Below are 115,343 nucleotides of genomic sequence, written 5' to 3' on the forward strand. Positions count from 1 at the left end.
TTTCAGGGCGGTGTTCAGAAACCCGCACTTGGCCGTGTCGCCGGTCGCGGCCTGGGCGGCCTGCAGCGCCTCCTTGACCGTCTCGTTGAAGATCTCGACCGTCTCGGCCACATATTCCATACCCAGGTCCTCGATGTACTCCAGCCTGGCCTTCTTTATGTCCCTCAAAAGCGTGTTGTACTGGCGCCTGTTGATCCTGAGTACGGTCATGACCGTCTCGGGCGTGTAGCCGAGCCTCAACATCATCGCCATCTGCTTCATTACGTCCAGCCGTTCACCCCGTCTGATCTTTCCCCGTAACTTCGGCTTCCCTTTCTCGGGCTCCTCCTTGATCATGTCCTCGATTTTCTTGTCAGCCATGGATCTCACCTCCTCAAATTCAGGCCCCTCCTTTGCGCGACAAGAAACGCGGACCGACCGCCGTTTCAGCCGGCTCCAACCCATTCATTCATAGTCCTGCCTGCATACCGCCCATCTACTCCAGGTTCCCTTTGACCACCTCCATCGAGTTCTTCACCGGCACTTACGTTTCCTTTTACGGCTCGGAGCGGTTCATCATCAGTCGATTTTCATCCAAAACCTGAGACCATGCTTTCCTACCACCGAATACGTCCGGCCGTACGATGCCGCTTCAGGGGCACGGGCATTTTTCGTGCATATCGGACAGATTCAGATATAGGGCGTTCCTCAACGGTTTGGGCAGTTTGTAATAACACTTCTGGCAAAACGTCATCGAGGGGATTTTCCTCTTTCCACACGGGCATCTTGTAGAGTTCAACTCTCGGATCAATTCGTCATGTGTGAGATCACTCATTCGCCCATCCTCCTTTGTCCAGCTACCATGGGCCACCAACATCTGCTTCTTGACTTTATGCACATCATACGCGAAGCCCGTGGGTAATATCGTGATCAGAAAAATATCCATGCACGATGTTTTCCGTTCATTCAGTCATCCTCACAAAAAAAATTCGGTCGCAAATCGGACGCAAACCGCGACCGCCAGGTAACAAAATTGCCAACTTTCGCCAACTTTCGCCACTTGACTAAATCCTCAAAATCGCGTATAAACTTGGCCAATGCCGGCGTAGCTCAGCGGAAGAGCAAGTGATTCGTAATCACTAGGTCGAGGGTTCAATTCCCCCCGCCGGCTCTTGTAAAATCAAGGGGTTATAGCTTCTCACTATAACTCCCTTTTCTGTAGAATAGGAATAGGGGACGCCTATGATTTTATGCTTTGCTTCCTATCAATTTTCATAGTACCATGGGCGCATGCCGAGAAGGACGAGAATAGACGCTGGTGGTGCCATCCACTGCATCGTCATCCCTCATCCCCAATCATGTTCATTGGCTCTGTCCTGGGTCGTGGCAAGGATCCCCAGACTGTCTCAAATCCTGAAGCCTGCTTTGCTACCGGGCCAATCGTGAGCTGGGAATGAGCACGGTTGAGTTGTCACGTCGCCTGAGGATTTCCCAGTCAGCGGTGAGTAGGGCATCGTTGAGGGATGAGAAAATTGCTGTTCAAAGTAACTTCCGCCTATGAACCATGGCTAGTAAAGTTTTGCATAAAATCATAGGCGTCCTCCAAGTTATAGGCGTCCCCCAAGTTTATTCCAATCTGAAAGGAGGTTCGCATGAAGGTCGTTTGTCTTGGAGGTGCAGGCGCTATGGGATCATCGTGTGTATATGATCTCCATAAGGGCAACTATTTCGATGAAATCATAATTGCCGATGCAAGTGAAGACCGCGCCAGAAAAGTTATCGGCCTTATGGATGGTGATAGTCGTTTCTCGTTCGTAAGATTGGATGCCTCAGATATCAATAGCATTGAATCGGCCATAAGTGGTGCAGATCTGATATTAGATTCCCTGCCCTATGATTTCGTGGATAACGTTATGGAGGCAGCCTGCAGAGCGGGAGTAAGCGGAGTAAGTATTAACATGGTTTCAGACGCAAACAGTCTGGCGAAATATGACAGCAGGCTGAGAGAAAAGAAAAAGACCGTCCTCTTAGGAAATGGCGGATGCGCTACAACCTGCATGCTGGCAGTCGATCAGGCCAAAGGTTTTGATGAAATCGACGACATCGAGTTTTTCTGGGGGATGTGGCGACCGATAACGCATTCAACAGTCGGTCTTACGGAGACTATTATCCATGATAACGGTCCTTGCACGCGAGAACGTTCATACTGGGAAAATGGCAAAATTATTGATAACATTCCACCTTTCGGGCTCAGCAAGGAATTTGAATTTCCCCCGCCTATCGGAAAGCAAGAAACCTATATCATCGCGCATTGGGAACCCGAAACCCTTTCCCTTGTGCCGCTTATCAAGGAAAAGGGAACAAAGCGTATTTTCGTCAGGGGAATCTGGCACCCGACCTGGACGCGCCTTATTCGCGTGATGCTTGAAAATGGAATTTATGAAGCGGAGCCTGTCCAGGTGAAAGGCAAATCCGTGTCAGTATTTGATGCTCTTATGTCCCATATTCACCGTCGATATGAGGAGACATTCCAGTATCCAGCTGAAATAGAAAAGGCAGTTGGATTTGTGCCCCAGTGCATACTCTCCGTGGAAATCCGAGGCTACAGGGACGGAACACCTAAGAAGACGACCGTCCATTGTCGTATGCCATACCCTTTTTTTGAAGGCAAAAAGACTACCTGTCCAATGGAGTATGGCTCTTATGTAGGATTGCCCAGTTCGATTTCTCTTCAGATGCTTTCACAAGGGCAGGTAAGCGTTCACGGCGCAATGACGATAGAAAACTCGGATGCGTCCCCTGCGTCGTTTCTTTCTGAGCTGAAAAAACGAGGAGCCACATTTTGGTATCAAGAGTACTCTGGTGGTCCGGGCCCATCATCTCCAAGCGGGCCGATATATGCGGGTACCTCGGAACAACCAAAGGAGCACTGACTTTCTCTCGGGGAAAGCCTTTCCTGGACCACGAACTATGAAGCTGTTACGGTCTGGTAGACAGGTCAGGGCTTTCGGTCTCAAATGAGAGTTTATACCTCCTTTCGTAATTCAGGGGTGACACGTAGTCAACCCCTGAGTGTCGACGTGGAGGGTTATACCAACCTTCAACGAACTCAAACACGGCCACGCGAGCGCCGACGTGTGCTTGCTTTCCGGCATATTCCCGCTATAATAGGACTATGAACAGAAGCAACCGGTCGGCTTCACTCCGCTAGAAAATCGACAACCGACACATCAAGGAGGCGTTCACCTGGAGGTCGTTATGGAACTTAAGGACCTGTCTGCTGATGCCGCTGAGCTACGAAGCGTAATCATCGCCTCGAGCCTGACATCCTCTTACATGATCCTAGAGGAACTGGCAGCCCACCGTGAAATGACCGTTCATTACGAAGATTTCAGAGACCAGTGGATCTCGCTTTACAAATCGGTCTACAAGGCGGTCTCCCGTTGGAAACCTCGCCGGCAGGCGAGATGATAAGAGGCGGTCGTTCCGCCAAGGGATGTATCGGCCCTGGCCGGTCCCTCCCTTGATCGGAAAAAGATTTGAACTGGTCCGGCCTCAAAAGGGGACCGCGGGATTGTTGTCTGCAGCGTCCTCGCAACTCCGCCGTCAAAAACCGGAGTGTTGCAGGACAGGGGAAATCACGGGGATGGACACATCCTAGGCCGTCTTGGGAGAATCGAAATAGTAGATGAATCTGATCAGGGCTATTCTGTCGGTCTTTGACATGTCCCGGATCGAGACACCGAATCGGATCCCCTCCCCCTCTGTCCTGTTCACGTAGATTACCTTTCCCCTGAATCTGATCGAATTGTCTCTCAAAGCCATGGTGAATCTGAGGATCTCTCCAGGATCGACCGGGTATCGGCTCTCGAGGCCCACACCCTCGGCACTGATATTGAGAGACCGCACAGGTCTCTGCTCAATTGGCCTTCCCTCCTCGTCAAACCGCGTGTAAGAGCCAGGGCGGTTGACTCGTAGCCTGACAGATCTCCTTCTCTCGTGCGAGCGGGATTCAACACTCATGGTCTTCCTTCAAATTGCTTTCAGGGAAATGCGGCCCGTAGGGCCAACCCGGTCACGAGGGAAAAAACAACACTCGGACACACCTCTTTGGGATACCTTCCACCCCCGGAAGTCCCGCGGCCAAAACCTTAAGAAGGTATTGCTTGTTGGGAAAACTTTTTCCCTTTTTGGGAAAAGAATTTCACTTAAGTATTTGAAAATAAACTGATTTCGCCTCTATTATAACCGCCTGCAGACCGTTGTCAAGAGATCGCTCCGATTGCTCCAGGTCTTCTGGGGCTTTGCTGAGATTTTTCCCCACAGAGCATATCTGGAGAAGCTATCGGGTAGACTTCGGTGGCGAGTACGCAGGCAGAAGCCTTACCTTCGGAGAAGCGGAAAAGATTGGCGGCCATCTCTCATTTCCGGCCGGAAAACGGCGAGGCATGGGGAACAAAGGAGATGACTCTCACCTGGGAGGAGGGTTCAACTCCTGGAATGAAGGGAAGGGCGGGAGGATATCGCTTTTCGAAAGATAGAAACCTCTAGGACAATCTGGTGGATCTCTCAGGGATCTCAGAGATCAACCCCCCCCTCTAGGACGGGGGCTTCAGGACCAGCACGGCCCGGCTGTGTTCCTCAACGGCCTTCCGCCCGGTCCAGTCCGGATGATATCCACCTCCAAGATAGAGCCCGAGCTGGTCCTTGTAGTGTTTGCTTCCCAGGTGACCCGACTCGCCTGTGGGGAGAACCCTCAGAGATCGATCCAAGCCGGAGAGATCGACGATCATCCTCACCGAAGGTCCGACGTTCGGGGCGTACGGGTTGGCGTAAGGGTATCTGCTTACGTTAACGGTAAGGTTGTTCCCCCCAAGAGGGAAAGGGCCCAGATTGAATATCCAGTTGAGAGGCTTCTTTTTGCCGAGGACATGCTCAAAGGTCAGCCGGTGGATCCGCCCCCAAGTCCATCTGTCCATGTCACTTCCGAGAGATCCTTTCAACTCCGAGAGGGTCTGGGCCAGGCTTCTGGCCAGGATATCCTCCATCGTCTCCTTTTCCGGCGTGCCCACGTCATCGAACCAGGCCGATGAGCCCTTCTCGAACATCTTTCTCATGGCCCTGGGAGGGAAAGAGGCCGTTTCCAGATAGTCACGGAAGAGCGCATCGCCCAGCTCGTCCTTGAAGGTGTTTTCCATCATCTTCCGGTAGGTCACCTCGAAAAGGCACGCACCCACGCTCTCCTTGGTCATCCTGAAATCCCACCTGGATAGAATGTCGCGTGCCCTGCGTGCCTCCCTACCGGTCAGCCGCCGCTCGAGAACTTCGACCATTTTTGGAACCATTTCGGAGGCCGACAGGCAATAGACATCCTGCTGCATTCTCTTGAAATCCTCAACAGAGAGCTTTCCCTTGGTCGTGAGCATCTGGTGGATGCGGGTGACCCGATCAGCCGGCTCCCAGTAACGGCTGATAAAATACGGGTAGTCTTTTCCCGCAACTCTGTTGTTTGCCGTGGCTATGAACCCCGTCTCAGGATTGATCAGATGGGGCTTCTCCTCAAAAGGCACGTAACCCTTCCACTCGTACTCTCCGGTCCATCCCGGCACGGGAAGCAGACCATCACCTTTTGAGCGGATGGGGATGGCAGCACAGCACCAGTATCCGATATTTCCGCCAGTGTCTGCAAAGACGAAATTCTGGCCCGGCGTTGTCCACAAGCTGAGCGCCTCCTGCACCTCGGCTACATTCCCGGCCTTGGCCAACAGGTACGTGGCCTCTGCTGGCTGGGGGAGCTCGGGAAATGACCATCTCGCCGAGATGGCTCGCCCTGCCGGCCCTCCTCGCAAATCCTGAATAATGGGACCGTGGCGAGTGAGGAGGATCTCCATCTCGACGGGCTTCCCTCCCCTTACTCGAATGGTCTCCTTGACCACTCTCATCTTCTCCCAGTGGTCTTTGTACCAATACTGCCTAGGATCGCGGGGGTTGATCTTTTCTATGTAGAAGTCCACATCGTCCACCATGACGTTGGTGATCCCCCAGGCCACGTGCCTGTTATGCCCAAGGGAAACCCCAGGGGTTCCCGGAATGGCTACTCCCGACACATCGATGCCCGGGCATACCAGGTGCACCTCCCAAAAGAGCGAAGGATTTGTCAGCTCAAGATGAGGGTCGTTAGCCAGAATCGGTCTACCCGTGACCGATTTCTTGCCCGAGACCACCCAGTTGTTGCTGGCAGCCCCTATTGGGAAACCCATCAGCCCCTCAACCAGACGGGCCGCCTCCGATCCATGGCTCGAGAATCCCGACAGAGCCTTGGTCTCGGAAGGGACCACAAAAGGCGCATCACCAGGCCATACGGGGAAGGCATCCCTAAGTCTCTCCTCTCCCACCTTTTCCAAGATCCTCGCTGCCGTCAGATCCACACGCCAGCCGCTGCTTAACCCCCAATTGACCACCTTCATAATGGAGAGATAGTCATCCGCCTTCCAGGGCTCTGGGCTGTATCTCAACAACCTGAACTCAAAAGGAAGCCGATCTCGGTGAGTGTCGATGTAGGCGTTTACTCCCTCGGCAAAAGACTCAAAAACAAAGGCGAGCTCCTCAGGGATCTCCCTGTTCGCACCAGCGGCCGAAAGCGTTCTCACATAGCGATCCACTTTGACGAGTTCCCTGCCCAACACCTCTGCCAGACGCCCCTCCCCCAACCTCCGGTAGAATTCCATCTGCCAGAGCCGGTCCTGAGCCATCGCATAGCCGAGGGCAAAGTAGAGGTCGGGCTCGTTGCCGGCGTAAATGTGCGGCACCCCATAGTCGTCTCTGATGATTTCGACACCCTGTCTCAGGCCGGGCAGGGTTATCTCTCCCGAGACCTCGGGCAGGGACTTCCCGAGTGCATGCCTGAACCAGAGGTACCCCAGCCCTGCTGCGGCCACGATTGCAACGGTCACTATGACGGCGACGATCAGGAGCCACTTTCTCAAGATACGCCTCCGCGTGAGACAATCCCCTGTGTAAAGTCAGCAATCCTCAGCCGGATAGCGGCTCGTACCGAGGGCTGTACAATCGTGCCCGACCGTGTTCCTGTGGGCTAAAGTGGAGAGGCAAGGGACTCTCCCGGGCCACCAATTTTGCAAATACCCATCCCTTTTGAAAACCGCGAAGTCAGAAGGGTGCAGTCAAATACTCAATGTCTAAAGTCCGAGGCCGTTTCAGATCAATATCCGAGCCGTTTGAGACGGCTTTTGACCTCTTCCCTCCTCTTTTCCTCAGGCTCTTCCACAAGAGGCTTGCCTTTCTCCTTCAACACCCATTCGAACCGACCAGGATCGAGGCTCCTTCCTTTAAGGCCTTCGTAATCGGGTCCATACCGATAGGCTCGGAACAAGAAATTATTGATTCCAAAGACATCAGAGCGATAGAAGTAGTAGAAGGGGCTTACGAACTCCCAGACGATCTCCTTGTCGGGGGTAACCTCGAAAATTCGTCCCTTTGTGCCTTCGCAGATCAGGGTATTGCCGTTTGGTAGCCGCTGGGCACCGCTGATGATAGACGCAAAAAATGAGAAGGGGTTCCTGTCCCTGTACTCCCACTCAATTCGGTCGGACTTCGGGTTGACTTCGACTACACGGGAAAAGGGGAAGCCTATGCCGTGGATCTTCCTGTGGAACCCGTTGTCAAATATCAGGATGTTCCCGTTTTCCAAAAGGGTCGGGTTGTGTGGATGCCCGAGTTCTTCGGAGCCCCACCGCCAAATGATATCGCCCGTACCCCTGTCGATGATCGCAACCGTGTTGATGAGCCGGAAAATGGTGAGGATGTTCCCATCCGGCAGAACGGCCAGAGAGTTTACATAGCAAAAACCCTCCCGTGAACACAGGGGACAGAGAACATCTGTTTCAAAATCCATATGTTCATGGGTTGCCCACTCCCAGACGATTTCACCTCCGGGTGTGATCTCCCGAAAACAATCCCCCCAGATCACCCCATCCCGCTCACTGCCCGGGAGACCGCCCTTGACCCTCGCCGCCACTTCCTCCGGCAACGGCATCCAGTGGCTTATCATGGTATTTCCATTATCCATGCGGTCCCAATCGTGAGAGTTAATGTATAAGTCCTCGTACCTCCAAACCACGTTGCCCTCCCAGTCGAGCTCCAGCAATTCTCCTCCTGATCCGGGCATATCGACAATCGGCCCGTCTGGAATCCTTTGGCCCACGAGGAGATTTCCATTCCGCAAGAGTTTCCCCTGAAGTGAGAGCTTATGCGGGGTCCTCCAGTGGTGAACAAAGTTGCCCTTCATATCCACCAGATATACATCCCGCGATCCCATGGGACCGAAGAGGGTATAACCCTCATATGCCCTTGATGGATCATGTGTGGTTACGAGTTTCATGTTGACGGACATGAACAGCCTCCTTTCTGTTACAGCCCCTCAACTCGTCATGAGAGGGGAAACCGTGGCCACCGAACTTCGCGAAAAAAAGAACGATGCCCACGGCGATCAAGAACAGGGCAAAAACAAATGCGTTGTGATTCCTTGTAGAGAGTGCAAGGATGCCGAAAACCGCCAGACCGATTCCGGCAACGAGAAAGACCGACCATCCCATGAGCTCGGCAATTGCTGCGCTACCCCTGTGAAACATCAACGGCCCTCCTCCATGAAAAGAATCCCCACTGGAAAAGAAAAACCAGGACAACCAGACCCAGTCCGACCAGGTCACCCTCGAGTCCCGGCTTGATAAGAAGCAGAGAAGCCGCCAAAAGAGCGCCTCTTTCGAGCATATTGCACGGTCTTTTCCAGTAACCAGCAACGCCCGCGGACAGAGCGACGATGCCGATGGTCGCCGTGCTCACTGCCAGGAAAACCGACCAGAAAGATCCGATAAGAAAGAGCTGGTCAGAGAAGACGAACATATACGGCAGCAGGTACTTGGCCAGGCCTATGGTAAAAGCGGTAACACCCGTCTTCATGGGAGGCGCCTCGGCCACACCTGCTGCGACATAAGCCGGAATGCATACCGGAGGCGTCAACCCTGAGGCCACGCCGAAATAGAAACAGAAAAAGTGCGCGGCCAACGGTGATACACCCAATTCGATCAGGGCCGGCACGGTCAAAGCCACCATGGTGACGTAAACGGCGGTTACCGTAAGGCCCGTGCCCAGGACTATACAGGCGAGCATAGTCAGGATCAGGGCTATCCATAGCTGGTTATGAGCCAGTGCAATGATCACTCCCGAAAACTTCACGCCCACGCCCGAGGTAAAGACGCAACCGACGACGATCCCTGCGCTGGCGCACGATATGGCCACCGGGATCGCCGTGGATGCCGCTCTCTCGAACACGGCCAGCAGTCTGACCGGCGTGAGCCTGGTCTCGGGACGCAGAAAGGTGAGAAAAAAGACGCATGCAATAGCCCAAAAGGCGGCCATTGGTACGCTGCGACCGGCTGCCAGGAGAACAATCAGAGCAATGACCGAGACAAAGAGGTGCCCGCCCCGTTTGACCTCGGTCCACAAATCGGGTAGTTCATCTTTTGGCACGGTGGTGAGACCCCTGCGCTTCGCCTCGAAATGAACTCCGCAGAAAATGGAGAAGAAATACAGAACAGCAGGCACGGCCCCTGCGATTGCGATTTGCAGATAGGGCTTGTTCAGGAACATGGCCATAATAAAAGCGGCCGCACCCATTATCGGAGGCATGATCAGCCCTCCGCTCGATGCGGCGGCTTCAACCGCCCCGGCAAACGAGGGACGATACCCGACTCTCTTCATCAGAGGAATCGTGAAAGAACCGGTCATCACGACGTTGGCAACCGCCGCCCCTGACAGAGTGCCCATCAAACCGCTGGCAACCACTGAGGCCTTGGCGGGACCTCCGGTCTGCCGTCCGGTCAGAGCCAGGGCGATGTTCGTGAAGAACAACCCTGCTCTGGATTCAATGAGAACCGCCCCAAAAATCAAGAAAAGCATGATGTAAGAGGCCGAGACCATGATCGGGATACCGTACAACCCCTGATCCTGGATGACGACCATATCGATGATGTTTTTCCAAGAGGTGGGAGGCCCATAAAGAAAACCAAAAAACCTGTCCGTGTAGGCTGTGTGCAAAAGGAATATGACGCAAATGGCCACCATCGGCCAGCCGATCACCCGCCGTGTCGCCTCTACCGTGAGGATGATCATGATGGTGCCCATGACCACATCGTAACGGTTCAGCTCACCGATCCTGTTGGCCAATGCATTGACATCGTAACTGACGTAGGCCTGGCAAGCTACCACAAGAGCTATCAGGATGAAATCGAAGACGGCGCCGAACTTCCCCATGGCCCCGCCGGTCTTCCTGGTAAAAGGTTTGATCAAAAAGGTCAGCACCAGTATGAGCGACAGGTGGACCGATCGAAAGGTATGGGCATCGGGAGGGCCGAAATATCCGGCGTAGAGGTGGTAGAGATTCAGCACAAGGGCAAAGGTCAACACCAAGCCGGCCAATAATCTCTTGGCCGTGGGCTGGCCCTCTGACGATAACAGGGCGGTAAAATTGGGTGTCTTCTCGTTCTCTAGTTCTTTCATTCCGGCTCTTCCGTCTACCCCCAGGGCTTGGCCCCGGATCATTGCCTGGACAGGGTCTCACACCAATTGCCCGGTTACGAGAGCCGTTGATTCGCTATCCGCATTGAGGCCTGGAAGAGAGGGCGGTACCCTCGTCACCAGACCGCTGAAGATCTCCCGGTTCCCAACCCGGCTCTTCGTACAGGTCTGATGGCACACCTCTCCTTTTATGAGCGGCAATGAGCACCTGGATGCGCCGGCGAGTCTGGCCTCGGTGGTCCGGCCCGGCACAGGAGTCCCGGTTTCTAAGAGCCTTCCGAGTCTACTTCAGTTTTTCGTCGAAGTACCTCTTCGCACCGGGATGCATGGGCACTTTGATGTCTGCGTAACCTCTCCTGTAGTCGACCTCTCCAAATTGCTTGAAAGCCTCCTTGAACTTCGGGACTTCCTCGTAGAAAAGCTTGGTTATTTGGTAGACAAGGTCATCAGGCAGGTCTTTGTTGCAGATGAACTGCGTGTCTGTAGACAACGTTACGGTGTCTCTTGTCACCCCTGGATAGGTATTCGCCGGAATGACCTTGATCAGGTATCCAGGCTCGTTCTCCAGGATTATCTTCTGGTGCTCTTTGTCGATGGAGAGCAGGTTGATCTTTACGGCTGTAGTAAGGCTGAGGATGGTGTGGTGTGGGATGCCGGTGAGAACACCTATGAAATCGATGTTGCGGTCTTTCATCATTTCCGCGGCGTCCGACCAACTTACGTTGCTGACGGTCCCCCCTGACTTTCTTATTTCGTCAAAACTCAACCCATAGGCTTTCAAAACGTTCTCGGTCGTCACGGCTGAGAAGAATCCGGGACGACCCGCGGCGATCTTCTTGTTCCTGAGATCGGCAAAGGACTTGATCCCGCCGTCGCGCCGAACCACGGCATTGTAATAGGACAGCTCGATAATACCCAGTCCGCGGATATTCTTGAGTCTCTTCTTGAAAGGGGGTTTTCCAACAGCCGCATTGTAGCTGGTGGCCCCATAGGTGATGGCCAACTGGACCTCATTCTTGTCCACGGCCTTACAGTTGGACACCCCGCCTCCTGCCGTGACGGATGCGTTCGGCCCGTTCTTGATCCTGGTATTGATCAGCTCTGCCAGCTTTGCCCCAAAAGGATACCACCGGCCAGCAGGGTTGCCGGTAGCTATCTTTATGAATCTGACCTCCCCGGCCCACGAGGCATTCGTTCCAAAGAACCCGAACACGCTGATTCCCAACCACAGGCCGATCAACAAAAAGAAAACAGCTTTTCTCATTTCCCTGATCCTCCTTTCAGACTGGGTTCTTGCCGTGAGTAGTCTTGTATGGCTTCCGGCCGCTTTTGTCAACGATTTTTTGACACTGGCCGTGAAACAGGGACCGACACGGTACCCCCCTGATCTCAGAAACGGGATCACACGAGAGTTCCGGCCTGTCAACACACCCCGTGATCTCAGCACCTGAACGACCAGACTCCCTGATCCAGGGGTCACACCTCTTTCGATTCCCCGATGGACAGAGGTATGATTAATAGGCAGGCGAATTGTCCAAAAAAGGTTCAAGGCATGAGTCGGCCCCTCGTGTAAGCCGTTGCCCTCCGGCATCCGCTCCGTGGCACCAGGACGTGTGATGGTCGAGGGGCTTTCTGGATTTCGTGGATCCATCTTGACAGATGTCTCCCCCATTTTCTATACTCAAAGGATAAGAAAGCGAGTTTTTGTAAGCATTTCTCCCCCTTATTGATGTTGTTAGAGAGCAGGTTCTTATCAATCCACCTTCGAATTTACGGTTGACATCAGCCTCAACAGCCACCCCGGCGGTTGCAATCCGTAACAGGCTGGCAAAGAACACCTCCGACGGAGATTCATTAAATGGACTCTTCTATTGAACGGCCGAGCCGGATTTGTCTTTGAGCCTCAGGTGCGCCTAACTGCTCCGCCAAAGACGGCGGGAGAAGCGATATGAAGAAAGTCCTCGGAGAAAGAGCATTGAGTGAGGCCGGGGAAGTGTGCCGGGAGGTCTGTGAAGGCGGAAGGGGAAGATCGCTATGTCGGTCAAGCTCAAGGGACGGATAGAGACCTATCAATACCGGGTTCTCAGGGGCCTTTTTGCTCTGATCCTATCGACGGCATTGGCCGTACCCCTCGTGGCGGTCGATATCAAGACCGGTTCTGCTCTGGAGAAATCCTTGTTGAAAAACGAGCCCTGGACGGGCGACTTCGATGGAATGGCCGGCCGACGAATGATCCGGGCGCTGGTGGTTTACAGCAAGACGTTTTACTTCCTGGATCGCGGCCGGCAGCGCGGAGCCACTTACGAGCTCCTCAGGGAGTTCGAGAAATTCGTCAACACGAGGTTGAAGACCAAGACTCTTAGAGTACAGGTCGTCTTCATCCCTGTCAGCCGCGACGAGCTCCTTCCCGGTCTGGTAAGTGGCCTTGGAGACATCGCTGCCGCAAACCTGACCATTACTCCCGGCCGCTTGAAGCACGTGGATTTTTCTGATCCACTGTTTTCGGGTGTCAGAGAACTGCTCGTGACCGGACCATCGGCACCGGCAATATCCAGCGTGGAAGATCTGGCAGGCAAAGAAATCCATGTTCGCAGGTCAAGCAGCTATTACGAGAGTCTGGTCCGGCTGAACGAATCGTTCAGGAAAACCAACAGGCACGAAATGAAGCTTGTTCCCGCACCGGAGAATTTCGAGGATGAGGACCTGCTCGAGATGGTCAATGCCGGTCTGATTCCGATGATCATCATGGACAGCCACAAGGCGCATTTCTGGGCCCAGGTCTTTGACAAGATCGAGGTACGTTCGGACATCGCCGTCCGGGAAGGCGGCCGGATCGCCTGGGCCTTCCGCAAGAAAAGCCCCAAGCTCAGAGCCGTGGTGAACGAATTCGTCAAGGGTCACAAGAAGGGAACGTTGATCGGCAATATCCTGCTCAAGCGCTATCTGAAGAGCACCAGATACGTGAAAAACTCGACTTCCGAACAAGAGATGAAGAAGTTCAATTCAATGGTAGAGTACTTCAAGAAGTACGCAGGAGAATACGGCTTCGACTACCTGATGATTGCAGCCCTGGCCTATCAGGAATCCGGGCTCGACCAGAGCAAGCGCAGCCATGCCGGCGCCGTCGGTGTTATGCAGATACTCCCTTCCACGGCTGCCGGCAAGAATGTCGGGATTCCCGACATTGAAAAACTCGAGAAGAACATTCACGCAGGCACGAAATACCTACGATTCATAGTCAACCAGTACTACAAAGACGAACCCATAGACGACCTGAACAAGATGCTCTTCGCCTTTGCATCATACAACGCCGGACCTGCCAGGGTGAAGGAATTCCGCAGGAAGGCGGCTGCCATGGGGCTGGATCCAAATGTGTGGTTTCACAACGTGGAGATTGCCGCCGCGAAGGTGGTCGGCCGCGAGACGGTCCAGTATGTCAGCAACATCTACAAGTACTACATAGCCTACAGCATGGTCCTCTCTCAATTGAAAAGGAAAGAGCAGATGTTGAAAAATCAAACAAGCTGACAGAAACCACCTCTTCCGAAGGGATAAGTGAGGTCGAACCTTCTTCCTTATCGTCCGTCCTGATGCCCTTTGTCAGGGAAGAACTGCGTCCGGTAATATTCCAACTCTGCGATAGACTGTGAGATGTCATCGAGAACACGGTGAGCGCGTTTCTTTTTCTGGAAATGCAACTCCCTTGGGTACCAGCGATTCACCAACTCCTTTATAGAACTTACATCGATATTCCGGTAATGGAGATATTCCTCGACTTGGGGCATGTATCTGACAAGAAACCTCCTGTCCTGGCAGATGGAGTTGCCGCACAGCGGGGATTTTCTCTTGTAACAGAACCGGCGGATGAATTTCAACAATGCCCCTTCGGCCTCCTGAAGCGTGACTCCCGATTCCCGTACTCGATCGAGCAGCCCCGACCGTGTGTGTTGCCTGATGCACCATGGATCCATCGACTCCAGGACTTGTTCACTCTGGAATATCGCAAATGAAAGACCATCCGACACCGGTTCCAGCTCCGCCGTGGTAATGAGGGTCCCCACTTCAAGGATGTAACAGGATTCGGGGTCGAGCCCGGTCATCTCCATGTCCATCCAGACGAGGTTGCCTTGGTCTCGCATGATTCCACCCACAAGGACGATTCTAAGCAAGCGAAACGGGGCTGTCGCCGGCCGTACCAGCCTATCACGCTCTGAAGTATAAGGGGCAATGCCGTGAGCTGTCAAGCCGCAAGCCGCCCCAACATTAAAATACTTTAATTAACATTTAACAGTATTTTAATCCAGGGTCTGGCATACTGGAATTTACTTGGCTTTCCCGTGTTTGTGCGAACGGCTGTGGAAAGAAATCTTCCCAGCCGTTCGCTCCACGCAGGCAGAGAAGGCCCATTTCAGGTAGCCCCGCGGTGGAGTACCTAGTGCCTGATAATGCAAAAGGGAAGTGGAAGGGGTGACGATGAACATAGAGAACAATCCTTTCCTTTACAGGGAGAATGACTTTCCAGAGCTCGAGGACGATGATTTTGAACTCAGCCACCAAGAAACCGAAGAGTCCCATCACGACAAGGTCCCGGAAGAGAAGGAAGCCTCGTCCGGAGGGTTTCTCGACTCTCCTTGCTTCTCCATGGGGGCCTATTTTCAAGAAATCGGGGGCGTCCCTCTTTTGACGCCGGAGCAGGAACGGGATCTGGCCATGAGAATCGAAGAGGGCGGAAACCGGATAAGGGCCCTGCTGCTCGAAAGCCCCGTGGGAGTGGAGTGGATCAAGTCGGTTCGCGATAGTATGGAGAAAGGAGAGGTCGACCTCAAAGATATCCTGGATACCGGTCCACGGCGCACCTGCCAGGGACAAGAGAGCCAATCGGCTCTCAAGAAAAGATTCCTTGCCTTTGCCGAGGAGATCCTCGCCCGCAACGGAGATGGAAACGGCACCGGGCGTGTAGGATCGACCAGGACTGCAGAAAGGAATAGAAGCCAGAGGATCGGCGAACAGCTTCTTGACCGAATCCCGATCAAACAGAAAATCCTGAGAGATCTGGAGATAAGCCTCAGGGACCGCCTTACGGCCATGCGCCGCCAGGAAGAGGGCAGCCCTCGATCCCGGTTGGCCCGGGAGAGGGCAGAAAGAATCCTCATGGCCGTGGAGGGCTTGCGGCGCGAAGTGAAAAGGGCGCGTGATGATTTTGTGAGCGCCAATCTACGGCTGGTTATCAACATTGCCAAGAAATACGTCAACAGGGGACTCTCCCTGTCCGACCTGATTCAGGAGGGCAATATCGGTCTCATGAAGGCCGTTGATCGATTCAACTATCGCAAAGGGTACCGGTTCGCCACCTACGCTTCCTGGTGGATACTGCAGGGTATAACCCGGGCGATCGCGGAACAGGCCAGAACCATCCGCGTGCCGGTCCACGTCATCGAAAACGAGGCGAAGGTAGTAAAAACGATCGCCAGCCTCATGCACCAGCTCGGCAGAAAGCCCACACCTTCGGAGGTGGCAGAGGCAGCCAACCTGCCTCTTGCGAAGGTGAAGAAGATCCTCTATATGCCCAAGGGAAGAACCGTCTCCCTGGAGGCTCCGGTGGGCGATAGGGGGTCGCACATCGCGGACTTTATCGCCGACCAGCATTCAGCCTCACCTCTCGAAGAGACGATACAGATCAATCTGACCATGGAGATAAGGAGGGCTCTTGTCTTTCTGAGTCCGAGGGAGGCCAAGATCCTGAGAATGCGCTTCGGAATCGATGAGAAGCGGCCATACACCCTGAAGGAGGTGGGAAGTATCTTTGGAATCACCAGGGAACGGATCCGGCAGATCGAGGCGAAGGCCTTGCAGAGATTGAAGGAATCCGAAAGGAGGGGTAAGCTGATCAGCTTCTACAAGTAGACTGGATGGGGGCCCTTCCCGCCTGGTATGTCTTTCACGTAGAACATGAATCCGCCCTTGATCAGAAATTTCCCACCAAGGGGAACGGTTTCCGGCGCCTGCAATACCAGGATCCCGGCCTTGAGCCCGCTCCAGCGTCGTGATCCATCTCGGTTCCGGGAAGAAAAATCGGCTCCACCTTATCGAATCCGCCTCATCTAGAAGCCTTTCAGACTCCGAGACCCTCCCGACCCAGAGGCTAATCCATCCGGAGCCTCAAAAAGTCCCCTTTCCTTCTCCCCGGTCCCTTTCACAGGAGGAAAGACCCTGACAAGCCGCTCTGTGGCAAGCAGTTCCCGAAGCTTCCCCTCCATAATAATCCACCTGAAGTCCCCTGGCCGGAGTTGCGATCGGTGACAGCGGAAGGCCTCTATCTTCCGATCCCGAAAGTCGGTGACATCGATGATCGTGGTGATCTCCTCATCGGGAACTCCATCGATCCTTCGAATCGCCCCCTCGATATCGATCTTGAATTCGATTCCCCGCCTGCGGAGCCTCTCAAAGAGACTGCGCGGAAAGGCCGTATAGTAGAGTTTGAGGGGAAATTCCAGTCCCCGGGACAGGTTTTTCTCGCGCGAGGAAAGGAACGCAGCCGTTGTCAGGCGGCTGATTGCCACGTGATCCCTGTGCCCGTAAACCCCTTCAGGGCCGAAAGTGATGACCACTTGCGGAGTGAACCGAGCAATCGCCTCCCGGATCTTTTCGATCACCTGGTCAGGGTCGGCTCTATGAAACAGGCCCTCCTGATACCCCAGAAAGTGGAGCTCCTTCACCCCCAGGATCCTACGCACGCATTGGAGTTCTTCCTCTCTCACCTGGGCCATCGATCTTCCCGCGAGAAGGGAAGGATCTCCCGTACTGCCTAATTCTCCCCGTGTCGCGCAGAGGAGTGCTGTCTCTATTCCCTGAGAGGCATACCTGGCGAGCATCCCTGCGATCTGGCCCTCATCATCAGGATGGGCGAAGACCGCCAAGACCCTCTTCCTTTTCGGTCCGTGGCGCATGAGTCAGCCTCTCTTGTCGGCCCGCGGGCTTGCCGGTCTTTTCTGACTCCTTGCCTCTCCCCTATGACGTCCTCGACGAAAACGGGGATGCTCGGCTCCTAGAGGGCCTTGTATACCACAACCATTGCAAGAAGGACAATAAAGACAGAAAGACCTGTTTCCAACCAGAGGGGTTTTGTTCTCAGAGAGATCGAACTACCCAACCTCGCTCCCCCCATCGACCCTATAATGACCACTACCGCTGCCAGTGGCGGCACATCCCCCCGGTACCAGAAAACGGCTCCACCGGCCATGGCCGTGAAAATCGTCGCAAACAGGGATGTGGCTATGGCCTTGCGTATGTCGAGCTTCATCATTTTGAGGAAAGGGGGGAACAAGGATCCTCCACTCCCCCCGCGCATGGCGGTTATCAGGTTCAGGAAGAAAGCTCCGGAAACCACTGCAGTCCCGGTCGGATTGATTCTCTCAGCACGCCTCGGGCTGATTCTTTCAAAATGAATCCCCAATACGGTTATCACGGAAACGACGACAAAGACGACGGCCAGCACAGGGGTCGTTATCCACCCTGCAAGAAAAGCACCCGTCACCGTTCCCACGGTACCACCAGGTACTACGTATTTGGCATACTTCCAGTCGATGTTCCTCCTGTGACTTAAAGCCCCTACAAGAGAGGAGAAAGGGATCACTATCAGGTTTATCCCGAAAGCGCTCAGCAACGGCAATCCCGCAAGGTAGAGCAACGGTGTTCTGACCGAACCGCCGCCGATTCCGAACATCCCGCTCATGGCTCCCGCAAAAAGCCCAATCAAAAAATAGATCGCCAGCCGTGCTATCAATTCGGTCTAACCCTGCCTTCGACATTGCCCTGCAATTATCCATCCTTCTCAACCGTCGTAACCGGACAAGCCACTCCCCCTTTCCACAAAAAACTCCTCTCTCCTGCGAAAAGAAAAATCCTGCCTGGCGACTTCAGCCCGTGCCACAGGACCAGATCCCCATAGGCTCTCCGGGCTTCTTTTCTGCCGGTGGGCAAGCCTCTCAGGCTTTCCTGGGATCTTTCGCCCTCCCGGCAAACCGCCGCCGCTTCCAGCCTCCGTTCTATATGGGCAGGTGGAGCCAGTGGAAAACCCCTATCATCTTGAGGCCCATGTAGAGCATGACGATTATGAAGATGAGTTTCAACTGCCTGGCAGGAAGCAGATGGGCCGCTTTTGCCCCTACCTGGGCCATGCCCACACTCGTTACGGCCAGGGCCAGCCACGACCAGATATGGACATACCCCAGATTGGGCGAAGGGATTCCCGCCACATTCCAGCCGTTCACGATATAGCCGATCAACCCCCCGATGCTCGTCAGAATCATCATGGCAGTCGATGTTCCCACGGCCCTGTGTATTCTGAACTTCAGAAACAGGGTCATCACCGGGACCATCAAAACCCCGCCACCGATACCGATAAAGCCGGTAACGATCCCCAGCGGCAGACCCCAGAGAACCCAGAGAAGCACGCTGTCCTTCGGCTCCTCCTCGACCTTCGGAGGCCTGGCAGTGAGCATCCTCACGCCGCCCAAGAGAATCACCGCACCAAAGACAACCACAAGTATATTGCCTGGAATATGTGTCGCAATGGTGGCCCCGGCGATCGCTCCGACGAGCCCGCAGACGCCGAGCACGAACGCTGCCTTCCACCAGACAGCCCCCTTTCTGTGATGCCCCAGGGAGCCGCTTATGGCCGTGGGCACGACCACAAACAGGTTGGTCCCAAAGGCAAGCTTGATGGCAATGCCGGGCTCAACACCCATCGACAGGTACACCCAATACTGAACAGGTATCATTATAAAACAACCACCGATTCCCAGGAGACCGCTGGCAAAGCCCACCCCCACTCCCGTAGCCAAAAGCGCAATAATGTGAATCAACTCCATCTCCAACCTCCTTTCGATATGGAGAAATCCCGGAGACCTCCCGGCAGCGATACATTCCGAACCTCCGGGGCCGCTGTTCCAGAGGTCGACATGGAAGAGACGTTTTTCCCTCACAATCTCCGGCTCGCCCTCCAGGGGCCCCCGCGTGCAGTCATGGATCGCGTGCTCGGCACTTCCCAAGGAGGACAGGGCAATTCACGTGCCACCTTCAAAGCGATGGAACCTGAAGATATTCCCTGCAAAACCAATGTGTTACGGATCAATAGGAAAGAAAAGAAATCGGAAGGTGCATCATCCGTGAAACTGTTTCAGAGGATCTGTTTCACCATTGAAACATGCATGGCCGCACACCCTTCATGCACTTTCCAGGGGACACACAAAACCCGACTCGCATGACTCGCATTCGCACTCGAGCTGGAGTGTCGTGTGATTGACACCATACCGGTCCCTCAGATGGCTCCTGATTGCCTCGAGGATCCTTCCACTTTCACTGACCATCTGGTCCTTTATGAGCACGTGCCCGCTCAGCGCGTAGAGGCCCGAGCTTATGGTCCACAAATGAACGTCATGAAAGAATTCCACCCCCTCCATTGTCTCGACTTCTCGAATAAGGGCTTCGAGATCGATATGCCTTGGGACGGCTTCGAGAAGGACATTGGCCGTCTCGCTCACAACGCTGTACGCCCCTTTCAAGATGACCAGGCCGATCATGACACCGAGTATCGGGTCGATGAGATACCATCCGGTAAAATAGATGACTGCTCCCCCGATAACTACTCCCACAGAAGAGAGAAGATCGCCCATGATATGGAGGAAGGATGCCTTCACGCTGAGGTTCTTCTCGCTCGATCGATGGAGGATCATGGCACTGGCGACATTTGCCAAAAGCCCGACCCCGGCGACGATCATCATGAGAAGGCTCCTTATCGGCTGGGGCTCCAAGAGACGCTGGTATGCCTCATAGAAGATAAAGAGCGCGAGAAAGACCAGAAAAGCCCCGTTTATCTGGGCGGCGAAGATCTCCAGGCGGCGGAAGCCGAAGGTGGTCTTCCTTGTGGGCGGCCGGGTCGAGAACCTGAAGGCGAGCAGACTCAGGAGCAGCGCGAGAATGTCTGTCAGCATATGGGCTGCATCGCTGAGCAGAGCCAAGCTGTTTGAGAGCAACCCTCCAACCACCTCGGCGATCATGATGGTCGCGGTGATCACGAGGACCATGGAGAGCTCCCGCCGATACCTGGTCACTCCTCCTCGTGGTTCATCAAAGCCATCAGAGTGGCCGTGATTTTCCATGGCCAGAAGTTCTCCTTATTGCCTTTCAAGAGCCGATGAGGGTTTACCACGGAGCTCCCTGCGAACCAGAGCAGCTCTTTCTTGCCTATTGGAAGCTCGTCGCCCCTGCCTCTTCAGTCCGAGAATCCCTCCGGCCCACCGGATCAGCCCTCTCTTGCTTCCCTTGCTCAAGACCTTCTTGATCTCCCCGAGTTTTGACTCCGCCGCCCTCTCTCCCTCCCGGATCAGTTCCTCGTATCTGAGGAAATCGGTCCATCCGGTCTTCCCTACGGCCGGCTCGATGAGGAGATCGGCGCTCTCCCTCCGTTCCCGGCCGAGGTAGAAACTCATGATTTCCGTGACCCGATGGATCTCGTCAAGGCCGTCTCCGATGACATGGGCCCGGTGGATACGGAAGCCTACATCGACTCCGATAACGATGTCAGCCCCCAACTCTCTTGCCGCGTCTCCAGGGATAACGTCGATCACCCCACCATCCACGAGAAGCATCTCGCCCCACGAAACCGGGGGCATGAATCCAGGTACGGCGCAGCTCGCCATGACGGCCCTTATGAGGGACCCCTGCTTGAGGATGACCTCCCTGCCGGAGATCAGGTCCACTGCCACCGCCCCGTATGGGATCCTGGTGTCTCTCAGATCCACGTCTGGCAGACAGGCCTTTAGAATCCTCTCCATCTCCCTCTCGGAAAGAAGAGCCTTCCGCACGAAAACCAGGTTCAAGAAGAGTTCCTTCTCCACGATCTGAATCAGGCGGTGAACCAGGTCCGGCTTGGACACCTCCACGGGATCGAGCTTCTTGAGCGCGGCAAGCATCCTCCTCTCCCTGGGGCTACCGCCGAGAATCTCACGGACACGCCTTTCCAGGGCCGCGGTGTCGGGCATAACCGCATAGCCGGCTCCAACAAGGGCCCCCATGCTGGTTCCCACGACCACATCAATGGGGATGCCCTGCCGCTCCAGGACCTTCAGCACGCCGATGTGAGCCAGACCCCTGGCCCCTCCCCCTCCGAGGGCGAGACCGATCCTGGGTATCTTGGTCATCTCCCTTGCCCTCCTTTTCCCCCCTGGCCGTGTCCTCTTGTTCCAAGGCGGCTCTGCCCAACCTGCTCAGCAGCCGGGAAAGGACATCCATTGCCTCTCCGCGGGTGTTCTCAATAACATTGATCCCACGGCTCTCGAACCACTGCCTGGTGGCCCTGTCGATTCCCCCACAGATCAGGATATCGACCCCGAGGGAGAGGATTCTCCTCCGCCTACCGGAAAGGGTGAGATCCGAGAAACCCAGTCTCAACGTCGAGGACGTACTCCTGCCCTGAGCCAGCACGACGAGCAACTCAGGAGCCGCACAGAAGTTCGGAGAAACGCGCTTTCCAAAGAGCGGGATCCCTATCTTCATCTTTCCTCTCGCATCGCCCGGAGCCTGTTGTTCCCGCAAACGGCGTGCCACCTGCCCGGGGAGAGGCAGTCAAGATCACGGCCTTTAATAACAAGACCTTATGGCTCGGCCATGGGAGAGGATAGACCGCGGGATGAATCTCGGATGAAACTGTTTCACCATACGTGTTTCATACGTGAAACGGAGAAGCCCTTACCGCCTCTCCCTGTCCGGTCTTACTGGAGGTGGAATCGCTTCATCTTGCGCCAGAGGGTGGACCGGCTCATGCCGAGTTCGCGGGCGGCGAGGATCCGGTTGCCCCCGTGTTTTTCCAGGATTTGCTCGATGGTTTGGGCCTCCGAGCATGCCAGGGGTCCTCTCTCCCATGTCTTCCTGGAAGAGACCGCCTTCTCCAGAAGATCGCAAGGCAGATCCCTCTTCTCGATGAAAGGGCCCCTACAGAGAACAAAGGCATGTTCCAGGATGTTCTCCAATTCCCTCACGTTCCCGGGAAAAGGGTAGTTCATCAAGAGGTCCATCACCTCATGGGAGACTCCTGAGACGCACTTCCTCTTCAGGGAGTTCAGCTTTGAAATAAAATTCTCAACCAGGAGAGGGATATCCTCGCTTCTCTCGCACAGGGGCGGGAGCTCTATCTTTATGATGTTGAGGCGGTAGTAGAGGTCTTCCCTGAACCTGCCCTCCTTCACCCGTCTTTCGATATCCCTGTTGCTGGCGGCAATGATTCGGACGTCGGCCTTCACCGGCGTGGTTCCACCCAGGGGAATGAACCGCTTCTCTTCGAGAACCCGGAGAAGCTTGACCTGCAGAGCCGGCGACATGTCGGCGACCTCGTCGAGGAAAAGGGTGCCGTGGTTGGCCAGCGAAAACCTGCCGGGTTTGTCTCTTCTCGCATCGGTGAATGCTCCTCTCACATATCCGAAAAGCTCGGATTCAAGAAGCGTGTCGGGAATGGCGCCGCAGTTGACCTTCACAAAGGGGTTTCCCTTCCTGAGACTCAAATCATGGATCGCCGTGGCCAGAACCTCCTTGCCCGAACCGCTCGGCCCCTGGATCAGCACCGTGCTGTCGCTCTCGGCCACGTCGGGAAGGATCTCGAAAATCTCCTGCATCCTCGGACTCTTACTGACCAGATCGCCGAGACGGTATCTTGCTGAAAGGGCCTTCCTCAAGGCCTCGACAAGGGAGAGATCCCTGAAGATCTCGACCGCCCCCACCACCTCGCCTTCGCCGTTCCGTATTGGAGCCGTGGTCGTGCTCACCGCGACTTCTTCTCCTGCCTTGTTGATGATGGTGCAGGGCTGGTCGTAGACCGCCTGGCCCGTGTTCATGGTCAGTTCCAGGGGGCACCGGGTCTGGCAGAGATCGGATCGGAAAACGTCAAAACAGTACCGGCCCATTGCCTCTTCCGAACTGAACCCGGTGATCTCCTCCGCGGCCCTGTTGAAGAAGGACGTGATTCTCCTGTCAGGGCCAACGATGAAAACCCCGTCATTGATACTCTCCAGGATGACGCAGCAAGGGGTCACATCCGCCCGGCCGATGCAGACAGGACCGTTCAATGAAGGAGAATCGAGGCCTCTTCGATCTGCTTCGTTCATATGGGTTCCTCCTCTTGGAAACGGTCGCGTCCTCCAACAGGGGTCCGCCCCTGGCGACACTCGCCTCGTCTCCCACGAGTCGACCGAAAAGGCCGGTTCCAGCGTGAAAATCCCGGCTTCATCATTGTAGACGGTTCCCTTCGATACGCCGTTTAGATACGGCAACGCACCGCGGATGTCGTCGGGAGTTCTGCGATGACACGGGCCTTTCCGGGATCAGCCAGGCAAGGAAGAACACGGGTGATTTTGAAACTGGTCAGAAGCATTTGAGGACGCGGTCATTCCTTGCCGATCTTGATGCTCACGTCCCTGGGAAGTGCCAGGCCAGCCGCCACCTGCACCGCCTTGAAAAGGCCGATGGGAACGGCGCAGCCCGGGCAGCAGGTATCCCGGCCGTGGCGCAGAATAACGCTCTCCCCTTTGGGATCGATCTCTCGATAAGCATCCAGGGCTCCTTCCTTCTCCAGGAGAAGAGACAACTTTTGGATCTTTTCACAATCGGTCTCAAGGGCAAGGTCCACGTGCTGGTGGTCTCGACTCTGAACGCGGGCCGACGTGTGAAACCCGCATATTCCCGCTTCAATCTCGACTTCCGCCTTCACTGTAATCGCCTCCTGTCAATGGCACGCTCTCTCCCGGCATTCTATCCCCTTGCAGTCCTCCCTGCGCCAGCGAGGCTGGTTCACTTGCTCAGGGCGAGCTGCGCCTCGGCATTCGAGCGGATCACCGCTTCCACGCCCTTGAAAAAACTGAGGATAGACGGCATTCTCAGCATATAGAATATCTGAGACCCCCTTCTCTCATCCCGCAAGATTCCGGCGTTCTTAAGGATCGAAAGATGCTTTGAGACGGTTGATGTGTCGGCACCGATCAACTCGGTGAGCTCGCAGACGCACCTCTCTCCCCGTGACAGCTCGTCAACGATAAAGAGCCGCGTCGGGTGGGCCACGGCCTTTATGACCCGTGCCCGTGCTTCGAGCCGTGCATGAGTCTTTGGGTCCACCTTTCTCTCCCAGGGCTGAATGGATGATATTTGGTAATATAACCAAATCGCCAATAGCTGTCAAACCACGGGTTCACCCATTCTCATGGATCCTTGAGGGCAGCCGGGATTCGGGGCCGCTTTCCAACGCCGACTCCATGGAGGCAAGAAAGCGCGGGTCGTCTCCCCTCTTTGGGTGCCATGACGGCCGCCTGACCCGGTCTCCCACCCGGGCGGCGGATCTTCAAGGAGTTTTCGATATCTCTCGCGGTGACGGAGCCTCTGCCGGGTAGGCCTCTTTCGAAATCGCACCTTGCTGGAACCAGTGCCGGGTTCGCAGGCAGATCTTTACCAGCATGAGCATAACCGGCACCTCGATGAGCACGCCGACAACGGTGGCCAGGGCAGCCCCCGAGGAGATTCCGAAAAGCATGGTGGCAGTGGCGATGGCCACTTCGAAATGGTTCGATGCACCGATCATGGCAGAGGGTGCGGCGTCTTCATAGGAGAGCCTTATGACCCTGGACAGACCGTAGCCGATCCAGTAGATGAGATTGGTCTGGATGAAAAGGGGGATGGCAATCCAGAGGATGGTAAGGGGGTTTGAGACGATAACATCCCCTTTGAAGGAGAAAAGCAGAACCAGAGTAACGAGCAGGGCCACGATCGTTACGGGAGTGAGAATGTGGAGGAACTTCTCCCTGAACCACTCTTCACCCCGGGAACGGATCAGGAGTTTTCGAGAAAAATAACCGGCTACCAGGGGAAGTGCCACATAGATGCCTATCGAGAGAACCAGGGCCTGCCACGGTACAGGAAGCCTTCCCACCCCGAGAAGGAACCCACCCAGGGGACCGTACAGAACGAGCATGGTGAGGGAGTTGATGGCAACCATGACCAGGGTATGGCCGTCGTTTCCCCTGGCCAGAAACCCCCAGACAAGGACCATGGCGGTACAGGGAGCGATCCCCAGAAGAATGCAGCCCGCAAGATAGCTTCGCCACAGGGGAACCTCCAGCACCTTGGCCCCGTTTACCAGAACCACCTTCCCCGCTCCGTGCGCGGCGCCTACGGGCAGGCTGAGTCCGAGGGGCATCTTTACGTGGTCCACGGCTTCCGGTCCTATGAAGGCATAGAACAGCGTGCCCAGAAAGAAGAGAGAGATCGCATACATGGTAAAGGGTTTGATCGCCCAGTTCAAAACCAGGGTGAGAAGGACCGGCTTGGCGTTTTTCCCCGCCTTTATCACCTCCCCGAAATCGATTTTCACCATGATGGGATACATCATGAAGAAGAGGCAGACGGCTATGGGGATGGATACCACGGGTGCCTCTCCAACGTAGATGGCCATCCCGTCGAGAAATTCGGCCCCAGAGGGTGCGACCTTGCCGAGAAAGATTCCTGCCAGAATGCAGAGAATCACCCAGACGGAGAGATACTTCTCAAACGGACTCAGACCCTTGGATTCTCCGGTGGTGTGCGCTTCTGCTCCCATCGTACAACCTCCTCGCTCGGAGACCGGGCCATATTCGAAACGGCCTGATCTCCACGAACCGATTCACTTCTTTCCCCTACCGGTCAGATCATCAGTGGACTCCCAGAAAGGAATAGATCAGAGCGGGTGATTCCTGCACCGGGTGATCTCCTCTTCTACGAGGTCTATCAACTCCCTTCGTATCCTGTCGCGGATCAGCCGGAAGGCTTCCATGATCTCCTCCTCAGTGCCTGCGGCCCGGGCAGGATCAGGGAACCCCACGTGGATCCTCTTTGATCCACCGGGGAAGACCGGACAGAGCGACTCAGCATCGTCGCAGAGGATGATCACGAGATCAAAGGGTTGACCCCGGAATTCATCCATGGACTTCGACCGCTGAAAGGAGATATCAACCCCGGCCTCCCCCATCACCTGGATCGCCCCGGGATGGAGCGCACCCGGTTCGGTACCAGCCGAGTGTGCCTCCACCCGATTCCCCAGGATGTGGCGGGCCCACCCCTCTGCCATCTGGCTCCGGCAGGAATTACCGGTACAGACAAACAGTACCCTCAATGGTGGGGTGGCCACCTTGTTGCCTTTCATCCCGGCTCCTCACAGGGGGCTGGTCCTTGGTCGTCTCTCCGGCGGCCTGCCGCACAGTATGTCCCGGTCGAGGCCCGAAGCCTTCTTGAGAAGGGCCTGGATCTCCGGATCATCTTCGAGCCAGCTCCCGATGTCCGCCAAGAGGGCTTGCGCGTATACAGTGGGTGGATCGGGGTTCAAACGATAATACATCCAGACTCCCTCGCGCCGCTGAAGGACCAGGTCCGCTTCGCCGAGGATTCTAAGGTGGCGGGAGACACTGGGTTGGGTCACCCCGAGAGCCTCGGCCACCTCGCATACACACATCTCCTTTTGTTGGAGCATCTTGAGTATACGGATCCGGTTGGCATCCGCACACGCCTTGAGGGTTTGTACCAGGCGCCTCATGATTTTTGGCCCACGTGGTTGTTGGATTGATAGCCGAATAACTAAACGGTTATATGACCACAACAGCTAACCCTTTGTCAACCCCCACTCGACAACAACGTAACACCACAGTCCGCCCCCCTGAAGGCGAGAGATCACCCTTCAAAGCCTAGGGCCGATGCCCCAGCTCTGATTTCATGCACCCCCCATAGGTCCCTTTGCCGCGTTTGCAATTTACCCGATTCCGGTATAGATTTTTAACAAGGTTTGACCGACTGCCGCGGCGACAAAGATCCGCCTGGTCCAGCCCTCTCTTTAAGTCGATGAACTTCCGCGAGAGTCGATAGCATGCTCACCATCCCCACCCTAAAGGACGTGTTCCTTGCCCGTAGGATCGTCAAAAAGCACCTGGTCCGTACACCTCTCGTCCATTATCCCGGCCTTGGTGACCTCCTTGGATGCGAGGCCTTTGTCAAACACGAAAACCACCAGCTCCTGGGGGCCTTCAAGGTGAGGGGCGGGGTCAATCTCATCGCCCAACTCTCCGAGGAAGAGAGAAGGCGAGGCGTGATTGCCGCCTCCACGGGTAACCACGGCCAATCCGTCGCCTACGGAGCGAGGCTCTTCGGCACCCGGGCGACGATCTGTGTCCCTGAAAAGGCCAACCCTGTCAAGGTCGAGGCCATGAGGTACCTCGGTGCAGAGATCCTCTTTCACGGCAGGGACTTCGACGAGGCCAGGCAATACGCCGAATCCCTTGCCGAACAGAGGGGCTACCGGTACATCCATTCCGGCGATGAACCACTCCTGATTGCCGGCGTCGGAACCTACGCCCTTGAGATCGTGGAAGATCAACCCGATGTCGAGACCATAGTGGTCCCCATAGGCGGTGGAAGCGGAGCCTCAGGATGCTGCATCGTGGCAAAGTCGATCGATCCCCGAATCCGGATTATCGGCGTCCAGGCACAAAAGGCGCCGTCGGCCTATCTCTCGTGGAAGGAGAAGAGGCGGGTCGAGGCCCGGATGGAGACCTTCGCCGAAGGGCTTGCCACCCGGACTCCCTTTGATCTGCCCCAGCGCATTCTTCAGGACCCTGACAGGGGTCTGGACGACTTCGTTCTTGTGAGCGAGGACGAGCTCCGCAGGGCGGTCATTACGGCCCTGGAAAAGACCCACAACCTCGCCGAGGCTGCGGGCGCGTCCCCTATAGCAGGAGCATTGAGACTGAAAGACCGGATCTCCGGCCAGAAAGTCGCCCTTGTCATGAGCGGTGGGAACCTCTCCCTTGAAAGGATGCGAGAGATAGTGCGTCTCTCCATGTCCCGGGACGGAGCGCAACCCGTCCGACAGGGATGACCGTAAATGAGACGACTTGGCCTCCTTGTCTTTCCATTGATCCTTGGAGTCTTTGGCTGCGCCGGCACGCCTCCCACTGCAGAGAGGCCTGCGGCTAGGCCGCCCGTGGAAACCCTACGCCGGCTCGGTTATTCCATCCAGGTGGGGGCCTTTCTGAAACTCGACAATGCCGTCCGCCTAACCGGGACCCTTCAGGACCGCGGCCTCGGTGCTTACTACTTTCTGCACAAATCAGGACTGTTCAAGGTCCGCTTCGGCGATTTCCCCTCGAGGGCTATGGCCCGGGAGAAAGCCGAGCAACTGAAAAGATCGGGCACCATCCACGACTACTACATCGTGGGGCCTGAGGATTATCCCCGTTTCAAGGACCGCCGAAGGGCAAGGTCTTATCTCAGAAACGCCATCGTGAGCACGGCCAAGACCTTCGTCGGTCTGCCCTACCGGTACGGCGGCGCCTCTCCCGAACATGGTTTTGACTGCAGCGGTTTGTCCATGGCGGTCTACCGCCTCAACGGCCTCGATCTCCCCAGGACCTCCAGGGAACAATGGGAGGCCGGCACGGCCGTCAGCAGAAAAGACCTGTCAAAAGGGGACCTCGTCTTTTTTTCCACGAGCCGCCGCAGAAGGATCTCTCATGTAGGCATCTACGTGGGAGGCGGCAGGTTCATCCATGCCCCCGGCACCGGCAAGAAAATCCGCTTCGACTCCCTTTCCAGCCCCTATTTCAAGCGTCGCTATGCCGGAGGGAGAACCTATCTGTAACACCCTGCTCCGTATTCCGTGTCGGTCCCTGCAAAACCGGTCTACGCTCGTTTCCACGGCCGCCCCCGGTCTCAGACCGCCCTATCTTCTCCTTCACAGGGCAGCCGGCACAGCTCTCTCCACAACACGAGCCTCTGCCGGACAAAACCTTCCTCACGTACCTCAGGGCAAGAAACACGGTCCCCCCGAGTATCAGAGCGAAAAGGATATTCTGAATCATGTTGCATCCCCTCACAGGGGCTCAGCCCTGAATGGGCCCTCCCCTTTTCAACAGGCGACATCAGAGTCAGCCGAAAGTGGAGGAGAGATCTCTCGTGAGAGAAGATTGGCAGTTTTTTGGGGGGCCGGGCCGGATCACCCCAGTCCCAAGAGGCTCCCCACTTGATAGATCGTAAGGGCCAGAACCCAGGCGAGGGTCAGGCTGTATCCCACAGAGAAACCGGTCCACCTCCACGACCCGGTCTCCCGCCGGATCGCAGCCACCGTTGCCAGGCAAGGGGTATAGATCAGGACAAAGACCATAAAACCGTATCCGATCAGAGGGGTCATCTCCTTTCTGATGGCCTTCCGGAGACCCTCGCTCTCCTCCCCTCTCCCCTCTCCTATTCCATAGAGGACTCCAAAGGTACTGACCACGATCTCCTTGGCCACAAAGCCGGTGACCAGGGCCACCCCCTCCTTCCAGTCAAAACCCAGGGGCCGGAGAACCGGAGCGATCCCTTTGCCCAACCTCCCGAGGAAACTCTTTTCCTGAAACTCCTCCCTGCGGAGGGCCTCGATTTCGGCGATTCTCCGATTCATCTCTTCCTCCAGGAGCCCGGCCCTTCGCGTCTCTCCCATTCGGATCAGCGCGCTTTTTCTTTTTCCGTAGTCCTGTCGAATCCGAGACTCTTCCCCCGCATAATCCCTGGAGTAGTCGACTGTTCTTGGGAAGGAACTCAAGGCCCAGACCAGGATCGACCCGGCAAGAATCACCCCCCCCATCTTCTTGAGGAAGATCGACCCCCTCTCCCACATGTGGATGAGAGTCCCTTTCAGGGTGGGCATGCGATAGGGTGGAAGCTCGAGGACAAAAGGGGCGATCTCCCCGCGGAAGAGGGTCCGCTTGAAGATCTGGCCCATGACTATGGCCAGAACGATACCGAGGGCATAGATTGAAAAAATCACGTTTCCGGCATATGCCCCGAACAGCGCCCCGGCGATAAGCATATAGACGGGAAGCCTTGCGCTGCAGCTTATCAAGGGGTTGATCAGGATCGTCAGTATCCTGTCCCTCCTGCTCTCCAGAACCCGCGTGGCCATGATGGCCGGTACGTTGCATCCAAAACCCATGATCATGGGGATGAAGGATTTCCCGTGGAGTCCCAGACTGTGCATGATCTTGTCCATGATAAAGGCGGCTCTCGCCATGTAGCCCGTGTCCTCGAAAAGGGCGATACAGAAAAAGAGGATGAAGATACTGGGAAGGAAGACAACGACTCCCCCTACCCCGGCAATCACACCGTCCACGACGAGGTCTCTCAGCAGACCCTGCCCCATCAGGGATCCAATCGATTGACCCAGGAGCTGAACCCCCCTGTCGATCAACTCCGTGGGATACCGGCCCACCTTGAAGGTGAGCTGGAACATGGCCCAGATGAAGAATACGAAGATGGGAAAACCCAGGAGGCGGTTGGTCAGGACCATGTCGACCCGGTCCGACAGATAGTACCTGTCCCTCCTGGTCTTGCGAAAGGTCTCCCTCAGAGCTCCGTGGATAAACCCGTATCTCCTGTCGGCAACCAGGGTTTCCGCGTCTTCCCCGAGCATCCTCTTCAGGTGGGACCTACTCCTGTCGAGCTGGTCGAAAATCGTATCCCTGTGCGGGCTTCTCTCTATCTGCTTTACAACCGCTTCATCCCCCTCCAGGAGCTTGATCCCCATCCACCGGGCGAGGTGTTCATCGGCAAAGGACCCATCCGGCCGGATCAGGGCCTGGAGCTTCTCGATCTCTTCCTCGAGTTCCCTGCCGTAGTCTATGTGTGTATGTCTGGCCACCGACTCCCTGTCCTCGGCGACCCGCACTATGGTCTCCAAGAGCTCTCTGGTACCCTCGCCCTTTGTTCCCACGGTGGGGACAAAGGGGACACCCATGATCAGGGAGAGCCTCTTGTGGTCGATGATCTGGCCCCTAGCCTCGGATACGTCAACCATGTTCAAGGCGAAGACCAGCTTGACTCCCAGGTCGATGAGCTGGGTCGCCAGGTAGAGATTGCGTTCCAGGTTGGAAGCATCGATTACGTCTACGACAACATCTGGCTTTTCGTCGACCAGGTAGTTCCGCGCTATTATCTCTTCCATGGAGTAAGCGCTAAGGCTGTATGTCCCAGGAAGATCTACCACGCGGATCCTGTAGCCGTTGAATGTTGTAATCCCCTCCTTCTTCTCCACGGTAACGCCCGGCCAGTTGCCCACTTTCTGGTGAGCTCCGGTCAGGTTGTTGAAGATCGTCGTCTTTCCGGAATTCGGGTTTCCCATAATGGCAATGTTGATCTCCTTGGCCATCAGGCTCCTCCAGTCGAAGCCGGCTCCCGTACTACCACCTTTTCGGCCTCCTCATGTCTCAGGCTTACATGGTACCCCTTCAGAGTGTACTCTATCGGATCCATGAGGGGGGCAAACTTCTCGACCCTGATCTCCGCCCCAGGCACAAACCCCATCTCCATGAGGCGGCGCCTGAAAGGACCTGCTCCTGTCAACCTTTCAATGACGCCCTTTTCTCCTGTCTTCAGCTCGCTGAGTCTTCGGCTATTCATGTCCTTCCCCTGTATTCCGGTTAGTCGAAACGAGGATCTGTTTGGCCATGCCGAACCCAAGGGCGATGCGGCTTTCCCGGGAGGCTACGATGAGAGGCCCGGGGCCGCTGCTCTTGATCACTTCCACCTCGGCGCCCCTGTTGAGGCCCATGCTGGCCAGCCGCCGTTCCACTCCGCCTCCCCCTATGAATCCCACGATCTTGACTTTCTCACCGGCGGCGGCCATTGTCAGAGGCATAGTGGGCTCTCTTTTCCTGAGACAGTTGTAGCAGAGGCCGTAGATCTCCATCCTGTGCTGGAGAGCATGGAACCTCATCCGCCGAGCCACCTCCACCTGGAGGACCTCGATCTCCGGACTGTAGAACTCCAGAATCGCGCCGCACCGGACACAGATCAGGTGATCATGATGCCTGCCCAGGTGGCGGTGTTCATACCGACGAACCTGCCCGATGAAGGATTCTTCCTGGGCGAATCCGTACTGTGAAAAGAGTCTCAGATTTTCAGCGACAAATTCCTCTGTAAAGGAGACACCCTTTTCTCTGAGGATCTGCGTAAGCTCTGATGGTGTTACATGGTTCTCCGTGCCCAGAAACCCCTCTAATACGGCCAACCTCTCATCAATCCTGTCAAGGCCCTCCTGTTCGAAGATCACCTTGAATTGCCGGTAGATACTCCTGTGTTCTCTCGCAAGCATCGTATCCCTCAGGTTTCCCCCTCAATCCCGCCCCCCCCGCTTCTCTCCTTGTCCAGGCCTTCCTGGAATCCCACTGTGGGGCGGTGTGCAGAGGGAAGCTCGCCTCTGTTGAGTTGCGCAACGGCGCTGGCCACACTCCCCGGCCTTCCCCTGTACACGTCGATCCCGGCCCCTCGCAAAGTCACAAGGGCGTTATGCCCGATGTTTCTCACCACCACGGCCTCGACGCCCCTGTTGATGAGCATCCCACACGCCGCGATACCAGCGGCGTCTTTTTCATCCACTCCCGGGTTCCTTACGGCTTCGAACTCCAAGGACTCGGAGTCTACCAAAACGAAGAAGGGGCACCGGCCGAAGCGGTCGTCCACCTCCGACCGCAGGCTCCCGCCCTTTGAAGCAACTGCCACCCTCATCTCTCGTCGACCCCCATGGATCCTCTGGCAGCCCCCTGCCGGACCGATCCGCCGGCTCCCGCCCCTTCTCTCAGACGCACCTTGCCCGGGGGCCGACAATCCTTGCCCGCCCTCCCCCGGGCAAGGCACTGGGGACAGTATCCCAGCAGCTCGAACCGGTAAGACGTGATCGCAAAGCCGTACTTCCCCCCTATCCGGTTCCCCAATTCTACGATCTCATCCTCAGGAAACTCGACGATCCTCCCGCAACAGGCACACCGCAGGTGGGAATGTCCCCTGTGGCCGTAGATATGTTCATAGTGGAAGTGGCCGTCTTCAAAATAGACTTCTTTGATCAACCCGCTTTCGATAAGAAGAGGGATGGTTCTATAGATGGAAGCCTTGGAGATGACCTTCTTCTTGTTCCTCAGACGGAGGAAAAGCTCATCCACATCGAAATGGTCATGGAGGGAGAAGATCTCCCTGATGATCATCTCCCTTTCGGGTGTGTTGCGCAGCCCCTTCTGCTTGATATACTGCCGGAATGTCTGAATTTCGTCCATAAGCCTTAGCTTTATTGAGACTCACTTTCAATAATAGCCGCCTCCCCTCGCCCTGTCAAGGTGCAAATCCAAAGAATTTCTCTTGCCCCCAGAAACAAATGCCCTAACGTCCGGATTTTCCTTACTCTTGTACCAACCATTGGTGCAAGCGATCGACTTTCCACTCCCGTCTCTCTCTGGCAGCAGAAACGCACCCGTTCCCTGGCTCCCGGGTTGATGCCGCAACCCTGTCTGGTCCCACCGGCGCGCAGTCGAGTCTCCTGGCAGAATGGATCAGGCGAGCCGCCTCTTGAGCCGGAGGACGTATCTCCTGTCGTATCTCCCCCCTGAACACACAGCGCAACTGTAGCGCTTTCCCATCCACTTTCTCGCCCTATACTCCTTCCCGCAACGGGGGCATTCGAAGATGTACTTGTAGGGCCTGCTGTTGGGCCTGGAATGAAGGCTACAGCCCAGTCGCTCTGCCCATACTCTGAAATACCGGTTATGTCCGGGCGGTCTTCCCGTGGCTGCCAGGAAAAAATGGATCATCTCGTGTTTGACCGTGTTTTCAAGCTCCCTGCCCCATCCGTATCTGTCGTGGTAACCAATGGAGATACCCATCTCCCACCGGGTAAGATCCGCACTTCCCGCCTTGATCATCCTCCTGCTCAACCTGAAGGCCGGCCTCCGGACCCTTCCCGCAAAAAAGGCGGCATTCACCCTGTCGAATATCTTCCCTATCCTCTCGAGTTTCGAGCGCTCACCGACCTGGTCGATGGTTCTCAAAAGAGTCGGCATCGTTTTCACCTGTTCGTCTTCGAGATTCTCTGCTCCACCTCCTCCCACAGAGGCGAGAAGCCCATACCCTCAACAGGTCCTCTGACCCGCCTGGGACCGTCCACCTTGACAGGAAAGCGTATTCGTGAGAAAAAACAGGGGAAATTCCCGATCCTGGGTGGCTGTGTTCCCGCCGCCGGTCGGAGGGCTCCTGAGGGCCCGTCCTGGGCGGATTACCGGTTGGAAGGAGGCTGGTATGTCGAAGCTCATCCGGTTTGGAATCTCCATGGACGAGCGACTCCTCATGCAATTCGATGAAATGGTCGCTCAGAAGGGCCATTCAAATCGTTCCGAGGCGATCCGCGACCTCATCCGTGATAGACTCGTTGAAGCGGCATGGAAGGAGGAGGACAAGGAGGTGGTCGGAACCATCACTCTCGTCTACAACCATGAGGTCCACGAACTCTCCGACAGACTCATCGATATTCAGCACCAGTACCACGACAGGATCATCTCCTCGGTCCACGTCCATCTGGATCCTCACAACTGCCTCGAGGTTCTCATTGTCAAGGGGAAAGGCAAGGATGTCAAGGGTATTGCCGAAAGGCTCATCGGCGTCAAGGGTGTGAAGCACGGAAAGCTGCTCACCACAACCACGGGGGAAGGACTCTTCTAGATCTCGTCGAGACCGGTCCGAGACCCTCCCAATCCCGGCCGCCCCTGGAAACCGAAAGGCCGGGCGGGGGACTCCACGCTCATTGAGAGAGAATCAGAGAGGAATCGTCAAACCTTCCGGGCAAGGGGAGACCCACGGGCTGGACGAGGTCCAGAATCGAAAATCCCCGCATGGATCGGGGATTCTCTCTTTCTATGGGCAAGCCAGAAATGGATCCTAGGGTGGGACGGTCAAGTACGTTGGGCGAAATTCTGGTTGATCATCTGGTCGATCCTGTTCTTGTCGAATCGCCACTGCCCTCTGATCTTAATTCCGGGCAGCCTGCCCTCCTGAGCACACCGATAGATGGTGACCTCTTTCATCTTGAGGTATCTGGCCAGTTCCTTGACCGTCATGATCTCCGCCATGGCAAACCTCCTTGCAGGTGCGATGCTGCCTTGTGGATGCAATGGGGATGCCAAAAACACAGCTTGAGAGAACTCCCTCGCCTGCCCCGGCCTCATCGAGTGGGTAGCCACTGCGGCAGTCCAAACCTCTCCCGGCCCGCACCTCGAAAGTCTCCTAAACCGCGCCCCTCCAAGAGACATGCCGAGACACGGGGCGGCCCTCACCCGCGGGGAGTACCGGAGGGGAACACGGACCGGGAGGCAGGGGCGGTCCCCCCCCAAGCCGGGCCTTGACGGCACAGAGGTCAATATTTTGACAGCATCGGGCCTCGCGGGTCAAGAAAGCGCAGAATCCGATGCAGGAGCCGAACCGCTTCTTTCACGGCGAGACGGGAAAATCCAAATAGGACTGAACCTCCCGGAGATCAGGGATGGCCCGGCCTCCAAGGCGAGTGCACTTGAGGCCGGCCACTGCATTGGCAAAGGGGAAGATCCTATCCAGGTCCCATCCCCTGAGGAGGCCGTAGATGAAGGCACCATGAAAGACATCTCCGGCGCCGGTAGTGTCGACAGGATCGACGGCGATGCCGGAGTAGTGGACGGGCGTCCCGTCGACCAGAGCAACCGCACCCTCCCGGCCCAGGGTGGACCCCACAAAACCCCCGCACATCCGCTCAAGGGCGACCAGCGCCTGCGGCAGATCGGCAATGCCCGTGAATCGCATGGGGAAAGTGGAGGAAGTGATCAGGAAATCGACGTGGCGGATCAACTCGCCTGTCTCTTCATCGATCCTGTCGGCGTCCATCACGGTGGCGATCCCATCCTCCTTTGCCCAGAGCAGCGCCTTGAGGGTCGCCCCGGTGTCGTGGCCATCCACGTGAAGAATCCTCCCCTGGCAGACCGCTTCTCTGGAGAGCTCGCCTTCCCCGTAGAGAAGCCTCCTGTCCCTCTGCCAGAGGATAGTCCTCTGGCCTGTCGTCCTATCGACGAGGATGATTGCGAGCTGGTTGCGTACTCCCGGCTCGACCAGGACCCCCGACACGTCGACTCCTTCCTTCCGGATGCTCTCCAAGGAGAACTCGCCCCAACAGTCGCCCCCGATTTTTCCAAGGTATTTCGCCCTCATGCCCAAACGGGAGCAAGTCACCATGGCCGTAGCGACCTGCCCTCCGCCGTGCTGAGAAAAGTCGATCATCTCCATCTTGCAATCAGGGCTGGGAAAGGCGGGGACGAGAGTTATGAAATCCACGGAGTTGAGCCCGAGCCCTACTACGTCGAAAGGCCTTGCCGACGGGAGGGAGATATTGAATTCTCTCATACTCGACTCTCCCATGTATGCTTCCGCAGAGTTGAAGAGCACTCCATGAACGCTACGGTAAAAGCCATTATAACAACCCGTTCTACTTGAATCCACCGGCCCTTTTGCTCGCCTTGAACTGCCCGGTCGCCCGTAGTATAATGGCGCCCATGTCAGGGGATTCAAACAGGATAGCTCGATGATGACAGGGGTGGCAACAATCATTCTTGCCGCTGGCAAGGGAACACGGATGAAGTCGGGCCTGGTGAAAGTCCTCCACCCAATAATGGGGAAACCCATGTTGAGTTACCCCATCGATGTGGCCCTCAAAGGCCTGCAGGCACAGAGAACGGTGGTTGTCGTGGGCCATCAGGCAGAGCGCATCCATGAGGTCTTTCCTGAAGACCGGCTCACCTTTGTCCGTCAAGAACCGCTGCTTGGAAGCGGCCATGCGGTCCTCTCTGCAGAAGGGGCGTTAGAGGGGTACAAGGGCACCGTTCTGCTTCTCTCCGGAGACGTGCCGCTGATCGAGGCCGAGACCCTCAAGCAACTCGTCGCCTTTCACCGCCGTGAGAGGTCGACCCTCACCGTTGCTACAACCCGCCTGCCTGATCCGACAGGATACGGAAGAATAGTCCGGGGATCGGGGGGCAGGGTGGATGCAATCGTCGAGGAAAAGGACGCCTCTCCCCTGGAAAGAGAGATCGAGGAAGTCAACACGGGCATCTACTGCGCGGAGGCCCCTTTTCTTTTTTCCACCTTGAAGAGGGTGAGGGCCGACAATACTCAGGCCGAATACTACCTGACCGATATCGTCCGCATCGGGCGGGAGGAGAACAGGAAGCTCCTCGCCTTTCACGTCTCGGAGTCAGACCAGTTCATTGGGATCAACACACGGGTCGACCTTGCCCGGAGCAACGAGATCCTCCGCAGGAGAACCCTGGAGAGATTGATGCTCGATGGGGTCACCATCGAGGATCCTGCTACGACGTACATCGAGGCCGATGTGGTTGTCGGCCGGGACACGGTGATCCACCCGAACTGTGTCATCCAGGGGAGAACCACTGTCGGCAAAGAGTGCGGCATAGGACCGAATTGTTTCATAAGGAGTTCCGAAATCGAGGACCACGTCACCATCCGGCCTTTCTCGGTTGTGGAGGAGAGCCGGATCTCCCGGGGGGTGGTTATCGGACCGTTTACGAGGCTCCGCCCTGACAGCCAGATCCTCGAGGATGCCCGAATCGGAAATTTCGTTGAGATCAAGAAGTCCGTGGTGGGCGAGGGATCCAAGGTCAACCATCTCGCCTATGTGGGAGACGCCGCTCTCGGTGAAAGGGTCAATATCGGGGCGGGAACCATCTTCTGCAACTACGACGGGGTAAGAAAGCACCGGACCATCGTGGGGAATGAGGTTTTTGTGGGGAGCAACACCGAGCTGATAGCACCTCTGGAGATAGGAGACCATGCTGTCATCGGGGCAGGCTCCACCATCACCGGCAACGTGCCGGAAGGATCCCTTGCGGTGAGCCGCGTCAAACAGAAGAACATCAAGGGTTGGCAAAAGAGGAAGGGGAGAAAAAGGTAGTCTTCCCCTGAGAAGATGCGCTGCGGGATACTCAGGCACCGGTCCTCTGCAGCCGATAATGGTACATAGAGGCGGCAAGCAAACCCAGAGTTGATCCTCGAGACGGGGTTTCCAATGTGCGGCATAGTGGGGTACACCGGCAGGAGAGATACGGCCAGGGTTCTCACAGAGGGGCTCAAGAGGTTGGAATACCGTGGATATGATTCGGCGGGGATCGCTGTTTTCCATGAGGGGAAGATCGAGATCCGCCGGACCGAGGGCAAGCTTGCGATTCTCGAAGAGATGATCGCAAAGGAGAGCTTCAACGGAACAACCGGGATCGGGCACACCCGTTGGGCCACCCACGGCAAACCCTCAGACACGAACGCCCACCCACACAAGGCCGGTGGTGTCGCCGTGGTGCACAACGGGATTATCGAAAACTACCTGGAGCTGAAAAAGGACCTGGAAAAGAGAGGACATGTCTTCAGCTCCGAGACTGATTCAGAGGTAATCTCCCATTTGATCGACGATCTGATACACCGGGGATTCCCTTTTGAAGAGGCCGTGAGAAGGGCCCTCCACGAGATCAAGGGATCCTATGCACTGGGCATCGTGTTCGAGGGAGAGGAGACAAAGCTCATCGGCGCTCGAAATGAGAGCCCCCTGGTGCTCGGCCTGGGAGAAGGCGAGTTCTTCATCGCTTCCGACACTCCTGCCCTACTCAACTACACCCGTGATTTCGTCTTCCTGGAAGACGGCCAGATGGTGGTGATTGCCGACGGTCAGGCCCTCGTGAAAAACCTCGATGGGGAAACGGTCGAGGTGAACCCCAGGCACCTCGACTGGAGTCCCCTCATGGCAGAGAAGGGCGGCTTCAAGCATTTCATGCTGAAGGAGATCTTCGAGCAACCAGAGGCGATTATCAATACCATTCGGGGGAGGGCATCGCTCGAAAAGGGAACCATCCGCTTTGAAGACTTCGCCCTCACGAAAACCGAGATGAACAACCTCGCAAGGGTGGCCATCGTCGCCTGTGGAACATCCCTCCATGCCGGCCTGGTGGGGAAATTCATGATCGAAGCCCTGGCCAGGATTCCGGTGGAGGTCGATATCGCGTCGGAATTCAGGTACAGGGATCCTGTCATCGATACAGGCACCCTCCTGGTTGTTATCTCCCAATCAGGAGAGACCGCAGACACCCGGGCCGCTCTCCGAGAAGGGAAGAACAGAGGGGGACTGAGCCTGGCAGTCTGTAATGTAGTGGAGAGCAGTATCGCAAGAGAGGCGGATCACGTCATCTACACCCACGCCGGGCCCGAGATCGGCGTGGCATCCACAAAGGCCTTTACCACCCAACTCGTGGCTCTCTACCTGCTTGCCCTCTACCTGGCATCCGGAAAAGGCCGCCTGAGTGCTCGGCAGACCAGGGATTACCTCGATGAGCTGATTCGAATCCCGCGGTTGGCAAAGGATCTTCTCAAGGAGGGGCGGGATCTCAAGAAAGTCGCCAGGAAATACGCCTCGGCGAGGAACTTCCTCTATCTGGGCAGGGGGATCAATTATCCCATTGCCCTGGAAGGGGCGTTGAAACTCAAAGAGATCTCCTACATCCACGCCGAAGGTTACCCGGCTGGGGAGATGAAGCACGGTCCCATCGCCCTCATAGACGGGGATATGCCTGTTGTGGTGCTGGTTGCCAGGGACGGTATCCGGGAGAAGATCATGGGCAACATCGAGGAGGTTCGTGCTCGTGACGGGAGAGTCATCGCTCTCGGCTCCCCCCATGACCATGAGATCCGGCAGAAGGCCGACGAGGTCATCTCAGTTCCCGAAACATCACCCCTTCTTACCCCCATCCTCTTCACTATCCCCCTTCAACTTCTGGCTTACTATGTGGCCGACTTCAAGGGGAACGACGTGGATCAACCCAGGAATCTGGCAAAAAGCGTGACCGTTGAATAGAAGGCCGGCAACGATGACCGAGCGTGTCTGGACTATGGCAAACCTCATGAAAGGATTCAGAATCGGCTACATCTGGCGATGGATCACTCTGGGGGCCTTGATCGGAGTCGTTTCGGGGTTCGGCGCAATCGTCTTCAACTACCTTCTCCACCTCTGTTTCAACCTCTTCATGGGAGAGCTGGTCGGGTACACACCCCCTGCATCACCTGCGACGCTCGTTGAGTTTCTCCGGACAATCCCTTTCCAGCGGGGGATGTTCTTCATCGTTCCCGCGGTGGGAGGCCTCATCTCGGGTATGCTGGTCTTCTCAATAGCGCCCGAAGCCGAGGGACACGGAACCGACGCCATGATAGAGGCGATCCACCGCAAGAGGGGAATCATCCGGAAAAGGGTTCCCCTGGTAAAGCTCGTGGCCTCGGCCATCACCATCGGCTCGGGCGGATCCGCCGGCAAGGAGGGGCCCATCGCCCAGATAGGATCCGGTTTCGGGTCTTATCTGGCATCGGTTCTCCGCCTCTCGGAAAGGGACAGGAGAATCATGGTCCTCGCAGGAGCCGCCGGTGGTCTCGGGGCGATCTTCAAGGCCCCTCTCGGCTCCGCTCTCTTTGCAGTGGAGGTTCTCTATAAAGAGCCGGAATTCGAATACGACGGCATCCTTCCGTGCATTCTCGCTTCCATTGTGGGATACTCGGTATTCGTCTCCTATTCGGGGGTTGAAACCCTCTTCCACACCCCGACGGTCCAGTTTTCAAACCCCATGGAGCTCCTCTTTTACGCCGCCTTCGGCGTCGCCTGTGCCGTGGTCGGGATCATCTACGTCCAGTTCTTCTATGGTGTGAGAGACCGGTTCTTCAGAAAGATCCCCATCGACAACCGCTTCAAGCCGGCCATCGGAGGTCTCCTGCTCGGGGCTCTCGGGTTCTGCTTCCCCCAGGTCCTGGGCGGAGGGTACGAGTGGATTCAGCTCACCATCGACGGTCACATGGCCACCCGGATGCTCTTGATTCTCGCCTTCGGAAAGATCCTGGCCACCGGCTTCACCATCAGCTCCGGGGGAAGCGGCGGCGTGTTCGCTCCCTCTTTGTTCATCGGAGCCATGCTAGGAGGAGCCTTCGGCCAGTTTTTCGCAAAGCTCTTCCCCCACATCATTACCAACCCGTCGGCCCTCGTTCTGGTGGGGATGGGAGGTTTTTTCGCCGGCGTCGCCAAGGTTCCCATAGCCTCCCTGATCATGGTCGCCGAGATGACCGGAAGCTATACCCTCCTCGTACCGATGATGCTCGTTTCGACCCTGACCTATCTCCTTACCGGCCGATCGTCCCTCTACGAGAACCAGGTCATGACCCGCCTCGACTCTCCGGCACACATCGGAGATTTCGCAGTCGACATTCTCGAACACGTTTCCGTCAGGAGGGCCATGGCAAAGTCCCAGAAGCCGGACTTCATCCCAGAGACCATGCCCTTCAGGGATATGGTTCGGCTCATCGCAGATTCCACGAACTCCTATTTCCCTGTGGTCAACGACAAGGGAGAGATGACCGGGATCCTCTCACTTACGGACATCCGGGGGGTGGCCTTTGAGGACGTGCTGTCGGACCTGGTCATCGCCAAGGATATCGCCACGGAGAACGTGGTCACCATCACACCCGCGGATAACCTGAGTACGGCCATCAAGAAGCTAACGTCTGCCAATGTCAGCCAGATTCCCGTGGTTTCCCCCGACAATCCCAGGAAAGTTCTGGCCATGCTGAGCCGCCATGACATCATCATGGCCTACTACAGGGAGATGGAGAGACTCCATCGCTGATCTGAAAAGAAACGCTGCCGCTCCTGTCTTTCCCGGAGAGAACCCGGGAAGGGGGACACTCACGTCGAGCCCTCCCGGCCCCCTGGCCTTCGGGCCGCAGAGGGTCGGGTAAGAGTCACGGGCCAAAACTCAAACTCCCAAGCCGGATGGACCGAGTGGTATGAACATACTCGAATCTCTCAACCCAGTCCAAAAGGAAGCCGTTCTCCAGACAGAGGGTCCCCTGCTGGTATTCGCGGGAGCAGGAAGCGGCAAGACCCGCATTCTGACCTATCGGGTGGCCTATCTCGTCCAGGAAAAGAAGGTCCCCCCCTGGAACATCATGGCGGTAACCTTTACAAACAAGGCCGCCGACGAGATGAAGCAGAGGGTAATCACACTTCTCGGCAAAAGGGGGGAAAGGGTCTGGATCAGCACCTTCCACTCGGCGGGGCTCCGTATTCTCCGCCAGCATATCCACCTGCTCGGCTACCAAAACCGCTTTGCCGTCTACGATGAGCAGGACCAACACCGTCTTATCAGGGACATCATGAGGGATCTCGAGATCGACCCTCGGATCTTCCCTCCCAGCCGCGTCCGGGCCGAGATCAACAGCGCCAAGAACAGGGGTATCTCCGAGGAAGACTACACGGCCGACCCCTTCGATGTTTTTCAGAAACGCGTGGCCTCCATTTATGCAACCTACGGGGCGGTTCTGAAGAGAGACAACGCCCTGGATTTTGCAGACCTCCTCCGGCTGACCATCCTCCTGTTCCAGCGCTTCCCCGAGGTCCTCGAGTCCTACCGCCGCCTACTTCGCTACGTCATGGTCGACGAGTTCCAAGACACCAATGCAATCCAGTACCAACTGATCAGGCTCCTCGTGGAGGAGCACCGGAACATCTGCGTGGTCGGGGACGACGACCAGTCCATCTACCGGTGGCGTGGTGCCGAGATCACCAACATTCTGAACTTCGAGAAGGATTTCCCTGGTACCAGGGTCATCAAACTGGAACAGAACTACCGGTCCACCAAGACCATTCTCCGGGCCGCAAACGGCGTGGTGAGCCACAATTTCGGGCGGAAGGACAAATCACTGTGGACAGAGAACCCATCCGGCCAGCCCATCGTCGTCTACCACGCCAAGGACGAACAGGACGAGGCGCGGTACGTGGCAGACCGGATCGCAGGCTCCGTGGAGGGAAGCTACAGGGATTTCGCTGTCTTCTATCGCACCAACGCCCAGTCGAGAGCCCTGGAAGAGGAATTGATCAAGAGGGGAATCCCCTATATGATCGTGGGGGCCCTGAGGTTCTATGAGAGAAAAGAGATCAGGGATGTTCTCGCCTATCTCAGGATCATTGCGAATCCCTCGGACTCGATGAGCCTGAAGAGAATCATCAATGTGCCTCCCCGGGGCATCGGAAGCCGTACGATCCAGGAGCTGGAGAGGCTCAGCATGGAAGGGAGAGTCCCCCTTTACGAGGCCCTGAGAGCGGTTGTCCAGGGGGAGGATTTCCCTTCGGCCGCACGAAACCGGCTCGCCTCCTTTTTCACGATGATGGAGGAGTTCCGCAGCTCTCCCCTCGCCCCGCGGGAACTGACACTGGAGGTTCTCGAAAAAACCCGGTACCTCCACTATCTCCGGGAGGAGGGAACCGAACAGGCCATCTCGCGGATTGAAAACGTGGAAGAACTCGTCACGGTGATAACGGAATACCAGGAGAGTCCGACCGTCGAGGACAAGAGTCTGCAGGGATTCCTCGACAGGGTTGCTCTGGTGAACGACGCGGACAACTTTCACGACCAGTGGAACCGGGTCTCCCTCATGACCCTCCACTGCGCCAAGGGGCTGGAGTTTCCAGTGGTCTTTCTCACGGGAATGGAAGAGGGCCTCTTCCCCCACCACCGAAAAGGCGAAGATCCAGACGAATTGGAAGAGGAGAGACGTCTCTGCTATGTGGGAATGACCCGGGCAAAGAGGAAGCTCTATATCGTCCATGCCGAGGAGAGAACCGTCTTTGGGGCCCAGCGAATCTGTGTTCCTTCGCGTTTTATCGATGAAATCCCGGAAGAGCTGGTGGTCCGGGAGGTGTCGCCCCGTCTCAGCCGTCGGCGCGACACCTCGGCGTTCCTCGAACAGCCCGTGGAACCGACCTATGAAACCCCGATTGATGAAATGGACGACCTCCCCTCCTTGAGGGTCGGACAGCGCGTGAGGCATCCGAAGTTCGGAGAGGGGACCGTTCGGTATTGGGAAGGAGAAAAGGGCCAGCAACGGATCGTTGCCTACTTTCCATCCGTCGGCGTCAAGACTCTCTCGCTCCGTTTTGCCCACCTGGAAATCATCCAGGAGACCTGACCGTGTTGGGCGAACCTCGGGCAAACCCTTCAGCCCCGAAAAATGGGGTGTAGAGGCCGATGAATAGAAGAAAGCCTCCCGGCACCAGAGTGCTGGTGGCCGGATCCACTGGGTATCTCGGCCGTCACGTGGTGGCCGCCCTCCACCGCAGCGGTTTCCCGGTCCGTGCCCTCGTGCGCAGCCCTGAACGGCTCGACTGGGTACGTGACGCCTGCGACGAGGTTTTTGTGGCACAGGCCACCCGCAATGACACCCTCGAAGGAGTCTGCGATGGTATCGATGTCGTCTTTACCTCCATCGGCCTCCGTTCCTTCGCTCCCAGGCCGACCTTCTGGGAGGTCGACTTCCAGGCGAACATGAACATCCTCAACAGGGCTGTCGATGCGGGTGTCCGCCAGTTTATCTTTGTTTCCGTGGTCAACGGGGAGCGGATCAGAAGACAGGTTCTGGCTGCAGAGGCCAGGGAGAGGGTCGTCGACAGCCTCATCGCATCCGGTCTCACCTGGACGGTCCTCCGGCCCACCGGATTTTTCAATGATATGGGGGAGCTTTTCAAAATGGCCAGGCGGGGTGTCTTCTACGTCATAGGCAAAGGAACCACCCGCATCAACCCCATCCATGGGGCCGACCTTGCCGACCAGGTCGTCCGGTCGATCCGCGATCCCGCCGCCCACAACCAGGCGCTCCCCCTTGGGGGACCTGATACGTTCACGGTCAGGCAGATCGGGGAACTCGCTTTCGAAGTTCTCCGGCGCCCCCCGAGGATCCGCTCCATCCCCCCTTGGCTGCTCGGAGTGGGAAGCTCTCTGTTAAGCCCCTTCAATGCCAATGCCGCGACACTCCTTCGTGCCATGCAGGTCACCTCCACCATGGACATGATCGGCAGGCCCTGCGGCCACCACAGGCTCCGGGATTTCTTCCTGGAACTCGCACAGGGGGGGAACCGGTAATCCTTCCACAGGGTCCTCTCAGAGAGGGGAACCGGCCTTTTCCCTCTGGGATTGGCTCGACCCGTGGAGGTCTGGTGGGAGGCCCCCCGAATCTTCGGCCAAGGGTTCTTGCAAGTATCCGACCTTATAGTTTCCCTCTCTTTTTGGCCGGGCAACACCCCCTCCCCTCGCTCCCAGGCTCTCCCGGTGACCCTATCAAGGTTCGCGGAATTCCTGCCCCTTCCCCACGAACACGACCCACGAATCACGAGCCACGCCCCACGAACACGAATCACGAACACGAACACGAATCACGAACACGACCTTTCCCCTCCCCCCTCACCCTCGATGGGTACCTCACCGGTTCCTTCAATGTGCTTCTCGGACAAGGGCGTTCTCCAAAAATCAGGAAACTCCGCTGAACTTTTTTCTTGACAAGCCTGCTTCTCTATCCTACAATGTAGTACCAAAGCCTCGAATCCCCGGGTATAGCCGGGCAGCAAGACGCTGGTTCTGGGCAGAAAGGCCGGGTTATTCCAAAAACCAGGTAAGGAGGGCGAGCTATGAAGAGGAGGATTTGGCTGATCGCAGTGGCTCTTGTCTTTGCAGGGTGCGTCGTGACCGCCAGCCGGACAGGGGCTGGGAGAATCATCCTCAAGTCGGAGACCCCGGGCCCGCAATGGGCCAAGAAGGGTTACGTGGGACCCCAGAAGTGCGCGGAGTGCCATCAGGACACCTATAACGACTATCGGGCCACCGCCCACCCCTACAAGCTTCGCCCCGCGGAAGAGGCCCGTATTGCGGGGCTTCCCCTGCCGAAAGGGTATACCTGGGACGATATCACCTATGTGATCGGCGGCCGACGATGGAAAGCAAGGTACGTGGGCAAGGACGGCTATATCATCACCGTGACGGGGAAGAACCGTGACGTGAAGGGGAAGAACCAGTACAACCTGGCCACGGGCGGCTGGGTCGATTATCATCCAGGCCAGAAAAAGCCGTACAACTGCGGGAAGTGTCACACCACGGGTTACTCCAAAGAGGGCCACCAGGACGGTCTGCCTGGAATCACAGGTACATGGGCATTTCCGGGCATAACCTGCGAGGAATGCCACGGCCCGGGAAAAGCCCACGCCGAGGCCCCGAAAAAGGGGAACATCATGGTAGACACCTCTGCCGCCTCTTGCGGCAAGTGTCATGTAAGGGGGGCGCCGGACAAGATCCCGGCAGGTCACGGGTTCATCCGGCACCACGAGCAGTACAACGAGCTCCTGGCAAGCCCCCATAAGGACATGGACTGCGTCGACTGCCACAACCCCCACAAACCGCTTCAGGCAGCAATTATTGCCGATTGTTCCAGCTGTCACGGGGATGTGGCCGAGAAATTCAAGGGAAGCAAGATGGAGAGGGTAGGCAAGACCTGCACGGACTGCCACATGCCTAAGGCCACGAAGTCGGCCGTGTCTCTGGCGCGCTGGCAGGGGGACGTCAAGACCCATCTGTTCAAGATCGACACGGATCCCAAGGCCAAGATGTTTTCCGAAGACGGCAAATGGGCCAAGGGCTACCTGACCCTCGAATTTGCATGTCTCAAGTGCCACCTCGACAGGGATGCCGCCTGGGCCGCACGCTATGCCAAGGTGGCCCATACCCTGGGGAAATAGCTCTCCACCAGGCTCTGCCAAGGCGCAAGGGCGGGATCGAGCAGCCGGGATCTCGCCTTTGTTTTGTTCCAGGAGCCGAAATCCGGCTGAAGGGAAGCACCCCGGGGCTCTCGGACATGCCCGAAGACCGGGGTTAAGAAAAGGGGGGTTCTGTGTTACAATCCAGTCGTTCAGCCGGGCGGACCGGACAACCCGAGGTAATGGAGGACGGTATGGCTCCGGAAGCCAGAGAGGAGAGAAGATCCTTCTTGAACCTCATGCTCGGAGGTTCGCTGCTGGTGGGGCTCGGAGTGGTGGTCAATACGGTCTTCCGGTACGTATGGCCCACCAAGGAGATGATCGGAGTGGGAAAATCCGAAGGCGTGACCACCATATCCCTCGCTGACCTCCCGGTGGGAGGGGCCAAGACCGTCAGGCACCAGGGGAAGCCCTACGTGGTCGTCCGCACAGCCACTGGAATCTACGCCATAAATGCGATCTGCACCCATCTCGGGTGCATAGTCCGATGGGATCCCCAGCTCAAGCAACTCGCGTGCCCCTGTCATGCGGCCTTTTTCGACCTGAGCGGCAACGTCATCTCGGGACCTGCTCCCAGCCCTCTTCCCACGGCCACCGTGAAGATCGTGGGAGACCGGATTCTCATAACCTGAGGGATAACGCCCCTTTTGCAAAAAAGCCCGTGGAGGCTCTCCGATGGCGGAAGAATACAAGAAGGTCGAAAAGGAAGACCAGGAATTCGAGAGAAGGACACTCGCCAGAGAGTCGGTCAACCTGATCACCCTCTTCACCGGGGTCTTGTACGGGGAGTTGGACGAGCGTCTCGGCATCATCGACGCCATCAAGAAGAATCTGAAAAAGCCGGTCCCCTCTCATGTCAACTGGACCTTCTGCTTTGGAGGGGTCTCCTTCTTCCTCTTTCTCGTCCTCCTTGTGACAGGTACACTCCTGATGCTTTACTACCGGCCGACAACCAGGCAGGCGTACCAGAGTGTGGTTCTGATCACCAACGTCGTCCCCTATGGCTGGCTGATCAGAGGGCTCCACCACTGGGCAGCCAACCTGATGATTCTAATGGTAATCTCCCACATGATAAAGGTCTTCTTCTACGGAGCCTACAAACCGCCGAGAGACTTCAACTGGGTGGTCGGAGTGGTCTTGTTGATCCTGATTCTGGCCTTCGGCTTTTCGGGATATCTACTCCCCTGGAGCCAGGTCTCCTACTGGGCCACCACGGTTGTGACCGATGCCACCGGGGCCTTCCCCTTGATCGGGAAAAAGCTCGAGTATTTTATCCGGGGAGGACCCGAACTCTCGCAACTCACCTTGAACCGGTTCTTTACCCTTCATGTAATCATTCTGCCGGCTTTGACGTTCATCTTCCTGTTTCTTCACTTCGGCATGGTGAGAAAGCAGGGGATATCGGGTCCCTTGTGACCCACACGGGGAGTTTTCTTTCCGGCCGACCCTTTTGTCACTCCTGCCCACTTGAAACCGGAATGGTATTTCCTGGCCAACTACAAGTTTCTCCAGCTCACCGAGTATCTCGACTTCATCGGGGCCTGGGCCCCCAAAGTGGTGGGAATCCTCGCACAGCTGTTCGTCGTGCTCGTACTGATGTTCTTTCCTTTCTTTGACAAGAACCCGGAACGCCATCCCGGCAGGAGGCCTGTCATGGTTTCCATCGGACTGGCAGCACTTGTTGCTTACGCCCTGCTGGTCTATCTGGGCTATGTGAAGTGATGCGGATCTTTTGGGGAGGCGGCCGGGGCCTTTTGGATCGTGAATCCACAGGATTCCGGCTCGTCATCTCGATCACTCTCAGGAGGGGTTTCCATGGAGAGGATGGCCGCCTTGAAGGGCGGGGTGATTCTCTTTTCCGTCATGATCGTCCTGTCTGGGACGATAAATACGGCGTGGACAGAGGGGACCGCAGGGGATGAGAGCTCCTGCGTCAGTTGCCATTCAGGTCTGGGAGGGAAATTCGCCGAACCGGTCAGCCTCGCCCGGCAAAGCATCCACACCCAGCAGGAGGTGACCTGCCACGACTGCCACGGCGGGGACCCGGCCTCCTTTGATGAAGACACGGCACATTCAGGGAAGAAGGGTTTTACCGGCAAGCCGCCCTTTGATCGGATCCCCGAGTTCTGTGCCAGTTGCCATGCCGACCCCCAACGGATGAAGCGCTACAATCTGAGGACCGACCAGTTGGCCCTCTACAAGACGAGCCATCACGGCAGGCTTCTGTACGAAAAGCGAGACCCGCGCACAGCCACCTGTATCAGCTGTCACGGGTCACACGACATCAAAGGCAAGGACAATCCCCTTTCCAGGGTCTTCAAGGCCAACATCGCTGCGACGTGTGCCCGCTGCCACTCTGACAGGGAAATGATGGGCAGATACAGGATTCCGGCGGATCAGTACGAACAGTACACCAAGAGTGTTCATGGAAGGATGCTCCTCGAGAGGCACGATCCCCGGGCACCCACCTGTTCGGATTGCCACGGCTTTCACAGTGCCAACCCCCCGGGCTATGAGATAATAACAACGGTTTGCCAGATGTGTCACGGCACCATCGGCAGCCTCTTCAAGGAGAGTCCCCACTACTTCGAGCAGACCAACGAGGAGGTCGCCCGGTGTATAGACTGCCACGGTGATCATGACGTGGTCCATGCAACCACGGCCCTTTACGAGGGAGAGGAGGAGAGACACTGCGGTGAGTGTCACGACGCCGACTCCAAGCAGATCCGCCTTGCCCGCCTGATCAAGACTCGAATCGATACAGGGGTCCGAGAGGTTCGGGCAGCTGCCAGGAGTCTGGAGGAAGTAAAGGATTCTGGCAAGAGCCTCGCGGATATCCAGGAGACCTTTGAAGACGCCAGATCCGAGTTGATCAAGGCGAGGGCCGCCACCCATACCCTTGCCATCACGCGGATCGACCAATACATCAAACCCGCGGTCAGGCAGGCAAGGAAGGTCCAGAGGGCCTCGGCTCGAATCCTCAAGGAACTCTCAGCGAGAAGGAAGGGAGCAATCGTTGTTCTCGCGATCCTTGGCGTCATCATCGCTCTGGTCTATCTGAAGATTACCACCCTGTGAGGAGTTGCATCCCCCGCCCCTGGAACTGTTCAGCAAGGAGTGCAAGGCGAGGGATCAGCGACTCCCCCTATCTGCCGTACCGCCGGACCCTCGAGAACCCGCCGCAAAGGGGACTGCCGGTCCCACCCGGTGGATACCCCACCGCTTCCGCAATGTCACTCGGCGACAAGGGTCTTCTCAGAAAATAGGAAAGCTCACCCGCAGAGTCTATTGACGATCAGGACAAATAGACATATTGTTTATTTTGTAAGCCGGACCGGCTCGTTTTTGGAAAAAAACCGCGCAGCTCTGGAGGCTTGGGCGGTTTTTTTTGTTGGGTGGAGGCTTCAACCGCCTGTTTATGTATGGAGAGCCGCTGACTGGGATAGAGGTTGCCCCTGTAATGGCAAGGGCTACCCCGCAAAGGAGCACATATGGCCAGAAAAAGGAGGGCCCTTCCCCGGAGGGGTTCCAAGAGGCGAGTACCTAAGAAGACTTTCAAAGTAAGATGTGCATCCTGTGGAAAGGAGCTCACACTAGAGGTCAGGCCCCCTCAAGGAGAGGACCTCCTCTGTCTCGACTGTTACAGGGAAAAGACGTGACAGCAGCCCCTTGTCAGGTCTTTTTCCCATAGACGACCACCTCGGTAATCGCCTTGTCCAGGGAACCCTTTACCTTCCAGTAGTCCTTGTCTGCAACACCCATCCTTCTGAGCTGGGCCTCGGCCCGCTCCCTTTCCGCCACCGCCCTGGCAATGTCGATCTCGTCGGCGAGTTCCGCTGATTCACAAAGGATCGTGACCTTGTCCGGCAGAACCTCGGCAAAGCCCCATGTCACCGCCATGTAACGCCTGGAGGCACCCCGGCGATACATGATCTCTCCGATCTTCAGGGTCGTGATGAAGGGGATATGGCCCGGAAGAACTCCGAATTCACCCTCCACGCCGGGTGCTGTCACCTCGTCCACTTCCTCACTCACCACCAGCCGCTGGGGACTCACTACTTCAAAGAGAATCTTTCCCTTCATTTCATCGTCTCTTGCGCGGGGAGCTCATTCCGGAAGCCCCTTTTCCGGCACCCACCTGTTTCCCGCCCGACCGGCCAACCGGGGCAGCAGGTCCCGCGGCAGCCCGCCTCTCAGCCTGCAAGTTTCTCCGCCTTTTCAAGGGCCTCCTCGATCGTCCCGACCATATAGAAGGCCTGCTCCGGGATCTCGTCGTGCTTGCCTTCGACGATCTCCTTGAAACCCCTGATCGTATCGGGCAGTTTGACATAACGGCCTTCCGTCCCGGTGAATTCCTCGGCCACAAAAAACGGCTGGGAAAGGAATCGCTGGATCTTTCTCGCCCTGGCAACGATCAGCTTGTCGTCCTCGGAAAGCTCGTCCATCCCCAGGATGGCGATTATGTCCTGAAGGTCCTTGTATTTCTGGAGGATCTGCTGAACCGCACGAGCCGTCTGATAATGCTCCTCCCCCACCACAGATGGATCGAGTATCCTGGAAGTGGAGTCGAGGGGGTCGACGGCGGGATAGATCCCCATCTCCACGATCTGCCGCGACAAGACCGTGGTAGCATCGAGATGTGAGAAGGTGGTGGCAGGGGCGGGGTCGGTCAGGTCGTCGGCGGGCACGTAGATGGCCTGCACAGATGTGATCGAGCCCTTGGTCGTGGAGGTGATCCTCTCCTGGAGTTCCCCCAAGTCGGTGGCAAGGGTGGGTTGATAGCCGACAGCCGAAGGCATCCGCCCCAACAGTGCCGAAACCTCCGAGTTGGCCTGGGTGAATCGAAAGATATTGTCGATAAAGAGGAGAACATCCTGGCCTTCCTCGTCTCTGAAATACTCGGCCGCCGTGAGAGCCGACAGACCCACCCGAGCCCGCGCTCCGGGAGGTTCCGTCATCTGCCCGAAAACCAGGGCCGCCTTGTCGATGACCTTGGAGTGTTTCATCTCGAGCCAGAGGTCGTTCCCCTCGCGGGTCCGCTCCCCCACACCTCCAAAGACGGAGAACCCACCGTGCTGGGTGGCTATGTTGTGGATCAACTCCATGATCACCACGGTCTTCCCGACACCTGCCCCGCCGAACAGTCCGATCTTCCCTCCCCTGGCATAGGGCTCGAGAAGGTCGATCACCTTGATTCCGGTCTCAAAGGCTTCAACCCGTGTATTCTGGTCGAGAAAGCTCGGAGCAGGCCGATGGATGGGATAGCGCTTCTCGGTCTTTATGGGAGGTCCCTCATCGACGGGTTCACCGATCACGTTGAGAACCCGCCCCAGCACCTCCCGGCCCACCGGCATGGTGATCGGCTGCCCGGTGTCGACCGCCTTCATTCCCCGAACCAGCCCATCCGTGGAGTCCATGGCAATGCAGCGAACCGTGTTTTCTCCCACATGCTGAGCCACCTCGACAACAAGGTTACCCTCCTTGTCACCCAGTGCAGGATTCGTTATTCTCAGGGCATTGTAGATCTGAGGCAGTTCTCCTGGTTCGAACTCCACGTCGACCACCGGCCCGATAACCTGGACCACCTTCCCCTCTCGCATGATTACTCTCCCGTTTGTGTCTCTACTCCGTCCGTTGTGTTGCTCGAGTCTATCCGGCCAGCAATGATTCCCATTGCGTCATTTGACATTCGGCATCCATTTGAACTTCGGGCTTTGTCATTTGTCATTATGATTATTACCCCTTCTTTGCCGGCAATGATACGGTCGCTTCATTTCAACGCCTCGGCCCCGCCGATGATGTCCATGAGTTCTTTCGTAATCGCTGCCTGGCGGACCCGGTTATAATGGAGGGTCAACCTCCCGAGCATCTCCTCCGCATTGTTGGTGGCCGAATCCATGGCGGTCATTCTGGCTCCGTGTTCGCTGGCCTGCGATTCCAGAAGAGCCCGGTAGAGCTGGTACTCAACATACCTGGGCAGGAGTGTCTCCAGGATCTCTGCCTCACTCGGCTCGTACATGTAGGAGGTTACCACGTATCCGGGCTCCACGGGAATCGGATCGATGGGCAGAAGCTTCACCATCACCGGCCGCTGGGATATGGCCGACCGAAACTCATTGTAAACCAGATAGATCTCGTCGATCGTCTCGCCCGTATAGGCTCCGATCACCTCGCCCGCAACGGCCGAAGCGGTTTCATAGGTCAAGGTGCTGAAGATCCCGACATACTTACTGCGAATCGTGTAATTACGCCTCGAGAAGTATTCCAGGGCCTTCCGGCCGATGGTGCTGAGGGTTATCCCATCGTAGAATTCCCGATTCTCACGGATGAAGCGTTCCGTAATGCGAAAGACGTTCTGATTGAACGCCCCGCACAGCCCCCTGTCCGAAGAGATGGGTATGATCTCCACCCGCCGGACCTCCCGCCTGGCAAGAAGCGGATGGGCCCTGGGATCTGTCCTCAGGCTGAGACTCCCTAGAACATCCCTGAGCTTGATGGCATAAGGCCTGGCCTCGATGATGTTCTCTTGAGCCCGTCGCAGCTTGGCCGCCGCCACCATCTTCATCGCCTTTGTGATTTGCTGGGTGTTCTTTATGCTCGTGATTCTCCGGCGAATATCCCTGAGAGTAGCCATAGAGGACCCGTATTTCGAATATCAGTTGAATCGGTATCCAGTACCGAATGGAAGATTACAATGTCGAATGCCAAACCCCGAAACCCAGACAGAGGCCACTCATCCGCTCGATAAACCGATCGACAACTCAACCTCTCGACCAGCCGAATATCCGCATTGCGTCAAAGGCCCGAACAACGACTCATGGATCACGCACTATCCCCATCAATCAATGGGTGAACTTCTCCTTGAACTCCTGGAGAATACCGTCGAGTTTCTCCTGGATCTGATCATCCAGCTCCTTCTTCTCACCGATGGCCCGGCCGATCTCGGGATACTTGGTATCGAGGAAATCGTAGAGCTCCTTCTCGAATTTCGCGATGCTCTCCACCGGGATATCGTCCAGCCACCCGTTCACCCCCGCGTAAATAATGACGACCTCCTTTTCCACGGGAAGGGGTTGATATTGTCCTTGCTTGAGCACCTCCACCAGGCGCGAGCCTCGGGCCAACTGGGCCTGCGTGGCCTTGTCCAGATCGCTTCCAAACTGTGCAAAAGCCGCCATCTCCCTGTACTGTGCAAGGTCGAGACGGAGGGAGCCGGCAACCTGCTTCATTGCCTTGATCTGAGCGTTACCGCCTACCCGCGACACGGAGAGGCCCACGTTGACCGCAGGACGGACGCCGGAGTAAAAGAGATCGGTCTCCAGGTAGATCTGGCCGTCCGTGATGGAGATGACATTGGTGGGGATATAGGCGGAAACATCACCTGCCTGGGTCTCAATAACGGGCAAGGCCGTCAGCGATCCCCCACCCAGTCCATCACTCAGTTTGGCCGCCCTCTCGAGAAGCCTGGAATGGAGATAGAAAATATCGCCCGGGTAGGCCTCCCTGCCCGGGGGCCTTCTCAGGAGGAGCGACATCTGCCTGTAAGCCCAGGCGTGTTTTGAGAGGTCATCATAGATCACCAGGGCGTGCCTTCCATTGTCCCTGAAATACTCTCCCATTGCACACCCGGCGTAAGGGGCAATGAACTGCATGGGAGCCGACTCACTGGCCGTAGCAGAGACCACTATCGTGTAATCCATGGCGCCGAAGCTTCTGAGCCTGTCGACCACCTGTGCCACGGTGGATTGTTTCTGTCCAATGGCGACATATATGCAGATAACGTCTGTGCCTTTCTGGTTGATGATCGTGTCTATAGCCAGCGCGGTCTTCCCTGTCTGCCGGTCTCCGATGATCAGTTCCCTCTGACCCCGGCCGATGGGTATCATCGAGTCGATGGCCTTCAGCCCCGTCTGGAGCGGCTCCTTGACCGGCTGGCGAACCACCACTCCGGGGGCCTTCCTTTCAACGCCTCGGAATTCATCGGACTCGATGGGTCCAAGCCCGTCAATGGGGTGGGCCAGGGCATTCACCACGCGGCCGACAAGGGCTTCCCCCACCGGGACCTCGACGATCCGTTTGGTTCTCTTCACGAGGTCGCCCTCCTTGATAAGGAAGTCCTCTCCAAGGAGAGCCGCCCCTACGTTGTCCTCCTCCAGGTTGAGCACCATTCCGAAGACATTGTGGGGAAACTCGAGGAGTTCCCCGGCCATGCAATTCTCCAGGCCGTGGATCCGCGCTATTCCATCACCGACACTGAGAACCACACCGGTCTCACTGACATCGATCTCCCTCTGGTACCCCCTTATCTGTTCTTCGATAACGCGACTGATTTCCTCAGCCTTTATCTCCATGGAATTACCCCCTTGCCAGACTCTCTCTCATCCTTGCCAGCTGACTCTTCAGACTCCCGTCGAACACCAGCCCCCCGATCTTGGTAACCATGCCTCCCAGAAGCGAACCGTCTCGGGTGATCTCAACGATCACCTCTTTTCCCATGATCCTTGCCAGCTTCTCCCGGATCTTCTCGGTCTGTTCACTGGTCGGTTCCATCGCCGTGTAGACCCTCGCCCGGACACGACCCATGGCTTCATCGGCCATCTCATGGTAGACCGACAGGACCAGAGGAAGGTACTTCATCCGACCCTTCTCCAAAAGAAGCCCGAGAAGGCCGGAGACGGGGGGACTCATCCCAGTCATCCGGGCGACCTCTGACAGAACCAGCTTCCGCCGGTCCACATCGTAAAGCGGGTTGGTCATCACCTGCCAAAAGACCTTCACCCTGTCCATGAGAACCACCAGGGAGGAGAACTCGTCGTCGATCTGCTCCACGATCCCCTCCTTTTTCGCAAGGATCAGCATGGCCTTGGCGTATCGACGAGCAATAGTCCGCTTGGTCACCGGAGGGCCTCCATCTGGTCTATATACTCCTCCACAAGCCTCTTCTGGTCCGCCTCGGTTATTCCTCTCTTGACTATCTCCTCGGCAAGCCTTACCGCCAGGTCGGCCATCTCCTCCCTGAGAACTCTTTGAGCCGCCCGGATCTCCTGCCGGGCTGTCACCTGGGCCTGCTCCCTGATCTTCTCTGCCATCTGTTCGGCCTCACGGATGAGCCTCGCCTTCTCCCTCTCTCCCTCCTCCCTCAAGGCCTGATGGATCCCCTGGATCTCCTCATCCATACGGGCGAGTCGCGCTTCGTACTCCTTCGCTTTCTTCTCGGCTTCTGATCTCGCCCTCTCGGCCTCTTCCAGAGCCTTCTTAACTTCGGCCTGCCGCCTCTTGAGAAAGGTACCCAGCGGCTTTGAGAGGAATTTCACAAGAAGGGCCGCAAGAATCGCGAAGTTCACTACCTTGAAGGCAAAGCTCAGCCACGGGTTATGTGTAACCCTCTCGATCAGCGCACACCCTGGCAAAAAACCGATCAAGACGAGCAAGACTCCGAGGGACCAGGCATGTCTCCCGCCGGGCAGTCTCCTTCTCCTCACGAGATCTCCCTTCCGAGTATTCTGCACGCTATCTCCCTGGCCATGTCCTGGGCCTTCCTGTCAAGTTCGCGTCTCACCCGATCCCTCTCCTCGGCGATCTGCCTGCGGATAATCGGAATGTCCCGTGCCAGTTCGGCCCGGGCCTTCTCAACGATCTCCTTGGAAAGGGTCTCTCCATGCCGGCGGAGTCTCTCCTTTTCACCGGCCGCCTGAGTCTTGGCTTCCGAGATTCTCCGCTCATAGGCCTCGAACTTCTCCTGAGCCTCCTTCCCCATGAGACCGGCGCGCTCCATGGTCCCCTCGATCCGCTCCCGCCGCTGGTTCATGACCCTCACGACCGGTTTGAAGATAAGCTCATTCAGAATAAAGATGAAAATGAGAAAATTGACAATCTGAATGATGAGGCTCTGATTGATTTCGATCATCCCGCGGCCACCAAAAGCAACCTACGAATTTTAAAGGGTTTATTGGGCGAGTCACCGACCAGAACGGAGGTGATTGTAACCCAATCCCCCTTTGCTTGTCAAGGACGAGAAAAGGCCTGAGTTTGCCGGCACTTCAAGGACACCGCCCCACCCTGATCGGGATCGGACAGACGATCGGATCCCCATGGAAAGGGAGTCGAGGACTCGCCCTGAGAATCGGACGGGGCTTCACTTAGGAAAACGGCTTGACTTGTAGTTTTTTTACGATTATTCTTGTTTATGTTTTTTAACTTATGTTAAGATGGGTGTTCGGTCAGGAGCGGCAAACAGGTTCTGGCATGGAATTGAAGGACAAGGAGATCCTCAACGAGGCGGAATTGATGGAGCTGCTCGGAGTCTCCAGAACGACTCTCTGGAAACTCAGGCGAGACCGCAATCTGCCCTATGGAAAAGTGGGAAGAGAATACCGCTATCTGAAAAGCGAAATCATCAGGTGGTTGAAAGAGTCGAAGTACCAGATGGCCCCCCAACAGAGACGTTTCGACTTCCTCAAGGGGAAGTGAAGCTCCAAGCCGAACCGAACCCGATGGAGGCACGATCTGTGACACGGAACAGGACAGGGGGTATGGGTAGCCGGAAGGCCTTTCGCGGTTCCAGGACCCAGAGCCTCCAGCCCCATGAGGTGCCGTACGGAGCATATTCTTAGCAGATCGTCAGAGAGACAGCAATGAGCAGAGAGGTACGTACCCGATTCCCTCCGAGTCCCACCGGATATCTCCACATCGGGGGAGCCAGGACAGCCCTGTTCAACTGGCTTTTCGCCCGGCATTATGGAGGGAAGTTCATCCTCCGGGTGGAAGACACGGATGTGGCCAGATCGACCTCCGAGTCTGTCGAGGGCATACTTGAGAGCATGAGGTGGCTCGGACTCGATTGGGACGAGGGACCCTACTTCCAATCCCAGCGGCTCCATATCTACAGAGACCATGTCCAACGGCTTCTCGATCATGGAAAGGCCTATCGCTGTTTTTGCAGCCCCGAGGAGCTCGAAAGAAAGCGAAAGCAGGCCATCAAGGAGAAGAGGCAGCCTAAGTATGACGGCACCTGCCGGGACCTCAAACCCCCTTTCCCAGACCGTCCCTATGCCGTTCGGTTTCGCTCTCCTCAGGAGGGGAAGACTGCTTTCTTCGACCTGATCAAGGGGGAGATCGTCTTTGAAAACTCGGAACTCGACGACCTGATCATACTCCGGAGCGATGGAATGCCGACATACAACCTCGCCGTTGTGGTGGATGATGCCACCATGGGTGTGACCCATGTCATCAGGGGGGACGATCATGTCAACAATACACCCCGCCAGATTCTCCTCTTTAGGGCCTTCGATTTCCCTGTGCCCGAGTTCGCCCATGTGCCGATGATACTCGGACCCGACAAGACACGGCTCAGCAAGCGTCATGGCGCCCAGTCAGTACTCGCATACAGAGACATGGGCTACCTGCCCCAGGGTCTCATGAACTACCTGGTCAGACTCGGGTGGTCTTACGGAGATCAGGAGTTCTTTACCGTTGAGGAGATGATCGAAAAGTTCACCCTGGACAACGTGGGCACTTCGCCCGGTATGTTCGATCCAGAGAAGCTGCGGGCCATCAACGGCGACCATATCAAGGCGAGCAGGCCAGAGGAGATCGCCCGTCTTCTTATCCCTTACATCAGGGCGAAGGGATACGCGGTCGAGGAAGGGGAGAGACTCACCAGAATCGTTGAGGCCCTCAAAGAGAGGGCCAAGACGCTGGTGGAGATGGCCGACCAGGCCGAGTTCTGGTTCCAGGAGAAGGTCGAATACGAGGAAAAGGCCGCCGCAAAGTTTCTCAGACCGGAGGCTCTCCCAGCTCTTGAAAGGCTGGCAGAGGAGATAAGATCCATGGAAAACCTCGATGAGCAGACCCTGGAGACGATGTTTCGGAAGCTGGCGGAAAAGATGGGGGTCAGGCTCGTGAAGGTGGCCCAGCCGGTCCGGGTGGCCCTTACAGGGCGGAGCGCGAGTCCGGGGCTTTTTGAAGTCATGGACATCCTCGGAAAACAGAAGGTCCTGGAACGCCTCGCGAGTGCCATGGAATACATTCGAGGGGGAGAGGGGTCCCACGGATCCTCCTGATTCAAGAGTCTTTGAGAATCCAGGGAGAGATGATCGGGATTTCAAGATGCGGCAACCGGGAGCCCAGTCATGAGACTAAGATCGATTGAGATTCACGGGTTCAAGTCCTTCTACGACAGGATCAACTTCTCCTTTCCCTCTGGAATCACCACCATCGTCGGTCCCAACGGGTGCGGGAAGAGCAACATCCTCGACGCTATTCTATGGGCGATGGGCGAGAGAAGCGCCAAGCATCTCCGAGGAAAGGTAATGGAGGACGTGATCTTTGCCGGCTCCGATGGAACCAAACCCCTGGGAATGGCCGAGGTCAACCTGGTTCTTGCCAACGACGACGGCGGATGTCCGGATCGATACAAGCAGTTCGACGAGATCATGATCAGCCGCCGCCTCTTCCGGTCAGGAGAAAGCGAATTCTTCATAAACAAGAGACCGTGCAGACTCAGGGATGTAGTCGATCTATTTCTCGACTTGGGCATCAGCAACCAGGCCTATTCCATCGTGGAACAGGGAAAGGTCGAAGCCATCATCCATGCAAAGCCCGAGGAGAGGAGAATCCTCATAGAGGAAGCCGCGGGTATCGCAAAATTTCGGGATCGCAAGCGAGAGGCTCTCTCCAAGATCGAGCAGACAGAGCAGAACCTTCTCCGGATTCAGGACGTACTGGGGGAAATCCGCCGCCAGATACAGTCCCTGGAGAAACAGGTGAAAAAGGCCGAGCGATTCAAGAGTCTCCGCAAAGAGATCCGGCGATGTGAAATCGCCTTGGCCTATGGGGAGTATTCCCGGTTGAGAGGTGAACAGGCGGAGAACGAGAAGATACTCGCCCAGCTGAAAAGGGACGAGGATTCCCTCTCGGAACGGCTCCAGGAGAGAGAGAACACCCTGAGGGCCCTGAGAACCGAGCGTGCCCAGTGGGAAGAGCGGATCGCCTCTATCGAGAGGACGATCTACGAGACCAGAGGTGCAATCGAGAGGGAAGAGGAACGAATCGAGGCCGGCCAAAGGGAGGTAGCCAACCTGAAGAACCTGGAGGTCCAGTACGGGGGAGAGATCGATGAGCTGAACACCAGGCTCCAGGATGCGGCGAACCAGAGGGCGGCTCTTCTCGAAGAGTCGAGCGATCTGGGCAGAATGGTCAACGAAAAAGAGAAAGAGCTCGAGGCAAGGAGGGCCGAGTGGCAGGCCTTCCGTGACGGCTGGAGCCAGGCCGGCCGGTATCTTGAAGATCAGAAAGCCGATCTTGTGGAGCTCCTGTCTCAGCAGTCCAAGACCGCCAACCAGATTGCCTTCTGTGAAAGAAATCTGAAGGAACTGAATGCAAGAAAAGACCAGAACGACAGGGAGATTGCGGAAGCAAGCGGCCAGGTGAAAAGCAACGCTTCCCTCCGCCTGGAAAAAGAGGCACTTCAAGGGTCTCTGAGGGCCAAGCAGGCCAGATGTGAAGGGGAAGTAAAGACCCTGGAGGGGGAGGTCGCCCTCTTGGAGAAGGAATCGGGTGAGACGGAGCTTCGCATGAGCCGGATCGACCGGGAATACCAGATCGCATGGTCCAAACTCCGATCCCTGGAAGAGCTCCAGAGGGGTCTGGAAGGCTTCGACGAGGGGGTGAAGGCCCTGATGCTGGCCAGAGAGACGGAGGCGACCGGAATCCGAGGTTTGGTGGCCGACATCGTGGAGACCGAGCCGTCTTACGAGGCCGCGGTGAGTGCCGTTCTAGCCCATCGTCTCCAGTATGTGATCGTGGAGAGCCATGAAGAGGGACTAAAGGCGGTAGACCTGCTAAAGAGGGAAGCCAGGGGGAGAATCGGTGTGATCCCCATGAACCTGAAGGCAGAGCGGTTCGATTCAAGGGACTCACTCGCCCGAACCAGGGGTGTGGTCGGTCCTCTGCTCGACCATGTGAGGTTGAAACCGGGATACGAACACATCGGCCGTCTCCTCCTGGGAAACGTCTGGTTGGTGGAGAGTCTCGATGAGGCGATGAGAGTCTGGCATGAGGGCCGCTCCTTTCAGGCTCTCGTAACGCCGGGGGGGGAGGTCTTCGATGGGTCGGGGATCATTATCGGCGGAAGCCATGACGGCCGGTCCCTTCAGATTCTGGAGAGGAAGGCCGGTATCAGGAGCCTGACAGGTCAGGTCGCCCAAAAGAGGTCCCACCTCGACCAAGCGAGGGCAAGACTCCAGGTGATCAGACAGAGACTCTCCGAGGCTCGGTCCCGTCTGGAAAAGAAAGACAAGGAGAGACAGGGGCTGGCCCTGGAACTGGTAGCCGCGGAAAGGGAAATGGAGAGACTCATCCAAGAAGGTGAGGAGAGGGAGAAGCGCCACAGGGTTCTGGTCTTTGAACGAGACCAACTGAAATCCCGGATCAGTGAACTTGAAGAGGAGATCTCGAGGGCCCGCCAGGAATTTCAGAAACTGGAGCAGGATCTCGAAACAAGACGTGAGACCATCCAGAGGGCCAAACTCAGGCTGGAGGAATCCGAGAAAGAGAAGGAACGGATGGATCGGGAGATGACCGGCCTCCAGGTCCAGATCGCCCGGTGGCGCGAACAGTACAGAGGGGCCCAGAGAAGCCTCGACTCACTGGAGGAGAGGGAGAGGGATCTGAGAAGACAGGTCTCCAAGAGGCTCGAGATGCTGGAGGAAAACGGCAAGATCCTTCAGAAGACCGAGCAGGACATCGCCCGGATGCGCGCGGATCTCAAGGAATGGAAAAAGAAACAGGAAGAAGCAAAGGATCTGCTCACCTTGGAGAAACAGGGCCTCAAGGAGAAGTCGAAGGGAGCCAGAGACCTGGAAGACGCGAGCCGTCGCGATCAGATCCGCCTCGAGGATCTTAAGAGGAGAATCCACGAACAGAATCTCAGCCTGGCCGAAACCCACCTCAAGATGAACCACATCTTCGAGAGTATCCTCGAAAAGTATCGAATCGATATCAGGGTCGCCCCTGTTCCAGAGGAGGTTCGTAACGGGAACGTCCCGGATCAGAACCGGCTGGCGAGCCTCAAGGCCTCACTCGACGGCCTCGGTGAGGTGAATCTCGTGGCTCTTCAAGAGTACGAGGATCTCAAGGAGCGTTACGAGTTTTTGGCCGGCCAGCAGGAGGATCTCAGGGCCTCGCTCGGCCGGCTCAGGAAGGCCATCCAACGGATAGACAGGACCACCAAGAGGCGTTTCATCGAGGCCTTTGAAGGGACAAACGAAAAGTTCCAGGTCCTGTTCCCCCGGCTGTTCAACGGCGGGAAAGCGGCTCTGGTCATGACAGATGAGCAGGACGTTCTCTCGACCGGCATCGAAATCATGGTCCAACTCCCCGGCAAGCGGCTCCAGCGTCTCGACCTCCTCTCCGGAGGGGAAAAGACCCTGGTGGCCATCGCTCTTGTCTTCTCTCTCTTTCTCTACAGGCCGACCCCTTTCTGCCTGCTCGACGAGGTGGACGCGCCCCTTGATGACACCAATGTGGGAAAGTTCCTCGAGATGATTCAGGAACTGTCGGGCCGATCCCAGTTGATAGTCATCACCCACAACAAGAAGACCATGGAGATCGCTCATACCCTTTACGGCATTACCATGGAGTCTCCCGGGATCTCCAAGGTCGTTTCCGTGAGGCTGAACCAACCGGAGCTTCCCAGCCGGGCTCCCAACTGAACAAACCCCACTGCCTCTCAAACCCCGATAGGGCCGACGCGAGGGTTTGAAGGGACCGCACACCCTATCATGTAAGGGTCACCGCGTGGGCTCAGGAGCGAAGGAACAAGGGCTTTCCCCTTGAGAGTCGAGGAATATCTCCAGGAATCAAGAGACCCTACGACGTGTCCTCCGAAGGCCCGGGGAACTCCCGGGAAAATAACCTTGACAATTTTCCCGGTTCCTGTATACTCTCTCTGACGTTTATACACGTGCGGCTTGCATCGGGAGCACGCAAAGCAGGTGAGTTCTCATCAGAGGGATGCGAGGGGGGGAGTAATGGTTTGCTTCTCCATAGGGAAAGAGGATTTAGGTCCATGAACCTGTGCTTTTTTCTGAAAGGCCTTTGTCAAAGGATGTATCTCTACGCATCTCCTTCTATCTCCAGCGACCGGGCTGGCTCAATGAGAGCCTGCCTACCAGCTCCCGGCTATCTTCCCCGCGTTGGATCCATCTTGTACGACTTTACCATCGGTGGGGGCGACCCTGTTTTTCGCTCCCACCCAGCCTGAACCGGCTCATTCCCGACTCCTTGTCAGACCTCACCTTCCATCTCCACCGCGTAAAACTCCTTCTGAAGGGGTGGCTTGTCCGTCAGGGTCGGGAAAGACCGGGAGATCGGAGAAACGGGCACGGGGGGTCAACCCTTTTACAGCAAACAGAGTGGCCCTCTTCAAGGGGGTACAAATCCAAGTAAGGAGGTATCGGATAATGAAGAGTAGCAGGATTGCAGGGCTGGCGGTTTTTCTTTTGGTTGGAACACTTCTTTCTGTATCTCTGGTCCACGCCGGGGGGTTGGGCGTGAGGTGGGGGCTGCTGCCGCCTCTTACCGGACCCTTTGCCACTCTGGGAAAACAGCAGATGCAGGGGGCGACCCTGGCGCTGGAAGAACTCAAGGCCAAAGGAGGTCCCTTCGAGGACATCCGGTGGTTCGTGGAGGATACCACTCTCAAGGCTCCTGTTGCGGTCCAGAAAGCAGAAAAACTGATCGAGAAGAGGGGGGTCCAGTTTATTACGGGCTGCATCAGCAGCAGTTCTGCCCTTGCGGTTCGCGAGGTCATCGACCGCCACAGGGTCTTTTTCAATCCCACGGTGGGAACAAACATGTTCAATACTGCCGATGCCAGGTGCAGCCGTTACGGCTTCCGCACGGAGCTGATGACCTGGCAAGTAGTCAAGGCTTTGAGCCATATGGTACGCGGCCTGGTGGACAGTGGCAAGCTCGGCAAACGTTACTGGCTGGTAATTCCTGAGTACGCCTACGGCATCTCAATGCGGGACAGCTGGCGGAAATTGACCCGGGACTTCCTGGAAGAGGTGGGCTACAGTGGAGAGAAAGGGTTCGGACTGAAAGACCACTCGGCAATCATCACCGAGATATCAGCTGCAAGGGATGCCGGCGAGGTGGATTTTGTGGCAAGTTGCCTCCTGGGGTCTCCCCTGGTGACTTTCATGCAGCAGGCCCAGGCGGGGGGCCTGATCGGTAAGGGGGATGGGCGCCTTCCCGTGGTGAACCCGGTTCTCCAGTTCAATATCAGAGAGATCGGGGATATCGCCCTCGGCCACTACAGCGCCTACCGGTACTCTCTCATCCACAAATCGAAGACGAACAGGAAATTCATCAAGGCCTATTACGAACGCTGGGGGATGTACCCGGACAATTTCGCTCACAATGCCTATGTGGCGGTCATGATGATGGCCCAGGGGATCAAGGCCGCCAAGTCGGTGGAACCCGGGAGGGTTCTGGCCGAACTTGAAAAAGAGAGAAAGTACACCGCCCCTATGGGCAGATCGTACTTCAGGGCTTCAGATCACCAGATCATCCGCAATATCGGTGCCGGCCAGGTCGTCAAGGTGAAAGACTATCCCTTCCCTGTCATGAAGCTCGTCGGCAAGATGCTCAATGGTAAAGAGGCCATTGCGGGCATCGAGCAGAAGTGCAGATTCCAGTAATCCGGACACCGGTCGGGAGGGGCGTCTCCCCCTCCCATCCGGTGGCTGATCAGGTTCGATGGCGGAATTGGAACCCGTAACAGAACAAAACCAGAGGATTGGAAGCCTCAAGGATGGCAGGGCCCTGGCCAAGTTTCTGATCGTGGCAGGGCTGTGCGCCATGCTGGTGTGGCTGTCTTCGCATCGGGTGCTGCCGAGGATGACGGCCAAGGTAGCCTTCAAGCAACTCCTTAACGGGCTGACCCTGGGCTTCATGTACGTGATAATCGCCTCGGGCCTCTCCCTCATCTTCGGCCTGATGGAGGTAATCAACTTCGCCCACGGCGCCCTTTACATGCTCGGGGCCTACTTCGGGCTTACCCTGTTCAGGGCAACCGGGGACTTCTGGCTCTCTCTCCTCGCGGCTCCCGTCATCGTCGGTGCCGTCGGTATGGGTCTGGAGTATACGACCTTTCGACCTCTCTACGGGAGGAGCCCCCTCTACCACATTCTGCTCACCTTCGGCCTTGTGCTGGTCATCGGAGATGCTACAGAAATGGTCTGGGGTAAGGCCTATCACCTCTTCCCCAGACCCAAGGGATTCGAGGGCATGGTCGGCTTCCTCGGCATAACATATCCATCCTACAGGCTGTTCGTCCTTGCGGTTGGAGTCGCCATATCGGTCTTTTTCTGGTTCATGCTGAAAAGAACCGGGTTCGGCCTGATTATTCGGGCAGGCACCTACAATCGAGAGATTACCAGTGCCTTCGGTATCGATATCTCGAGGTACTTCACCGTCGTCTTCGGGCTCGGTGTTGCTATAGCCGGTGCAGCCGGGGTCTTGATGGCGCCCATCCTGAGCGTTCACCCCCATATGGGGGATGGCATCATTATCACCGCCTTCATAGTCGTCGTGGTTGGGGGGTTGGGGAGCCTCTCCGGAGCGGCTCTTGCCGGAATTCTCATCGGAATTCTCGAGAGCTTCAGTGTCATTCTCTTTCCGGCCTTTACAGGGGCGATGATGTATGTGGTGATGGTAATCGTCCTCCTGTTTCGACCTCAGGGCCTTCTTGGGACCGAGGAGATCCGATGACCTGGAAGCTTCCACAACTGCTCAAAGGACCGGAGAGACGCTACTGGCGGTTTCTCATCTTTCTTTTCCTGCTGGCCCTTGTGCCTCTGGGAACGGCAGCAAGGATCTATTCCACCTTCTATCTCCGTTTCGGTACCGAACTCTTGATATTCGGACTCTTCGCCCTCAGCGTGGACATAATCATGGGTTACACGGGGCTGGTCTCCTTGGGGCCTGCGGCTTTCTTCGGTCTGGGGGCTTACACGGGGGCCTTGACCCTCATCCACCTGGCAGATTCGATCTGGCTCGCCTTCTTGGCGACGATACTACTGTCCGGAGTGGTTGCATGGCTCATCGGTTATCTGTCCATAAGGATCAAGGGGGTCTACTTTGCCATGTTGACCCTTGCCTTTGCAGAAATGTTTCACGAAGTGGCCTTCAATTGGCAGAGCCTGACCGGGGGGTCGGACGGGCTGATCGGTGTGCCCCGGCCAGAGGTCGGCATCGCCCCCCTGGCTGTCAGCCTCGGTAATTCATACGTCCTTTTCTATCTGGTTCTTTTCGTGGTCATCGCCGTCTACTACGGATGTGTGAGGCTGGTCAACTCGCCGTTCGGCCGAGTACTCCAGGCGATCAGGGACAACGAGGAGAGAGCCGAGTTTGTCGGTTATGACATTCGAGTCTTCAAGCGGCGGGCTTTTGTCGTCTCAGGCATCATTGCCGGGGTCTCAGGTACCCTCTTTGCCCTGCTCAGATTCGTCGATCCGGATGTCTTCAACTGGCTCACCTCGGCAGAGGTCCTTGTCATGAATCTCTTCGGCGGCATGGGGACACTGTACGGTCCCATCATCGGAGCCATGGTTTTCCTCTTTGCCAGGGACCTTATCAGCTCCTACACGGAACACTGGCGAATCATCCTCGGAGGCATCTTCGTGGCCTTCGTGATCTACTCACCCCAGGGAATCGTCGGACTTTCACGGAGCCTCGTCTCCTGGGTCTCAACGGCTGTGAACCTCCCGCTGCCTCGGGGTGCGGCCAGGAAGACCCCGGCCCCGATCCCGCCGCTCGGGGGGGCGGCCCATGTCGATCCTGAGCAGGACTCCCCCATGAAATCGGAATTGGGAAGGTAGAACAGATGTCAGGCAATAATGGCGGAAACCCATCGGTACTCCTGGAGACTCAGGGTATCTCAAAGGCTTTTGGTCTAATGTTGGCGGTCAACCGTCTCGATCTCAAGATAAACAGAGGGGAGCTCTCCTCCATCATCGGGCCGAACGGGGCGGGAAAGACGACCCTCTTCAATCTGATCAGCGGCAAGATGCGTCCCACCCAGGGAAAGGTCGTATTCAAAGGAGAAGACATCACCGCCCTGGCTCCAAACGTGATCGCACGGAAGGGGCTTGCCCGGTCTTTTCAAATCACGAACATCTTTCAGGACCTTACGGTCTTTGAAAATGTGCGGCTGGCGGTCCAGCAGAAACACGGGAAGAGATCGGCCTTCTTTACCCCTGCATGGCGTCTCAAGGAGGTGAATGAAAAGGCTGGGGAGATTCTGAAATCCATCGGACTCATAGGAGAGAGAAAGCAGGTGGCCAGGAACCTCTCTTACGGAGACCAACGGCATCTGGAAATCGGGATAGCCCTGGCAATGGAGCCTGACCTGCTCCTTCTGGACGAGCCCACATCAGGGATGTCCTCTCTTGAAACCCGCAGTACCATGCGGCTCATCCAGAGGCTCTCCGAGACCCTTACCATCCTTCTTATCGAGCATAAGATGGACGTGGTCATGAGTCTGTCCCAGAGGGTCTTTGTGATGCACTATGGAGAAAAGATCGCAGAGGGCTCTCCCAAAGAGGTGGAGAGAAATGCGAGGGTCAGGCAGGCGTACCTGGGAGACCTCTAGTGCTCCAAGTAGAAGACATCCATACCTATTACGGCTCAAGCCACGTTCTCCACGGCGTCTCCCTCCATGTGGGGGAGAAAGAGGTTGTCTCCCTGCTCGGCCGCAACGGAGCAGGCAAAACCACGACGATTCGAAGCATCATGGGTTTGACCCCACCGAGGGAGGGGGACATCACTTTCCTCGGAGAGAAGATCGCCCGGAAACCTCCCCACGTGATCTTCCACCTCGGGATCAAGATCGTTCCCCAGGGGAAACAAATCATTCCCAGACTGACGGTTGAAGAGAATCTGAGGCTCGCCATGATCAAGGCGGATCTCGACAGGGGAACGAGAGAGACCCTGGGTGCGGTCTACGACCGCTTCCCAGTCTTGGGGAAGAGGAAGAGACAACCTGCCGGGCACCTGAGTGGAGGAGAACGCCAAATGCTCGCCATCGCCAGAGCCCTCTTGGGCAAGACGAAACTGATTCTCCTGGACGAACCGACCGAAGGCCTGGCGCCCTTGATCGTCCAGGAAATCAAGGGTATCGTCCTGAACATCAAGCAGCAGGACGTGGCCATCTTCATTGCCGAACAGAACATCGGTATGGCCCTGGAGACGGCCGGGCGGCACTATATCATCGACAAGGGCAGGGTCGAATTCGAGGGGACGAGCGAACAACTGCGGCGAAGCGAGACCGTCATGGAGACCTATCTCGGAATCTCCACCTGACATTTCCTGAACCAGGCGGCCCCTACCGGCAGACCTCTTTCTCTCCCGGGCCTTGTTTTCTCCTTGTCCAGCCCGTCTAGATCGGCCAACAGGAGGGATGAACTCCTCCTTCCCGGTGGCGACTTGACACCTCGGAGGGCTCTGTGCTATAGCAGAACTGATCGACACCGCGGCGAGACGGCTTTGCATCCGGGAGTCAGGGGCGGATAGTGCCGGCGGACATGCTTTGGAGCTTGCGCCTCGCCGTTCGACTCGATAAATCCACAGAGAGGGGTCGCGATGAAATACTGGGATGAGAAGTTCGAGACCATGCCATTGAAGGAGATGCAGGAGTTTCAGCTGAAGAACCTCCAGGAGACTCTCAAATGGGTCTATGAGCGGGTCCCCTATTATAGGAACAAGTTCGACAACGCCGGTGTGAAGCCCGAGGATTGCAAGAGCCTGGAGGATCTGGCAAGATTCCCCTTCACCAACAAGGCGGATCTGAGAGACAACTATCCCTTCGGCCTCTGCGCCGTGCCCATGCACGAGGTAGTCCGCATCCACGCCTCATCGGGAACTACAGGCAAGCCCATAACAGGACCCTACACCCGGGAAGATGTGGACCAGTGGGCCGAGTGTATGGCGAGGAATCTCTTTGCCGCCGGGGTTCGATCGAGCGACGTGTGCCAGAATGCTTACGGCATGGGTCTCTTTACCGGAGGACTCGGTTTTCACCAGGGAGCCGAGAAGATCGGGTGTACCATCGTCCCAGCCTCATCGGGAATGACGGAGCGGCAGGTTCTGCTCATGCAGGACTTCGGCGCAACGGTTCTCTTCTCGACCCCTTCCTATGCCCTCACCATCGCCGAGAAGGCCAGAGAGATGGGTATCGATATGAAGGGGCTTCCCCTCCGCATAGGCGTATTTGGTGCCGAGCCTTGGACCGCAGAGATGCGCAAGGAGATTGAAGAGAGAATGGACATTCGAGCCATGGAGGCTTACGGGCTGACCGAAATGGGAGGACCGGGGACCTCTTTTGACTGCTCCGAACAGAGCGGCCTCCACATAAACGAAGACCACTTCATCCCGGAGATCATCGACCCGGTCACAGAGGAGGTGCTTCCCCCGGGAACCCAGGGGGAACTCGTCTTCACCGCGATCCGCAGGCGGGCTATGCCGCTCATCAGATACAGGACCCGCGACATCACCACCCTGAGGCGGGAGGAGTGCGCCTGCGGCAGAACGCTTATCAAGATGGACAAGGTCCACGGGCGGAGCGATGACATGCTGATCATAAGCGGCGTCAACGTATTTCCCTCTCAGATAGAGAGCCTCCTGCTGGACATACCGGAGGTCGAGCCCCAGTACGTGATCATTATCAGGAAGAAGGGATACCTCGACACGATGAGCATCGACGTGGAAGGGAAGCCTGAGATCTATGAGGCGGGAAAAGAGGGAATCGCGGAGATGGAGAAGAGGATCTCCCGCAAGATCAAGGGGATCATCGGGATCAGCGCCGCCGTGAGGATCGTACCGCCGAAAACCATCACCCGAAGCGAGGGTAAGGCCAAACGCGTCCTGGATCAGAGAGGGATGTAGCAGATGAGCCGCCTTGCCTGGGTTCGACTCGTCGGACAGAGAAGAGCCCCTCCCCTTGCGGCCCGTTCCTTGCCGGAGACGAGGCGGCCTGGATTCGGCGAGTCCGGTCCTGGATACGAGGGCGGAGACCCCGGATCAGGGGGCGGATTCTCCGGGTTTCCGCCGGTGACCGAACGGGCTTGGATTTGGAGAGCCTGCCTGAAAGAGGGGGCTCCTCTTTTTTTGTGATCTATGCGAGGGGAGAGCCAGGCGGGACGCTTCAGATCACATTCGAGAGGCCTGCCGTGGAAGATCCTGTCATTTCAGAACTTTCGGCCATTGCGAATTATCCCTATGATATGCTGCGCGAATACAAGCGGCAAGGCCGGCGGATCATCGGAAGCACCCTCCCCGACGTGCCGGAGGAGTTGGTCCATGCAGCCGGGCTGCTGCCTTTCACCATTCTGGGGACCAACCGCCCCATCCGCAGGGCGGGTGCCCTGCTTCCCGACAATTCCTGTTCTCTGGCCCGGAGCACTCTGGAGCTCGTCCTGACCTATGAAACCGGTCTCTTTGACGGCTTCATCCTGCCCCAGGTGGATGATACAACCCAGCACCTCTCCGACATCTGGCGGAGGAGAATCCCTTCATCCTTTTTCGAGCCCTACCTTGTTCCCCGCCAAGTGGACCGTCCCAGTTCCAGGCAGTGGCTTCTCGACGAGACACATCGACTCAAGGAGAGCCTGGAGAGATATACGGCCGGGGTGATATCGGACGGAAGTCTCAGAAGAAGCATCGTTCTTTACAACAGAAACCGCAGGATCCTCCGTCGCATATACGCCATGAAACGGAAGACTCCAGGTCTCATAAGCAACCGGGCGTTTTTCGAATTGATCAAGTCCTCCATGTTTCTGCCCAAGGAGAGGCACAACCGGTACCTCGAGCAACTCCTTCCCAGGTTGGAACAGGAGCTTCCGTCCGGCAGGACGAGGAACCTGCGCTTCGTGGTGGCAGGCGTGGTCTGGGAGCCCCCCTCCCTCATGACGATCCTCGATGAACTGGGAATAGAGGTGGTCGGGGACGATCTGTGTACGGGAACGAGATACATAGAGGCCGACGCATCGACCGATGGGGACCCTGTCGGCGCCCTGGTGGACCGCCATTTCCACAGGGGCCCCTTCTCTCCCATACACGACAAGGGCAACCGCATCCTGGCGAATCTCCTCGACCTCGTCAGGCAACACGGGGCCGACGGAATCCTCTATCTCCGTCTCAAGTTTTTCGAATCCCAGGACTACGATCTGCCGGATTTGAAGCGAGAAATACAGGCCCAGGGGATTCCCATCTACGTCCTCGATACGGAGTACCAGACCATCCACCTCGCCCAAACAAAGACCAGGATCCAGGCCTTTGCAGAGTCTCTACCCGGGGGCGGAACATGACTAAAGAAACGGGAACTTCGAAGCCCGGTGCCAGAGAGATCATGAAGAGACTGACTCAGGACTACTACGGCGAGGCCGCAAGGGCCCGCCAGGAGGGCCGGCGGGTCGCCTATACCACTGCCGTCTCACCCGCCGAACTGTTCGTGGCCCACGACGTGATCCCTGTCTATCCTGAGAACCATGCGGTCATGTGTATCATGAGGCGGATGACCCCCACGCTTTCGGCGGCCATAGAAAAGAAGGGATATACCACCCACCTTTGCGCCTATGCGCGGAGCGACTTGGGCTACCGGGAACTCGACGAAAGCCCCATAGGGGGGCTTCCTGATCCTGATTTTCTCCTTGCCTGCAATGCCCAGTGCTTCACCCTGACCAAGTGGTTCGAGGTCCTATCGAGACGATACCAGGCCCCCCTCTTTGTCTTGGACACTCCCCAGTACATCCGGAATGACAAGGCACGGCGCAACATCATTCGTTACGTGGAGGCCCAGATCTATGAGCTCATCGGCGCCCTTGAAGATCTGACGGGCAGGAGATTCGACTTTGACCGCCTCCGCGAGGTGCTCACCCTCTCCAGAGAGGCCTGCCGGCTCTACAAGGAGTTTCTCGATCTGGCGAGGCACAGACCCTCGCCCATAAGTATCTTTGACGTTCTCATCCACATGGCCATCATCGTATATCTCCGCGGAACTCCGCAGGCCGTGGACTACTACCAGACGCTCCTGGAGGAGATCAGAACTGAGAAGGTGGCAAAGGGGATCGGTGTCATCAATAACGAACGTTTCCGCCTCTACTGGGAGAACCTCCCCGTCTGGTTCAAATTCAGAGAACACTCCGAACTGCTCTCCTCCTATGGGGCCGTGATTCTGACCTCCCTGTACGTTCATGCCTGGAGTTACGACTTCGACCCATCAGATCCCATCAGGAGTCTCGCCGAAAACTATACAGGGGTCTTCTCCAATGTGGAGTTGGAAGAAAGGGCTGAGATGGCTCTCGACCTTTTCCGGCGTTACGCCCTGAACGGGAACATCATGTTCCTCAATCGGAGTTGCAAGGCCGTGACTTTCGGTGAGCATGAACTCAGGGAGATCCTCACCCGTGAAACAGGGGTCCCGGCCCTTGTCTTCGAGAGTGATATGGGTGATCCGAGATTCTATTCGGAGGTCCAGGTCAAGACGAGGCTCCAGGCCTATTTCGAGAGTCTGGAAAGGCTTAATATCTGAGTCCCTCAGAGACCGGCCAGGATCTGCCTTACCTCGGAGAATTCCGGGTTGAGCTGCAGGGCTTTCTCAAAGGCCTTTCTGGCATCCTGCCGCATGTCTGCTTCCAGCAGGGCCCTGCCAAGGTTGTAGTAGATATTCTCATCGTTGGGGTCGACTCTCAGGGCACGGTGATACTGTTCTATGGCATCTTTGTACTTACCCTGTTTCCGGTAGGCTATTCCAAGGCGGTTGTACACATGCACATCCTGCGGATTGATCTTCAGGGCACCTTCGAATGCCTGGGCCGCCTCCACCGCCATGCCGTGGCTCAGGAATGCCTCGCCGATCTCGGTCCTTATGTCAGCATCCTTCTCAGCCACTCGCATGGCCTCTGAGAAGGCCTCGCAGGCCTTTTCCGGATCACCGGCGCGGAGGGCAAGATTTCCCAGCTTTATCTGACGTTTCGTATTCCTGGGGCTGATCCTGGCGGCTTCTGCGAGGAGCTGCATGGCCTTTTCCGTCATCCCCTCCTGTTCGTACACCCCGGCCAGCCTCTCGTAAGCCTTGACAAAAAGGGGGGCAAACTCGATGATCTCCAGGTAGTTCTCTTCCGCCTTCCTGAGGCGCCCCAGTTTCTCGTAAGCCTCACCCATGGAGCAGAGTACCCTGGGGCTCTGCGGGCAGATGGCCATGGCTCGCTGGAATTCCCGGAGAGCGTCCTCGTATCTTCCCGCCCTCATGTGATCCTTTCCCAGTTCCAGGAGAATCTCCACCTCGTCCGGGTTGAGACGGCGGTCGAGTACCTGGTCCATCTTCTCTTCCAGGGTCTTTGCAACAAAGGGCTTGATGATATAGGCGTCAACGTCCGTCTCGGCGGCTTCCGCAACGGTCTCCTCGTCCACCACCCCGGTGACAATCACAAAGGGAAGGTCCCTGAACTGCTCCTTGGCTCGGGCCTTTTTCAGGAGATCGATGCCTTTCATCCGCGGCATGACCCAGTCCGTGATCACCAGATCGAAGTGTTCGGCCTGCATCTTCTCCCAGGCCGCCTTGCCGTCTTCGGCCTCGACAATGTGCCGGTATCCCATCTTCTTCAGCATGTTGCAGATGGTCCGCCTCATGTTGAACTGGTCCTCGACCACGAGGATCTTCAATTGTCCTCTACCTGCCAGATCCATTCGATGTCCCACGCCTCCTCTTTTCCGGGCGTTCCCAGGGTGTGTTCGGTATGGAGAATACGAAACGACTCCCGGCACCATCGAGATCCTCCACCCATATCTTTCCGCGGTGGGCCTCGACGGCCAGTTTGCAGAAGGGCAGCCCCAATCCGAGGTGGCCTGACAGACCGCTTCGGCCGGTGGTGAAGAATTTCTGAAATATCCGTTTCCTATCCCTTTTCCCGATCCCGGGGCCGGCGTCGGTCACGCTCACCTGGAGCCTCTTGCCGTCCTGGATCCAGCAAAGGTCGACTCGGATCTCCTTGCCCGCAGGAGTGTGTTCTATGGCGTTGCTGAGCAGATTGAGAACGATTCGAGTGAAGAAATCCCGGTCTGCAAAAAGGGGATGAGAACCGCCGGAAGACTCCACGAGAATCGAAATCTCCCTCATTGAGGCAAGCCTGCCAAGACCCTTCACGACTTTCCGGACAGCTCTGACAGGATCAAAAGGGGTGGGGTGGATCAACTTCTTCTTCGTCTCCAGCCGGTACGTCTCAAGGATGTTCTGGACCCTCCGGAGCAGTTCTTCGGCTCCGAGAATGGCAGAGCCAAGGTAGTCTCTTTGAACAGGGGAAAGACCTTCCTCTTCGAGGAGGTTGAGATTGGCGATGATCTCTGCCAGGGGACCTTTGAGGTCATGAATGACCATATGGGTGAGGTCCACACGGAGCCTCTCCATCTCCCGGAGTCTCGAGTTGGCCCTCCTCAGCCTTTCGAGTCTCTCCTTGAGCCTTTCGCTCTCCGACAAGGCGGGCTCTCGTCCGGCACCTGACAGCCGGACCTCCCGAGGAAGGCTCGCTTCACCTCTGTTCCCTGCCACCCTGTATCCCTCCCCAATAAGCCCAGGATGCAACCACCCCTGGCTCGTCTCCTGCCCGGAGCCAAACCAAAGAGAAGCCCCTGGACGGGGTGTTCCCCTTTCAGCAAGGAACCCTCATACGCGCGACCCGAGGATTCGACTCCCGTTTCTATCAAGGGAGCCCCAAAAGGGTTCCTCTCTGTCAATAAGATGATCGGTAAAGATGATGAGAATCTTTAGGAACGCCAGGCTTGCCGGGGATCGGCTTTTCCTCTTGCACCCGACCCAGGGGGTACCCCTCCGGGGCTCGCAGGGGCGACCGCCTCTACCGCGTCAGAGAAAGCACGCCCCTTCCTGGCCCCCTGTTGCTCATGTTGCTTGGCCGCTCTTTTCCCCCTCAAAGAAGGCAGAGACGAGGCACTCATTTCCCCAGAACCTTCCAGCATCTGACCTTCCGTCCATCCCCTACGGGGTAGAATGGGATCTCCCCCTTCCGGCACCGCTCTTCCACCAGAGGGCACCGGCCCTGGAACTTACAGCCAGGCGGAGGTTCAAAAGGGCTCGGGACATCCCCCTGGAGGGGATGCCAGTCCCGTTTGGCCCCTGGCTCCGGCACGGGAACCGATGCCAGCAGGGCCATGGAATAGGGATGGAGGGGATGATCGTAGACCAGGTCGGCCGGCCCATACTCCATGATATGCCCCAGATACATGACCGCCAGTGTATGGCTGATATACTCCACCACGTTGAGATCATGAGCGATGAAAAGGTAACTGATTCCCAGACTCTCCTGGAGGGAATTGAGGAGGTTGATAATCTGCGCCTGGATCGAAACATCCAGGGCCGAGACCGGCTCATCACAAACGATCAGGGAAGGCTCGACACTCAGGGCACGGGCTATGCCGATCCGCTGCCGCTGCCCTCCGCTGAACTCGTGGGGATAACGGTCACCCACATCACCGGGCATCCCCACCATCACGAGCAGCTCCCTGACCCTCTCCGCGCGCCACTTCCTGTCCCCTTTCCCGAGGGTCCGGAGTCCCTCCTCGATCGAGCGACCCACCGTCATCCGGGGATTGAGTGAGCCGAAGGGATCCTGGAAAATGATCTGCATCTCCCTCCGCAGGGGCTTCAACTCCTCCGGTGAGAGGCCATTGATCTGCCTGCCCCGGAAGACCACCTCCCCCTCATCTGGCTCCATGAGCATGAGAATCAGCCGTCCAACCGTGGTCTTCCCGCAGCCACTCTCTCCCACCAAGCCGAGGGTCCCGCCCTGAGGGACTTCCAGGTCCACACCGTCCACGGCCTTTATCCAGCCCACGGTTCTCCGGAGGAAACCCCTCCGCACGGGAAAGTACTTTTTCAGGCCCCTGGCCGAAAGCACCATATGGTCGGCCCCGGATGCCGGCATGGTCTTCTCAGAGGCTCTCATCCTCTCCTCTGTCTATGGATGATCGGACACCGGGCCAGATGTCCGTCTCCAAAATCGAGCATCTCAGGAAACTCCTTCCCACAGGTCTCCTCCGCGTAAGCACAACGGGGATGAAAGGGACACCCCAGGGGCTTGCGGGCTGGGTCCGGCACTGCCCCGGGTATGGAATAGAGGGGCCGGCCCTTTTTCGCCCGGCTGGGAAGAGACGCGAGAAGCCCTATCGTGTAGGGATGGCAAGGATTCCAAAAGATCTGTTCCACATCTCCCGCCTCGGCAATGACACCCGCATACATGATGTAGATCCTGTCAGCTATCTCGGCCACCACGCCCAGGTTGTGGGTTATATGGAGAACAGCCATCCTCCTCCGCGCCTGAAGCTCCTTGAAGAGATGGAGAATCTGGGCCTGAACCGTCACATCGAGGGCGGTGGTAGGTTCGTCTGCGATGACGAGCTCGGGACCACAGGCAAGGGCCATGGCTATCATCACCCGCTGCCGCTGCCCGCCACTCAGGTTATGAGGATAGTCCCTCAGTCGATCACCCGGGGAGGGTATCCCCACATCGGTGAGGAGCCGGATCACCCTCTCTCTGGCCTCTGGTCGCTCCACCTGCTCGTGGGTTGTAATGACCTCCTCGATCTGGTCGCCTATGGGGAAGACCGGGTTCAGAGAAGTCATGGGTTCCTGGAAGATCATGGAGATCTCTCTGCCCCTGATCTTCTGGAGTTCCAGCTCATCGAGGTAAAGGAGGTTTCTCCCCTTGAACAGAATCTCTCCCTCAGGGATCTCTCCGGGCGGCTGGGGAATCAACCCGAGAACAGCGAGGGCCGAAACCGTCTTCCCGCAACCTGACTCTCCTACAAGGCAGACCGTCTCGCCTCGACCGATCCGGTAGTCGATGCCGTCGACGGCTTTTGAAACCATCCCGTTGTTGCGAAAAAAGACCTTCAGATCCCTAACCGAAAGCAGGTAATCGTTGCTTGACCCCATGGTCCTCACCGAACCCCTGGCAGCCGAACCCGACAGCTCCCAGAAGACCGCAGCCGGCCTCGATTTTCTCTCGGGTCAGCCTTCTGCCCTGCGGGCCATCACCTCAGCCAAACCCGTCGAACCCAACAGATAACCCCACCGGTCTATTCGTCTCCCCACTGTCGGGGTTGCCCAACACGTTCGAGCCGATCAACAAGGGCCAAACCACGGGGCCCCGTCTCTAGTGTCTCTCTCTCAGTTTCGGATTGAGAACATCCCGCAGGCCTTCACCAAAGAGGTTGAAGGCCAGGACCACGACAAGGATCGCGAAACCCGGAACAAAGGTCAGCCAGGGTGCATCGAAGATGAAATTCTTCCCGTTGGACAGGATGTTTCCCCACGTGGCATGCGGTGGAGGAACGCCGAAACCGAGAAAGCTCAGCCCAGCCTCTGTCAGGATGGCTGTGGCGATGCCTATCGTCGCCGAGACCAGAACCGGCGCCATGGCATTGGGGACCATGTGTCTGAAAATGATCCGCAGGTCCGACAACCCAAGGGCCCGGGCCGCCGTGACGAAATCCTGTTCTCTGAGGGAGAGGAACTCGGCCCTCACGAATCTGGCCGCACCCATCCAGCTGGTCAGCCCGATGACGACCATAATGTTATAGATGCTCGCGGGAAGCAGGGCCACCACGGTAAGGATGAGGAAGAAGCTCGGAAAACAGAGCATGATATCGATCAATCCTGTAATCAGAACGTCCACCGAAAAGAGGTTGACAAAAGCCAGAGAGAACACCGCCGGTGGGCGCCGGCCCCTCCCCGAAGTCCTGCCGACCCTCAGCAAGACGAGAAATCCAAGGCCTGCCAAGACGAGAATCACTCCCACCGCCACCCTCCCCGCGGCCAGTACGGCACCACCCAGCCCCAGCAGACCAGGACAGACAAGATGACCGACCCGGATAGGCCGGCTCCCGTAGTATCCGGCCACTCCCCCGAGAAAGACGCCGATGACCACGGCGATCCCCACCGCAACGAATCCCACGGTCAGCGAGACCCACGCCCCTTGCAACATCCGTGAGAAAACGTCTCTTCCCAGGTCATCGGTACCGAAAAGATAGATGCCGAGCCTCGGAACTTCCTCTGGTTTGAGCGTCCCGAGATTCGGTCTGGACAGAGGTGGCCGAAGCTTCTCCTGGAGTCTTACAAGAGCCGGATCGAAGACGGGATTCCTCCCGCTGGTAAGCAGAAGCCCTGCCACGGCTATGACGAAGAAGAGGACAAAAATCGCCAGCCCGGTCACGGCAAGGCGGTTCTTCCTGAAGAGCTCCCAGTTCTCCTGAAATACCGTCTTTCTGGGCTTCTCCAGGAGACCCCCTTCCGGTAGAAAGAGCCTCTTTCCGGTTTCCACAACCGTCATAGCCGTATCCTGGGATCGACCACCATATAGAGCAGGTCGGAAAGAAATGTCCCTGCCAGTACCAGTATGGCCGATATGAAGTTGACCGTGAGGATCACCGGGTAGTCACGGGCAAGGATCGCCTCATAGGCCATCCGTCCCATCCCGGGCCAGGAAAAAATGGACTCGATTATCACCGATCCCCCGATCAGTCCGGGCAGGACAAGGCCGAACATCGTCACAAAGGGCAGCAGCGCGTTCCGCAGGGCGTGCTTGTAGTGGACCTTTTCGGCGGGCAGGCCCTTGGCCCTCGCCGTTCGCACGTAGTCCTGGTTCTCCACCTCGAGCATCTGGTTCCGCACATACCGGGAAAGAACGGCGATCCCCCCTGCCGCGCCGAGTACCGAAGGGATCAGCAGGTGCCACATCCGATCCATGAACCAATGCCATCCCCTCGATGCGATGCCGAAAGTCTCCATGCCTATCACCGGAACACCGAAGGTGGTGACCACGAAGATAATCAGGATGTAAGCGAAGAAGAACCCGGGGATGGAGATGAGGAGATAGGCCAGGAAGGTGGTGCTCTTGTCGTAAACCCCGCCCCGGTTGACCGCAGCGTGTATTCCCACGGGGAATGAAAGAGTCCAGGTGATCAGGGTCCCTAGAACGAAGAGGGGCAGACTGTTCAGAAACCGCTCGAATATCTTCCCCAAAACCGGCCGGTTGTCCTTCCAGGAGACGCTCTTCCCCGAAAGGAGGTCCCGATAGAAATAGAGGTATTGAACATAGAGGGGTTTGTCCAGGTGGAACTCTTTGCGGTACCGTTCGAGTACTTCCCGGGTGAACTTCGGGTTCAGGGGATTGATCTGGCTCGGTTCACCGGGCGCGAGGTGGATGATGAGAAAGGAGACCACGGAGACGAAAAACAGGGTGATGGTCTTCTGGACAAGGCTCCTGCCGAGAAAGGCGAGCATCGCTATCCCTCCATCTGAAATCTCGGGACCTCGGGGAGTTTGATCCACCGGTTGAAGTAGAACGTGTAATCCCCGGTCTTTGTGGGCCTGATCCGGCTGTAGCGGACGGCGCCGCTCGCATCGACCCTCTTGATGACGATTCGCTTGTCCAGGATGGCCGTCCACTTTCCCACATAGAGAAACGTGTAGGGCTGCTCTCTTGCGATGATCTCATGCAAACGATGGCAGTATCGAACCTGCCGGTCATGGTCATATTCCTGACGGATCTTGATGATGAGATCGTCTGCCTCCTTGTTTCGGAAGCCCACAAAATTGAGCTGGTTCGGCTGGGTCTGGCTCGAGTGCCAGATCTGGTAGAGGTCGGGTTCGATTCCCATCGACCAGCCGAGAATCAGGGCGTCAAAGTCGTGCTTGTTTACCCTCTCCTGGATGAAGACCGCCCATTCCAGCACATCGGTCCTCACGTCGATGCCGATTTTTCTCCACGAATCCTGTGCTATGGAAAGGATGGCCTGCCGGATGTTGTTACCCTGGTTCGTGATGAGGGTGAATTGGAGGCGCTTTCCGTTCTTCTCGAGCCAACCGTCGGCTCCCCTCCGCCAGCCTGCCTCGGCAAGGAGAGCCAGGGCCCCTTCGGGATCGTATTGGAGGGGCGAGACCTGATGGTTGTAGTAGTCGGTCTGTTTCGGGAAAGGCCCTGTGATCCTCTCCCCCTGACCATAGAGCACGTATTTTATGATCTTTTCGACATCGATGGCCATGCCCAGGGCCTTGCGCACCCGGCGATCCTTGAATGGCTCCCTCCGCATGTTATAGCCGATGTACGTGTAGCCGAAAGAGAGGCCTGTGAAATGCTGGTAGGCGGGATCCCGACTCAACCGCTCAACCTGGTGAGGCTGGACGGCGTAGCTGTCCACGGTACCGGCATAGAACTCCATCTCCTGGGTCAGCAGATCCGGCAGGATGCGGAGGGTGTACTGCCTGTAGTTCGGCGCACCCTCCCAGTAGTCTTCGAACCGGTCCAACACGATGTACTGATCACTCTTCCACTCGCGAAAGCGGAAGGGTCCACACCCGATGGGATGGCGATTGAACGAGCTTTGACGGACGTAGAACTTATCCGGATCCATCCCCCTGCGCTTGGCTTCTTCCCTGAGGGCCTTCGAGTTCAACAGGTGAGCGGGCAGGATGCCCATGGCCCAGGTGCCCAGAGCAGGTGAATAGAGCCGCTTGTAAACGATACGGACGGTCAGGGGATCGAGGACCTCCACCCTCTTGACAGGCTCATAATCCGATACACGGGGAGAGAGGTTGTGGGGATCGATGATGGCCTCATAGGTGAACTTCACATCCTCGGCACTGAAGAGGTGGCCGTCGTGGAACCTCACATTGGGCCGGAGGTGAAAGAGAATGACGGGGTTGTGCTCTGTGGCCGGGAGGAGCTCCTTTGCATAGGCCGCCCTCTTGGAAGAGAAGGGTTCCCGAAGAGGCCCGATGAACCCCGACCCGTCAAAGGAAGTGAAATAGGCCTCGCCCAGGAGTTTGGAGAGATGGGTGAAAAGATCCTGGTCCACTCTTCGCAAAACCAGGCGGATCCTCGGGGGAGCCTCGACTGGAATCGAGACGGTAGTCTCCTTACCCTCCGGCCCTTTCTCTCTTTTCAAGACCCTGAAGGACCTGGCCGGAAGGAGTGAGATCTCCTTGATGTTGGCCAGCGATCTCGAAACCGGATCGTCACGCCCCCGGCTTTCCCGAATGGCCTCTCTCAGGAGCCGGATCGTGCCCTGGCCGTCGGTCGAACCCACAAGCGGGATCTGGGCCCGGTCGTTCACGTAGAAATAGGCCTCTTCATAGATCTCCCAGCGGGTGGCCAGACGTCCTCTGAAATTGAGGTCCTCGTCCCTGTCGATGAGACCCTCGAAGACCTTTGCCTCGATGGCACTGCTCGCGCTGTCGGCCGAGAGAATCGGGTTCAATATGTGGGCGTCCCCGATAGAGGCGTCGATATATTCACCGAGCCTCTCAGGATTGCCCCTTGTCTGTTCTTCATAGGTGGGCACCCAGAAGTAGGACTGGATCAGAAATAGTATGAAAAGGGTGGGAACCCACGTAAGAAGCCGACGCATCGCCCCTGCCTACTCCTCCAGACCGTGCCGGTTTCACCGGCAGGTAATCAACACCGAGTAACCCAACGATACCAGGTTCTCCGCCGTGGGATAGGCCCCCTCCTTTGACTCGAACCTGCCCACGCGGACCCGGTAGTAACGCTCCCCGTCGAGCTCCAGAACCGTCATGTACGCCTGCCCATAGAGGCTCCGCAACCGCCTGAGAAGGCGAAGCGCATTCCCCTTCTCGCTGAAAGCACCCACCTGAACCGTGTAAGAGGGAGGTTCCTTATAGGGATGGTCGGCCATGTCGAGAGCCACCACCTCGACTCTGGCCGTTCCCTTTTCGACCATACCGATGGCTCGGGCAGCAGCGTAGGAGAGATCGATGATCCTCCCCCTGACAAAAGGTCCCCTATCGTTGATCCTGACCCCCACAGAACGGTGGTTTTCCAGGTTTGTCACCATGACGGACGTCCCGAGGGGAAGCGTCCTGTGAGCCGCCGTCATCTCGTACATGTCGTAGATTTCGCCACTGGCCGTCTGTCTCCCGTGAAACCCGCCCCCGTACCACGAGGCGATCCCCCTCTGCCTGTATGCCCGTCCCCTTGTTTCAGGCCCTGATTCCGGGGGCCTCTTTATCGAAGGCAGACTCGGGCCGACACAGGAGCATGCAATCAAGCAGAGACCCAGCAGCAGAGATACCTGGAATCTTCCAGCAGCCATCGCCCCCCGGCTCTTACGGCCTTGCCCTCCGGCGGCCTGCCAGTTCCACCCTGGACAAGCCGAAAGAGCCCCTCGAACTTTCCAGAAGAACCCTTCCCCTGGGCAGGGCCGGAGATGAAAAGATCTCAATCGACTCCAACCCATAGGTCTTCTTCAGCCTTGACAGATTCTCTCTCTTCTCGCCCGTGAGATACGAACGGTCACCAGGAGAAACGAAGAATCTCACGCTGTCCCCCTCTCCGCTTCCCTCTTCCACAAGCCTCGACGCCATGTCGTAGAAGATGGAGGATTCCACGAGGGACCTGAAGCCCGGGTGGTATGGACCGGCCAGAACGGTCCCCGGAGCACCAAGCCTGTCGGTTGCCTGGAGTCCCACACGGATCACGGGGATCTCGGCCTTCTCGAAGAGCTTCATCCCTTCTTTGGCCCACTCCACCGCCTCCACAAGGGAAAGAGGCTCGTAGAGCCCTCTCCGATGGAGTCCCTCAAGGGGGGATCCTTTCATCACCAGAAGGGGATAGATCCTGGCAAAGTCCGGATTCAGGTCCACGACCCGGCGAACCGTCATCAGAAAGAGCTCGATATCCTCTCCGGGCAGACCGAGCATGATCTGAATGCCCACCTCGAATCCCCCGCGCCTGAGGAGATCGACACTCTGCTCAACATCTTTCCGTGTATGACCCCTCCGGCTCTTCGAAAGGATCTCATCCACCATGGACTGGGCTCCCACCTCGACGGTCTCGACATGGTACGACGACAGGAGCTCGAGTCCCTCCCGCTCAATTGCATCGGGTCTGGTGGAGATTCGAAGGGCATCGACCTTATTCCCCCGGATGAAGGGACTCACCCCTCGGAGAAGGGTCTCCTGTTCATACCGGGGAAGGGCTGTGAATGTTCCCCCGTAGAATGCGACCTCTCTCCTCTCCCTCCGCCCCTCCATGGTTCCCAAGAAGGAGACGATCCTATCCCGAACATGACCGACAGAGGGCAATCCAGCGCTCCTGCCTGTGGCGATCTCCTGGTTACAGAAGACGCACCGGTGGGGGCATCCCTGATGGGTAATAAAGATCGGAATAATCAATCGCCTTCCCGGACGGCGGTCTCTCATTTCCGCACCCCAGGCCAGCCGGTCCCGGCCCCCTCAACCGGGGACCCTCTCCCGTCCTGCTTGTCGGTCCCTGTCCCCTTCTCTTTGGAGCCACGCCCTCGGGAGGGTTTCCTTCTTTCAGGGGGGATCCGGGCCTGCCCTCAATCTTTTCAAGGCTTGCTCGGCTGCCTGCTGTTCGGCTTCCTTCTTGCTCTTCCCCTCTCCCTGCCCCATGGCCACTCCGCCGATGGAAACAGAAACACGAAACCTCTTGTCGTGATCAGGCCCGGACTCGCTCACCAGGGTGTAACAGGGCATAGTCTGCTGCTGTCTCTGGCTCTGCTCCTGGAGGAGCGTCTTGAAATCCTGCTTTCCTGCCTTTAACCCTGCCGCCTCCAACCTCCCGGACAGGTGGGCCTGCAGCATCTCGAATGCCCCTTGGTACCCCCCGTCGAGATAGACAGCCCCCACCACTGCCTCGTAGGAATCCGCCAAGATCGAAGCCTTTCCTCTCCCCCCTGTCCGGTCCTCCCCTTTGCCCAGAAGAAGGAATTCCCCCAAACCGATCTCCCTGGCCACTCTTGCCAGGGCTCTCTTGCTCACCACCGAGGACCTAATCCTGGTGAGCTCCCCTTCTGGTTTGTCTGGAAACCGGCTCATGACCAGGTGGCTCGTCACCGCGTTGAGGACAGCATCACCTAGAAACTCAAGCCTCTCGTTGTCACAAAGCCCATGCCCGGGGTTCTCATGAGCGTAGGATCTATGGGTCACGGCCTGGTTGAGGAGTTCCTCGTTCCGGAACCGGTAGCCAAGCCTGACCTGGACAAGCTCGAGCCATCCCGGTTTCCCCCACCTGGGCGTCTCCATAGAACCTACTCTAGTCCACCGGTTCGCCGGCGGCAACCCTTTCTCCTCTGACCTTCTCTCCCCTCACCCCGGTGATTTCGACTTCTAGCTCCCCGGCCGGGGAGGGGTTCCTTCGGTCAGGTTCGATCCAGACAGGAATATAGTTTCTGGAAAGACCTCTTTGCAAGCCTTTCCCGTCCGTCTTCGTCCCCTCCACCAGGATCCGAACCCTCTGGTGGAGAAACCGGCTGTAGAAGGCAGCCCTCTTCTTCTGCCCGACATCCCGCAAGATCCTGCACCGCTCCCGAATCTCAGAGGACCCGACCTTCTGCGGAAGCTCAGAGGCCACGGTCCCAGGGCGGGAGGAAAAGGGGAAAACATGCAGGTATGCCACGGGGAGGCTCTCGATCAGGTCGACCGTGTTTTGGAAATGACGGGCGTCCTCTCCGGGGAATCCCCCGATCACATCGAGACCCACGCAGACAGAAGGGATACTTCTGACGATCTCAACAACCAGAGACATGAAGTCCTTCCGGGTGTACCCCCGATTCATGCGGGAAAGGATCTCGTCGTCCCCACTCTGCAGGGGAATATGGAGATGGGGACAGACTCTCTCCGAGTCACGGATGGCCGAGACGAGAGGCCCGGAAAGATCGGTGGGTTCAATAGAACTCAACCTGATCCGAGGGGGCAGGCCTTCCACTCCCTCGAGTCGATGCAAGAACTCGGCCAGAGACGTGGGAGGGGAGAGGTCAAGGCCGTAGCTGCCGAGCCTGACCCCCGTTAGGACCACCTCCCAGTATCCACTTGCCCTCAGGCGCAGCAGCTCCTCCAGGGCCTTTTCCGGTGGAAGGCTGCGGCTCCTCCCTCTGGCCCTGGGCACGATGCAGTAACTACAGGAGCCGTTGCAACCGTCCTGGATCTTGAGGAAAGCTCTGCTGTGGCCGGAAAAACCCCTGACACTAAAACCCTCCAGGGGAGCATTCACAAGGGGGGGGACTCGAACAAGGGGCTTTTCGCCCTCCTCCAGACGAGAGACTATAGAGGGGATTTCTCCCTTGGCCTGGTTTCCGAGCACGGCCCAGACCCCCGGCAGCTCACTCGCCTCAAGGGGGAACACCTCGGCATAACATCCCGTAGCGATCACAAGGGCTTTCGAATTGAGACGTCCCGCCCGCCGAATGAGCTGGCGGGACTGACAATCCGCTCTCCCTGTGACCGTGCAGGTATTGACGATGTAGGTATCCGCCTCCTCCGTAAAGGGGACCTCCTCAAACCCGGATCGGCGCATTTCCTCCCGAATGACCTGGGAATCGAATTGGTTTACCTTGCACCCCAGGGTAGCGACGGCAAAGGTTCTCCGCTCCCTCTGGCCCATTCTGCGTCCTGTTGCCATCCCCTACCTCACAGGCTGGATCCTGACAAGCTCCACATCCCCCCAAACCCCGACAGCATCGCCTACCACGATCAATACTCCCTCGACACCCTCGATCTCCCGTGCCCTCCCGAGCCCCTCCTCTATGTCCCCCTTGCACCTGACCCGGTTGCCCACGGCCGTGGCAGCCGCATCCGCGAGAGTCGCCGACTTGGAGAGAACACAGACTGCATCGGCCCTCCCAAGACTCCGGGAATGGCCGACCGTGCCCGATGACGTGCAGACGCCCAGAGGCATTCTGTGAGGACCGATGCTGATTCCGATCTCCAGGCTCAGAGGGGATGACCCCGCATAGACAGCCACTCTGAGCTCTCTGGTCGATCTCATGTAGACATCCCCTCCGTTCTCGACGATCACCTCTCGTGAGCGGGCCAGCAGATCCTGCCCCACAAACTCAGAAATAGCCCCTGCGACCGACGCCATGGGCCCTACTCCGCATCTCTGGCCTGCCCAGAGCATCTGCCGAACGATCCTCGGAGCCAGGGGGTCCTCTTCGAGGGGAATCAGGGAATCACGAAAAACCGGGTTGATAGCAATATAGGCCTCTATGGGCCGGCGGTAACGAACCACAGCATCGCGCACCTCCCTGGTAAAATCCCTGTCCGCCGTGACAAAGAGATCGGTTTCTCCCACCGAGACCTGGAAGGTGGCCAGACCATGGGATTTGACCAGGCTGCGGTATCTCCTCTGCTTCTTACCTCCCATGCCAGAGCCCTCTGCCTACTGATAAGAGCCGTCTACTGGGCCGGCGTGAAAGGACCAGAGAATCTTCACTCTCTTTCAACGGAATCTTACAGATACTTGTCGATGAGAATCTCGGCAATCTGGACCGCATTAAGGGCAGCTCCTTTGCGGATATTGTCTGAGACGATCCACATGTTAATACCCTTGTCTATGGATTCATCCTCCCGGATTCGCCCCACAAACGTCTCATCCTTTGCCGCGGCATAGATTGCCAGGGGATACTTGAAAAGAGACGGATCATCCTCCACGACCACACCCGGTGCCTTTGACAGCAGCTCTTTCACCTCCTGAGGGGTGATCTTTCTTTCCGTCTCGATGTTGACCGACTCCGAATGACCATAGAAGACGGGCACCCTGACGGTGGTGGCTGTAACCCGGATAGAGTCGTCCTCCATGATCTTCTTGGTCTCGTTGACCATCTTCATCTCTTCCTTTGTGTAACCGTTCTCCAGGAATACGTCGATATGGGGCAGACAGTTGAAGGCGATCTGGTGAGGATACACCTCGACCTTGATCTCCTGCTGATTAAAGATCGCCCTTGTCTGCTGTTCGAGTTCCTCGATGGCCTCCTTGCCCGTGCCTGAAACGGCCTGGTAGGTAGAGACAACCACCCTCTTTATCCTCGCCACGTCGTGTATGGGTTTCAGAACAACCACCATCTGTATGGTGGAACAATTCGGGTTAGCGATGATATTCTTTTTCTCGTACTGCCGGATGGCATGAGGGTTGACTTCGGGAACTACCAGGGGAACCTCCGGATCCATGCGGAAGGCACTGGTGTTGTCTATGACTATACAGCCCTGCCCTGCGGCGATGGGGGCGAACTTCTCGCTGATGGATCCGCCTGCAGAGAAGAGGCCGATCTCCATGCCCTTGAAAGACTCCTCGGTAAGAACCTCTACAGTCACCTCTTCCCCGCGAAACTCGAGCCTCTCCCCTGCACTCCGGGTGGATGCCAGCAACCTGATCCCCTCCACCGGGAAATTCCTGTCCTCCAGGACGTTGATCATCTCATTCCCCACCGCACCCGTAGCACCCACGACAGCCACATTGTACCTTCTCTTTGCCACGGAAACCCTCCTGACATATGAAATTCCGATATATTACCACATCTCCACAAAACAGGCCACCCCGGAGGGGTCAAGTCTTTTTTTGACACATCTCCCCTCTTTGTGGTATGCATAGGCTATGTCACGACCTCTTCGTATTGAATACCCCGGTGCCTGTTATCACGTGATGAATCGAGGGTTGGCAGGACAAAAAATCTTTGCCTCGGCTCTCGACTTCGCAGACTTCTTTGCCTTAATCGACGACGCCTGGAGGAGGTGGCAGATTCAGGTCTTCGCCCACTGTCTTATGGGGACCCACTATCACCTTGCCATTCAAACCCCCCTTGGAAACCTCCAAAGAGTAATGCGCCATATCGACGGGGTCTACACCCAGCGATTCAACCGCCGCCGCAACAGGGACGGGCCCCTCTTTCGGGGCCGCTACAAGGCCATCCTGATCGATGGTGATGTCTATCTGGCGGCTGTGGTACGCTATATTCATCTTAACCCTGTGGGAGCTGGCGAAACCGATGCCCCGCAAAACTATCCCTGGAGCAGCCATCGCTACTATGTGGGGCTCGAAAAGGCCCCCAGGTGGCTATCCTTTCAAAGAGTCCTCTCCGACTATGGGAGCCACAAGGCCTTTCACGAGTTTGTTCTATCTGGAAATGAGAAGGCCCTGGTTGAGTTCTACTCTAACAAGAGGCGTGCTCCCATATTGGGAAACGAGCGGTTCACCTCCTGGGTCAGGGAAGGCAACTTTCCTCTGAGCATGGAACATGTGAAGTACGAAACCAGGCCTCTGAGGCCGCGCGTCTCCTCGGTAATCGGGGCGGTGGCCGAGAGCTATGGCATTTCTCAAGCTATGATACTTCATGGCAGGAGGGGACAGAGAAACGAAGCCAGGCAGCTGGCCATGTATCTGACAAGGGAACTCTGTGATCTGTCGTTGATGAAGATTGCACAGATCTTCTCCCTGGAAAGTTATGGTGGGGTCGGGACGGTCTGTACTTTGATAGCAAGGCGGATTAGAAAGGACGCAGCACTCCGGAGCCGCATCCAGCAAATCCTGGAGATGATCGAGCGAAGTTCTATGCAAAAAAAGACTTGACCCCTTCCGCGAGGATGGAACGTACAATTTGTCACATCGACATGGATGCTTTCTTTGCGGCCGTCGAGCAGTTGAGAAATCCGGCCCTCAAGGGCAAGCCCGTCATCGTCGGAGGCGGCCTCAGGGGAGTGGTATCCACTGCGTCATATGAGGCGAGAGCCTTCGGCATTCACTCGGCCATGCCCATCTTCCAGGCCAGGCGCCTCTGCCCCCAGGGGGTCTTTCTCCCGGCCCGCATGGGGCTCTACCGAGAGGTTTCAGCCAGAATAATGGATTTCTTGACCAGGGTCTCACCGAAAGTGGAGCAGGTATCCGTCGATGAGGCCTACCTGGATCTTACAGGAACCCGGAGACTCCTGGGAGAGCCCGTGGCTGTTGCCGGGAAGATCAAGAATTGGATTCTCCAGAATATCGGCCTCACCTGTTCGGTGGGCATCGCCCCCAATAAGTTTCTGGCCAAGATCGCCTCGGACTGGGACAAACCCGACGGCCTCACCGTGATCGAAGAGGACCGGGTCGATGGCTTCCTCAGAGAGCTTCCCGTGGCAAAACTCCCGGGAGTCGGCCAGAAGACGCTGGAGATCCTGCTTGGTCTCGGGATCAGTCGAGTCGGCCAGATACAGAAGCTCCCTGAGGCGATCCTCATTCGAAAGTTCGGAAAATTCGGTGGCCGCCTCCTGGAGCTCTCCAGAGGGGTCGATTCTTCAGAGGTGACCCCCTGTAGGCCGCCCAAATCCATCAGCAGCGAGGATACCCTCGACCAGGATACGGACGACGTGGAGATCCTCAGCAACTTCGTGATGGCTCAGGCGGCCACGGTGGGCAAAAGGCTCCGAAGACAGGGACTCAGGGCGAGAACGGTTACCTTGAAACTCAAATACAGCGACTTCCGCCTCACCACCCGGGCCCATACCCTCGAAGGCCCCACAGACTCGACAAAGACCATCAGGGATGCAGCTCTCAAACTCCTGAGAAGTCAGAAAGGGATGTCGAAGGTCAGACTCGTGGGCGTGAGCGTCAGTGGGTTCGACAGAGGGGCCGAACAACTCTCCCTCTTCGGCGGATCAACGGTTCAAGACGAAAAACAGGCCCGCCTCGATAGGGCCGTGGATGAAGTAACGGAAAAATTCGGTGAAGACCTCCTCCGAAAGGGGAGCTGAGGCCGGCCTCATCGAGAGGGTGCTTTCCCACCGATGGCCGATGCCGAGACCAGCGCCCTGTACAGTCCTTGCAGACTCCTCTCGATCTCGCCATAGCAGCGTTGCAGGTCGTCGAGAGAGCCGCCATAGGGATCCTCGATCTCGCAGCTCCCCCCGCTGCCTGGAGAGAAACTCCCGAGGAGAAAGACCTTGGACCGGTCTTTCCCGCTCCCTCTCTGTTTGATTTGCTCGGCCATGTACGATTCCATGACCAGAACGATATCCGCTCGATCGAGCATGGAACGGCTCAGGGGTCTGGAACGGTGTCCCCTTACATCGAGACCGCGGCACCGGGCCAGCCCGACTATCTCCTCAGGAGCCGGATAACCCGGCAGGGCCCCAACACCCGCCGATTCAACTCTGATCCCCTTGAAGCCTCCGGCCTCGAGGAGCCTCTTCATCAGGGCCTCGGCCAAGACACTCCTGCATAGGTTACCATAGCACACAAAAAGGATTCTCCGGACCGGCCTTGGAAGGTTCATCAGAAGTCCACCCTTACCCTCTCCCCTTCCAGCTCTCGAAGATGGCAGGTATCGTTCAGACAGGTCAGGATGAAACGGCCCTTCCTCCATGTCAGAAGGTTGATGGCAGCGGTGTCCTGACCGATCTGCCAGAAACGTGACAGGTCGATCCCCACCAGCCCGCAGATGAGTGCCCGGTTGACTACACGATGGGAGACAATGACGATGGTTTGTTCCGGATGTTTGGGAATCAACCCTTTCACGGCCTCGACAGCCCTCGATTGGAGAGCCCCTAGGCTCTCTCCCTCCGGGAAGCTGACCTTGTCAGGCCGTTCCAACCACTGCCGATAAAGCTCCGGGTATCGCTCTCGGACGGTCCTGTGAGAAACCCCCTGCCACTTCCCGAAGCAGAGGTCTTTCAGTCCCTCCAGGACAGCCACCTCCAGCCCGTGGAAACCGGCGATGGCTTCAGCCGTCTGCCTGGCCCTCGCCAGGGGGCTGGTGTAGACCGCTCTTACCGGTTTGTCCTTCAAGGCCCTCCCGGCGAGACGAGCCTCGAGAATGCCGGAATCGTTAAGGGGTACATCGGCCGTCCCTCTGAAGATCTCCTCTCTGTTCCACTGGGTTTGACCGTGACGGACGAGATAGATCGACGTCTTCATCCACATCCCCCTACCAACACCTGACTGCTCGACAGAAGATCCAACCCCAGGAGACCGGATTTCACTCCACCCTCAGGAGCCATCAGTCGCAACCCGGCCGCCTTCCGATTCCAAATCGATGCCGTAGAAACCCACCGCGTTTTGCGTCGTCCTTTCGGCGACCCTCTCAAAGGCCTCTCCTCTGATCTCGGCGACCAGTTCGGCTGTCCGGACCACGTCGGCCGGCCTGGACGCCCTGCCCCGGTATTCCACTGGAGTATCGGTCTCTATGAGGATCATCTCCAGAGGGGTATGACGTACCGCCTCCTGCTGGGGAAGGCTGTACGCCAGAGCCGGAGTTGCAGAGATCAGGTAGCCCTGATCCAGAATCTTCCTGAGGGTCTCAAGATTCCCACTGTACCAATGGAACACGGCCTTTTCAAGCCCTGCATCCCTGACAATGGCCAGGGCACTCTCGTGTGAGAAACGACAATGGAGGATGGCAGGCTTTCCTTGACGATGGGCTGTCTCTAAAAGCCTGGAGAGGATCTCTTTCTGGAGAGCCTTCTTGACCCTGGCCTTGTAATCGAGGCCCACTTCCCCCAGGGCTACGCAGCTGGGCAGGTGCCTCTCTATATAGGCAAGGGTCTGTTCAACGGTTTCATCATGGATTTCCCAGGGATGGTAGCCTATGGCAGGAAAGACCAGGCCCGGATATTTTCGGGCTATGGCAAGAATCCTCCGGTTCGATTCCAACGTCATGCCAACGCCCACGATGGCCGCAACCCCGACCGCCCTGGCCTGGGAAACCGACTGCTCCAGGTCATCGATTTCATCGAGGTGGGCGTGGGCGTCAATGAGCACCAGTGAGCCTCCCCCGTGTACCGGTCTCATCTGTCCGCTCCGCCTCTCTTGCCACCCTTGCCTCCTTGCTCCCTTTCTCCCTTTCCGTTCTTCGACTTTCTGGGCCGGCCAAAATCTCTCATCTTTTCCGCCAGGTCCCTGAGCCGCCGATCAATAAGGTCATTGGCACTTCCCGGCGTGTATCCCCCCTTGGGAACCGGAGCTCCCGCCGCCACACCCGTCAGTATCTCCATGCCCTCATCGATCGACCTGACCGGATAGATGTGGAACTGCCCGGCCCTCACGGCTTCGACCACGTCCTTCCGAAGCATGAGGTCCTTGACATTCCGGTCCGGGATGATCGCTCCCTGCTTCCCTGTAAGGCCCCTTATCCGGCAGACGTCAAAGAAACCCTCGATCTTCTCATTGACTCCTCCGATGGGCTGGATCTCTCCCCTCTGGTTCACCGAACCGGTAACGGCTATGTCCTGCCTGAGGGGGAGCCCGGAAAGGCTCGACAGAAGTGCATAGACCTCCGTCGACGAGGCGCTGTCTCCGTCCACCCCGGTGTAGGATTGTTCGAAGCATATGCTTGCGCTCATGGTGAGGGGCTTGTCCTGGGCGTATTTGCCCCTGAGATAACCCGCCAGGATAAGGACTCCCTTGTTGTGTGTCTTCCCGCTGAGGTCGGCCTCCCGCTCTATGTTGATGATACCGGCCCGGCCCATGGCGGTCTTGGCCGTGATCCGGGAGGGTTTCCCGAAACGATGGTCGCCAAGCTGGTACATGGCCAACCCGTTGACCTGTCCGACCACCTCCCCTTCGGAGTCGACCATGATCGTTCCATTTCTGATCATCTCCCGGATCTTCTCCTCCACCATGTTGACACGATAGGCCCGCTTCTCGATCGCCAGGTCCACGTGTTCTTCGCGCACCGTTTCGCTGCCCGCCTTGGCAGCCCAGTAATCCGCCTCTCTCATGACATCCGAAATGACGTGAAAACGGGTGGATAGCTTGTCCTGCCTACCTGCCAGGCGAACTCCGTGCTCAACAATCGCAGCCACCCCGGTTCTATGGAAGGGCCTGAGGTTCTCCTCGCGGCAGATCTTGCAGACAAAGGAGGCGTACTGATTCACTGCCTGATCCATCCTGTCCATCACCGAGTCGAAGTCCGCCTTGACCTTGAATATCTTCTTGAAATCTTCATCCAACTCGTAGAGCAGGTGGTAGAGCCGGTTGTCACCGATCATGATGATCTTCGACTTGAGCTCGATCGGCTCCGGTTTGAGCGCAGTCCCTCCCATGAGGTAGATCGGATCATAGGTCTGGATCTGAATGGATCGATTCTTGAGTGTCCTCTTGAGCGTGGTCCAAACCCTGGGCTCGATGAGGGCGTCGTGGGCGTTTATGATCAGGTAGCCCCCGTTGGCCCGAATCAGGGAGCCCGCCTTGATCCTGGTGAAGTCCGTCTTCCAGACCCCTGAGGGCCCCACGACCCTCTCCAGAGTACCGAACAGGTTCCGGTATGTGGGGAAATTCTCAACTACGATGGGGGCTCCTCTGGTCTCTGAATTGTCCACCAGGACGTTCACCCGGAACTCGAGAAAGGGGTCCTGAGAGAGAGACTCTGAGAGATCGGCAGGATCGGGCTTTTTGTCCACACCCCCCTGAAAGCGGTCGAAATCCTGGAGCACCGCCTCTTCCACCCCGTCGAGGTATGCCTGCACCTTGGGATGGACGTACTTCTCCCTGATGTCTGAGACCATCTCCTTCACCAGTGGGCCGAGAGTCTCACGGTTGAGGCGACGGACCGCCTCTTCGATCTCCCTCCCATACCTTCTTGTCTCCTTGAGGACTTCTTGAAGGGTCTCTGTCAGCTTCCTGTGCCTCCTCTTTATCTTCTTGACCTCTCCGTCCCCGAGTTTGCCCTTTTCTCTGAGCGCCTCCACCTCTGCCAGATCCGTAGGCTTTCCATCCACGACCGGCAGAATCCCCGGCTGCAGATAGGAGCCAAGCTTGAACTGCACCACGGAGAACCCGGAAGTCTTGACCTCCTTCTCAAAACGGCTCCACAGATCCGCCTGCTTCTCCTGCCATTTCTCGGTTGTCTCCTTCCTCCTTTTCTGATAGGCCTCACTTTCGAAGACAAGGGGGATTTCCCTTCTGAGACCTTCTACGAGGCTATCCATGTCCCTTTTGAGGCCCAGCCCCTGGCCCGCTGGCAGCACGATTATCCTCGGGGTGTCCGGATCTTTGAAATTGTTCACGTAACAGAGATCCTCGGGAATGCGACTCTCCCTGTCGACTTCCTGGAGGAGCCTCTTGATGGTAGTGGTCCTCCCCGTCCCGGAAAGACCCGTTACAAAGATGTTGTATCCAAAGCCCTCGATCTCCAGACCCACACGGATGGCCTCGGTCGCCCGCGGCTGGCCGATTATCTCCTGGCAGGCCTCTACGTCCCGGGTGCTCTCGAAACCGAACCTTCCGGGGTCGCACCGCCACCGCAACTCATCTGGTGAGAGCTCCCTGAAGCCTATTCTCTTCTTTGCCATTTTGCATGCCCCTGTGGAAAAACTCGCACCAATTGTACCATAAAGATCATGCCTCTCCCAGAAGAGGTACCCGAAGCACCGGGAAAACCCGTGAACCGAGAGAAACACAAAAAAAAGGCCCTTCCGGGCCTCACACTCTCGCCTCCGTGGCTCGCTTCTTCACGGGCTTCCCTTCTTCTCTTTTCTCCCCTTCCTACTATCCCCCTACAACCCCTCCCGGGCGAGTTCCTCTATGAGGTTTCTCTGCCTGCTTGTCAGGCTCTTTGGAACCCTGACGATCACCCGGACATACAGGTCGCCCCTTCCTCCACCCTTCATGTGGGGTATTCCCTGTCCCTTGAGACGGAGGCGGGTATGGCTCTGAGTTCCGGCAGGAACCCTCAGCCTCCGGGTCCCATCCAGGGTCGGCACCTCGATGGTCGTTCCCAGGGCGGCCTGGGAGAAGGGGATCTCCCTGTCCACGGTTATGTCGTCCTCTTCCCTCTTGAAAAGGGGATGGTCAAGCACGTGAACCCGAATGAAGAGATCCCCCGGCCTGCCCCCCGGCGGGCCGGGCTGCCCCTTACCGGCAAGCCGGAGCTTCTGGCCGGACCGGATGCCGGGAGGGATCTTCACGGTAATCTCCCGAGGACGGCCGCCTTCGTCCAGGGAGAGCCTCCTTTCACTCCCCCTGGCCGCCTCCTCCAGGGAGATCTGAAGATCGGTCAACAGGTCCGCCCCTTTTGCGGGTCCCGGGCTCTCGTATCCAGCCGGCCCTCCTCTGAAAAACTGCTCAAACCCCGTGCCCCCCGCACCGAAATCGCTTCTCCGAGTCGAACGCCTGAAACCGCGGCCAAAGAGGGAGCTGAAGATATCGTCGGAAAATCCCAGATCCTGAAAGATGTCCCCGAAGTCGAAGTTGCGAAAGATATCCTCCTGAGTAAAACGCTGGTGGAAACCCTCGGCCCCGAATGTGTCGTACTGCTTGCGCTTTTCCTTGTCGCTCAGAACCGCGTAGGCCTCGTTGATCTCTTTGAAGCGCTCTTCAGCCTCCTTGTTACCCTTGTTGCGGTCCGGGTGGTACTTGAGAGCAAGCTTTCTGTACGCCTTCTTTATCTCCTCGTCCGTGGCGTTCCGGCTCACACCGAGAACTTCATAGTAGTCGCGTCTAGCCATCCTGTCGGTCTCCTGACCACGTGGGACTCAGATGTCGTGGATAAGCCACCCTCTTTTTCTTCGATGAGGTCCCAGATATTATCGATGTGCTGAATATCTTGACCAGGCGGGCGTGGCCTCAATCCTTCAGAAGCCTGTACGTCCTCTGAATCAGCCGGTTAAGGAAGTCTTCTGGTTCATCCACGGCCTCTCTGGTGAGTATAAACTCCTGCATACCTGTCTTGTCTCGGATCAGCTTCAGGCCGTGTTCGTAATGCTGGGAGAACTGGTCGCAGATCGTCGAAACATCGACGGATTCATCCAGGACGAGCTCGATGATCCTATCGATCGCCCCCTCATCAAACTCGATCTGGATATTGTGTCTCTCGGCGAACCGCCGTTCATAAGCGTGGATCTGATCGGTGATACTCACCGTCTCCTCATAGACGGTCTGGATGTCCAAGGCTCTGGAAATCACGTGACTGGCGATCAGGTCGATCCTGTTGTCTCCAAAAACGACACCATAGCGCGTCAGGAAATCTTTCTGCCGTTTCCGGATCAGTTCCTTTATGGCTTCCTTTTCCTCGCCTGCAACCCGCTCGTAGAGCCTGTCATTGTCCTCACCGCCGGACAAGACTTTCTCCAGCTCCCCCTGTGGATCATCCACCATGGCCGGTGTTACCACGAACCGACTGATCCCCGTGGAAGGCAGCTTCTTCTCGAACTTGAGAAGTACCTTTTCCACAGCGCTTACCAGACCCCGTGCACCGGTCTTCTCCTCATACGCTTTCTCTGCCAGTCGATAGAGGGCCCTGTCCTCGAAGAGAACGTCGATTCCGTACGCCTTGAAGTCCCGTTTCTTGCCGATGATGATCGGGTTGTTCGGATTCTTCAGAATCTGGTAGAGATCGTCCACCTCCAGCCGGTCGAAAACGACGGTGACCGGCAGCCGTCCGATGAACTCGGACTCGAACCCGTACTCGATCAGATCCTCAGCCTTCACCTCTTTCAGATAGGCCACCCTCTCGTCCTTGGACCTGACCTCGGCGCCAAAGCCGATCCCCTCCCTGTTGAGCCGCCTCTTGATGTTCTCTTCCAAATTGCTGAAGGCTCCGCTCATGATGAAGAGGATATTCCGGGTATTGACCGTCTTCTTTCCCCTCTTCCCAGTCTTCCGGTACTGCTCAATGGCTTCAAGCTGTGAGACAGGATCATGAGGGACCCTGAGGTCCACCTCTGTCTCCTCCATGGGTTTGAGGAGAGCCCGCTGGACCCCGGTTCGAGAGACGTCCGGTCCGATCAGATTGTTGGACGAGGCGATCTTGTCGATCTCATCGAGATAGACTATCCCGTACTCGGCGAGCTTGATATCTCCGTCCGCCTCATGGACGAGATCACGGATGAGGTCCTCTACGTCACCCCCCACGTAGCCGGTCTCGCTGAACTTGGTTGCATCCCCCTTGACAAAGGGAACCCCGATCTTGTTGGCGATCAGTTTGATCAGATAGGTCTTACCCACCCCTGTGGGGCCGATCATGATGATGTTGTTCTTGATCCGCCCCACCTCTTTGCTCCCCCCTGTCCTGGAACGCTCTTGAAACTTGATCCTGTTGAAGTGGGTGCAGATCTTGGTCGCAAGAATCTCTTTGGCCTCGTCCTGTTTTACGACGTATTCGTTCAGATAGGCTTCGAGTTCCTCCGGCTTCATGTCGAACTTGATCTGGGCAAGACCCTTGTCGGACTTCCCCTCTCCGTCCCTGCCGGTCCGGTCCCTGTCGGTCCTGGGGAAAAGCATGGGTACGACCAGCTTCACCCTGTCGCCGTACTTCTTACCCAGATACTCGTTCAGCTCCTTTTCCAGTTCCTTCTGGTCAGGTATCTTGGCGCTCTTGATCTCGTCGTCTGTCATGACTTTCAATACCCCTGCAAGATCACCAAAATAGTATAAACCTTCAACCCTGGATTTTCAAGGAATAGCGCCAGGCAAAAAGGCCGTCCCTCCATGGAAAGTGGCCAAGGAGGCAGACCGAGCCGGGCCTCACCAGGCCCTCTGGACAGAGGCCGACCCCTGGCAGAGAGGCCTCCCCCAGCAGAGCTGCCTACCCGATTCGTCAGGCCTTTCCATGGGTGACAAACTCGATGATCTGATCCCTACCGAGACCCGCCAGGCCCAGATCCTTGAGACCTACACCGTGGGCCCTGTAATCGAAGTCGGCAAAAATCCGAAGTATTTCTATGATCGCCTTTGTTACCGGAACTTCGATCCCGACGACCTCGGCGAGTTGCTCCAGGGGTACGAAGAAATAGCAGAGATCTTCCCTCAAGACTCTCCTGTTCCCACCGTCGTTGGTCCAGCGCCGTGTGTGAGGGTTCGTAACGTTACCGAAAATCTCGTATAGACTCCCTCCCTCGTAACCGTAAGCCCTCCTCATCCAGTCGAGGTACGTGATCGTTTCACACCCAAATGCGCGGGCAACCATTATCCGTTCCTGGTCGAAGGCGTCTGCGAGCTTTCCGGCACACATCGATATCTCGCCGTAGAATCGGAACTCCTTTGACCGTTCGAAAAAGAACTCCGCCTTTGGGATGTTGATCTGCGCATGAACAGCCGGATTGCCCGGGTGGAGATTGTTCTCCAGCACGTGCTTGGACAGAATTAACTGGGGGTAGACTCTCTTGAGAAGTTCGTAGGCGCCGGGGTTTCTCGTTGCGGGCCAGGCCGATACCCTTATGTCCCTTTTGAAATTATAGATGTGGGCAGCGGCAGGCCCGACCTTTCTGCTAAGATAGGGCATGATGTTCTCTTCCACGAAGGTTATCTTCTCCAACAGGTTACCCTTCTCGAGCAATTCCCTAGATCTCAGAGAAGCCCAATACCCCGTGGTCACCACGACGGTCTGACCCTCGACGAAGTATGGGGAAAGAGCTGCGACTATTCCATCGACCGCCATGGCCGGGGCGTTGATCATGATCAGCTCCACATCGCGAAGGGCTTCTTCGGCCTCGTCTGTGATCACTTCCAGCCGGGCCAATCCCGTCTTGCCGGAGTACGTATTGCCCGTCAGCATTATCCCGCCCGATCTACGGATGGGATCCAGGTTATCCTTGAAGTCCGGAAACTCGTAGAGGCTGACCCTGCATCCATAGAGGGCAAGGTCTGCCGCCATTGCCATCCCACCGCTTCCGCACCCGCAGACCAAAAGATTCGGCAAATCCCGCATAAGATCACCTCCTCGTCAATGGAGTGTCCAACAAGGAAAGGTAGGAATCACTCGGAATGACAGATTCCAGGACAAGGCAGGAAGAGGGACGGTTTCTTCAGGATCTTTTTCGGCCGTAGACCCGCTCTTCGATCCTCTTGGCCGTCGGTGTCGTAGACAGGCCCGCCCCCAGCGTGTCTCGGAGCCTCGGATCCATCAGCTCGCCGACTTCCTTCATGGCGCCTATCACCTCGTCTGGCGGAATCACGCTTCGGATGCCCGACAGGGCCATGTCGGCCGCTATGAAAGCATTGGCAACGGCCCCCGCGTTTCGCTTGATACACGGGACCTCGGTCAGGCCCGCCACAGGGTCACAGACCAACCCCAGGATGTTCTTGAGGGCGATGGCCACGGCCTGACCGCACTGATCCGGTGTTCCATCTGCAAGCTCGACCAGGGCGGCGGCTGCCATGGCCGACGCCACGCCGCACTCGCCCTGGCATCCTCCCACCGCACCGGAGATCGTCGAATTTTCCGCAATAATCAACCCCATTCCCGCCGCAGCGAAGAGAGCCTCCACGAGCCTGGAATCGGAAATTTTCCTGTCCTCTCCCATGGCCACCACCGTTCCTCCGAGGATTCCGCAGGAGCCCGCCGTGGGGCAGGCCACCACGCGACCCAGAGCCGCGTTCACCTCCGCCGACGCCAGTGCCAATGCAGATGCCCGAACCAGGGTGGATCCCGATAGCGTCCTGCCCTCCGTCCTCGCCTCGTCGAGGGCCTTGCCGCTTCCACGAACCAGCCCTGCCACGGTCTTGGGAACCTGAGAAACCCCGGCGTAACCGGCCTCCCTCATTACGCGCAGGCACCGCTCCATCCGACCCCTCACGGCCTCTTCTCCCTGGCCGGTATTGTTCTTCTCATACTCGATCACGGCCTTACCCACGGAAATCCCCTCTTCAGCCGCCTTCCCCACCAGATCCTCGATCTTGCCGAAGAATTCCAGTCCAAACCCCTTGCCCTCGATGACGGGTCTGAAATAGAAGACCTCTCGACCTCCACCACGGAGGGAGGCGACCGCTCGGCTGGCCTCTTCTTCAGAGACGGTGTCCGAACGAAACTGGGCACAATCCCCCTCTTCTCTCAAGACACACTGCCACCCGGGTCCAAGGAGGACAGAGGCCTTCTCGGTCTCCTCTTCCAGGCAGAGGATCTCATGGTGGTCTCCGGTCATCTCCACGGAGAATCCGTTGACTTCCTCGATGACGATGTTCCCTCCACCGATGGTCTTGGCCCGCACCTTGCTCGATGAACCGTCCCGACCCTTTTGGATGACAACGACCGTGCTCGGATGTGCACCTGGAATCGTAACCCTCTCGCACTCCACGGTGATGCCCTTGGCCTCGGCGATCTCAAAGGCCTTGGGGATCCTCTCGTCGTCCACCTGAAACCCCATGAGCCCTCCCAAGATCCCTGCATCCGTCAGATGAGTATGGTACACCTCGGCCAGAGAACCGTGAAACTGGAGGCGTACATCCCGAGGATCGTATCCTGTCATCTGGCCGGCCATAAGCCCGATCCGTACGGCTCCGGCAGTGTGAGAACTCGATGGCCCGATCATGATGGGACCGATAATGTCAAAAAGCCCGTACTTGCCCATTGCCCTGGTTTCCTCCTTATTCGGCGGGAGTCAAAGTCTGATCCGGAGAGACCGCACCGGACAGCAACGAGTTCTCCCACATACGCGGACCCCTGTCAAGATCGCCGATGGAGAAAACACCCCCTCCTCCTTGTTCGCATCTTGACAAAATCCGCGGGTCTGGTACCATAGCCCTCACATCATGCTTGCCCTGGAGGCTCCCAAATGAGGATCGTTGACATAAGATGTCATGTCATCGAACTGCCCTTCTCACAAGAATTCCAGGCCGCCCATTCCACGACCCCTATGAGATCATTTCAAGAGTATCTCGTCGAGGTCCTCACGGACGAGGGCATCACCGGAATCGGGAGCAGTTGGTTCTACCGACTTATTCCGAACTGGCAGAGATATCTCGAGGAATCCGTAAAACCCTTTCTCCTGGAAGAGATCCGCGATCCCTGTTCCATCGAGGAATTCGTCACCCATTTCCGCGTCATGCCGTTTGGAATCGAATCATCACCACGACCGAGCTGTATCGAACTTGCACTCTGGGATATCGTGGGGAAAAGGGCGCAGTTGCCCGTCTACAGGCTTCTGGGCGGAAAGAGAAACAAGGTCAAGGCCTATGCATCGGTTCTCGAGCCCTATCCGCTGTTCAGCACAGACCAGTGGGTCGACTTCGTCAAGAGGATCCACGAGGAAGGATTCAAGGCGATAAAACTCCACATAGGTGCACGTTACGACGACCCGAAGAGTATCCTGGATGTCGTGGAGGCCATAAGAGCTGAGCTCGGTGATACGATCGAGATCATGATCGATGTCATGCAGGCATGGCTCCCGAGGGGATACGATTTCGCCTCGGCCCTCGAGCTGGCAAGGGGGCTCGAAAAATACGAGGTGAGGTGGCTGGAAGAGCCGCTGCCCCACTCCAACAACCCCGCGTTGAGTGCGAGACTCTGTGATGCCGTCGATATCGAGATCGCAGGGGGAGGAGCCATGTTCGGGTGGCCTGCCTATAGGAATCTACTCGCCAGCGGCGCGCTCGATATCGTACAACCCGATGTCCAGTTCGCCGGAGGTATCTCGGAAGTCAGGAAGATAGCCTTTCTCGCCGAGATCTACGGGAGGCGCTGCATACCGCATTTCTTCGGCACAGGGCTGGCCTTGGCGGCGACCCTCCATGCGTGCAGCCTGATCGATTCCCCTTATGTAGAATACCCCTATCACCCGCCTTACATCACGCCCGAGATCAGAGACGCGATTTTGGACGATCCGATAAGGATAGACGAAAACGGGTATGTCGATGTTCCAGAAGAACCAGGGATCGGTGTCAGGTTGAAAGACTCCTGGGCGGATTATCTCTGCCGGTAAAGGGGCCACCCTTTTGTTCACTCCAGAGGAAAGGAGGGATGGTATCTTCCACAGACGGGAGGTTGCACCCTGTATCTCGGTGTTGCCTGTTGCTTTCATAACGCTCAGCAAAGGAGGTGTGAAAGATGGGAGATGAAAAAGGCATTAAGAGACGGGACTTTCTAAGAATGACCGGCGCCGCCGTGGGGATCGCCGCTCTGGGGGGAGCGGATTTCTCAATGGCCGCTGCAAAACTCGGCAAGAAGGTCGAAAGGTCGAAGCTCATGACCACAACGGCCACCTTCGATCCCGTGAGACCGGAGATGGCCAGGGCGATCTGCGAGGCCTTCTCCAGGCACCTCGGCTGGGACGCCGAGCCCTATCCCATCGATTATAATCAGAACGTCCAAAAGGTGATAATGGAACACGACTATGACATGTGGCTGGTCCGCTTTACGGGATCATCCATACGAATCGACCCCAATGTGTTTATCTATAAGGCTCATCACTCTTCGCAGTACAAAAAGGGCGGCTACAACTGGGCGGGCTACAACAATCCCGAACTCGACAGGCTCGCGGAGGAGCAGCAGAGCGAGATGGACCGTGAGAGGAGACAGGAGATCGTCTATAAGGCCCAAGAGATCATCCACCAGGACCAACCGGAAAATGTTCTGGTAAACCCCTATATGACCAATGCATACCGGACGGACAGGCTCAGAAACCTGGTCCCCCAGATGGGTGAGGGGATAGGTAGCTTCTGGACCGACGTGGAAATGGAGGTCGTCCAGGGGGACGGCTATGTGAGAACCGGGGCTACCGTCGCGCTGAAGAACCTGAATCCCATCGCGGTCAAGGACGCCAACGAATTCAAGGAGCTGAGGATGATCTACGACCGGCTCTTCCGGATCTCCCCAAAAGGTGTGGCCGAGCCCTGGGCAGCAAAATCGTTGAGCGTCGTGAGTCCTACCGTAATCGATATGACCCTCAGGCAAGGGATGAGATTCCATGACGGCCAAGAAGTGACGGCAGAAGATATCAAGTTCACTTTCGACTACTACAAGACATGGAAGGCTCCCTTCTTCCTGGAATCCCTGAAAAAGATCAAGGCCATCGAGATCACCGGCAGGTATTCCCTCCGATTCGAACTGACCTCTCCCTATGCGCCGCTCATCCCGAACCTGTTCGGCAGCATCTTTATCCTTCCCAAGCACATCTGGAAGGATATTCCCGAAAAGGTCGACGTGGAAGATCCGCTCAAGTACCCTAACGAGAAACCCGTCGGCAGCGGGCCCTTCCGGTTCGATTACTGGCAGAGGGGAGCCGAGTTGAAGGTCTCCGCCTTCAAGGAGCACTTCCACCCTCCGAAGTGCGCCGGCATAATCAGGATCGTCTATGGCAGCCACGACTCTATGGCGGCCGCCATCGAGAAGGGGGAGTGTGACCGGACCCGCTACATCTTGAAGCCGAGCCTCATGCAGGATTTGAACAAGCTGCCGAACGTGGCGGGCAGAGGCTACCCGAGCCACGGTTTCTACGATCTCTCATATCACACCAGGAGGCCGCCCTTCGATGATCCGGCCTTTCGCAGGGCAATAGCCCATGTCTTGCCCAAGGGGATAATAAAGGACGTCATACTCGACGGACAAGGAGACCCCGGAGGGTCGGTGATCGCGCCGGCGAACGAGTTCTGGCACAATCCCTCTGTAAAACCTTTCCCCAGGGACATCGAGATGGCCAGGCGGATTCTGAGGAAAGCCGGCTATGGCTGGGACAAGCACGGCAAGCTCCACTACCCGCCTGGAAGAGGCGCATGATCTCCGAGAAAACCGGGGCGGCGGGGATATCCCTGCAGCCCCCGCCAGGGGTGAAGAAGAGCGATGCGGGAGTATATCATCCAGAGGATCGCTTACACGTTCGTCACGATCTTCGTGGTAGCCTCGATCCTCTTTCTCATATTCAGGATGTTGCCGGGGGATCCGACCGCCCAGGTGATCAGCCCGGCCCTGGACGAATCGGCACAGAAGAGGTTGAAACAGGCCTTCGGACTCGACAAGCCCCTCTACGTTCAGTATGTCCTCTATCTCAAGAACCTGACTCTTCTGAACTGGGGGAGATCCTTTACGTCATCATACAAGGTGACAGACATTCTCTGGTACAGGTTCTGGAATACGGTGTTCCTCATGGGGGCGGGGATGTGTTTCACCCTCGTCGTGGGACCGGGGCTCGGGATGATCATGGCGTGGAAGAGAAACAGCCCCCTGGACGTGGGGGCCACCGTGGGTGCCTTGATCTTCCAGTCGGCCCCGCCTTTCATCACGGGGCTGGTCCTGCTCATGGTGCTCAGCTACCGTCTTGATCTCTTCCCCACAGGAGGCATGCACACCCCGGGCTTCCATCCGGAGAGCCTGGTTGCCCAGTTCCTATCCCGAGACTTTCTCCACCATCTGGTTCTCCCGACCGTGACGGTCGCCCTCTTCTACCTGGCGACACCCATGCTGATCATGAGAGACAGCATGCTGGAGGTCCTGGGAAGCGATTTCATAGAACTAGCCAAGGCAAAAGGGCTCGCGCCCCACGTGGTGATGATCAAACATGCCGCCCGCAACGCTCTGCTCGCTGTGGTCACGGTATCCTCGATCATGATCGGCTTCGCCATCGGAGGCCAGGTCATCGTGGAACAGGTCTTTTCCTGGCCCGGCATGGGCCGGCTCATGGTGGAGGCTGCTTCGGCCCATGATTACCCCGTTGCCCAGGCGACTTTTCTCAGCCTAGCCGCATTGGTGATCATCTTGAATCTGGCCGCGGATATCGCTTACTGCTACCTCGATCCGAGGATCTCTCTTGGCAAGGAATCCGTGCCGTGAGGCGGTCCGGCTGCATGAGGGGCCAGGACCGGGGAACAGAACCTTTCATCGGAGCGTGCGCCCGCGGTGGAGGAACCGATTCCCATGAAGATAACCATGATAGAGCTTTCCCATGTCTCCATCCCCCTGGCCAAGCCGTACAGGTTGTCCAAGGTCTACGGGACGGTCAGAGAGGCTCAGGCCGTAATAGCCCTTGTCCACACGGATCAGGGTATCATCGGCTTCGGTGAGGCCGATCCCCTGCCTCCTTTCACCGACGAGTCGGCCGGTGGGGTGATGGCCGTCATACGGGACTGCCTGGGGCCGGCTCTTCTCAACGAGGACCCGACAAGGATCTCGTTCCTCTGGAAGAAGATGGAGGGAGCCATACACGGCAACCCCATGGCCAAGGGCGCCCTGGACACGGCCCTTTACGATATCCTGGGAAAGCAACTCGATGTGCCTGTCTACACGCTGCTAGGCGGATCCTTCAGATCGAGGATAGAAGTCCTGTGGCCTCTGGGAAGCGGAAGCCCCCAGGAGGACACCGAGCAGATAGAGGAGAAGTTGAATGAGGGATACAGAACCTTCATGCTCAAGATGGGAGCCCTTCCCATACCTGAGGAAGTCGAGAGGATAAGGGCCGTAAGAGAGCGCTTCGGGTCGGAGATCCATCTCATGGTCGACGTGAATCAGGGATGGAGGGTGGAAGAGGCCCTGGAATTCGCATCCGCCTTAGGAGGTTACAGACTCGACTTCATCGAGCAGCCCGTGGCTCGGAGGGATCTGAAGGGACTCGGAAGAATCCGGGAGAGGTCAGGATTTGCCGTATCCGCGGATGAGAGTCTGGTCACCCCTTCCGATGCCGTGGAACTCATCGAGCAGGAGGCCGTCGATATTTTCAGCGTCAAGGTTTCCAAGAACGGGGGGATTTCCCAGGCCAGAAAGATCGCTCTTCTTGCGGAAGTTTCAGGGATAAGGTGCCTCGTGAACAGCATGCTGGAATTTGGAATCTCCCAGGCGGCAGCCTTACATCTGGGGGCCGCAATGCCGAATCTCCTCGACTGCGGGCACTGCTACATGTCGACACTACGCATGGCTGACGATATCACCGATTTTTCGGCCCACGTAAAGGACGCGACGGCCGTACCTCCCGATAGCCCGGGATTGGGAGTCCATGTCGATTCGGAGAAGGTGGAGAAGTACCGTAGAGGATATCTGAAGATCAGCTGATCAGAGGTTCAACAGGCCGAGCCTCTGTTCAAACCGCCGCCACGGAAGGAGGACCGAGATGGGAGAACAAGACCTGAGGTTTGCGGTGCTGGGATCGGGCAATTCAGGGCATGCCTTTGCAGCCGATATCTCGCTGAAAGGGTTCCGTGTCAACCTGGCCGACCTGCCCCAGTTCAAAGCGAACATAGAGGCGATTCGAGAAAAGGGGGGGATCGAGATAACAGGTGAATCGAGCAAGGGCTTTGCCAGATTGGATATGGTAACTACCGACCTCGAAAAAGCAGTCAGAGGAGTTGACATCATCCTTATCGCAGCGCCTGCAAACGCCCATGAACCATTCTCAAGGGCCTTGGCCCCTTTTTTCGAGGACGGGCAGTTCATCGTCTTCGTGTCCAATTTCGGGGCACTCAGGTTCAGGAACTGGATGGCCCAGATGGATGTGAAGACCGATGTCACACCCGTTGAAACCCAGAGCCTCGTCTATGCTACCAGGTTCCGCAGCCCGGGCAGTGTCGAGGTATTCGCCGTGAAGAACCAACTCCCGGCAGCCGCACTCCCTGCCAGACGTACAGGGGAATTTGTCGAGAAGATGTCCCGGGCCTTCCCCGAGATAGTTGCCGGCGAGAACATCTTGTTTACGAGCCTGAACAATCTCAACCCAGTGGTTCATCCTCCCATGACCCTTCTGAATACCGGCAGAATCGAGTCGACTCTCGGCAAAGGCTGGAACCTCTACGGCGACGGTGCAACGGAATCGGTCGCCAAGGTCATGCTGAGTGTGGACGCTGAGAGAATGGCCTTGCTCGATCTTCTCGGGGTCGGCAAGAGCCCCATAAAGGAAAGCTTCACAAGGTTCTACAAGAAGTACGGGGTGGAGGGAGAGACCCTTTCCCAGTTGCTCAGAAAGAGTCCCATCCACGCCAACCCCACCATGTCGGCACCATCCTCGATGAATGACCGCTACGTGACGGAGGATATTCCCTTCGGGCTCGTCCCGTGGTCATCCATGGGGCACATGTGGTCGAGCCCCACCCAGACGATCGATGCCGTCATACAGATCGCGTCGGTCATAGAGGGGGTCGACTATTTCAAAGAGGGTATAACCGTAAAGGAACTGGGGATCGAAGGAATGAGCCCTGAACAGGTCAGAGACATGGTTGAATGACAAGGAGGGGGCGGCTTCAAGCCCCTCTCGGATGGTGAGCCCGGATGGTGTTGAAGAGTCTCAGGAGTATCGGTGAGTTTCTTCTCGAACAGTACAGGATCATCAGGGTCCACAGACTCGGATCCTTCGGGTCCATGACTATACTGTTCTTCTTTCTCGTTGCGTGTTTTGCTCCCTTGATCGCCCCCCATGATCCGTGGGAGTACCTCTATGACGCCAGTGGAAAGATCGCCACGATGAAGCCGCCTTCGCTCAGGTATCCCCTGGGTACGACTCTCATGGGGAGGGATGTGCTCAGCCAGATCGTCTACGGGGCTCGGACAACCGTGATGATCGGCCTGGTCTCCGGACTGATATCGATCGTCATCGGAGCCGGCATCGGCCTCTTTTCAGGGTACTACGGGGGGACACCGGACGAGCTTCTCATGCGATTCACCGATATCATATACGGCATGCCCTTTCTGCCCTTTATCATCGTTCTGATCTCCCTGTTCGGGAGAAACATCTGGTTTGTCATCATCGCCATCGTCTGCATCGTATGGCGCACCTCGGCACGGGTGGTGAGGGCACAGGTCCTGTCCCTCAAGCAGCGGCAGTTCATCCAGGTTGCCAAGGCCAGGGGCTGCACCGATCTGAGAATCATCTTCCGCCACATCGTGCCGAACATCCTCCCCCTTCTCCTTCTTTATACGGCCTTCAACATCGCATGGTCGATTCTGGCCGAAGCGGGAGCGAGCTTCCTGGGCTTCGGCGACCCGAACGAGTTGAGCTGGGGCGGGATGCTTTACGATCTGTGGATCTCCGGCAAGACAAGGTCTGCGTGGTGGTGGTTCGTATCCCCCTCCGTCTGTATCATTCTGCTGGTCAGTGCGCTGGTCTTTGTCAGCCGAGCCTACGAGGAGGTGGCCAATCCCCGTCTGAAGGAGCGCTGATTTGCTTCTGGAGGTAGAGGATCTAAGGACCCAGTATCATACCAGCCGTGGAACCGTAAAGGCGGTCGACAGGGTGTCGCTGTCTATCCGGGAGAGGGAGGTCTTCGGCCTGGTGGGCGAATCGGGCTGCGGAAAGTCGACCCTGGTCAAGACCATAATGCGCCTGCTTCCGTCGAACTCCTTCAGGTCTGCCGAGAAGCTGGCCTACAAGGGAACCGATCTTCTCTCCACTCCCGACAGGGAGTTCAGGGAAAGAATCCTCTGGAAACAGATCTCCCTGGTCCCGCAGAGTGCCATGAACTGCCTCGACCCGGTCTATCGGGTGGGCGATCAGATTGCAGAAGCCATAGAGGCCCACTCCGACAACGGGGCCAGCGCTGACCGGAGGGAAACCCTGGAGAGAGTGGAGAGACTCTTCGATATAGTAGGCCTGGAAAGAAGACTGCTGAAGAGCTTTCCCCATGAATTCAGCGGTGGAATGCGCCAAAGGGCCATGATCGCCATGGCCCTCGCCTTGAGTCCCGGCCTGATCATCATGGACGAACCGACCACGGGGCTGGACGTACTCGTCCAGGAACGAATACTCCGGAGGCTCGCTGAGATAAGAAACGAGATCAAGGCATCGATCCTCCTCATCACCCACGACATATCGGTGATAGCGCAGATGAGCGACCGGGTGGGAGTGATGTACGCGGGAAGGCTGATGGAATGCGCAGAGGTTCTGGAACTCTTCAGCCGCCCCTTCCATCCATACACCCTGGGTTTGAAGAACGCCTTTCCCAACATCCGTGCCATGGAGCAGAACCTGATATCCATCCCGGGCTCCCCGCCCAATCTGATCGGAGAGATACCAGGATGCGTATTTGAGCCCCGCTGTCCCTTTTCGATCCCGGAATGTGGACAGAAGAGACCCGAGGTGAGGGAAGTGGAAAGGGGCCACTTTGCCGCTTGTATCCGCACAGATGAAGTGGAGATGCTCCGCGAGTTGGCTGGAGACAAGAATACATGGCAATCCTCGAAATCGATCAACTGAGCAAGTACTTCACCCTAAACCCCGGTATCCTGGCCAGGATCCTGAGTGCCAAACGGATCAAGCTGATAAAGGCCGTCGACGGCGTCAGTTTTCGGGTCGAGGCGGGGGAGATTCTCGGAATAGCGGGAGAAAGCGGCTGCGGCAAGTCGACCACCTGCATGCTCATCGCCAGACTCTACGAGCCCACGGGGGGCGTCATCCGTTACAAGGACCGGGACATCTCTCACATGACCAAGGCCGACCTAAGGGAATTTCGGCGCCAGGCCCAGATCATATTCCAGGATCCTTACGAATCGCTCAACCCCAGGTTCACGACCTTCGACCTGGTGGCAGAGCCCCTCCGGGCATTGACGGTCCTGAGCAAGGCAGAGGTCAATGCAAGAGTCACCGAGACACTCGAGCTCGTGGGGCTGAAACCCGAGGAGTACAGGGACCGTTATCCCCACCAGATGAGCGGAGGAGAAAGACAGCGGGTCGGCATTGCCCAGGCCCTGGTCTTGAACCCGGAACTCGTCATCGCCGATGAACCCCTCTCCATGTTGGATGTTTCGATCCGGGCAGGGATCCTCGATCTCATCAGGGACCTCTCAAAGAGGATGAACTTCACCTGTATCTACGTGTCCCACGACCTGTCGATCCTTTCCAATATCTCCGAACGGCTCATGATCATGTACCTGGGCAAGATCATGGAGCTCGGAATGACCGCCGACCTTATCCAGAACCCCCTCCATCCCTATTCCAGGGCCTTGATCTCCGCGGTTCCGGTCCCGGATCCTTCGATCAAGAGGGAGGTCCCCAACATAAAGGGAGAGGTATCAAAACCCGTCGATCTGCCTCCGGGCTGCCGCTTCGAGCCCCGTTGTCCGGACTCGGCCCCTATCTGCCGGTCCGAAACGCCTCTTCCCAGGGAACTGTCAAAGGGGCACTGGGTTGCCTGCCACCTCGTGTGAGAGGAACTGGAGAGGATCAGGAACCGCGATGTTCCTCATTTTCGGCTGTAAACCAAGCAGAGTACAAAGGAGGATGAACCGGTGAACCAAGAGACCCTGTTACTCTCGAAGGAAGACGTAAAGGCCTGTATCGACATGACCAGATGCCTCGACATCGTCGAACAGGTCTTCAGGGCCCACGGGGAGGGAAAAGTCGTCATGCCCGCCAAACTCGGCCTCGATCTGGGAGAGACCGGTGGGTGGCCTCCCTATGATGCCTTCATGAATGCAATGCCGGCCTATGTTGGTCCCTTCGACGCGGCCGGACTCAAGTGGGCCGGAGGGTGGAAGCGCAACCCGGCAAGAGGCCTTCCATACGTGATGGCCACGGTTCTGCTGATAGACTGCGAGACAGGACGGCTCCTGTCGGTCATGGAGGGGAGCCACATCACGAACCTGAGGACAGGGGCTGCGACCGGCGTAGCCGCAAAATACCTGGCCCGCAAGGAGGCAACAACAGCCGCGATTATCGGGGCGGGGACTCAGGGGAGAATGCAGGTCCGCGCCCTCTCGGTCGCATTCAACCTGGAAGAGGTCAGGGTAATCGATATCAGGCGGGAAGCCTCGGAAAGATTCGCTCTTGAGATGGGTAAGGAGCTCGGCCTCAGGATCCGACTCGCAGAAAACGCGCAGCAGGCCGTCGATGGGGCCGATATCATCGTGACCGCTACCGTGGCCCATGAAATCCTCGTGAGGAGGGAATGGGTATCCCCTGGTGCCTTTATTGCCTCTGTCGGCTCGTATCCGGAACTCGATCCCAGGATTATCTTCGATGCCGACAAGGTCCTGGTGGACAGCTGGGCCCAGAACAGACACAGGGGTGAGCTTTCGGTTCTGGTCGAAGAGGGCAGATTCACAGAGGATCGACTCTACGGGGAAGTCGGAGAAGTCGTAGCCGGAAAGAAGACGGGGCGCGATAATAACGAGCAGATTCTCGTGGCCTGTTTGATCGGCCTTGGCTCCCACGATGTCGGGTGTGCCCACTTCGTATACCACGAAGCGGAAAAGCGCGGGATGGGGACCCGTTTCTCCTTTGGCCAGGACCAGTTCGACTGAATGTGCAGGACGCTTGCCTCGCTCCTACACCTGGGAGCGATCCCGGGTCCTGGGAGGAGAGGTCCGGCCCTCCGCCCGCCTCCCCCGTGCGGCCTTCCGCGACCCTCGGCCTCGATCACGCACCCGGGCCCCCAACATAACGGGCGGCTATGTCTTGTATGAGAATTATTATCTTGAAATTTTCAGGTGCCTGTGGTCTCTATCATCAGTACACCGGCGGGAAGGCCTCTCCGGAGAGGGCTCCTGCTTGGAGGAGGAGATGGAATCATGCCGGATTTCCTCGACTTCATGGAGCGGGCCGTTACCGGCCCTATCGTCTCTGAACACGATTTCTATATGAAGACCCTCATCCCGAGCATCAGAAGGCTTCTGGATGACTTCGATATCAAATACGACCCCACAAGCCCCCTGCCGTGGGACGACAACCTTGCAGACCGCCTGTTTGAGGCGGCTATCGAACTCCTGGCCGCCACAGGCGTTTACTGCGACGGGACGAACCGTATCATTTCCATGGACCGGGAGGAGATCAAAGAAGCGCTCGAGGGCCTGCCAGAGGGCCGGACCTTCGGCGAGGGAAGCGAGCGCCGCCTCTTCGTATCCCGGAAGCCTGGAGACAGCCGCCCTCCCTGGTGCCACGTGGGAACGGGCATTGTCGCCTCCTCAGAGGATATCGCCACGGCCGAGGTGGAGGGGTACGGCAGGATTCCAGAGGCCAATTCCATCAGCATCCCGGCCCTCAACCGGGTCAGGGGGATGCCGGTCATCGGAGGGTCCCCCCTGGAGATTCATGCAACGATCAACTCCGTCCAGGCCGGACGCAGGGCGCTCTGGCGGTGCGGCAGGCCCGGCCTTCCCATTCTCAATCTCATATCCTCTGCGACCACGGCCGTGGCGACCATCGCCGGCACCCACCCCACCTTCGGCCTTCGGCCTTCGGACGGTTGGCTTATAGATGTGATCGCCGAGATGAAGGTCAACTTCGAGACTCTGAACCGGCTGGCCTTCGTTCTCATCACCGGGGGGAACGTGGGATCCGCGGCCCTCCCCATACTCGGAGGCTATGGCGGAGGGCCTGCCGGAACGGCCCTCTTGATGGCGGCTTACTACCTGGTCGGGATACTCCTCTTCCGGGCCGTCTATCACCTCACCGGACCGATCCATTTCAATCATGGCTGTTCAACCACCCGGGGCTGCCTGTGGGTCTTCTCGGTAGTCGGACGGGCCACCAGCCGGAATACCAGGTTTCCTGCCATCGGCCTGGGCTATTCCGCAGCAGGGCCGTGCACCCGAATGTACTTCTACGAAACGGCCGCGGTCAATCTCTGCTGCGTGACCTCCGGATACGGAGGGGTCCAAACCGTCCATCCTGCAAGGGCGGTCATCGAGGACGGGGTCACCCCCCTGGAAGCCCTTTTCAACGTGGAGACGGCCTATGCGGCAACGGGCATGGAGCCCGAGAGGGCGAACGAACTGGTCGACCGGCTCCTGGAAAAGTACGAGAAAGATATCGAAAATGCACCTCCGGGAAAGCGTTACCAGGAGTGTTACGACATGGGGACAAAAGCTCCCCTGGAGGAATACGTGAGACTTTACGGCGAGACCAAGGAGGAGTTGGCCAAGATGGGAATCCCCTTTGGGCGGTAAGGGTAAGGGGAAGGCACCTCTGAAGGAGGAAGAAGTCTATGGAAAAGCAAGAGATCATGGAGAATCTGGCCAGGGGCGTTGTGGATGGAGACCCCGAGGCGTGCCGGCAGAACGCCAGGGAGGCCCTCAGGGAGGGGATAGATCCATTGGATGCGGTGGAGCAGGGACTTTCCGGGGGAATGGGGGTGGTGGGAGACCGTTTTGAACGGGGCGAGGTCTATCTGCCGGAACTCCTGATGGCAGCGGATGCGTTCAATGCGGCCATGGAAATCCTCCGGCCCGAGATGGAGGCCCAGAACAAGGAGCTCGCCAAAATCGGCACGGTTCTTCTCGGGACGGTAAAGGGAGACGTACACAATATCGGCAAGAACATCGTGGCCACCGTCTTGGAGACCCGCGGGTTCTCGGTGGTGGACATGGGAGTGGACATCCCCTCATTGGGCTTTATCGAGGAGGCCAAGAAGGTGAAGGCCGACGTTATCGCCCTCTCATCCCTAATGACCACGAGCATGCCGGCCCAGCGTGAGGTCATAGAAACCCTCAAGGAGATGAACCTGAGGGACAGGTACCTGGTGATCGTGGGAGGCGGACCGGTCAGCAAGGAGTGGGCCGACCAGATCGGTGCGGACGGATATGGGAAGTCGGCCGTGGAGGCTGTACAGATCATAAAGGGCCTCCTCGCTACAAGAGGCTAGTTCCACAGCCGCCTGGACCATCAAAGCAGTTGGTCGGCTCAAGAATCTTTAGTGTTTGCCCCTCGATTCCTGCATTGCCCCAAAGGCCTTGACCCGTCCACGGCAGTTGTGCGATGCTAATGCATTCCTCCTTTTACTGCCCGGTGCTTAGAGGGTAGGTCAGCCAAACCAACCCAGGGGGGACCGGCGAGGAATAGCTATCGGCTCGTAACCCCTCCCTTTCCATCGAGACAGAGAGGCGACCTTGAAAGAGACCGGGGAAACCGAATACTTGAGATCTCTCATCTCGGAAAACTACGACATAGGGGAACTGATCGAAGCCAGAAGGTCTGCCCGTGGATACGTCAACACGAGTTATGAGATCATAACAGGAAAGAACGGCAGAGACTGCCGGTATTTTCTCCGGAGATACAGGGAAGATATAGAAGAAAAGGAAGTCAGGTTTGAACACTCAATAATCGAACACTTAATGAGCAAGAACTTCAGGGCCGTCGCGGGGCTTGTCTACACCAGGGAAGGGAGAAGTTATGTCCGGAGATTTGTCGAGGAGCAAAGCGGTGGAGAGCCCCTGCTTTTCGCCCTTTTCGATTTCCTGCCGGGGGAGGACAGATACACCTGGGATAACCCAGCTTGCAAAAGGAAGGAGATCGAAAGCGCAGCGGCCCTTCTCGCCAGGTATCATGACACGGTTTCCGACCTGACCCCCTCAGGAAGACGAAAGGAGGCCAGGATCATAGATCTGTTGCATCAGTTGGGACATTGCCTGAGAAACTGGGCCGACATGGCGGGAACTACCGTTTTTGATGCCTGTTTTCTGGCCAACTTCGACTACATGCTCAATGCGGTCAGGCGAATCCGAGCCTCTATCGAAGGGAGAGAATACGAAAGAATGGTCCAACTGCCGATCCACTGCGACTATCACCCTGGAAACCTCAAATTCCAGGAAGAAAAGGCAACCGGCCTTTTCGATTTCGACTGGTCAAAAATCGATGCCAGGTGCTTTGATGTAGCCCTGGGCATAACGTACTTCTGTTCCGAATGGGGACGAGAAAGTGAGGGGGGGCTTCGACTGGACAAGATAACGATCTTTCTGAGCAGCTACCAGAAGGCTCTTCAGGAAGGGGAATTGCTACGGCCACTCGATGAGGCAGAAATCAGGTACCTGCCCTCCATGATTGGGGCGAGCAACGCCTATATTCTGCGCTGGGTGCTGGGCGACTTTTATGCAAAGCGGGGCGATCCTCAAAGGTACCTGCTCTATCTCCAGCATAGCATGGAGTTGATGCGATGGTTCGAGAGCAGGTCTTGCCGGACCCTGCTGGAAGAGACTATTATGGAATCTTCAGAGCCCGCAGCCTGTGCCGGGTCCTGAAGATCTTCGGCGACCGGCCGGGTTTGGAAGCAGGGATCAGAGAGGGGAAGGGCCATTTTTCAGTGCGACTAACTGCCCTCTTTTCAGCGGAGCCCAGAGGCGAGGATAGATTCAAAGGATCGGTCTCTTATAGAAATCATAAAGAAAGGAACGAGCATGGAGAAAAAACCCCTTATCGCCACCGAACTTCCCGGCCCCCGTGCCAGGGACCTATTGGAGCGGAACAAGAAGTACCGCTACCCCCAGGGACCCTTCACCCTCGAATTCGTTGCAGAAAAGGCGGAGGGGGCCTTTATCGAAGATGTGGACGGAAACCGCTTTCTCGATTTCATGGGAGGCATAGCCGTGCTCAGCACCGGGTCCTGCCATCCCAGGGTGGTCAAGGCGGTGCAAGACCAGCTCGGCAGGTTCCTCCACGTGGGTCCTCTGCTCTTCTTTGATGCCGAGGTCCGCCTTGCAGAGAAGATCACGGCACTGGCCCCCGGAGAGACTCCCATGAGGGTTTTTCTGGGAAACTCGGGGACCGAATCGATCGAGGCGGCCCTAAAGGTAGCAAGGTACAAGACCAAAAGAGGGGCGATAATCTCCTTCACAGGATCTTTTCACGGAAGGACCCTCGGAGCCATGTCGGTCAGTGCGAGCAAGGTCACCCACAGAAAGCACATGGGCCCTCTTCTCCCGGAGGTCTACTTCGCTCATTTTCCGTACTGTTACCGGTGTCCCTTTCATCTGGCCCGCGAAGAATGCGGGCTTTACTGCCTCACGTACATCAGGGAGG

100 protein-coding genes and 1 tRNA gene (1 of these 101 running past the window's edge) are annotated in these 115,343 nt (G+C 57.1%); 45 read left to right on the forward strand and 56 right to left on the reverse strand.

All coding sequences use genetic code 11. The annotated features are described in order from the left end of the window. Positions 1-360, reverse strand: a 360-nt coding sequence (locus JRJ26_02485) for a hypothetical protein (GenBank protein ID MBW2056342.1), incomplete at its 3' end; no start/stop codon positions are given. Positions 361-1,078: 718 nt separating this feature from the next. Between JRJ26_02485 and JRJ26_02490 the strand changes: the two genes are divergently transcribed. From JRJ26_02490 to JRJ26_02500, 3 genes are all read left to right on the forward strand, one after another. Continuing rightward, positions 1,079-1,150 (forward strand) — tRNA-Thr (locus JRJ26_02490). 481 nt (positions 1,151-1,631) lie between these two features. After that, the gene (locus tag JRJ26_02495; protein MBW2056343.1) at positions 1,632-2,912 is read left to right on the forward strand and encodes a saccharopine dehydrogenase NADP-binding domain-containing protein; all 1,281 of its coding nucleotides are present in this window, start codon (positions 1,632-1,634) and stop codon (positions 2,910-2,912) included. Between the two features lie 325 nt (positions 2,913-3,237). Continuing rightward, a complete protein-coding gene (locus JRJ26_02500) occupies positions 3,238-3,450 on the forward strand; it encodes a hypothetical protein (GenBank protein ID MBW2056344.1) in 213 nt (70 codons plus the stop codon). A 186-nt stretch (positions 3,451-3,636) separates the two neighbouring features. Here JRJ26_02500 and JRJ26_02505 read toward each other — a convergent pair whose 3' ends face one another. From JRJ26_02505 to JRJ26_02530, 6 genes are all read right to left on the reverse strand, one after another. Beyond that, complete coding sequence (locus JRJ26_02505; protein ID MBW2056345.1) at positions 3,637-4,002, reverse strand: PilZ domain-containing protein; 366 nt, start codon at positions 4,000-4,002, stop codon at positions 3,637-3,639. Positions 4,003-4,577: 575 nt separating this feature from the next. Continuing rightward, positions 4,578-6,965 carry a penicillin acylase family protein gene (locus tag JRJ26_02510; GenBank protein MBW2056346.1) on the reverse strand — a complete coding sequence of 796 codons (2,388 nt, stop codon included), beginning with the start codon at positions 6,963-6,965 and terminating at the stop codon, positions 4,578-4,580. Between the two features lie 233 nt (positions 6,966-7,198). Continuing rightward, complete coding sequence (locus JRJ26_02515; protein ID MBW2056347.1) at positions 7,199-8,389, reverse strand: aryl-sulfate sulfotransferase; 1,191 nt, start codon at positions 8,387-8,389, stop codon at positions 7,199-7,201. Then, a complete protein-coding gene (locus tag JRJ26_02520; protein ID MBW2056348.1) occupies positions 8,355-8,627 on the reverse strand; it encodes a hypothetical protein in 273 nt (90 codons plus the stop codon). Before JRJ26_02520 ends, JRJ26_02515 begins: the two co-directional genes overlap by 35 nt. Then, the gene (locus JRJ26_02525; protein MBW2056349.1) at positions 8,611-10,554 is read right to left on the reverse strand and encodes a TRAP transporter permease; all 1,944 of its coding nucleotides are present in this window, start codon (positions 10,552-10,554) and stop codon (positions 8,611-8,613) included. Before JRJ26_02525 ends, JRJ26_02520 begins: the two co-directional genes overlap by 17 nt. Before the next feature lie 301 nt (positions 10,555-10,855). Continuing rightward, positions 10,856-11,836, reverse strand: a complete 981-nt coding sequence (locus tag JRJ26_02530) for a TAXI family TRAP transporter solute-binding subunit (protein ID MBW2056350.1) — start codon at positions 11,834-11,836, stop codon at positions 10,856-10,858. A 770-nt stretch (positions 11,837-12,606) separates the two neighbouring features. Between JRJ26_02530 and JRJ26_02535 the strand changes: the two genes are divergently transcribed. Beyond that, complete coding sequence (locus JRJ26_02535) at positions 12,607-14,100, forward strand: lytic transglycosylase F (protein ID MBW2056351.1); 1,494 nt, start codon at positions 12,607-12,609, stop codon at positions 14,098-14,100. Between the two features lie 47 nt (positions 14,101-14,147). Here JRJ26_02535 and orn read toward each other — a convergent pair whose 3' ends face one another. Next, entirely contained in the window at positions 14,148-14,711 is a 564-nt protein-coding gene (gene orn, locus JRJ26_02540; GenBank protein ID MBW2056352.1) for an oligoribonuclease, read from the reverse strand. Positions 14,712-15,045: 334 nt separating this feature from the next. On the opposite strand from orn, the gene JRJ26_02545 reads away from it, so the two are divergent. Further along, positions 15,046-16,476 (forward strand): sigma-70 family RNA polymerase sigma factor, encoded by a 1,431-nt coding sequence (locus JRJ26_02545; protein ID MBW2056353.1) that lies wholly within the window; start codon positions 15,046-15,048, stop codon positions 16,474-16,476. 197 nt (positions 16,477-16,673) lie between these two features. Here JRJ26_02545 and JRJ26_02550 read toward each other — a convergent pair whose 3' ends face one another. The 12 genes from JRJ26_02550 to JRJ26_02605 form a co-directional block, all read right to left on the reverse strand. Then, positions 16,674-17,519, reverse strand: a complete 846-nt coding sequence (locus JRJ26_02550) for a PIG-L family deacetylase (GenBank protein MBW2056354.1) — start codon at positions 17,517-17,519, stop codon at positions 16,674-16,676. 98 nt (positions 17,520-17,617) lie between these two features. Beyond that, a complete protein-coding gene (locus JRJ26_02555; GenBank protein ID MBW2056355.1) occupies positions 17,618-18,304 on the reverse strand; it encodes a sulfite exporter TauE/SafE family protein in 687 nt (228 codons plus the stop codon). Between the two features lie 313 nt (positions 18,305-18,617). Continuing rightward, positions 18,618-19,448: a sulfite exporter TauE/SafE family protein gene (locus JRJ26_02560; protein ID MBW2056356.1), complete on the reverse strand. Its 831-nt coding sequence runs from the start codon at positions 19,446-19,448 to the stop codon at positions 18,618-18,620. Between the two features lie 348 nt (positions 19,449-19,796). Next, positions 19,797-20,732 (reverse strand): cation transporter, encoded by a 936-nt coding sequence (locus JRJ26_02565; protein ID MBW2056357.1) that lies wholly within the window; start codon positions 20,730-20,732, stop codon positions 19,797-19,799. 15 nt (positions 20,733-20,747) lie between these two features. Further along, positions 20,748-21,773: a patatin-like phospholipase family protein gene (locus tag JRJ26_02570; GenBank protein ID MBW2056358.1), complete on the reverse strand. Its 1,026-nt coding sequence runs from the start codon at positions 21,771-21,773 to the stop codon at positions 20,748-20,750. Continuing rightward, positions 21,667-22,128 (reverse strand): hypothetical protein, encoded by a 462-nt coding sequence (locus JRJ26_02575; GenBank protein ID MBW2056359.1) that lies wholly within the window; start codon positions 22,126-22,128, stop codon positions 21,667-21,669. Before JRJ26_02575 ends, JRJ26_02570 begins: the two co-directional genes overlap by 107 nt. A 215-nt stretch (positions 22,129-22,343) precedes the next feature. After that, positions 22,344-23,729, reverse strand: coding sequence for a sigma 54-interacting transcriptional regulator (locus tag JRJ26_02580; protein MBW2056360.1), 1,386 nt, complete (start codon positions 23,727-23,729; stop codon positions 22,344-22,346). A 278-nt stretch (positions 23,730-24,007) separates the two neighbouring features. Continuing rightward, a complete protein-coding gene (locus JRJ26_02585) occupies positions 24,008-24,331 on the reverse strand; it encodes a hypothetical protein (protein ID MBW2056361.1) in 324 nt (107 codons plus the stop codon). 80 nt (positions 24,332-24,411) lie between these two features. Then, positions 24,412-24,732, reverse strand: a complete 321-nt coding sequence (locus JRJ26_02590) for a winged helix-turn-helix transcriptional regulator (GenBank protein ID MBW2056362.1) — start codon at positions 24,730-24,732, stop codon at positions 24,412-24,414. 223 nt (positions 24,733-24,955) lie between these two features. Continuing rightward, on the reverse strand, positions 24,956-26,206 hold the full coding sequence (arsB, locus tag JRJ26_02595) for an ACR3 family arsenite efflux transporter (GenBank protein MBW2056363.1): 1,251 nt from the start codon (positions 26,204-26,206) through the stop codon (positions 24,956-24,958). Between the two features lie 117 nt (positions 26,207-26,323). Next, on the reverse strand, positions 26,324-26,788 hold the full coding sequence (locus JRJ26_02600; GenBank protein ID MBW2056364.1) for an arsenate reductase ArsC: 465 nt from the start codon (positions 26,786-26,788) through the stop codon (positions 26,324-26,326). A gap of 9 nt (positions 26,789-26,797) precedes the next feature. After that, positions 26,798-27,175 (reverse strand): winged helix-turn-helix transcriptional regulator, encoded by a 378-nt coding sequence (locus JRJ26_02605; protein ID MBW2056365.1) that lies wholly within the window; start codon positions 27,173-27,175, stop codon positions 26,798-26,800. Positions 27,176-27,502: 327 nt separating this feature from the next. Here JRJ26_02605 and JRJ26_02610 point away from each other — a divergent pair, with 327 nt between their 5' ends. Next, complete coding sequence (locus tag JRJ26_02610) at positions 27,503-28,510, forward strand: threonine/serine dehydratase (GenBank protein ID MBW2056366.1); 1,008 nt, start codon at positions 27,503-27,505, stop codon at positions 28,508-28,510. Positions 28,511-28,516: 6 nt separating this feature from the next. Continuing rightward, the gene (locus JRJ26_02615) at positions 28,517-29,272 is read left to right on the forward strand and encodes a C40 family peptidase (GenBank protein MBW2056367.1); all 756 of its coding nucleotides are present in this window, start codon (positions 28,517-28,519) and stop codon (positions 29,270-29,272) included. Between the two features lie 354 nt (positions 29,273-29,626). Here the strand turns inward: JRJ26_02615 and feoB are convergent, their stop codons facing one another. From feoB to JRJ26_02645, 6 genes are all read right to left on the reverse strand, one after another. Then, positions 29,627-31,816, reverse strand: coding sequence for a ferrous iron transport protein B (feoB, locus tag JRJ26_02620; GenBank protein ID MBW2056368.1), 2,190 nt, complete (start codon positions 31,814-31,816; stop codon positions 29,627-29,629). Continuing rightward, entirely contained in the window at positions 31,816-32,067 is a 252-nt protein-coding gene (locus JRJ26_02625; protein ID MBW2056369.1) for a ferrous iron transport protein A, read from the reverse strand. The genes feoB and JRJ26_02625 overlap by 1 nt, the downstream gene beginning before the upstream one ends. Continuing rightward, positions 32,060-32,761, reverse strand: a complete 702-nt coding sequence (locus JRJ26_02630) for a transcriptional repressor (GenBank protein ID MBW2056370.1) — start codon at positions 32,759-32,761, stop codon at positions 32,060-32,062. The genes JRJ26_02625 and JRJ26_02630 overlap by 8 nt, the downstream gene beginning before the upstream one ends. 8 nt (positions 32,762-32,769) lie before the next feature. Continuing rightward, positions 32,770-33,174 carry a NifB/NifX family molybdenum-iron cluster-binding protein gene (locus JRJ26_02635; GenBank protein MBW2056371.1) on the reverse strand — a complete coding sequence of 135 codons (405 nt, stop codon included), beginning with the start codon at positions 33,172-33,174 and terminating at the stop codon, positions 32,770-32,772. Next, on the reverse strand, positions 33,171-33,716 hold the full coding sequence (locus JRJ26_02640; protein ID MBW2056372.1) for a transcriptional repressor: 546 nt from the start codon (positions 33,714-33,716) through the stop codon (positions 33,171-33,173). The genes JRJ26_02635 and JRJ26_02640 overlap by 4 nt, the downstream gene beginning before the upstream one ends. A 273-nt stretch (positions 33,717-33,989) precedes the next feature. Continuing rightward, entirely contained in the window at positions 33,990-34,496 is a 507-nt protein-coding gene (locus tag JRJ26_02645) for a SprT-like domain-containing protein (protein ID MBW2056373.1), read from the reverse strand. 235 nt (positions 34,497-34,731) lie between these two features. Here JRJ26_02645 and nikR point away from each other — a divergent pair, with 235 nt between their 5' ends. Then, the gene (gene nikR, locus JRJ26_02650) at positions 34,732-35,151 is read left to right on the forward strand and encodes a nickel-responsive transcriptional regulator NikR (GenBank protein ID MBW2056374.1); all 420 of its coding nucleotides are present in this window, start codon (positions 34,732-34,734) and stop codon (positions 35,149-35,151) included. Positions 35,152-35,381: 230 nt separating this feature from the next. Here nikR and JRJ26_02655 read toward each other — a convergent pair whose 3' ends face one another. After that, a complete protein-coding gene (locus JRJ26_02655; protein ID MBW2056375.1) occupies positions 35,382-35,558 on the reverse strand; it encodes a helix-turn-helix domain-containing protein in 177 nt (58 codons plus the stop codon). A gap of 358 nt (positions 35,559-35,916) precedes the next feature. Next, positions 35,917-36,855, reverse strand: a complete 939-nt coding sequence (locus JRJ26_02660; protein MBW2056376.1) for a ribokinase — start codon at positions 36,853-36,855, stop codon at positions 35,917-35,919. A 181-nt stretch (positions 36,856-37,036) separates the two neighbouring features. Between JRJ26_02660 and glmU the strand changes: the two genes are divergently transcribed. From glmU to JRJ26_02710, 10 genes are all read left to right on the forward strand, one after another. After that, the gene (gene glmU / locus JRJ26_02665) at positions 37,037-38,419 is read left to right on the forward strand and encodes a bifunctional UDP-N-acetylglucosamine diphosphorylase/glucosamine-1-phosphate N-acetyltransferase GlmU (protein MBW2056377.1); all 1,383 of its coding nucleotides are present in this window, start codon (positions 37,037-37,039) and stop codon (positions 38,417-38,419) included. A gap of 114 nt (positions 38,420-38,533) precedes the next feature. Continuing rightward, the gene (glmS, locus tag JRJ26_02670) at positions 38,534-40,363 is read left to right on the forward strand and encodes a glutamine--fructose-6-phosphate transaminase (isomerizing) (protein MBW2056378.1); all 1,830 of its coding nucleotides are present in this window, start codon (positions 38,534-38,536) and stop codon (positions 40,361-40,363) included. 34 nt (positions 40,364-40,397) lie between these two features. After that, positions 40,398-42,170: a chloride channel protein gene (locus JRJ26_02675; GenBank protein MBW2056379.1), complete on the forward strand. Its 1,773-nt coding sequence runs from the start codon at positions 40,398-40,400 to the stop codon at positions 42,168-42,170. Positions 42,171-42,330: 160 nt separating this feature from the next. After that, positions 42,331-44,511 carry a DNA helicase PcrA gene (gene pcrA / locus JRJ26_02680; protein MBW2056380.1) on the forward strand — a complete coding sequence of 727 codons (2,181 nt, stop codon included), beginning with the start codon at positions 42,331-42,333 and terminating at the stop codon, positions 44,509-44,511. A 59-nt stretch (positions 44,512-44,570) separates the two neighbouring features. Beyond that, positions 44,571-45,461: an SDR family oxidoreductase gene (locus tag JRJ26_02685; GenBank protein MBW2056381.1), complete on the forward strand. Its 891-nt coding sequence runs from the start codon at positions 44,571-44,573 to the stop codon at positions 45,459-45,461. A 542-nt stretch (positions 45,462-46,003) separates the two neighbouring features. Beyond that, entirely contained in the window at positions 46,004-47,104 is a 1,101-nt protein-coding gene (locus tag JRJ26_02690) for a hypothetical protein (GenBank protein MBW2056382.1), read from the forward strand. Between the two features lie 212 nt (positions 47,105-47,316). Further along, positions 47,317-47,754: a Rieske 2Fe-2S domain-containing protein gene (locus tag JRJ26_02695; protein ID MBW2056383.1), complete on the forward strand. Its 438-nt coding sequence runs from the start codon at positions 47,317-47,319 to the stop codon at positions 47,752-47,754. Between the two features lie 43 nt (positions 47,755-47,797). After that, a complete protein-coding gene (locus JRJ26_02700; GenBank protein MBW2056384.1) occupies positions 47,798-48,538 on the forward strand; it encodes a cytochrome b N-terminal domain-containing protein in 741 nt (246 codons plus the stop codon). A 51-nt stretch (positions 48,539-48,589) separates the two neighbouring features. After that, complete coding sequence (locus JRJ26_02705) at positions 48,590-48,844, forward strand: hypothetical protein (GenBank protein ID MBW2056385.1); 255 nt, start codon at positions 48,590-48,592, stop codon at positions 48,842-48,844. A gap of 93 nt (positions 48,845-48,937) precedes the next feature. Then, positions 48,938-50,200, forward strand: coding sequence for a cytochrome c3 family protein (locus JRJ26_02710; GenBank protein ID MBW2056386.1), 1,263 nt, complete (start codon positions 48,938-48,940; stop codon positions 50,198-50,200). Between the two features lie 594 nt (positions 50,201-50,794). Here JRJ26_02710 and JRJ26_02715 read toward each other — a convergent pair. The 7 genes from JRJ26_02715 to JRJ26_02745 form a co-directional block, all read right to left on the reverse strand. Next, entirely contained in the window at positions 50,795-51,205 is a 411-nt protein-coding gene (locus tag JRJ26_02715; GenBank protein ID MBW2056387.1) for a F0F1 ATP synthase subunit epsilon, read from the reverse strand. A 110-nt stretch (positions 51,206-51,315) separates the two neighbouring features. After that, entirely contained in the window at positions 51,316-52,722 is a 1,407-nt protein-coding gene (atpD, locus tag JRJ26_02720; protein MBW2056388.1) for a F0F1 ATP synthase subunit beta, read from the reverse strand. 170 nt (positions 52,723-52,892) lie between these two features. After that, entirely contained in the window at positions 52,893-53,756 is an 864-nt protein-coding gene (gene atpG / locus JRJ26_02725) for an ATP synthase F1 subunit gamma (protein ID MBW2056389.1), read from the reverse strand. Positions 53,757-53,964: 208 nt separating this feature from the next. After that, positions 53,965-55,473 (reverse strand): F0F1 ATP synthase subunit alpha, encoded by a 1,509-nt coding sequence (locus tag JRJ26_02730; protein MBW2056390.1) that lies wholly within the window; start codon positions 55,471-55,473, stop codon positions 53,965-53,967. A gap of 4 nt (positions 55,474-55,477) precedes the next feature. Then, complete coding sequence (gene atpH, locus JRJ26_02735; GenBank protein ID MBW2056391.1) at positions 55,478-56,020, reverse strand: ATP synthase F1 subunit delta; 543 nt, start codon at positions 56,018-56,020, stop codon at positions 55,478-55,480. Continuing rightward, entirely contained in the window at positions 56,017-56,604 is a 588-nt protein-coding gene (gene atpF, locus JRJ26_02740) for a F0F1 ATP synthase subunit B (GenBank protein ID MBW2056392.1), read from the reverse strand. Before atpF ends, atpH begins: the two co-directional genes overlap by 4 nt. Further along, complete coding sequence (locus JRJ26_02745) at positions 56,601-57,029, reverse strand: ATP synthase F0 subunit B (protein ID MBW2056393.1); 429 nt, start codon at positions 57,027-57,029, stop codon at positions 56,601-56,603. Before JRJ26_02745 ends, atpF begins: the two co-directional genes overlap by 4 nt. Before the next feature lie 338 nt (positions 57,030-57,367). Between JRJ26_02745 and JRJ26_02750 the strand changes: the two genes are divergently transcribed. The 11 genes from JRJ26_02750 (at position 57,368) to JRJ26_02800 (ending at position 72,716) form a co-directional block, all read left to right on the forward strand. Further along, positions 57,368-57,592 (forward strand): helix-turn-helix domain-containing protein, encoded by a 225-nt coding sequence (locus JRJ26_02750; protein MBW2056394.1) that lies wholly within the window; start codon positions 57,368-57,370, stop codon positions 57,590-57,592. A 164-nt stretch (positions 57,593-57,756) separates the two neighbouring features. Next, a complete protein-coding gene (gltX, locus tag JRJ26_02755; protein MBW2056395.1) occupies positions 57,757-59,184 on the forward strand; it encodes a glutamate--tRNA ligase in 1,428 nt (475 codons plus the stop codon). A gap of 69 nt (positions 59,185-59,253) precedes the next feature. Continuing rightward, positions 59,254-62,835, forward strand: coding sequence for a chromosome segregation protein SMC (gene smc, locus JRJ26_02760; protein MBW2056396.1), 3,582 nt, complete (start codon positions 59,254-59,256; stop codon positions 62,833-62,835). A gap of 750 nt (positions 62,836-63,585) precedes the next feature. After that, positions 63,586-64,827: an ABC transporter substrate-binding protein gene (locus tag JRJ26_02765; GenBank protein MBW2056397.1), complete on the forward strand. Its 1,242-nt coding sequence runs from the start codon at positions 63,586-63,588 to the stop codon at positions 64,825-64,827. Between the two features lie 58 nt (positions 64,828-64,885). Beyond that, positions 64,886-65,899 carry a branched-chain amino acid ABC transporter permease gene (locus JRJ26_02770; GenBank protein ID MBW2056398.1) on the forward strand — a complete coding sequence of 338 codons (1,014 nt, stop codon included), beginning with the start codon at positions 64,886-64,888 and terminating at the stop codon, positions 65,897-65,899. Continuing rightward, the gene (locus JRJ26_02775) at positions 65,896-67,008 is read left to right on the forward strand and encodes a branched-chain amino acid ABC transporter permease (protein MBW2056399.1); all 1,113 of its coding nucleotides are present in this window, start codon (positions 65,896-65,898) and stop codon (positions 67,006-67,008) included. Before JRJ26_02770 ends, JRJ26_02775 begins: the two co-directional genes overlap by 4 nt. Positions 67,009-67,013: 5 nt before the next feature. After that, positions 67,014-67,781: an ABC transporter ATP-binding protein gene (locus JRJ26_02780; protein MBW2056400.1), complete on the forward strand. Its 768-nt coding sequence runs from the start codon at positions 67,014-67,016 to the stop codon at positions 67,779-67,781. Continuing rightward, positions 67,781-68,491 (forward strand): ABC transporter ATP-binding protein, encoded by a 711-nt coding sequence (locus tag JRJ26_02785; GenBank protein ID MBW2056401.1) that lies wholly within the window; start codon positions 67,781-67,783, stop codon positions 68,489-68,491. The genes JRJ26_02780 and JRJ26_02785 overlap by 1 nt, the downstream gene beginning before the upstream one ends. Positions 68,492-68,770: 279 nt before the next feature. Next, entirely contained in the window at positions 68,771-70,072 is a 1,302-nt protein-coding gene (locus tag JRJ26_02790) for a phenylacetate--CoA ligase (protein ID MBW2056402.1), read from the forward strand. 284 nt (positions 70,073-70,356) lie between these two features. Continuing rightward, positions 70,357-71,493: a 2-hydroxyacyl-CoA dehydratase gene (locus JRJ26_02795; protein ID MBW2056403.1), complete on the forward strand. Its 1,137-nt coding sequence runs from the start codon at positions 70,357-70,359 to the stop codon at positions 71,491-71,493. Continuing rightward, positions 71,490-72,716, forward strand: a complete 1,227-nt coding sequence (locus JRJ26_02800; GenBank protein ID MBW2056404.1) for a 2-hydroxyacyl-CoA dehydratase — start codon at positions 71,490-71,492, stop codon at positions 72,714-72,716. The genes JRJ26_02795 and JRJ26_02800 overlap by 4 nt, the downstream gene beginning before the upstream one ends. Before the next feature lie 5 nt (positions 72,717-72,721). Here the strand turns inward: JRJ26_02800 and JRJ26_02805 are convergent, their stop codons facing one another. From JRJ26_02805 to JRJ26_02820, 4 genes are all read right to left on the reverse strand, one after another. Next, a complete protein-coding gene (locus JRJ26_02805) occupies positions 72,722-73,873 on the reverse strand; it encodes a tetratricopeptide repeat protein (GenBank protein MBW2056405.1) in 1,152 nt (383 codons plus the stop codon). Then, on the reverse strand, positions 73,857-74,732 hold the full coding sequence (locus JRJ26_02810; GenBank protein ID MBW2056406.1) for a HAMP domain-containing histidine kinase: 876 nt from the start codon (positions 74,730-74,732) through the stop codon (positions 73,857-73,859). The genes JRJ26_02805 and JRJ26_02810 overlap by 17 nt, the downstream gene beginning before the upstream one ends. 400 nt (positions 74,733-75,132) lie before the next feature. Beyond that, positions 75,133-76,122, reverse strand: a complete 990-nt coding sequence (locus JRJ26_02815) for an ATP-binding cassette domain-containing protein (protein ID MBW2056407.1) — start codon at positions 76,120-76,122, stop codon at positions 75,133-75,135. Positions 76,123-76,139: 17 nt separating this feature from the next. Beyond that, positions 76,140-77,132 carry an ABC transporter ATP-binding protein gene (locus tag JRJ26_02820; GenBank protein MBW2056408.1) on the reverse strand — a complete coding sequence of 331 codons (993 nt, stop codon included), beginning with the start codon at positions 77,130-77,132 and terminating at the stop codon, positions 76,140-76,142. Between JRJ26_02820 and JRJ26_02825 the strand changes: the two genes are divergently transcribed. Beyond that, on the forward strand, positions 77,119-77,265 hold the full coding sequence (locus JRJ26_02825) for a hypothetical protein (GenBank protein ID MBW2056409.1): 147 nt from the start codon (positions 77,119-77,121) through the stop codon (positions 77,263-77,265). The genes JRJ26_02820 and JRJ26_02825 overlap by 14 nt on opposite strands. Before the next feature lie 87 nt (positions 77,266-77,352). Here JRJ26_02825 and JRJ26_02830 read toward each other — a convergent pair whose 3' ends face one another. The 9 genes from JRJ26_02830 to JRJ26_02870 form a co-directional block, all read right to left on the reverse strand. Beyond that, positions 77,353-78,528 carry an ABC transporter permease gene (locus JRJ26_02830; protein ID MBW2056410.1) on the reverse strand — a complete coding sequence of 392 codons (1,176 nt, stop codon included), beginning with the start codon at positions 78,526-78,528 and terminating at the stop codon, positions 77,353-77,355. Continuing rightward, the gene (locus JRJ26_02835; protein MBW2056411.1) at positions 78,525-79,481 is read right to left on the reverse strand and encodes an ABC transporter permease; all 957 of its coding nucleotides are present in this window, start codon (positions 79,479-79,481) and stop codon (positions 78,525-78,527) included. The genes JRJ26_02830 and JRJ26_02835 overlap by 4 nt, the downstream gene beginning before the upstream one ends. A gap of 2 nt (positions 79,482-79,483) precedes the next feature. Continuing rightward, positions 79,484-81,607 (reverse strand): peptide-binding protein, encoded by a 2,124-nt coding sequence (locus JRJ26_02840; protein ID MBW2056412.1) that lies wholly within the window; start codon positions 81,605-81,607, stop codon positions 79,484-79,486. Between the two features lie 33 nt (positions 81,608-81,640). Further along, positions 81,641-82,312, reverse strand: coding sequence for a septal ring lytic transglycosylase RlpA family protein (locus JRJ26_02845; protein ID MBW2056413.1), 672 nt, complete (start codon positions 82,310-82,312; stop codon positions 81,641-81,643). A 13-nt stretch (positions 82,313-82,325) separates the two neighbouring features. Beyond that, the gene (locus tag JRJ26_02850; protein ID MBW2056414.1) at positions 82,326-83,420 is read right to left on the reverse strand and encodes a radical SAM protein; all 1,095 of its coding nucleotides are present in this window, start codon (positions 83,418-83,420) and stop codon (positions 82,326-82,328) included. A 117-nt stretch (positions 83,421-83,537) separates the two neighbouring features. Beyond that, positions 83,538-84,266 carry a ribonuclease III gene (rnc, locus tag JRJ26_02855; GenBank protein MBW2056415.1) on the reverse strand — a complete coding sequence of 243 codons (729 nt, stop codon included), beginning with the start codon at positions 84,264-84,266 and terminating at the stop codon, positions 83,538-83,540. A 10-nt stretch (positions 84,267-84,276) separates the two neighbouring features. Then, a complete protein-coding gene (gene mtaB / locus JRJ26_02860; GenBank protein MBW2056416.1) occupies positions 84,277-85,641 on the reverse strand; it encodes a tRNA (N(6)-L-threonylcarbamoyladenosine(37)-C(2))-methylthiotransferase MtaB in 1,365 nt (454 codons plus the stop codon). A 3-nt stretch (positions 85,642-85,644) separates the two neighbouring features. Then, the gene (locus tag JRJ26_02865) at positions 85,645-86,385 is read right to left on the reverse strand and encodes a UPF0280 family protein (GenBank protein ID MBW2056417.1); all 741 of its coding nucleotides are present in this window, start codon (positions 86,383-86,385) and stop codon (positions 85,645-85,647) included. A gap of 86 nt (positions 86,386-86,471) precedes the next feature. Further along, positions 86,472-87,494 carry an aspartate-semialdehyde dehydrogenase gene (locus tag JRJ26_02870; protein ID MBW2056418.1) on the reverse strand — a complete coding sequence of 341 codons (1,023 nt, stop codon included), beginning with the start codon at positions 87,492-87,494 and terminating at the stop codon, positions 86,472-86,474. Between the two features lie 178 nt (positions 87,495-87,672). Here JRJ26_02870 and JRJ26_02875 point away from each other — a divergent pair, with 178 nt between their 5' ends. Together JRJ26_02875 and JRJ26_02880 are read left to right on the forward strand one after the other, a co-directional pair. After that, positions 87,673-88,584 (forward strand): transposase, encoded by a 912-nt coding sequence (locus JRJ26_02875; GenBank protein MBW2056419.1) that lies wholly within the window; start codon positions 87,673-87,675, stop codon positions 88,582-88,584. Between the two features lie 14 nt (positions 88,585-88,598). Continuing rightward, positions 88,599-89,744 (forward strand): DNA polymerase IV, encoded by a 1,146-nt coding sequence (locus JRJ26_02880; GenBank protein ID MBW2056420.1) that lies wholly within the window; start codon positions 88,599-88,601, stop codon positions 89,742-89,744. 8 nt (positions 89,745-89,752) lie between these two features. On the opposite strand, the gene JRJ26_02885 is transcribed toward JRJ26_02880, so the two are convergent. From JRJ26_02885 to sdaAA, 8 genes are all read right to left on the reverse strand, one after another. Then, on the reverse strand, positions 89,753-90,265 hold the full coding sequence (locus JRJ26_02885) for a low molecular weight phosphotyrosine protein phosphatase (protein MBW2056421.1): 513 nt from the start codon (positions 90,263-90,265) through the stop codon (positions 89,753-89,755). Next, the gene (locus JRJ26_02890; protein MBW2056422.1) at positions 90,265-90,906 is read right to left on the reverse strand and encodes a histidine phosphatase family protein; all 642 of its coding nucleotides are present in this window, start codon (positions 90,904-90,906) and stop codon (positions 90,265-90,267) included. The genes JRJ26_02885 and JRJ26_02890 overlap by 1 nt, the downstream gene beginning before the upstream one ends. A gap of 72 nt (positions 90,907-90,978) precedes the next feature. Next, the gene (locus JRJ26_02895) at positions 90,979-91,779 is read right to left on the reverse strand and encodes a TatD family hydrolase (protein MBW2056423.1); all 801 of its coding nucleotides are present in this window, start codon (positions 91,777-91,779) and stop codon (positions 90,979-90,981) included. Further along, positions 91,776-94,280 (reverse strand): AAA family ATPase, encoded by a 2,505-nt coding sequence (locus JRJ26_02900; protein ID MBW2056424.1) that lies wholly within the window; start codon positions 94,278-94,280, stop codon positions 91,776-91,778. The genes JRJ26_02895 and JRJ26_02900 overlap by 4 nt, the downstream gene beginning before the upstream one ends. A gap of 204 nt (positions 94,281-94,484) precedes the next feature. Continuing rightward, complete coding sequence (locus JRJ26_02905; GenBank protein MBW2056425.1) at positions 94,485-95,435, reverse strand: J domain-containing protein; 951 nt, start codon at positions 95,433-95,435, stop codon at positions 94,485-94,487. 118 nt (positions 95,436-95,553) lie between these two features. Then, a complete protein-coding gene (locus tag JRJ26_02910) occupies positions 95,554-97,323 on the reverse strand; it encodes an AAA family ATPase (GenBank protein MBW2056426.1) in 1,770 nt (589 codons plus the stop codon). A 202-nt stretch (positions 97,324-97,525) separates the two neighbouring features. Next, positions 97,526-98,635, reverse strand: a complete 1,110-nt coding sequence (locus JRJ26_02915; protein MBW2056427.1) for an NAD/NADP octopine/nopaline dehydrogenase family protein — start codon at positions 98,633-98,635, stop codon at positions 97,526-97,528. Positions 98,636-98,732: 97 nt separating this feature from the next. Beyond that, the gene (sdaAA, locus tag JRJ26_02920; GenBank protein ID MBW2056428.1) at positions 98,733-100,274 is read right to left on the reverse strand and encodes an L-serine ammonia-lyase, iron-sulfur-dependent, subunit alpha; all 1,542 of its coding nucleotides are present in this window, start codon (positions 100,272-100,274) and stop codon (positions 98,733-98,735) included. A 204-nt stretch (positions 100,275-100,478) separates the two neighbouring features. Between sdaAA and JRJ26_02925 the strand changes: the two genes are divergently transcribed. The 13 genes from JRJ26_02925 to JRJ26_02985 form a co-directional block, all read left to right on the forward strand. Then, positions 100,479-101,624, forward strand: a complete 1,146-nt coding sequence (locus JRJ26_02925) for a mandelate racemase/muconate lactonizing enzyme family protein (GenBank protein MBW2056429.1) — start codon at positions 100,479-100,481, stop codon at positions 101,622-101,624. Positions 101,625-101,749: 125 nt separating this feature from the next. Continuing rightward, entirely contained in the window at positions 101,750-103,417 is a 1,668-nt protein-coding gene (locus JRJ26_02930; protein ID MBW2056430.1) for a twin-arginine translocation pathway signal protein, read from the forward strand. Between the two features lie 63 nt (positions 103,418-103,480). Beyond that, on the forward strand, positions 103,481-104,467 hold the full coding sequence (locus tag JRJ26_02935) for an ABC transporter permease (protein MBW2056431.1): 987 nt from the start codon (positions 103,481-103,483) through the stop codon (positions 104,465-104,467). An 84-nt stretch (positions 104,468-104,551) separates the two neighbouring features. Beyond that, complete coding sequence (locus JRJ26_02940) at positions 104,552-105,679, forward strand: mandelate racemase (GenBank protein MBW2056432.1); 1,128 nt, start codon at positions 104,552-104,554, stop codon at positions 105,677-105,679. 58 nt (positions 105,680-105,737) lie between these two features. Further along, a complete protein-coding gene (locus JRJ26_02945; protein ID MBW2056433.1) occupies positions 105,738-106,844 on the forward strand; it encodes an NAD/NADP octopine/nopaline dehydrogenase family protein in 1,107 nt (368 codons plus the stop codon). Positions 106,845-106,888: 44 nt separating this feature from the next. Next, positions 106,889-107,776 carry an ABC transporter permease gene (locus tag JRJ26_02950; GenBank protein MBW2056434.1) on the forward strand — a complete coding sequence of 296 codons (888 nt, stop codon included), beginning with the start codon at positions 106,889-106,891 and terminating at the stop codon, positions 107,774-107,776. A gap of 1 nt (position 107,777) precedes the next feature. Further along, complete coding sequence (locus JRJ26_02955) at positions 107,778-108,809, forward strand: ABC transporter ATP-binding protein (GenBank protein ID MBW2056435.1); 1,032 nt, start codon at positions 107,778-107,780, stop codon at positions 108,807-108,809. Next, positions 108,782-109,759 carry an ABC transporter ATP-binding protein gene (locus JRJ26_02960; protein ID MBW2056436.1) on the forward strand — a complete coding sequence of 326 codons (978 nt, stop codon included), beginning with the start codon at positions 108,782-108,784 and terminating at the stop codon, positions 109,757-109,759. The genes JRJ26_02955 and JRJ26_02960 overlap by 28 nt, the downstream gene beginning before the upstream one ends. An 81-nt stretch (positions 109,760-109,840) precedes the next feature. Further along, complete coding sequence (locus tag JRJ26_02965) at positions 109,841-110,854, forward strand: ornithine cyclodeaminase family protein (protein ID MBW2056437.1); 1,014 nt, start codon at positions 109,841-109,843, stop codon at positions 110,852-110,854. Between the two features lie 267 nt (positions 110,855-111,121). Further along, positions 111,122-112,498 carry a monomethylamine:corrinoid methyltransferase gene (locus JRJ26_02970; GenBank protein MBW2056438.1) on the forward strand — a complete coding sequence of 459 codons (1,377 nt, stop codon included), beginning with the start codon at positions 111,122-111,124 and terminating at the stop codon, positions 112,496-112,498. 38 nt (positions 112,499-112,536) lie between these two features. Next, entirely contained in the window at positions 112,537-113,193 is a 657-nt protein-coding gene (locus tag JRJ26_02975; protein ID MBW2056439.1) for a corrinoid protein, read from the forward strand. Positions 113,194-113,437: 244 nt separating this feature from the next. Then, a complete protein-coding gene (locus tag JRJ26_02980) occupies positions 113,438-114,565 on the forward strand; it encodes a phosphotransferase (protein ID MBW2056440.1) in 1,128 nt (375 codons plus the stop codon). Between the two features lie 156 nt (positions 114,566-114,721). After that, positions 114,722-115,343, forward strand: the beginning of a protein-coding gene (locus JRJ26_02985; protein ID MBW2056441.1) for an acetyl ornithine aminotransferase family protein. The gene runs 713 nt beyond the window's last position; the window shows 622 of its 1,335 coding nt (coding positions 1-622); the start codon lies at positions 114,722-114,724; its stop codon lies beyond the right edge, outside the window.

Source organism: Deltaproteobacteria bacterium, assembly GCA_019308905.1.
Classification (GTDB): domain Bacteria; phylum Desulfobacterota; class BSN033; order WVXP01; family WVXP01; genus JAFDHF01.

Coding starts and splice junctions, on each gene's coding strand:
- JRJ26_02495 (MBW2056343.1), top strand. CDS start 1,632: ATGAAGGTCGTTTGTCTTGGAGGTGCAGGCGCTATGGGATCATCGTGT.
- JRJ26_02500 (MBW2056344.1), top strand. CDS start 3,238: ATGGAACTTAAGGACCTGTCTGCTGATGCCGCTGAGCTACGAAGCGTA.
- JRJ26_02505 (MBW2056345.1), bottom strand. CDS start 4,002: ATGAGTGTTGAATCCCGCTCGCACGAGAGAAGGAGATCTGTCAGGCTA.
- JRJ26_02515 (MBW2056347.1), bottom strand. CDS start 8,389: ATGTCCGTCAACATGAAACTCGTAACCACACATGATCCATCAAGGGCA.
- JRJ26_02520 (MBW2056348.1), bottom strand. CDS start 8,627: ATGTTTCACAGGGGTAGCGCAGCAATTGCCGAGCTCATGGGATGGTCG.
- JRJ26_02525 (MBW2056349.1), bottom strand. CDS start 10,554: ATGAAAGAACTAGAGAACGAGAAGACACCCAATTTTACCGCCCTGTTA.
- JRJ26_02530 (MBW2056350.1), bottom strand. CDS start 11,836: ATGAGAAAAGCTGTTTTCTTTTTGTTGATCGGCCTGTGGTTGGGAATC.
- JRJ26_02535 (MBW2056351.1), top strand. CDS start 12,607: ATGTCGGTCAAGCTCAAGGGACGGATAGAGACCTATCAATACCGGGTT.
- orn (MBW2056352.1), bottom strand. CDS start 14,711: ATGCGAGACCAAGGCAACCTCGTCTGGATGGACATGGAGATGACCGGG.
- JRJ26_02545 (MBW2056353.1), top strand. CDS start 15,046: ATGAACATAGAGAACAATCCTTTCCTTTACAGGGAGAATGACTTTCCA.
- JRJ26_02550 (MBW2056354.1), bottom strand. CDS start 17,519: ATGCGCCACGGACCGAAAAGGAAGAGGGTCTTGGCGGTCTTCGCCCAT.
- JRJ26_02555 (MBW2056355.1), bottom strand. CDS start 18,304: ATGAGCGGGATGTTCGGAATCGGCGGCGGTTCGGTCAGAACACCGTTG.
- JRJ26_02565 (MBW2056357.1), bottom strand. CDS start 20,732: ATGGAAAATCACGGCCACTCTGATGGCTTTGATGAACCACGAGGAGGA.
- JRJ26_02570 (MBW2056358.1), bottom strand. CDS start 21,773: ATGACCAAGATACCCAGGATCGGTCTCGCCCTCGGAGGGGGAGGGGCC.
- JRJ26_02575 (MBW2056359.1), bottom strand. CDS start 22,128: ATGAAGATAGGGATCCCGCTCTTTGGAAAGCGCGTTTCTCCGAACTTC.
- JRJ26_02580 (MBW2056360.1), bottom strand. CDS start 23,729: ATGAACGAAGCAGATCGAAGAGGCCTCGATTCTCCTTCATTGAACGGT.
- arsB (MBW2056363.1), bottom strand. CDS start 26,206: ATGGGAGCAGAAGCGCACACCACCGGAGAATCCAAGGGTCTGAGTCCG.
- JRJ26_02600 (MBW2056364.1), bottom strand. CDS start 26,788: ATGAAAGGCAACAAGGTGGCCACCCCACCATTGAGGGTACTGTTTGTC.
- JRJ26_02605 (MBW2056365.1), bottom strand. CDS start 27,175: ATGAGGCGCCTGGTACAAACCCTCAAGGCGTGTGCGGATGCCAACCGG.
- JRJ26_02610 (MBW2056366.1), top strand. CDS start 27,503: ATGCTCACCATCCCCACCCTAAAGGACGTGTTCCTTGCCCGTAGGATC.
- JRJ26_02615 (MBW2056367.1), top strand. CDS start 28,517: ATGAGACGACTTGGCCTCCTTGTCTTTCCATTGATCCTTGGAGTCTTT.
- feoB (MBW2056368.1), bottom strand. CDS start 31,816: ATGGCCAAGGAGATCAACATTGCCATTATGGGAAACCCGAATTCCGGA.
- JRJ26_02625 (MBW2056369.1), bottom strand. CDS start 32,067: ATGAATAGCCGAAGACTCAGCGAGCTGAAGACAGGAGAAAAGGGCGTC.
- JRJ26_02630 (MBW2056370.1), bottom strand. CDS start 32,761: ATGCTTGCGAGAGAACACAGGAGTATCTACCGGCAATTCAAGGTGATC.
- JRJ26_02635 (MBW2056371.1), bottom strand. CDS start 33,174: ATGAGGGTGGCAGTTGCTTCAAAGGGCGGGAGCCTGCGGTCGGAGGTG.
- JRJ26_02640 (MBW2056372.1), bottom strand. CDS start 33,716: ATGGACGAAATTCAGACATTCCGGCAGTATATCAAGCAGAAGGGGCTG.
- JRJ26_02645 (MBW2056373.1), bottom strand. CDS start 34,496: ATGCCGACTCTTTTGAGAACCATCGACCAGGTCGGTGAGCGCTCGAAA.
- nikR (MBW2056374.1), top strand. CDS start 34,732: ATGTCGAAGCTCATCCGGTTTGGAATCTCCATGGACGAGCGACTCCTC.
- JRJ26_02655 (MBW2056375.1), bottom strand. CDS start 35,558: ATGGCGGAGATCATGACGGTCAAGGAACTGGCCAGATACCTCAAGATG.
- JRJ26_02660 (MBW2056376.1), bottom strand. CDS start 36,855: ATGAGAGAATTCAATATCTCCCTCCCGTCGGCAAGGCCTTTCGACGTA.
- glmU (MBW2056377.1), top strand. CDS start 37,037: ATGACAGGGGTGGCAACAATCATTCTTGCCGCTGGCAAGGGAACACGG.
- glmS (MBW2056378.1), top strand. CDS start 38,534: ATGTGCGGCATAGTGGGGTACACCGGCAGGAGAGATACGGCCAGGGTT.
- JRJ26_02675 (MBW2056379.1), top strand. CDS start 40,398: ATGGCAAACCTCATGAAAGGATTCAGAATCGGCTACATCTGGCGATGG.
- pcrA (MBW2056380.1), top strand. CDS start 42,331: ATGAACATACTCGAATCTCTCAACCCAGTCCAAAAGGAAGCCGTTCTC.
- JRJ26_02685 (MBW2056381.1), top strand. CDS start 44,571: ATGAATAGAAGAAAGCCTCCCGGCACCAGAGTGCTGGTGGCCGGATCC.
- JRJ26_02690 (MBW2056382.1), top strand. CDS start 46,004: ATGAAGAGGAGGATTTGGCTGATCGCAGTGGCTCTTGTCTTTGCAGGG.
- JRJ26_02695 (MBW2056383.1), top strand. CDS start 47,317: ATGGCTCCGGAAGCCAGAGAGGAGAGAAGATCCTTCTTGAACCTCATG.
- JRJ26_02700 (MBW2056384.1), top strand. CDS start 47,798: ATGGCGGAAGAATACAAGAAGGTCGAAAAGGAAGACCAGGAATTCGAG.
- JRJ26_02710 (MBW2056386.1), top strand. CDS start 48,938: ATGGAGAGGATGGCCGCCTTGAAGGGCGGGGTGATTCTCTTTTCCGTC.
- JRJ26_02715 (MBW2056387.1), bottom strand. CDS start 51,205: ATGAAGGGAAAGATTCTCTTTGAAGTAGTGAGTCCCCAGCGGCTGGTG.
- atpD (MBW2056388.1), bottom strand. CDS start 52,722: ATGCGAGAGGGGAAGGTGGTCCAGGTTATCGGGCCGGTGGTCGACGTG.
- atpG (MBW2056389.1), bottom strand. CDS start 53,756: ATGGCTACTCTCAGGGATATTCGCCGGAGAATCACGAGCATAAAGAAC.
- JRJ26_02730 (MBW2056390.1), bottom strand. CDS start 55,473: ATGGAGATAAAGGCTGAGGAAATCAGTCGCGTTATCGAAGAACAGATA.
- JRJ26_02745 (MBW2056393.1), bottom strand. CDS start 57,029: ATGATCGAAATCAATCAGAGCCTCATCATTCAGATTGTCAATTTTCTC.
- JRJ26_02750 (MBW2056394.1), top strand. CDS start 57,368: ATGGAATTGAAGGACAAGGAGATCCTCAACGAGGCGGAATTGATGGAG.
- gltX (MBW2056395.1), top strand. CDS start 57,757: ATGAGCAGAGAGGTACGTACCCGATTCCCTCCGAGTCCCACCGGATAT.
- smc (MBW2056396.1), top strand. CDS start 59,254: ATGAGACTAAGATCGATTGAGATTCACGGGTTCAAGTCCTTCTACGAC.
- JRJ26_02765 (MBW2056397.1), top strand. CDS start 63,586: ATGAAGAGTAGCAGGATTGCAGGGCTGGCGGTTTTTCTTTTGGTTGGA.
- JRJ26_02770 (MBW2056398.1), top strand. CDS start 64,886: ATGGCGGAATTGGAACCCGTAACAGAACAAAACCAGAGGATTGGAAGC.
- JRJ26_02775 (MBW2056399.1), top strand. CDS start 65,896: ATGACCTGGAAGCTTCCACAACTGCTCAAAGGACCGGAGAGACGCTAC.
- JRJ26_02780 (MBW2056400.1), top strand. CDS start 67,014: ATGTCAGGCAATAATGGCGGAAACCCATCGGTACTCCTGGAGACTCAG.
- JRJ26_02790 (MBW2056402.1), top strand. CDS start 68,771: ATGAAATACTGGGATGAGAAGTTCGAGACCATGCCATTGAAGGAGATG.
- JRJ26_02800 (MBW2056404.1), top strand. CDS start 71,490: ATGACTAAAGAAACGGGAACTTCGAAGCCCGGTGCCAGAGAGATCATG.
- JRJ26_02805 (MBW2056405.1), bottom strand. CDS start 73,873: ATGGATCTGGCAGGTAGAGGACAATTGAAGATCCTCGTGGTCGAGGAC.
- JRJ26_02815 (MBW2056407.1), bottom strand. CDS start 76,122: ATGCCGGCATCCGGGGCCGACCATATGGTGCTTTCGGCCAGGGGCCTG.
- JRJ26_02820 (MBW2056408.1), bottom strand. CDS start 77,132: ATGGGGTCAAGCAACGATTACCTGCTTTCGGTTAGGGATCTGAAGGTC.
- JRJ26_02830 (MBW2056410.1), bottom strand. CDS start 78,528: ATGACGGTTGTGGAAACCGGAAAGAGGCTCTTTCTACCGGAAGGGGGT.
- JRJ26_02835 (MBW2056411.1), bottom strand. CDS start 79,481: ATGCTCGCCTTTCTCGGCAGGAGCCTTGTCCAGAAGACCATCACCCTG.
- JRJ26_02840 (MBW2056412.1), bottom strand. CDS start 81,607: ATGCGTCGGCTTCTTACGTGGGTTCCCACCCTTTTCATACTATTTCTG.
- JRJ26_02845 (MBW2056413.1), bottom strand. CDS start 82,312: ATGGCTGCTGGAAGATTCCAGGTATCTCTGCTGCTGGGTCTCTGCTTG.
- JRJ26_02850 (MBW2056414.1), bottom strand. CDS start 83,420: ATGAGAGACCGCCGTCCGGGAAGGCGATTGATTATTCCGATCTTTATT.
- rnc (MBW2056415.1), bottom strand. CDS start 84,266: ATGGAGACGCCCAGGTGGGGGAAACCGGGATGGCTCGAGCTTGTCCAG.
- mtaB (MBW2056416.1), bottom strand. CDS start 85,641: ATGGCAACAGGACGCAGAATGGGCCAGAGGGAGCGGAGAACCTTTGCC.
- JRJ26_02865 (MBW2056417.1), bottom strand. CDS start 86,385: ATGGGAGGTAAGAAGCAGAGGAGATACCGCAGCCTGGTCAAATCCCAT.
- JRJ26_02880 (MBW2056420.1), top strand. CDS start 88,599: ATGGAACGTACAATTTGTCACATCGACATGGATGCTTTCTTTGCGGCC.
- JRJ26_02885 (MBW2056421.1), bottom strand. CDS start 90,265: ATGAACCTTCCAAGGCCGGTCCGGAGAATCCTTTTTGTGTGCTATGGT.
- JRJ26_02890 (MBW2056422.1), bottom strand. CDS start 90,906: ATGAAGACGTCGATCTATCTCGTCCGTCACGGTCAAACCCAGTGGAAC.
- JRJ26_02895 (MBW2056423.1), bottom strand. CDS start 91,779: ATGAGACCGGTACACGGGGGAGGCTCACTGGTGCTCATTGACGCCCAC.
- JRJ26_02900 (MBW2056424.1), bottom strand. CDS start 94,280: ATGGCAAAGAAGAGAATAGGCTTCAGGGAGCTCTCACCAGATGAGTTG.
- JRJ26_02905 (MBW2056425.1), bottom strand. CDS start 95,435: ATGGCTAGACGCGACTACTATGAAGTTCTCGGTGTGAGCCGGAACGCC.
- JRJ26_02910 (MBW2056426.1), bottom strand. CDS start 97,323: ATGACAGACGACGAGATCAAGAGCGCCAAGATACCTGACCAGAAGGAA.
- JRJ26_02915 (MBW2056427.1), bottom strand. CDS start 98,635: ATGCGGGATTTGCCGAATCTTTTGGTCTGCGGGTGCGGAAGCGGTGGG.
- sdaAA (MBW2056428.1), bottom strand. CDS start 100,274: ATGGGCAAGTACGGGCTTTTTGACATTATCGGTCCCATCATGATCGGG.
- JRJ26_02925 (MBW2056429.1), top strand. CDS start 100,479: ATGAGGATCGTTGACATAAGATGTCATGTCATCGAACTGCCCTTCTCA.
- JRJ26_02930 (MBW2056430.1), top strand. CDS start 101,750: ATGGGAGATGAAAAAGGCATTAAGAGACGGGACTTTCTAAGAATGACC.
- JRJ26_02935 (MBW2056431.1), top strand. CDS start 103,481: ATGCGGGAGTATATCATCCAGAGGATCGCTTACACGTTCGTCACGATC.
- JRJ26_02940 (MBW2056432.1), top strand. CDS start 104,552: ATGAAGATAACCATGATAGAGCTTTCCCATGTCTCCATCCCCCTGGCC.
- JRJ26_02945 (MBW2056433.1), top strand. CDS start 105,738: ATGGGAGAACAAGACCTGAGGTTTGCGGTGCTGGGATCGGGCAATTCA.
- JRJ26_02950 (MBW2056434.1), top strand. CDS start 106,889: ATGGTGTTGAAGAGTCTCAGGAGTATCGGTGAGTTTCTTCTCGAACAG.
- JRJ26_02960 (MBW2056436.1), top strand. CDS start 108,782: ATGGCAATCCTCGAAATCGATCAACTGAGCAAGTACTTCACCCTAAAC.
- JRJ26_02970 (MBW2056438.1), top strand. CDS start 111,122: ATGCCGGATTTCCTCGACTTCATGGAGCGGGCCGTTACCGGCCCTATC.
- JRJ26_02975 (MBW2056439.1), top strand. CDS start 112,537: ATGGAAAAGCAAGAGATCATGGAGAATCTGGCCAGGGGCGTTGTGGAT.